The 112,650-nt window shown below is 59.5% G+C and carries 112 protein-coding genes (2 of these 112 running past the window's edge); 34 read left to right on the top strand and 78 right to left on the bottom strand.

All coding sequences use genetic code 11. The features are described 5' to 3' along the window. From O9H32_RS32825 to O9H32_RS01305, 6 genes are all read left to right on the top strand, one after another. Window positions 1-83: the 3' end of a CPBP family intramembrane glutamic endopeptidase gene (locus O9H32_RS32825; protein ID WP_406627237.1), read on the top strand. It extends 508 nt beyond the left edge of the window; only the last 83 of its 591 coding nucleotides appear in the window; its start codon lies off the left edge, out of view; it ends in the stop codon at window positions 81-83. Window positions 84-246: 163 nt separating this feature from the next. Next, window positions 247-984, top strand: coding sequence for a hypothetical protein (locus tag O9H32_RS01290; RefSeq protein ID WP_269863904.1), 738 nt, complete (start codon window positions 247-249; stop codon window positions 982-984). Next, window positions 956-1,513 (top strand): accessory gene regulator B family protein, encoded by a 558-nt coding sequence (locus tag O9H32_RS32830; RefSeq protein WP_406627238.1) that lies wholly within the window; start codon window positions 956-958, stop codon window positions 1,511-1,513. The genes O9H32_RS01290 and O9H32_RS32830 overlap by 29 nt, the downstream gene beginning before the upstream one ends. Next, a complete protein-coding gene (locus O9H32_RS01295) occupies window positions 1,485-1,607 on the top strand; it encodes a cyclic lactone autoinducer peptide (protein WP_269863905.1) in 123 nt (40 codons plus the stop codon). The genes O9H32_RS32830 and O9H32_RS01295 overlap by 29 nt, the downstream gene beginning before the upstream one ends. 87 nt (window positions 1,608-1,694) lie before the next feature. Then, entirely contained in the window at window positions 1,695-3,503 is a 1,809-nt protein-coding gene (locus O9H32_RS01300; protein ID WP_269863906.1) for a putative bifunctional diguanylate cyclase/phosphodiesterase, read from the top strand. 92 nt (window positions 3,504-3,595) lie between these two features. Then, window positions 3,596-4,825: a phosphodiester glycosidase family protein gene (locus tag O9H32_RS01305; protein ID WP_269863907.1), complete on the top strand. Its 1,230-nt coding sequence runs from the start codon at window positions 3,596-3,598 to the stop codon at window positions 4,823-4,825. A gap of 70 nt (window positions 4,826-4,895) precedes the next feature. Here the strand turns inward: O9H32_RS01305 and O9H32_RS01310 are convergent, their stop codons facing one another. Together O9H32_RS01310 and O9H32_RS01315 are read right to left on the bottom strand one after the other, a co-directional pair. Further along, window positions 4,896-5,291, bottom strand: coding sequence for a YtxH domain-containing protein (locus O9H32_RS01310; protein WP_269863909.1), 396 nt, complete (start codon window positions 5,289-5,291; stop codon window positions 4,896-4,898). Then, window positions 5,269-5,742, bottom strand: a complete 474-nt coding sequence (locus tag O9H32_RS01315) for a DUF948 domain-containing protein (RefSeq protein WP_269863910.1) — start codon at window positions 5,740-5,742, stop codon at window positions 5,269-5,271. The genes O9H32_RS01310 and O9H32_RS01315 overlap by 23 nt, the downstream gene beginning before the upstream one ends. Before the next feature lie 343 nt (window positions 5,743-6,085). On the opposite strand from O9H32_RS01315, the gene O9H32_RS01320 reads away from it, so the two are divergent. Continuing rightward, entirely contained in the window at window positions 6,086-6,733 is a 648-nt protein-coding gene (locus O9H32_RS01320; RefSeq protein WP_269863911.1) for a bifunctional 4-hydroxy-2-oxoglutarate aldolase/2-dehydro-3-deoxy-phosphogluconate aldolase, read from the top strand. Window positions 6,734-6,901: 168 nt separating this feature from the next. On the opposite strand, the gene O9H32_RS01325 is transcribed toward O9H32_RS01320, so the two are convergent. From O9H32_RS01325 to O9H32_RS01335, 3 genes are read right to left on the bottom strand one after another with little or no spacing between them, the layout of a single operon-like run. Next, window positions 6,902-8,326 (bottom strand): sensor histidine kinase, encoded by a 1,425-nt coding sequence (locus O9H32_RS01325; protein ID WP_269863913.1) that lies wholly within the window; start codon window positions 8,324-8,326, stop codon window positions 6,902-6,904. Beyond that, entirely contained in the window at window positions 8,323-9,030 is a 708-nt protein-coding gene (locus O9H32_RS01330) for a response regulator transcription factor (protein ID WP_269863914.1), read from the bottom strand. Before O9H32_RS01330 ends, O9H32_RS01325 begins: the two co-directional genes overlap by 4 nt. Continuing rightward, the gene (locus O9H32_RS01335; protein WP_269863916.1) at window positions 9,015-10,307 is read right to left on the bottom strand and encodes a hypothetical protein; all 1,293 of its coding nucleotides are present in this window, start codon (window positions 10,305-10,307) and stop codon (window positions 9,015-9,017) included. The genes O9H32_RS01330 and O9H32_RS01335 overlap by 16 nt, the downstream gene beginning before the upstream one ends. Window positions 10,308-10,559: 252 nt before the next feature. On the opposite strand from O9H32_RS01335, the gene O9H32_RS01340 reads away from it, so the two are divergent. Further along, entirely contained in the window at window positions 10,560-11,681 is a 1,122-nt protein-coding gene (locus O9H32_RS01340) for an LCP family protein (RefSeq protein WP_269863917.1), read from the top strand. A gap of 116 nt (window positions 11,682-11,797) precedes the next feature. Continuing rightward, window positions 11,798-12,319, top strand: coding sequence for a peptide deformylase (def, locus tag O9H32_RS01345; RefSeq protein WP_269863918.1), 522 nt, complete (start codon window positions 11,798-11,800; stop codon window positions 12,317-12,319). Window positions 12,320-12,406: 87 nt separating this feature from the next. Here the strand turns inward: def and O9H32_RS01350 are convergent, their stop codons facing one another. Then, window positions 12,407-12,640 (bottom strand): hypothetical protein, encoded by a 234-nt coding sequence (locus O9H32_RS01350; RefSeq protein WP_269863919.1) that lies wholly within the window; start codon window positions 12,638-12,640, stop codon window positions 12,407-12,409. Next, a complete protein-coding gene (locus O9H32_RS01355) occupies window positions 12,637-12,816 on the bottom strand; it encodes a hypothetical protein (protein ID WP_269863920.1) in 180 nt (59 codons plus the stop codon). Before O9H32_RS01355 ends, O9H32_RS01350 begins: the two co-directional genes overlap by 4 nt. Before the next feature lie 172 nt (window positions 12,817-12,988). Here O9H32_RS01355 and O9H32_RS01360 point away from each other — a divergent pair, with 172 nt between their 5' ends. Continuing rightward, window positions 12,989-14,266, top strand: coding sequence for a hypothetical protein (locus O9H32_RS01360; RefSeq protein WP_269863921.1), 1,278 nt, complete (start codon window positions 12,989-12,991; stop codon window positions 14,264-14,266). A gap of 145 nt (window positions 14,267-14,411) precedes the next feature. Here O9H32_RS01360 and O9H32_RS01365 read toward each other — a convergent pair whose 3' ends face one another. From O9H32_RS01365 to thiD, 3 genes are all read right to left on the bottom strand, one after another. Beyond that, window positions 14,412-15,065: a helix-turn-helix transcriptional regulator gene (locus O9H32_RS01365; protein WP_269863922.1), complete on the bottom strand. Its 654-nt coding sequence runs from the start codon at window positions 15,063-15,065 to the stop codon at window positions 14,412-14,414. Between the two features lie 313 nt (window positions 15,066-15,378). Next, complete coding sequence (locus tag O9H32_RS01370) at window positions 15,379-15,816, bottom strand: DUF86 domain-containing protein (protein ID WP_269863923.1); 438 nt, start codon at window positions 15,814-15,816, stop codon at window positions 15,379-15,381. A gap of 108 nt (window positions 15,817-15,924) precedes the next feature. Further along, complete coding sequence (gene thiD, locus O9H32_RS01375) at window positions 15,925-16,770, bottom strand: bifunctional hydroxymethylpyrimidine kinase/phosphomethylpyrimidine kinase (RefSeq protein WP_269863924.1); 846 nt, start codon at window positions 16,768-16,770, stop codon at window positions 15,925-15,927. A 310-nt stretch (window positions 16,771-17,080) separates the two neighbouring features. On the opposite strand from thiD, the gene O9H32_RS01380 reads away from it, so the two are divergent. Next, window positions 17,081-17,761 (top strand): thiamine phosphate synthase, encoded by a 681-nt coding sequence (locus tag O9H32_RS01380; protein WP_269863925.1) that lies wholly within the window; start codon window positions 17,081-17,083, stop codon window positions 17,759-17,761. Between the two features lie 15 nt (window positions 17,762-17,776). After that, window positions 17,777-18,916: a glycine oxidase ThiO gene (thiO, locus tag O9H32_RS01385; RefSeq protein WP_269863926.1), complete on the top strand. Its 1,140-nt coding sequence runs from the start codon at window positions 17,777-17,779 to the stop codon at window positions 18,914-18,916. Here the strand turns inward: thiO and O9H32_RS01390 are convergent. Beyond that, entirely contained in the window at window positions 18,911-19,576 is a 666-nt protein-coding gene (locus O9H32_RS01390; protein ID WP_269863927.1) for a tetratricopeptide repeat protein, read from the bottom strand. The two genes, thiO and O9H32_RS01390, sit on opposite strands and share 6 nt — an antisense overlap. Window positions 19,577-19,729: 153 nt before the next feature. On the opposite strand from O9H32_RS01390, the gene O9H32_RS01395 reads away from it, so the two are divergent. Next, window positions 19,730-19,984, top strand: coding sequence for a hypothetical protein (locus tag O9H32_RS01395; RefSeq protein WP_269863928.1), 255 nt, complete (start codon window positions 19,730-19,732; stop codon window positions 19,982-19,984). Window positions 19,985-20,169: 185 nt separating this feature from the next. On the opposite strand, the gene O9H32_RS01400 is transcribed toward O9H32_RS01395, so the two are convergent. Then, window positions 20,170-20,544 carry a hypothetical protein gene (locus O9H32_RS01400; RefSeq protein WP_269863930.1) on the bottom strand — a complete coding sequence of 125 codons (375 nt, stop codon included), beginning with the start codon at window positions 20,542-20,544 and terminating at the stop codon, window positions 20,170-20,172. A 224-nt stretch (window positions 20,545-20,768) separates the two neighbouring features. Here O9H32_RS01400 and O9H32_RS01405 point away from each other — a divergent pair, with 224 nt between their 5' ends. Further along, window positions 20,769-21,395: an FMN-dependent NADH-azoreductase gene (locus O9H32_RS01405; RefSeq protein WP_269863931.1), complete on the top strand. Its 627-nt coding sequence runs from the start codon at window positions 20,769-20,771 to the stop codon at window positions 21,393-21,395. 278 nt (window positions 21,396-21,673) lie between these two features. Here O9H32_RS01405 and O9H32_RS01410 read toward each other — a convergent pair whose 3' ends face one another. After that, complete coding sequence (locus O9H32_RS01410; RefSeq protein ID WP_269863932.1) at window positions 21,674-22,003, bottom strand: hypothetical protein; 330 nt, start codon at window positions 22,001-22,003, stop codon at window positions 21,674-21,676. A gap of 225 nt (window positions 22,004-22,228) precedes the next feature. Here O9H32_RS01410 and O9H32_RS01415 point away from each other — a divergent pair, with 225 nt between their 5' ends. Then, window positions 22,229-22,447, top strand: coding sequence for a hypothetical protein (locus O9H32_RS01415; protein WP_269863933.1), 219 nt, complete (start codon window positions 22,229-22,231; stop codon window positions 22,445-22,447). On the opposite strand, the gene O9H32_RS01420 is transcribed toward O9H32_RS01415, so the two are convergent. Together O9H32_RS01420 and O9H32_RS01425 are read right to left on the bottom strand one after the other, a co-directional pair. After that, a complete protein-coding gene (locus O9H32_RS01420; protein ID WP_269863934.1) occupies window positions 22,442-23,416 on the bottom strand; it encodes an ROK family protein in 975 nt (324 codons plus the stop codon). The two genes, O9H32_RS01415 and O9H32_RS01420, sit on opposite strands and share 6 nt — an antisense overlap. A gap of 188 nt (window positions 23,417-23,604) precedes the next feature. Continuing rightward, a complete protein-coding gene (locus O9H32_RS01425; RefSeq protein ID WP_269863935.1) occupies window positions 23,605-23,775 on the bottom strand; it encodes a DUF2642 domain-containing protein in 171 nt (56 codons plus the stop codon). 259 nt (window positions 23,776-24,034) lie between these two features. Here O9H32_RS01425 and O9H32_RS01430 point away from each other — a divergent pair, with 259 nt between their 5' ends. The 3 genes from O9H32_RS01430 to O9H32_RS01440 all read left to right on the top strand — a co-directional run bounded on the left by O9H32_RS01430 (window position 24,035) and on the right by O9H32_RS01440 (window position 25,007). Next, window positions 24,035-24,472 carry a MarR family winged helix-turn-helix transcriptional regulator gene (locus tag O9H32_RS01430; protein ID WP_269863936.1) on the top strand — a complete coding sequence of 146 codons (438 nt, stop codon included), beginning with the start codon at window positions 24,035-24,037 and terminating at the stop codon, window positions 24,470-24,472. A gap of 96 nt (window positions 24,473-24,568) precedes the next feature. After that, the gene (locus O9H32_RS01435; protein ID WP_269863937.1) at window positions 24,569-24,742 is read left to right on the top strand and encodes a hypothetical protein; all 174 of its coding nucleotides are present in this window, start codon (window positions 24,569-24,571) and stop codon (window positions 24,740-24,742) included. A gap of 139 nt (window positions 24,743-24,881) precedes the next feature. Next, entirely contained in the window at window positions 24,882-25,007 is a 126-nt protein-coding gene (locus O9H32_RS01440) for a DUF6254 family protein (RefSeq protein ID WP_269863938.1), read from the top strand. Window positions 25,008-25,178: 171 nt separating this feature from the next. On the opposite strand, the gene O9H32_RS01445 is transcribed toward O9H32_RS01440, so the two are convergent. Continuing rightward, complete coding sequence (locus tag O9H32_RS01445; RefSeq protein ID WP_269863939.1) at window positions 25,179-25,460, bottom strand: alpha/beta-type small acid-soluble spore protein; 282 nt, start codon at window positions 25,458-25,460, stop codon at window positions 25,179-25,181. Between the two features lie 107 nt (window positions 25,461-25,567). On the opposite strand from O9H32_RS01445, the gene O9H32_RS01450 reads away from it, so the two are divergent. The 5 genes from O9H32_RS01450 (at window position 25,568) to O9H32_RS01470 (ending at window position 30,223) form a co-directional block, all read left to right on the top strand. Next, window positions 25,568-26,515 (top strand): SPL family radical SAM protein, encoded by a 948-nt coding sequence (locus O9H32_RS01450; protein ID WP_269863940.1) that lies wholly within the window; start codon window positions 25,568-25,570, stop codon window positions 26,513-26,515. Window positions 26,516-26,649: 134 nt separating this feature from the next. Continuing rightward, a complete protein-coding gene (locus O9H32_RS01455) occupies window positions 26,650-26,814 on the top strand; it encodes a hypothetical protein (protein ID WP_269863941.1) in 165 nt (54 codons plus the stop codon). Window positions 26,815-27,176: 362 nt separating this feature from the next. Then, on the top strand, window positions 27,177-27,578 hold the full coding sequence (locus tag O9H32_RS01460; RefSeq protein ID WP_269863942.1) for an HIT family protein: 402 nt from the start codon (window positions 27,177-27,179) through the stop codon (window positions 27,576-27,578). Between the two features lie 236 nt (window positions 27,579-27,814). Next, the gene (locus tag O9H32_RS01465) at window positions 27,815-29,368 is read left to right on the top strand and encodes an FAD-dependent oxidoreductase (protein WP_269863943.1); all 1,554 of its coding nucleotides are present in this window, start codon (window positions 27,815-27,817) and stop codon (window positions 29,366-29,368) included. Between the two features lie 651 nt (window positions 29,369-30,019). Then, entirely contained in the window at window positions 30,020-30,223 is a 204-nt protein-coding gene (locus O9H32_RS01470; protein ID WP_269863944.1) for a hypothetical protein, read from the top strand. A 183-nt stretch (window positions 30,224-30,406) separates the two neighbouring features. Here the strand turns inward: O9H32_RS01470 and O9H32_RS01475 are convergent, their stop codons facing one another. From O9H32_RS01475 to O9H32_RS01555, 17 genes are all read right to left on the bottom strand, one after another. Beyond that, window positions 30,407-32,077: a ribulokinase gene (locus O9H32_RS01475; protein ID WP_269863945.1), complete on the bottom strand. Its 1,671-nt coding sequence runs from the start codon at window positions 32,075-32,077 to the stop codon at window positions 30,407-30,409. A gap of 13 nt (window positions 32,078-32,090) precedes the next feature. Then, complete coding sequence (gene araD, locus O9H32_RS01480; protein ID WP_269863946.1) at window positions 32,091-32,780, bottom strand: L-ribulose-5-phosphate 4-epimerase; 690 nt, start codon at window positions 32,778-32,780, stop codon at window positions 32,091-32,093. 223 nt (window positions 32,781-33,003) lie between these two features. Further along, the gene (locus tag O9H32_RS01485) at window positions 33,004-34,107 is read right to left on the bottom strand and encodes a GntR family transcriptional regulator (RefSeq protein ID WP_269863947.1); all 1,104 of its coding nucleotides are present in this window, start codon (window positions 34,105-34,107) and stop codon (window positions 33,004-33,006) included. 200 nt (window positions 34,108-34,307) lie between these two features. After that, window positions 34,308-35,078, bottom strand: a complete 771-nt coding sequence (locus tag O9H32_RS01490) for a C40 family peptidase (protein ID WP_269863948.1) — start codon at window positions 35,076-35,078, stop codon at window positions 34,308-34,310. A 138-nt stretch (window positions 35,079-35,216) separates the two neighbouring features. Next, on the bottom strand, window positions 35,217-35,969 hold the full coding sequence (locus O9H32_RS01495; protein ID WP_269863949.1) for an ABC transporter permease: 753 nt from the start codon (window positions 35,967-35,969) through the stop codon (window positions 35,217-35,219). Continuing rightward, window positions 35,957-36,706 carry an ABC transporter ATP-binding protein gene (locus O9H32_RS01500; protein WP_269863950.1) on the bottom strand — a complete coding sequence of 250 codons (750 nt, stop codon included), beginning with the start codon at window positions 36,704-36,706 and terminating at the stop codon, window positions 35,957-35,959. Before O9H32_RS01500 ends, O9H32_RS01495 begins: the two co-directional genes overlap by 13 nt. Before the next feature lie 103 nt (window positions 36,707-36,809). Continuing rightward, window positions 36,810-37,331, bottom strand: coding sequence for a GNAT family N-acetyltransferase (locus O9H32_RS01505; RefSeq protein ID WP_269863951.1), 522 nt, complete (start codon window positions 37,329-37,331; stop codon window positions 36,810-36,812). A 139-nt stretch (window positions 37,332-37,470) separates the two neighbouring features. Further along, window positions 37,471-38,277: a VanW family protein gene (locus O9H32_RS01510; RefSeq protein ID WP_269863952.1), complete on the bottom strand. Its 807-nt coding sequence runs from the start codon at window positions 38,275-38,277 to the stop codon at window positions 37,471-37,473. 211 nt (window positions 38,278-38,488) lie between these two features. Beyond that, on the bottom strand, window positions 38,489-39,337 hold the full coding sequence (locus O9H32_RS01515) for an MBL fold metallo-hydrolase (RefSeq protein ID WP_269863953.1): 849 nt from the start codon (window positions 39,335-39,337) through the stop codon (window positions 38,489-38,491). Window positions 39,338-39,566: 229 nt separating this feature from the next. After that, window positions 39,567-39,701 carry a hypothetical protein gene (locus O9H32_RS01520; RefSeq protein WP_269863954.1) on the bottom strand — a complete coding sequence of 45 codons (135 nt, stop codon included), beginning with the start codon at window positions 39,699-39,701 and terminating at the stop codon, window positions 39,567-39,569. 33 nt (window positions 39,702-39,734) lie between these two features. Continuing rightward, a complete protein-coding gene (locus O9H32_RS01525; protein WP_269863955.1) occupies window positions 39,735-40,796 on the bottom strand; it encodes a CapA family protein in 1,062 nt (353 codons plus the stop codon). A 267-nt stretch (window positions 40,797-41,063) separates the two neighbouring features. Continuing rightward, a complete protein-coding gene (locus tag O9H32_RS01530) occupies window positions 41,064-42,764 on the bottom strand; it encodes a hypothetical protein (protein WP_269863956.1) in 1,701 nt (566 codons plus the stop codon). 61 nt (window positions 42,765-42,825) lie between these two features. Next, window positions 42,826-44,166, bottom strand: a complete 1,341-nt coding sequence (locus O9H32_RS01535; protein ID WP_269863957.1) for an efflux RND transporter periplasmic adaptor subunit — start codon at window positions 44,164-44,166, stop codon at window positions 42,826-42,828. 14 nt (window positions 44,167-44,180) lie between these two features. After that, window positions 44,181-47,300 carry an efflux RND transporter permease subunit gene (locus O9H32_RS01540; RefSeq protein ID WP_269863958.1) on the bottom strand — a complete coding sequence of 1,040 codons (3,120 nt, stop codon included), beginning with the start codon at window positions 47,298-47,300 and terminating at the stop codon, window positions 44,181-44,183. A 362-nt stretch (window positions 47,301-47,662) separates the two neighbouring features. Next, complete coding sequence (locus tag O9H32_RS01545) at window positions 47,663-49,045, bottom strand: sensor histidine kinase (RefSeq protein WP_269863959.1); 1,383 nt, start codon at window positions 49,043-49,045, stop codon at window positions 47,663-47,665. Then, window positions 49,042-49,719, bottom strand: a complete 678-nt coding sequence (locus tag O9H32_RS01550) for a response regulator transcription factor (RefSeq protein ID WP_269863960.1) — start codon at window positions 49,717-49,719, stop codon at window positions 49,042-49,044. The genes O9H32_RS01545 and O9H32_RS01550 overlap by 4 nt, the downstream gene beginning before the upstream one ends. A 150-nt stretch (window positions 49,720-49,869) precedes the next feature. Beyond that, window positions 49,870-51,519, bottom strand: coding sequence for a glycosyl hydrolase family 28-related protein (locus O9H32_RS01555; RefSeq protein WP_269863961.1), 1,650 nt, complete (start codon window positions 51,517-51,519; stop codon window positions 49,870-49,872). Between the two features lie 310 nt (window positions 51,520-51,829). Between O9H32_RS01555 and O9H32_RS01560 the strand changes: the two genes are divergently transcribed. Next, window positions 51,830-52,219: a hypothetical protein gene (locus O9H32_RS01560; protein WP_269863962.1), complete on the top strand. Its 390-nt coding sequence runs from the start codon at window positions 51,830-51,832 to the stop codon at window positions 52,217-52,219. A gap of 116 nt (window positions 52,220-52,335) precedes the next feature. On the opposite strand, the gene O9H32_RS01565 is transcribed toward O9H32_RS01560, so the two are convergent. The 6 genes from O9H32_RS01565 to O9H32_RS01590 form a co-directional block, all read right to left on the bottom strand. Continuing rightward, window positions 52,336-53,469 (bottom strand): acyltransferase family protein, encoded by a 1,134-nt coding sequence (locus tag O9H32_RS01565; protein WP_269863963.1) that lies wholly within the window; start codon window positions 53,467-53,469, stop codon window positions 52,336-52,338. A 301-nt stretch (window positions 53,470-53,770) separates the two neighbouring features. After that, complete coding sequence (locus O9H32_RS01570) at window positions 53,771-54,397, bottom strand: DedA family protein (RefSeq protein WP_269863964.1); 627 nt, start codon at window positions 54,395-54,397, stop codon at window positions 53,771-53,773. Window positions 54,398-54,645: 248 nt separating this feature from the next. Next, complete coding sequence (locus tag O9H32_RS01575) at window positions 54,646-55,611, bottom strand: carbohydrate kinase family protein (protein ID WP_269863965.1); 966 nt, start codon at window positions 55,609-55,611, stop codon at window positions 54,646-54,648. A gap of 47 nt (window positions 55,612-55,658) precedes the next feature. After that, on the bottom strand, window positions 55,659-56,663 hold the full coding sequence (locus O9H32_RS01580; RefSeq protein WP_269863966.1) for a LacI family DNA-binding transcriptional regulator: 1,005 nt from the start codon (window positions 56,661-56,663) through the stop codon (window positions 55,659-55,661). 219 nt (window positions 56,664-56,882) lie between these two features. Continuing rightward, window positions 56,883-58,394 carry a methyl-accepting chemotaxis protein gene (locus O9H32_RS01585; protein WP_269863967.1) on the bottom strand — a complete coding sequence of 504 codons (1,512 nt, stop codon included), beginning with the start codon at window positions 58,392-58,394 and terminating at the stop codon, window positions 56,883-56,885. A 164-nt stretch (window positions 58,395-58,558) separates the two neighbouring features. After that, on the bottom strand, window positions 58,559-58,717 hold the full coding sequence (locus O9H32_RS01590; protein WP_269863968.1) for a XapX domain-containing protein: 159 nt from the start codon (window positions 58,715-58,717) through the stop codon (window positions 58,559-58,561). Window positions 58,718-58,974: 257 nt separating this feature from the next. On the opposite strand from O9H32_RS01590, the gene O9H32_RS01595 reads away from it, so the two are divergent. After that, complete coding sequence (locus O9H32_RS01595; protein ID WP_406627239.1) at window positions 58,975-60,633, top strand: family 14 glycosylhydrolase; 1,659 nt, start codon at window positions 58,975-58,977, stop codon at window positions 60,631-60,633. Window positions 60,634-60,845: 212 nt separating this feature from the next. After that, on the top strand, window positions 60,846-61,310 hold the full coding sequence (locus O9H32_RS01600) for a cytochrome c biogenesis protein CcdC (RefSeq protein WP_269863969.1): 465 nt from the start codon (window positions 60,846-60,848) through the stop codon (window positions 61,308-61,310). Between the two features lie 223 nt (window positions 61,311-61,533). On the opposite strand, the gene O9H32_RS01605 is transcribed toward O9H32_RS01600, so the two are convergent. The 8 genes from O9H32_RS01605 to O9H32_RS01640 form a co-directional block, all read right to left on the bottom strand. Beyond that, window positions 61,534-64,932 (bottom strand): family 14 glycosylhydrolase, encoded by a 3,399-nt coding sequence (locus O9H32_RS01605; protein ID WP_269863971.1) that lies wholly within the window; start codon window positions 64,930-64,932, stop codon window positions 61,534-61,536. 447 nt (window positions 64,933-65,379) lie between these two features. Next, window positions 65,380-66,711, bottom strand: coding sequence for an amidohydrolase family protein (locus O9H32_RS01610; RefSeq protein ID WP_269863972.1), 1,332 nt, complete (start codon window positions 66,709-66,711; stop codon window positions 65,380-65,382). Window positions 66,712-66,772: 61 nt separating this feature from the next. Beyond that, complete coding sequence (locus O9H32_RS01615) at window positions 66,773-68,023, bottom strand: Zn-dependent hydrolase (protein WP_269863973.1); 1,251 nt, start codon at window positions 68,021-68,023, stop codon at window positions 66,773-66,775. After that, on the bottom strand, window positions 68,020-69,309 hold the full coding sequence (hutI, locus tag O9H32_RS01620) for an imidazolonepropionase (RefSeq protein ID WP_269863974.1): 1,290 nt from the start codon (window positions 69,307-69,309) through the stop codon (window positions 68,020-68,022). Before hutI ends, O9H32_RS01615 begins: the two co-directional genes overlap by 4 nt. Window positions 69,310-69,339: 30 nt before the next feature. Next, window positions 69,340-71,001 carry a urocanate hydratase gene (hutU, locus tag O9H32_RS01625; protein ID WP_269864308.1) on the bottom strand — a complete coding sequence of 554 codons (1,662 nt, stop codon included), beginning with the start codon at window positions 70,999-71,001 and terminating at the stop codon, window positions 69,340-69,342. Beyond that, the gene (gene hutH / locus O9H32_RS01630) at window positions 70,889-72,793 is read right to left on the bottom strand and encodes a histidine ammonia-lyase (protein WP_269863975.1); all 1,905 of its coding nucleotides are present in this window, start codon (window positions 72,791-72,793) and stop codon (window positions 70,889-70,891) included. Before hutH ends, hutU begins: the two co-directional genes overlap by 113 nt. Window positions 72,794-73,047: 254 nt before the next feature. Continuing rightward, window positions 73,048-73,227 (bottom strand): hypothetical protein, encoded by a 180-nt coding sequence (locus O9H32_RS01635; protein ID WP_269863976.1) that lies wholly within the window; start codon window positions 73,225-73,227, stop codon window positions 73,048-73,050. Then, a complete protein-coding gene (locus O9H32_RS01640) occupies window positions 73,224-74,246 on the bottom strand; it encodes a nucleotide-binding protein (protein WP_269863977.1) in 1,023 nt (340 codons plus the stop codon). Before O9H32_RS01640 ends, O9H32_RS01635 begins: the two co-directional genes overlap by 4 nt. 284 nt (window positions 74,247-74,530) lie before the next feature. On the opposite strand from O9H32_RS01640, the gene O9H32_RS01645 reads away from it, so the two are divergent. Continuing rightward, on the top strand, window positions 74,531-75,010 hold the full coding sequence (locus O9H32_RS01645) for a C40 family peptidase (protein ID WP_269863978.1): 480 nt from the start codon (window positions 74,531-74,533) through the stop codon (window positions 75,008-75,010). Window positions 75,011-75,142: 132 nt separating this feature from the next. Here O9H32_RS01645 and O9H32_RS01650 read toward each other — a convergent pair whose 3' ends face one another. The 4 genes from O9H32_RS01650 to nirB all read right to left on the bottom strand — a co-directional run bounded on the left by O9H32_RS01650 (window position 75,143) and on the right by nirB (window position 79,595). After that, the gene (locus tag O9H32_RS01650; protein ID WP_269863979.1) at window positions 75,143-75,898 is read right to left on the bottom strand and encodes a GTP cyclohydrolase II; all 756 of its coding nucleotides are present in this window, start codon (window positions 75,896-75,898) and stop codon (window positions 75,143-75,145) included. Between the two features lie 178 nt (window positions 75,899-76,076). Then, a complete protein-coding gene (gene mobA, locus O9H32_RS01655; protein WP_269863980.1) occupies window positions 76,077-76,694 on the bottom strand; it encodes a molybdenum cofactor guanylyltransferase in 618 nt (205 codons plus the stop codon). A 34-nt stretch (window positions 76,695-76,728) separates the two neighbouring features. Then, window positions 76,729-77,061, bottom strand: a complete 333-nt coding sequence (locus O9H32_RS01660; RefSeq protein WP_269863981.1) for a nitrite reductase (NAD(P)H) small subunit — start codon at window positions 77,059-77,061, stop codon at window positions 76,729-76,731. Between the two features lie 71 nt (window positions 77,062-77,132). Continuing rightward, on the bottom strand, window positions 77,133-79,595 hold the full coding sequence (nirB, locus tag O9H32_RS01665; RefSeq protein WP_269863982.1) for a nitrite reductase large subunit NirB: 2,463 nt from the start codon (window positions 79,593-79,595) through the stop codon (window positions 77,133-77,135). A gap of 145 nt (window positions 79,596-79,740) precedes the next feature. Here nirB and O9H32_RS01670 point away from each other — a divergent pair, with 145 nt between their 5' ends. After that, a complete protein-coding gene (locus O9H32_RS01670; protein ID WP_269863983.1) occupies window positions 79,741-79,893 on the top strand; it encodes a hypothetical protein in 153 nt (50 codons plus the stop codon). Between the two features lie 69 nt (window positions 79,894-79,962). Here the strand turns inward: O9H32_RS01670 and adhE are convergent, their stop codons facing one another. From adhE to O9H32_RS01700, 6 genes are all read right to left on the bottom strand, one after another. Then, complete coding sequence (adhE, locus tag O9H32_RS01675) at window positions 79,963-82,575, bottom strand: bifunctional acetaldehyde-CoA/alcohol dehydrogenase (RefSeq protein WP_269863984.1); 2,613 nt, start codon at window positions 82,573-82,575, stop codon at window positions 79,963-79,965. A 332-nt stretch (window positions 82,576-82,907) separates the two neighbouring features. Beyond that, window positions 82,908-83,459: a ribosome hibernation-promoting factor, HPF/YfiA family gene (gene hpf / locus O9H32_RS01680; protein WP_269863985.1), complete on the bottom strand. Its 552-nt coding sequence runs from the start codon at window positions 83,457-83,459 to the stop codon at window positions 82,908-82,910. Window positions 83,460-83,474: 15 nt separating this feature from the next. After that, complete coding sequence (locus tag O9H32_RS01685) at window positions 83,475-84,017, bottom strand: hemerythrin domain-containing protein (RefSeq protein WP_269863986.1); 543 nt, start codon at window positions 84,015-84,017, stop codon at window positions 83,475-83,477. Window positions 84,018-84,633: 616 nt separating this feature from the next. Beyond that, window positions 84,634-85,740, bottom strand: a complete 1,107-nt coding sequence (locus tag O9H32_RS01690) for a PAS domain-containing sensor histidine kinase (RefSeq protein WP_269863988.1) — start codon at window positions 85,738-85,740, stop codon at window positions 84,634-84,636. After that, the gene (locus O9H32_RS01695; RefSeq protein WP_269863989.1) at window positions 85,733-86,386 is read right to left on the bottom strand and encodes a response regulator transcription factor; all 654 of its coding nucleotides are present in this window, start codon (window positions 86,384-86,386) and stop codon (window positions 85,733-85,735) included. The genes O9H32_RS01690 and O9H32_RS01695 overlap by 8 nt, the downstream gene beginning before the upstream one ends. Before the next feature lie 89 nt (window positions 86,387-86,475). Continuing rightward, window positions 86,476-86,934 carry a GAF domain-containing protein gene (locus tag O9H32_RS01700; RefSeq protein WP_269863991.1) on the bottom strand — a complete coding sequence of 153 codons (459 nt, stop codon included), beginning with the start codon at window positions 86,932-86,934 and terminating at the stop codon, window positions 86,476-86,478. A 351-nt stretch (window positions 86,935-87,285) separates the two neighbouring features. Between O9H32_RS01700 and O9H32_RS01705 the strand changes: the two genes are divergently transcribed. Continuing rightward, a complete protein-coding gene (locus O9H32_RS01705) occupies window positions 87,286-88,017 on the top strand; it encodes a Crp/Fnr family transcriptional regulator (RefSeq protein ID WP_269863992.1) in 732 nt (243 codons plus the stop codon). 340 nt (window positions 88,018-88,357) lie between these two features. On the opposite strand, the gene O9H32_RS01710 is transcribed toward O9H32_RS01705, so the two are convergent. Beyond that, on the bottom strand, window positions 88,358-89,896 hold the full coding sequence (locus O9H32_RS01710; RefSeq protein WP_269863993.1) for a nitrate/nitrite transporter: 1,539 nt from the start codon (window positions 89,894-89,896) through the stop codon (window positions 88,358-88,360). A 263-nt stretch (window positions 89,897-90,159) separates the two neighbouring features. On the opposite strand from O9H32_RS01710, the gene hcp reads away from it, so the two are divergent. Then, on the top strand, window positions 90,160-91,449 hold the full coding sequence (hcp, locus tag O9H32_RS01715; RefSeq protein ID WP_269863994.1) for a hydroxylamine reductase: 1,290 nt from the start codon (window positions 90,160-90,162) through the stop codon (window positions 91,447-91,449). A gap of 165 nt (window positions 91,450-91,614) precedes the next feature. Here the strand turns inward: hcp and O9H32_RS01720 are convergent, their stop codons facing one another. The 14 genes from O9H32_RS01720 to pflB form a co-directional block, all read right to left on the bottom strand. Further along, window positions 91,615-91,980 carry a hypothetical protein gene (locus O9H32_RS01720; protein ID WP_269863995.1) on the bottom strand — a complete coding sequence of 122 codons (366 nt, stop codon included), beginning with the start codon at window positions 91,978-91,980 and terminating at the stop codon, window positions 91,615-91,617. A gap of 163 nt (window positions 91,981-92,143) precedes the next feature. Then, a complete protein-coding gene (locus O9H32_RS01725) occupies window positions 92,144-92,377 on the bottom strand; it encodes a hypothetical protein (RefSeq protein ID WP_269863996.1) in 234 nt (77 codons plus the stop codon). Between the two features lie 112 nt (window positions 92,378-92,489). Continuing rightward, window positions 92,490-92,804, bottom strand: a complete 315-nt coding sequence (locus O9H32_RS01730) for a hypothetical protein (RefSeq protein ID WP_269863997.1) — start codon at window positions 92,802-92,804, stop codon at window positions 92,490-92,492. Continuing rightward, window positions 92,797-93,138 (bottom strand): hypothetical protein, encoded by a 342-nt coding sequence (locus O9H32_RS01735; RefSeq protein ID WP_269863998.1) that lies wholly within the window; start codon window positions 93,136-93,138, stop codon window positions 92,797-92,799. The genes O9H32_RS01730 and O9H32_RS01735 overlap by 8 nt, the downstream gene beginning before the upstream one ends. Window positions 93,139-93,156: 18 nt before the next feature. Beyond that, complete coding sequence (locus O9H32_RS01740; RefSeq protein WP_269863999.1) at window positions 93,157-93,345, bottom strand: hypothetical protein; 189 nt, start codon at window positions 93,343-93,345, stop codon at window positions 93,157-93,159. After that, window positions 93,335-93,871, bottom strand: coding sequence for a Rieske (2Fe-2S) protein (locus O9H32_RS01745; RefSeq protein ID WP_269864000.1), 537 nt, complete (start codon window positions 93,869-93,871; stop codon window positions 93,335-93,337). Before O9H32_RS01745 ends, O9H32_RS01740 begins: the two co-directional genes overlap by 11 nt. A gap of 29 nt (window positions 93,872-93,900) precedes the next feature. Next, window positions 93,901-94,464 (bottom strand): 4Fe-4S dicluster domain-containing protein, encoded by a 564-nt coding sequence (locus O9H32_RS01750; protein WP_269864002.1) that lies wholly within the window; start codon window positions 94,462-94,464, stop codon window positions 93,901-93,903. Beyond that, on the bottom strand, window positions 94,461-96,671 hold the full coding sequence (locus O9H32_RS01755) for a molybdopterin oxidoreductase family protein (RefSeq protein ID WP_269864003.1): 2,211 nt from the start codon (window positions 96,669-96,671) through the stop codon (window positions 94,461-94,463). The genes O9H32_RS01750 and O9H32_RS01755 overlap by 4 nt, the downstream gene beginning before the upstream one ends. Continuing rightward, a complete protein-coding gene (locus O9H32_RS01760) occupies window positions 96,658-97,698 on the bottom strand; it encodes a hypothetical protein (RefSeq protein ID WP_269864004.1) in 1,041 nt (346 codons plus the stop codon). The genes O9H32_RS01755 and O9H32_RS01760 overlap by 14 nt, the downstream gene beginning before the upstream one ends. A gap of 237 nt (window positions 97,699-97,935) precedes the next feature. Then, a complete protein-coding gene (locus O9H32_RS01765) occupies window positions 97,936-98,436 on the bottom strand; it encodes a hemerythrin domain-containing protein (RefSeq protein WP_269864005.1) in 501 nt (166 codons plus the stop codon). Window positions 98,437-98,522: 86 nt separating this feature from the next. Next, complete coding sequence (locus tag O9H32_RS01770; RefSeq protein WP_269864006.1) at window positions 98,523-98,891, bottom strand: DUF3147 family protein; 369 nt, start codon at window positions 98,889-98,891, stop codon at window positions 98,523-98,525. 15 nt (window positions 98,892-98,906) lie between these two features. Then, window positions 98,907-99,269, bottom strand: coding sequence for a DUF3147 family protein (locus O9H32_RS01775; protein WP_269864007.1), 363 nt, complete (start codon window positions 99,267-99,269; stop codon window positions 98,907-98,909). Window positions 99,270-99,572: 303 nt separating this feature from the next. Continuing rightward, window positions 99,573-100,313, bottom strand: a complete 741-nt coding sequence (pflA, locus tag O9H32_RS01780; RefSeq protein WP_269864008.1) for a pyruvate formate-lyase-activating protein — start codon at window positions 100,311-100,313, stop codon at window positions 99,573-99,575. A 78-nt stretch (window positions 100,314-100,391) separates the two neighbouring features. Next, complete coding sequence (pflB, locus tag O9H32_RS01785) at window positions 100,392-102,656, bottom strand: formate C-acetyltransferase (RefSeq protein WP_269864009.1); 2,265 nt, start codon at window positions 102,654-102,656, stop codon at window positions 100,392-100,394. Between the two features lie 259 nt (window positions 102,657-102,915). Here pflB and O9H32_RS01790 point away from each other — a divergent pair, with 259 nt between their 5' ends. From O9H32_RS01790 to O9H32_RS01800, 3 genes are all read left to right on the top strand, one after another. After that, complete coding sequence (locus O9H32_RS01790) at window positions 102,916-103,917, top strand: DUF3231 family protein (protein ID WP_269864010.1); 1,002 nt, start codon at window positions 102,916-102,918, stop codon at window positions 103,915-103,917. Window positions 103,918-103,974: 57 nt separating this feature from the next. Beyond that, entirely contained in the window at window positions 103,975-104,373 is a 399-nt protein-coding gene (locus tag O9H32_RS01795) for a hypothetical protein (RefSeq protein ID WP_269864011.1), read from the top strand. A gap of 84 nt (window positions 104,374-104,457) precedes the next feature. Beyond that, on the top strand, window positions 104,458-104,985 hold the full coding sequence (locus tag O9H32_RS01800; protein WP_269864012.1) for a Crp/Fnr family transcriptional regulator: 528 nt from the start codon (window positions 104,458-104,460) through the stop codon (window positions 104,983-104,985). Between the two features lie 20 nt (window positions 104,986-105,005). Here O9H32_RS01800 and hmpA read toward each other — a convergent pair whose 3' ends face one another. From hmpA to O9H32_RS01830, 6 genes are all read right to left on the bottom strand, one after another. Continuing rightward, window positions 105,006-106,247 carry an NO-inducible flavohemoprotein gene (hmpA, locus tag O9H32_RS01805; RefSeq protein WP_269864013.1) on the bottom strand — a complete coding sequence of 414 codons (1,242 nt, stop codon included), beginning with the start codon at window positions 106,245-106,247 and terminating at the stop codon, window positions 105,006-105,008. A gap of 221 nt (window positions 106,248-106,468) precedes the next feature. After that, the gene (locus O9H32_RS01810) at window positions 106,469-107,764 is read right to left on the bottom strand and encodes a HupE/UreJ family protein (protein WP_269864014.1); all 1,296 of its coding nucleotides are present in this window, start codon (window positions 107,762-107,764) and stop codon (window positions 106,469-106,471) included. Beyond that, window positions 107,761-109,101 (bottom strand): DUF3500 domain-containing protein, encoded by a 1,341-nt coding sequence (locus tag O9H32_RS01815; protein WP_269864015.1) that lies wholly within the window; start codon window positions 109,099-109,101, stop codon window positions 107,761-107,763. The genes O9H32_RS01810 and O9H32_RS01815 overlap by 4 nt, the downstream gene beginning before the upstream one ends. 305 nt (window positions 109,102-109,406) lie before the next feature. Continuing rightward, entirely contained in the window at window positions 109,407-110,231 is an 825-nt protein-coding gene (locus O9H32_RS01820) for a carbohydrate ABC transporter permease (protein WP_269864016.1), read from the bottom strand. Beyond that, complete coding sequence (locus O9H32_RS01825) at window positions 110,228-111,112, bottom strand: carbohydrate ABC transporter permease (protein WP_269864017.1); 885 nt, start codon at window positions 111,110-111,112, stop codon at window positions 110,228-110,230. The genes O9H32_RS01820 and O9H32_RS01825 overlap by 4 nt, the downstream gene beginning before the upstream one ends. A gap of 10 nt (window positions 111,113-111,122) precedes the next feature. After that, complete coding sequence (locus tag O9H32_RS01830; RefSeq protein WP_269864018.1) at window positions 111,123-112,409, bottom strand: ABC transporter substrate-binding protein; 1,287 nt, start codon at window positions 112,407-112,409, stop codon at window positions 111,123-111,125. Between the two features lie 221 nt (window positions 112,410-112,630). Here O9H32_RS01830 and O9H32_RS01835 point away from each other — a divergent pair, with 221 nt between their 5' ends. After that, window positions 112,631-112,650, top strand: the start of a protein-coding gene (locus O9H32_RS01835; RefSeq protein WP_319946915.1) for an NAD(P)-dependent alcohol dehydrogenase. The gene runs 1,006 nt beyond the window's last position; only the first 20 of its 1,026 coding nucleotides appear in the window; it begins with the start codon at window positions 112,631-112,633; its stop codon lies beyond the right edge, outside the window.

Raw genomic sequence — 112,650 nt, forward strand, 5'->3', positions numbered from 1 at the left:
AGACGCATGCTCTAGCATCCACAATTTTTGTACATGCTTCAATAAATGTTATTACAATCATCGTTTATAGCATTAAAAACTGATTTACTATCTGAGCCTTCAATTTTCGACAAAAAAACTTGTCTGAGACTAGAAAGTATATTAAACTTGAATTTAATGTAATTCATAGTAAATGACCACGTACATACCTATATCTTTGTTATAATTTATGAATACAATTTCTACAAACAGGGGAGCCAAATTCATATGGGCTTTGCAATAAATGTTTTTTTCGGGACGATTGAATTTGTGGCACTAATTGCATTAGCCTTATCAATGTTCCGCTTTCAGTTTTATTATTATTTACCCAAAATAATAGGAATTGCATTTCTGATGTCTTTTGTATCTTTCTTTTTTCGAGATATACCTCAAATGGGTATATTCGCTATCCTAACAGCTCTTTCCATTGAAGTCATACTCATAATGATTGTATATAGGATTCCTTTCTTTTATTCACTTCTTGTTAGCTTTTGTGGTTATACTGCCGGGTTATTGATTGAATTAGCCGTTGTTTTTAGTGGGAAGTCCATGAACTTATTTGATGAAAAGCAGATACAAGAATCAGATTTAACACTTACCATGATTCAATGTATTACTGCTTTACTAATCTGGGCAATAATTTACTTTTTACAACAACGAAAGATTGGCTTTCTCTTTAAAACAAAAAATTTATCCTCAAAGACCGCACTTAAAGGCTACAACTTCTTAATTGCCTCTATATTAATTCTTGGATTAATATTGGCTCAAATTGAATTGATATCTTTTTACAATAATAAATCTATAAGTATGGTGATTATTAGTATATTGGCAGTTACGTTTTTAATAGGTATTTTATTGGCATATAAACATAATAAAAACATTATTAGAGAAACTTACGAGAGGCCGGTAAAAGATGAATTGGATCGATCGATGCGCAATGAAATGCGTAGAAACAATTCGAAATAATTACGAGGAAGCGGCTTCTGAAAAGGTTTTATTTTATGCCCTTAGCTTACTAATTAACACTGTTATTTCTATCATCTCTGTTTTGTTAGTTTCATATTTAACTAACCATTTTATCGAAGCGATCATTGCGATTATTTGTTTCTTAGTTTTAAGAAATATAAGTGGGGGGTTCCATTTAAACTCCTCACTTTCCTGTTGTATATTTACCATAATTATACTAATCTTTTCAATTCACATAAACATTTCCTTTTATTACGTTGGTATTATATTAAATATAATTAGCTTAATAATAGTTATACATAACGCTCCAAGAGGTTTAGAAAACGTCTCCCGATTAAATCCAAAATACTATATTATTCTCAAATTAATTACTATCACATTCTTATCAATAAATTTTTTTTTTGAATCATCGTTGCTATCTGTTATTTTCTTTGTCCAATCACTTACTCTAACTAACACAGGTTACTTGCTAGTTGCTTCTTTGGAAAGGAGATGGGACAATGAAAAGAAACATTGCAAAGATCGCTAGTATAGTACTTACAATTATTGCTTCCATGTTTGCTTATACAAATTCAATATTTGTTCACCGCCCCGAAACCCCGGAGGAACTCCTCAAAAAGTAAGTACGCCATACATATAGCATACGGATCACCAGGCTGATCGGCTGGGTAGCCGGCAGCCTAATCCTTCTCCTATGGAGCTGAAAAGAAATGCAGAAAATTCCCGTAACGCGTGACGGCAAGAGAGGCTCGGAAGTGCTGATCCTTGATGCCACGGATGTAGTGAAGATCGACCGCATCCGCGAACGCGAGATTATTGTCCATACCCAAGAGGAAGCGTTCTACTTGGACTTTTCATTCGATAACCTGGAAGAATGGTTATTCGAAGACGGGTTTCGCATGCTCGACAGCGCCAACATAGTCAACATGAATCATGTCGAAGAGTATGATTTCCGCAAGGGACTCGTGTACTTGAACGCCCCGGGGACTAAGAACCCGAAGACCGCTTCGGCGGCCCGCATCCATAAGGAGCATGTAGAGAATGCCGTGCAGCTGATCAAGACGGCAGACAGTTCCTATGCGGAGCACAACCCGGAGCTGGCCGAAGAGCTCTTCGCCAAGATTATCAGTGAAACGAACGATTATCATCTACTCCGTTCCTATGCCACGATCCGCGCCGTGAACGAGCGGAAATGGGCGGAAGAGAAGATTCAACATATGGCTTACCACGACGCGCTTACCGACCTGCCGAACCGGCTTATGTTCGATGAGAAGCTGAAGCAGTATTTTAACGAAGCCCAGCGAACCGGCAGGATGATGGCCGTCATGTTCTTCGATCTCGACCGCTTCAAGGTCATTAACGATACGCTGGGGCACCACGTCGGCGATCAGCTGCTCCGCCTGTTGGCCCGTAAGCTCCGGGCTTATGTCAAAGATAAAGACATCGTCGCCCGCTTCGGCGGCGATGAGTTCATCATCCTTCTGACGAACATGACGGACGCCGACGAGCCTGCCCAATTCGCCAAAGGGATACCCCATCTGCTCAAAGATCCTTTTGTGATTGAAGGCCATGAGCTGTTTGTGACCGCCAGCATTGGGATCAGCTTGTATCCGAACGACGGCAAGGAAGTCGATACCCTGCTGAAGAACGCCGATATCGCGATGTACCGGTCCAAAGAAAAGGGCGGGAATGCTTATCAGTATTACCACCCCGACATGAACAAGCGCTCGCTGCACCGGCTGAATCTGGAGATTCACCTGCGCAAAGCCTTGGAGCGGGGCGAATTCCAGGTGCATTACCAGCCGATCGTGGATCTGCGCAACGGCAGCGTCTACGGCATGGAGTCGCTGGTGCGGTGGCAGCATCCGGAATGGGGCGTTGTCTCTCCGGGAGAGTTCATCCCGCTGGCCGAGGAGACGGGCTTGATCGTACCGATCGGCAACTGGGTGCTCTTCGAATCCTGCAAGCAGAACCGGCGCTGGCACGAGCTCGGCTATCCTCCGCTGGTGGTCTCGGTGAACATCTCGGCGATTCAATTCAACCAAATGAACTTCGTGCAGGTCGTCACGGACGCACTCACCGAATCCGGCCTGGCTCCCGACCGTCTCTGTCTCGAGATCACGGAGAACATCGCCATGAACAACGTACCGCATATCATCGAGACGATGCAGAAGCTGAAAGCGCTCGGAGTCGGCATCTCCATTGACGATTTCGGCACCGGGTATTCTTCGCTGAGCTATCTCAAGCGCTTCCGGGTGCAGACGCTGAAGATCGACCAGTCCTTCATCCGCGACGTGACGATGGATGAAGATAATGCGGCGATTGTGACCGCGTTGATCGCCATGTCGCACCGGCTGAAGATCAAGTCGCTGGCTGAAGGCGTCGAGACCCAGGAGCAGCTCGACTTCTTGGTGGCGCAAGGCTGCGACAAAATTCAAGGCTACCTGTTCAGCAAGCCGATTCCGGCCGACGCGTTCGAGAATATGATCAAAGAAAATCGACAGCTTTACATGCACTAAGGGAAGAAAGACAGCGCTGCTGCAACTTTCTTTTCTTTTTTTTCGTCCATACGGGTAGAAGCCTTCACTTTTACTCTGAAAGGAATTGAATCATGTCTCTCCCCTTATCCGAACCATCCGGCCGATCACCGGCCCGATCTTCCTCCGCTTCGAAACCAATCAAGAGAATCCGCCGTTCGTCGTCCCGGCTCACCCTCTTCTTCTATACGTTATCCCTGTTGTTTCTCTTCGGGTCCATGGGAACCCTGTGGTTCTTCCTAACGGCGTCCGGCACCCAGATGCGAATGCTGATGGCGGATACCTTGATAACCACCCAGCACCGGCATTGGGCCCAGTACCTCATCGGTCCCGAAGAGCTCGACAAACGGGTGAACCGCTATATGGCCCAGTTCGACCATTACTCGGAAGTCGAGGACAAGGGAATGGTTCATGTCGGAACCGACGAGACGGTCAGTCCCGAGGTGGAGGACCAACCTCCCATCTCTATTGAGGAGATCAGCGGCACCAACTTCAAGGGCAAGCTGCTCATCGTACGCGACCCCAAGAAACTGCGGATTGCCGTACCGGGAACGAAGGGCAAGGGCGAGAAGGTCAGCTCGATGGTCCAGCGTCTCGATGCCATAGCCGGAGTGAACGCAGGCGGCTTCGTCGATCCCGAGTGGAAAGGCAACGGGTTCCAGCCCACGGGCCTCGTCATCTCAGGAGGCCAAATCTTCTACAATGACGGCGGGATGAACGCGTCCAACCATATCGTGGGTATTGATAAAGACGGGCGGATGATTGCCGGTAAGTATACAGCCAACCAGCTCATGGAGATGAACGTGCGGGAGGCGGTCACCTTTGCTCCCCGGTTCATCGTGAACGGCGTCGGCCAGATCCGGAATCAGGGGGACGGCTGGGGAATTGCCCCACGTACCGCTATGGCACAGAAAGAAGACGGCACCATTCTCTTCGCCATCATCGACGGCCGCCAGCCGGGGCACAGCATTGGAGCGAGCCTGTACGACATCCAGCAGATCTTCCTGGAGCATGGCGCCGTCACGGCGGCCAACCTCGACGGAGGCTCGTCCACGGTGCTTGTCGTCAACCCGAAGCATAACGGAACGGCCGGCAGCGCCTCCGGTGACACGACGGCAGCAGCCGGAGGGACCAAGGGCAAGCCGGGAGACGCCGCGCTCAAGCCACTGAACAAGCCGTCGAGCGAATACGGCGAACGCTATCTCCCTACAGCCTGGCTTGTATTCGACGATCCGGAGCAAGCCGGGATCCGCAATATTTGGGAAGGCATGGACCCGCGTAAGATCGATGCCTCCAAGTGGTAGACGCCAAGAACCGGCTGTTCACGGAGAACTGCCGGTTCTTGGCATTCACTCTTCCGAAGGAAGCCGGGAATTACTGCTCCTCGGTATCGGCTGTCGTAGCCGCAACGGATGCTTGGGCGGCCGCCACTTCATCCGAGCCTTCTCCGGAGCCGTTCTTCTTGAACGCCTGCCCTACCTGAACCGCTGCCAGCTTCGCCTTGCCGGCCAGCTCCGAGGTCTGGCGGGAGATCGTACCTGCTGCCGTCTGCGTCTTCTCCGATACGACGGAGACGACCTGCTTCGACTTCTCGGCTACTTCCGCCGCCAGCTGCTGTGTCTTCTCCCCTACCTGCTGTGCGCCCTCGGCAATGTCCGAGCGCAGTTCCCGGCCGGATTTGGGGGCAAACAACAGAGCTGTCACCGCTCCCAGTACCGTTCCGACCACGGCGCCTACGAGCAAATCTTTACCTTTTTTCGGTGCTGTCATGTTCACTACACTCCTTCGCTTTGGCCTGCCTGGATGCCTGCCACCGCTGCCACAGATGAAGTCCGGCGGTCGTCAGCTCCACCATGTCGCCCACAGTGTCCCGGGACTGGCTCAGCGTATGCTGGGCTGCCTGCACGGTCTGCTCTACCGCCGCCGAAGCCGCCTCCACCGAGCGGGACAGCCGCTTGACCGCCGTCCCCGCTTCCGCTGCGGCCTCGATCCATGGATCAGCCGCCCGCATCCGCTGATGCAGGTCTTCGACCACCACAGTCGACGCCTGAAGCAGCCGCTCGGATTCCTCTCCGCTGCGCTTCACCTGCGCCTGGACCTCTTCGAGCACCTCGACCGTCCTGCGCAGCGACACCCCGGCATCCCGCATGAGACGAACCGCACACACGGCAAGCCCAACGAATGCCAGCATACAGAGCCCGAGTCCCCACTGCCACCACATGGCGCTGCTCCCCTTCCTGCCGGTAACGGGGCCTGAGCCCTGACCTTCGGCCTCCTGGCCCGTTCCCGGGTCCTGGCGGGTATGTACCCGCCGGCACCTTCATCTGCCGCCTGACGCAGCCCCCAGGGCGAATGCCCATGAGATAGTACAGTATAAGCGGGTCTCCGGATTTTGACACACATTCCGTGAAAAAAGGACCGGGCTCCCCTCCCTTGATCCGCTCCCGGGTCATTGGCAAATTCTGAAATTGCGCTATAATGAGAGACTAGTAGGGTCATCGGTTCCGGCTTCCCGCAGGGGAGGGGATCCGTGCCCAGGAACGTGCGAAAGCGGGGGAGTATATATGAATCGGGAGCAAGGCTTGGCCCTGCTGGAAAGCGCCAAAATCGTGGCGATCGTGCGGGGCGTCAAAGAAACCCATATTCTGGATGTGGCAGAGGCACTGCTGGACGGCGGTGTACCTGTTATGGAAGTGACGCTGAACACGGACGGGGCGCTAGGGATGATCTCCCGTCTGCAGGAGACCTTCGGCGGGCGGATGTATATCGGCGCAGGCACGGTGCTCGATGTGGAAGACGCCCGCGCCGCCATCGAAGCGGGCGCCTCCTATCTCGTCACGCCGAATACGGACGAGAATGTGATCCGGTATGCGGTAGCCCGCGAGATTCCGATCTTCCCTGGCGCCATGACGCCGACGGAAGTCGTCCGGGCCTGGAAGGCCGGGGCATCGGCGATCAAGATTTTCCCGGGCGCCAGCCTCGGCATCGGCTACATCAAGGAGCTGATGGGGCCGCTTAGTCACATCCCGATGATGGCCGTAGGCGGCGTAACGGAAGAGAACATTGGGGACTACATACAAATAGGCTGCTATGGGGTCGGGATTGGCAGCTCGCTCATCAACCTGAAGGAGATCGAAGCCGGCAATTACGCCTGGATCCGGAGCAAAGCCGCAAGGCTCGCGGCCGGTGCCAGAGGAGCGGCCTTGACTTAAGCCAGAAGCCATGGCGGCTCTTCCTATGCCGGCTTCGACCCGCCTGATTCCGCGCCAAACAGGAGGTACCGAGAGGGCCTCCTATTTGGCGCGCTGCGGTGGTGAACGCCTCTCCCGAAAGCGACTGACTCGCCGCAGCACACCCTCGCCGCCTTCCTCGCAGCACTATCACGCTTCCGCCGAATCCACAGCCAGCGGCAGGAGAAGGCGGACCGTCGTTCCTTCCCCCTCGGCTGAAGTCAACTCCATCGATCCGCCATGCAGCGCCACGATCTCGCTGCAGATCGCAAGGCCCAGTCCGGTGCCTTCCTGCTTCGGGTCCGCCTGGTAGAACTTCTGCTCCACCTTGCCGAGGTGCTCGGGGGGGATGCCGATGCCGTTGTCCCTCACCTGGATGTCGGCGATGCCTTCGCCTGGCCGCGTCACCTCCAGCTCGATCCACCCGTCCGCCGGCGTGAATTTGATCGCATTGTCGAGCAGATTCAGCAGCACCTGCTTGAGCCGGTTGGCATCCCCGCGCACAGTCAGCCCTTCTTCCGGCAGCCGCAGCCGCAGCTCCTGGCGTTTGCCCATCATTTTGGACTTCATCTGCATGGCCGCTTCTTCCACCAAGGGCAGCAGAGGGACCGCCGAGGCATCCAGCTCGATGTTCTTCTGGTACAGCCTCGAGAAATCGAGCAGTTCCTCGACCAGACCGACCAGCCGTTCGGTTTCTTTGGAGATGATCGACAGCCCGAGCCGCGTCTCGTCCCGGTCCTCGAGGTCGCCGGTGAGCATCGTCTCGCTCCAGCCTTTGATCGAGCTTAGCGGCGTACGAATTTCGTGGGAGATGGAAGAAATCCAATCATTCTTCAGCGATTCGCTGCGTACAATTTCACTGGCCATATAATTCAGCGTGCCCGCGAGCTCGCCGATCTCATTGCGGTGCGAGGCGTCCAGCCGGACATCGAAGCGCCCCCGGGCCATCTCAGCCGAGGCCCGCGTCATGACCTTGATCGGCCTCACGATCGAATCCGCGAGCGTCAGGCTGAAGAGCAGAACGAGGAGCAGCACCAGCGCGCCGACGCACGCGGAGATGCTGTAGATCATGCGCAGCACCCGGTCCACTTCTCCCAGCGACGTAACATATCGGGCAACCGCAAGGGTCTGTCCGTCGAAGACCAAGGGGGTCGAGACGGCCATAATATGTTCGCCGGTCGCCGGATTCGTGCCGCTCCAGACGCCGGTGCCTCCCTTCCACGCTTCGGCCACGTCGGCCGTGCGCACGAGGCCCGAGGACACGAAGCCGCTCGTGCCCGCGAGTACGCTGCCATCCCGGTCGACGATCTCCAGCTCCGCCGTCTCATATGCAAAATTCGTCACGAGCCGGCTGAGATGCTGGCTCAGATTCGTATAATGCAGATCGCCCGCAAAACGCGTGTAGAAAGCCGTCGAGACCTGGGCATGGTTCGAGAGCACCCCGACGATCCCGCTGTAATAGAACTGCCGGACAGCGATGAAGAAGACGCCTTCCACCAGCACCAGCGTCAGCAGAACGGCGATCACGAAGCGGGAGACCACCTGCAGACGCAGCGAGCGGTGTCCCGTCTTCATGGGCGTCCCTCCCAGTTGAAGCGGTAGCCGCTGCCCCAGACCGTCTCGATGAAGGCCGGCTTCGACGGCTGGTCTTCGATCTTCTGGCGCAGGCGCCGGATGTTCACATCCACGATCTTCGGATCGCCGACATAGTTGACGCCCCAGACCGCATCCAGCAGGGCGCCGCGTGTCCACACCGGATGCTCGCGGTCCATGAGCAGGGATACCAGCGAGAACTCCGTCGGCGTAAGATCGATCCGCTCCCCGTGCTTCAAGAGCTCCATGGCGCCCGGCCGCAGCTCGAACGGGCCGCAGACGACCGCCGGCTGCCCTTCTCCTCCAGGCTGGGGGGAGCGCCCGATGCGGCGCAGCAGCGACTGGATCCGGGCCATGAGCTCGACGGGGCTGAAGGGCTTGCTGACGTGGTCGTCTGCTCCAAGTGACAATCCCATCACCTTGTCCTGCTCCTGCACCTTGGCTGTGAGGAAGATGATGCCGATCCGCTCGTTGACTTCCCGCACGCGGCGGCACACCTCGAACCCGTCGATGCCCGGCACCATGACATCCAGCAGCGCAATATCAAACCCTGGCTCCCCGAGCAGCAGGGCCAAGGCTTCATCGCCGCTAACCGCCTCGCTGACTTCATGCCCCTGGCGCTTCAGGTTCACGACCACGAAGCTGCGGATGGAGTCTTCGTCTTCCAGTATCAAGATTCGGCCCAAGACGGCGCACTCCCTTCGCTTTTCATCTCCGACAGCAGGTGCAGCCGGCTCCGGTACGCTTCCGCCTCCCGGTTCAAGGCAAGTACCGTATTCGCTGTCCGGTGAACCGGCAGCCAATCCGTCTGCTCCTCATTCCAATCGTCGGCCCGGAATATCCGGATTTCGGCGAGGCGCTCGGTGCTGTCTGGCGCGGTAATGAACCGGACCGAACTCCCCTCCTCGATCTCAAGCGTCGTCTCCTTCGGCCATTCCGGAGGAAAGTCGAAATAATAGCCGTCCTGCCCGTTCCAGTACCGCTGCAGTACCCGCTCGAATCCGCCGCTTCCGTCCCAGCGGTCATAGGTATAGATCCAGGGGATCACCGCCACGGGCTGATCTTCCCAGCCCGGCGGTTCGACCATGCCTACGACATCCAGTATCCCGTCCCGGTCCGCATCCTCGCTTGGGGCCGAATAGGCCTTGTATGTCCGCTCCGGGTCGAAGGCCCTGCGAAGCCGGCCGTCCCGGTAGATCAGCATCTCCGTATAAGAGGAATGTGCGCCTACCGCGGCATCCAGCACGACTCCCCGCAGCTCCGGTGTCACCCTTCCGCTGATCATGTTGTAATAGCCGCTCACCGTGCCGTCCAGGTGCAGGGTGCTCAGCTTTTGCAATTTGTTCCCTTCATATTGGTACAATACGGCCGCAGAAGTCCGCTTCTCCCGGTCATGCAGAATCACGGTCAGATCCTGGCGTTCGTCACCCGTGAGATCGTCGATGACGTAATCGGTATACGGCAGCTCGAACTTCTTGACGGCCTTGCCGTTCTCCAAGGCATAGACGGCCAGGCCCTTCGGCGCATCTTCCTTCGTGGCATAAGCCGCCACCAGATTCACGCCGCGGGAGGCGTCCTCCAGGGTGATCCGCTCGAACCTCAGCTCGTCGAGCTCGTAGCCCGCGCCTTCGAACGAGTCGATACGCTTCCAGGGACCGTCGCTTTCGCTCCAGATTTCCCCGTGCAGCTGCTCGCTCTCCTTGATTTTATAATAAAAGACCGCCTCTTCGCTTCCGTCCCCGTCCAGATCGACGAGCGAGATGGCACCCGCTTGTACGGCATTGCTCGGACGGATCAGGGCGGCCCCTGGGGGCAGAGACGATTCGATCGTCGACTTCAGCGTCTCCTGCTCCGCCGGCAGCTTCGGCAGCCGCATATAGGCTCCGGGCTGGCCGATTAGACTGCATCCCGTACAGCTCCAAAGTGCCAGCAGAAGCATCCCGCTCACCAGGCAGCGTCCCATTCTCGGCACCCCCTTCCTATTCCCGTACAAAAATCGCGCATTTCGCCCCGTTCTCCGTGTATTCCGCTCCTAACGGGGGTAATAGCCACTAACAGCCTGTCCTATATTGTAAAAGAAATACGGATGAAGAGGGTAACAAATCCGTAACATTTTGGCGAAAAAGCGTATAATTTTAATCGTTTTGTAACCTTTTCGCCGGATAGATACGTTATGATGATAGGCAGTGTTCGACATTCGTGCAGGAGGTAGACGATGTTCCCATCGCGTATCAAACCCAAAAAACGTATCACGCTCCGCAGCACCGTCGTGTGCCTGGCTATCCTGGGAGCGGGAGCCGCCGCGTATGCCGGATATCTATTCCACCAGGCGGACAGGGCACTTCAGAGCATGTCCGTTGCTTCTTCTTCACCGCTCAAGACCGGCCTGCTCTCCGGGGAAGCCTCGGCCAGCGCGGCGAAGTGGAAACCGATGAGCTTCCTGCTGACCGGCGTGGACAGCCGCGGAGGCAGCGGGGGCAGCATGAATACGGATGTATTGATGCTGGTCACACTGAACCCCGACACGCGCAAAGCCACGGTCGTCTCCATTCCGAGGGACCTCGAGATGAAGCCGAAGGAGTTCGGGCTCTCGGCCCATAAAGCCAACTACTATTATGCCTACTACTACAATCAGGACAAAGATAGCGCCATTCCGAATACCAAAGAATTGTTCAGCGACATGTTCGGCCTGCCGATCGATTATATGGCGGCCATTGATTTCGACGGATTCCGGGATGTCGTCGACGAACTGGGCGGCATCGAAGCCTACGTCGACATGGATATGCGCTATGTGGACACCTGGGACGGCACCGACATCAACCTCAAACAGGGACAGCAGACACTGAACGGCAAGCAGACGCTGGATTTCCTCCGGTACCGCAAGTCCAACCGCGGGACGGAAGAATCGTCCGACACCGCCCGCAATGAACGCCAGCAAAAAGTGCTCGATGAGCTGCTCGGCAAGATGACCTCCTTCAGCGGGATCGCCGGCTGGGGCGGGATTCTCGAGATTGCCGGCAAGAGCGTCAAGACGGATATTCCGGCGGAGGAGCTGCGGAGGTTCATCCTGTCCTTCCAGAAGCTGAAGCCCGACCAGATCGAATTCATCCATCTGAACGGCCGGTGGGACAGTCCGTACATTGTGCCGAAGGAAGAGGATCTCTCCGCGGCGATCGCTTCCCTGCGGACGCAGCTCGCGCTGCCTGCGGAGACTTCGACCGTCACAGGATCGACCTACAGCAAGCTCTACCAACGGTTCGGGATCGACAAGGCGGTCAAAATCAAGGAAACTGCCGAGACGGTGCCTGGAAGCAAGAATACAAGATCGTTCCGTTAAGTCGGAACGGTCTTTCTTTTGTGGGGGGCGTTCTCGTATACTGGATACGGAAGCAATCATCTTTCCTGCAATGAAGACTACGAACTTACGAACTCTAAAAGGAGATGGCGTGTATTATGGCTGAGAAAATGATCCGCAGGCTTGGCGATCCGGTGCTCCGCGAGAAATGCAGGCCGGTTCCGGGGATCACCCCGAGTGTACTGAAGCTGCTTGGCGACTTGAAGGAAACGTTATATGCCGAACCCGGCCGGGCTGGGCTGGCCGCGCCGCAAATCGGGATTGCCAAACGGGTGGCGGTACTGGATATGGGCGAAGGCCTCATTGAACTGATCAACCCCGAGATTGTAGAGAAGTCCGGCGAACAGACCTCCTTCGAAGGCTGTCTCTCTCTGCCCAAGTTATACGGGAGCGTTAAGCGTGCGCAGACGGTCCGCGTGAAGACGCTGAACCGGGAGGGACAGGAAGTGTTCTTGGATGCCGAAGGGCATACGGCTGTATGCATGCAGCACGAGATCGACCATCTCGACGGGATTCTGTATATCGATTATGTAAAGGACGGGGAGCTCTTCAACGAAGAAACCGAGGAGAAGGTCTCGGTATGGGAGGCTATCCGCGAATCGCGTTCCGGTCAATTATAGGCAGACAAAAGAGCGGCCCGTGTGCCGCTCTTTTGTCTGGGGGAGCTAGAAAAACTGAAAACCGCGGGCAGCCTGATGCAAAGCAATCTAGAACCCTGAGGAGAAACGCTTCAGGTCTTCGATCAGCTCGGCATTCGGTTCCTTGGCTGCCGATCCTTCTTCCTGCCCTTCCTCTTCTTCAGAGGAGGAGGAAGAGAGACAGTCCAGCTTATCGATCAGCGACGCCGTCACGAACTCGGCGTTGACGCTGTAATGCTTCAGCAGCGCATTCAAGCGCTCCAGCTGCTGGTGGTTGTCCATGATCTCGTTAAGACGGCTCATGACGTTTCCCTCCTTGACCGCGGCATCTCGCGCCGCTCGCTCTCCGGCGTATAGTCCTCCGCCTGGTCCTCTTCGTCTTGGTACTGCATGTATTCGTTCCATCTCTCGGCAGCCACCCCTTGGGGCAGCGAACGGCCAAGCTGTTCGCTTAACCGGCGAAATTGAATTCCGTCCATGGCAGTTCCCCTCCTCCGATTCGCAGGATCTCTTCTAGCTTAACCGGACTGCCCTGTTCCTACCCTTCCCTCCGGCGGGGGGGTACTAGTAAAAAATAGTACTTACCTGCCCCGCTTCCCTCCGTTACAATCAAGGTGATTTGATGCTGCTGCCATGCGAGGAGGGATACCCATGATGAAGGAAATGCTGCCGCAGCTGCGTATTCTGCACGCCGGCGCCGCCTGGCGGACAGCCGCCGTCCTGACGCTCTTGACCGGTTGGCTCGCTCTGGCATACCGCCTGATCCAGGGTAATGAAAGTCTTCATCCTCCGGTACATGGCGCTTCTTTGCTCCTTTTTGTGCTGCTGTGGAATGCGGTCTGTCTTGGACTTGGCATCCGGTTCCGCTGGGCGGAATTGACGATGACCGCTTTCACCGGGACCTGGCTCCTCTTCCTGCTCTATTATCTGCAGACGCAGCTCTCGGAAGGGATGGACTGGAATGCGCCGCTCCGGCTGGCCTGGTCCATCTATGTATTCTATACCGCAGTCCTGTTCTTCGCCTCATGGTATACCCGGACGGATTACAGCGGCCTGAACCTGAAGCTCGGCGTACTGAACGGGTTTCTCCTCGGATTCTGGATGCTCGTCATCGGGCGGGACGGCCATCTGCTCCAATACACAATGCTGGCCATGGGCGGTATATACGTGCTGCTCTCGTTCGGCCTGTACCGGATCACACGCGAGCTTTCCACCCCCGTACTGACGAAGCTGTTCGGCGGCGGGGCGCTGCTCCTGCTGGCCTTCATCCGCATCTGCCGCGAGATGGAGCTGCCTCCGCTGCTCCTGCTGACCTGCGGCGTACTGTTCTCGATGGGACTGCTAGCCGCCGGATGCCGGCTGAAGCTGGATCTGCTGCGCGGCGGTGCCATGGTGGTCTGGCTCTCCATCCTTCTATGCTGGTTCTGGATGGTGCTCGGCTCCCCATCCGGCTCCCCTGTGCTCCGGCCCGGTATTTGGCTGCTGCTTCTGGTCTCCGGGGTACTCTTGTGCCGCAGGGCGGGCTTTACGGGCATGCAGGAGGAAGACCGCAGAATTGTGAACGGAAGCCTGGTTCTGCTCAGCCATATTTGTCTCGGAGGTCTTACCGCTTCTATATTGCAGTCATGGACTACAGGCCTCTTCCTGCCCTTGGAGCTCGCTCTCTCGGCCGTATGGGGACTTCAAGCGCTGCTGCTGTTCCTCTGGGGCACGTGCCGCGGCCGCAAGCGGTTCCAGGCCTTCGGGTCGTTCGGGCTCATCTGCGTGTTCGTCAAGGCGCTGATGTTCGATCTGTCCGCCAGCGGTTTGCGGGAGAAGCTGCTCGTTCTCTTGGTTCTGGCGCTTGTCTCGCTGGCGGCTGCAGCCGTCAACCACATATGCGGCCGCCGCTCTTACGGCTCCACCAGCGATGTGTCCCCTCCCTCCTAACAAGATAAACGGCTTCGCTGTCCTTAAGGGACGATGAACGTTTATAAGAAATACAAGATTACGGGATCGAGCTCTGGCGAGATAGAAATTCTAGTATTTCAAAAAACCATCTTGGCAGAGGCCGAAGCCCCGCAAAGATGGTTTCTTAGTTCTTACCGCCGGCCTGTGACAGCTGGCGGATTTCGTATGTGCATTTGCCCCCGCCTTTGGCCAGACACTCCGTCCTCTCGATCCGGGCTTGCGGGCCGAGCAGGCTTTGGAACATCGCCAGTTCGCAGGTGCAGGCATGATTATATTGATTGGCGACCTGAGCGATCGGACAATTGAATTCCTGAAGCAGAAACGTTCCGTCTTCGTGCTGATCCAACTCCACCATATACCCGTTGGCATTCTGAATCTCGGCGAGTTCTCTCACCCGTTCGTCCCACGCTTTGGCGTCCATCCGATCCCGGTACCTGGCGATCAGCCGTTCCTTGCGCCGGTCGAAGAGAAAGTCGACTTGATCCGCTCCGGCCGTGAGCTCCAGCTCTTCCAGCAGATCCATCGCCAAGTGCTGATACTTCTTCGGAAAAAGATCGTCGGCGGTGCCGGTTAAAGAATATAAATGCGCAGGCCGCCCCATCGCCTGGCGAACCAGCCTCGCTTCGATGAGCTGGTCCCGCTCCAAGGTATGCAGATGCCGCCGGACGGCCATTTCGGTAATGCCGAGTCCCTTTGCCATCTCCCCGGCACTAAGCGGGCCTTTGGTTTTGAGCATGGTCAGTATGACCCTGCGTGTGGATCCGTCTTCGGTCTTCATGCGGTCTCACCGTCCTTCTAGCAGCCAGCCGCCTATCGTTGCGCGGCTCTTCTTGTACCGTATGAATACATTTATTGTATACGAAATCCATCAATAAGTAAATTAACATACTACTATGTATATAAAGCCTGCCCGGTAAGGCCTGCCCATACAGGTTGAACGGCTCCATCGTCCTTTCATCTATTAAATTAAAAAAGCCGTCCTCGAAGGGACAGCTCGCATGACATGGGTGTGGATTCAACCTCTATTTGCCGCCGTGCGCCGCGTGAACACTGGGTATCGGTTGCTCTTATCCGGTTAAATGACTTTCTTGCTAAATAACTTCCTTGCGGATGAACGCCGGCACCCGCTCTGCGAACGCCTCAAGTCTCTGTGGAAGCCTCGGGACCATCGGATGAAGCCCGCTGCGTTCCAAGGAGGTGTATTCCTGGGTCAGCGTCCGCCGCAGGCCTACAAGCTCCCGCAGCACTCCCGCCGTTGACGCTTCGATTACGCCTTCCCCCGCCAGGATGTCCACGATATCCTCATACGAGCTCGCATCGCGCATCATGAAGGCGTCGATCAGCAGGCTCCCGACGTCCGTAACCGTCTCGATGGCAAGAATCAGCGTCCGCTCCTGCGCCAAGTGGAGCAGCAGACCCGGTTCCGCCGCCTCCGCCGCCCAAGCTGCTTCCAGCTCTCTGCAGGCCTTAGTCAAAGCGGGAATGAACGCGAGACGCACATCGATTTGCTCGTGATTTACATAGTACATGACTTTATCCCCGTTTCTTCTTTTTCCAGCGGGACCAGAGGATCACGGCCGGGAATGCGAGAAATAGCAGCACAATCAGCAGGACGGCCTGCATCAAATATTCATAGCTCATGGTGTCGAAGGCTCCTTCTGTAAATGTACTCCGCTGTCCAGCGCCTTACCATGCCTGGAGTGGGCCCAGTGGTTCGTCGGCCCGTGCCCGCCGCCGATGCCGAGTTCGTGCCGGATGGCCAGCGTAATGAACGTCTTGGCTGTATGCGCCGCTTCGAGCAGCGGCTTGCCCTTGGCGAGTTCGGCGCACAGCGCTGCCGAGAACGTACAGCCTGTCCCGTGCGTGTGCCGCGTCTCATAGCGCTGCGCGCTCAGCAGATGGAACGAATCGCCGTCATACAGCACATCGGTCGGGGCTCCTTCGTAGTGCCCGCCCTTGACGATGGCGGCTCCCGCCCCCAGCTCCTTCACGATCCGGACAGCCGCCCGCTTCATATCGTCCAGCGTAGAGAGCTTCAGGCCCGTGATCACTTCGGCTTCCGGCAGGTTCGGCGTGACGACGGCCGCCAGCGGCAGCAGCTTCTCCCGCAGCGCTTCCTGCGCGCTCTCGGCAAGCAGCGGGGCCCCGCCCTTCGCCACCATCACGGGGTCGACGACCAGACGGGTCAGCCCGGCCTTCGTGAGACAATCCGCCACCAGCTCGATCACCTGCGGCTGGGAGAGCATGCCCGTCTTCGCCGCATCGGCTCCAAGGTCGGACAAGACCGCAAGAATCTGCCGCTCGATGCCTTCAAGCGGAATATCGTAGATGCCGTGCACGCCCAGCGTATTCTGGGCGGTTACGGCCGTGACGGCGGACATACCGAACACGTCCAGCATCTGGAACGTCTTGAGATCGGCCTGGATGCCGGCGCCTCCCCCGCTGTCGGAGCCGGCAATCGTTAATGCTTTGTACAACGTCATGAGAATCCTCTCCTTCGGGTGCTGCGGTCGTTCGTCCTTCTATTCTTCCTCCTCAGTGTAGTACGCCCCCGCAGACCCGTCAAGGCGCCCGCCATGCGGGGATAGAACGCTTCCGTGATCATTTTATGACAAGTGGGGCAAACGCTTTGACGCTCACCAGGCATAGGGGTATGATGAGAATACCATTTCTTGCAGGGTGAAGTCGCGCCGGCTGCCTCTTAAGAGGCAACGCGCTTGCTTAAACGGTGCAAGTTGTCTTTCTTATTCTTCTATTACCTATACCGAGTATAGAAAGGGTTCGATTCGAGCCATGTCCACCAGCGACTTATCCGACCTTCGCCCCTCTCCGAGAATCCATGCCCTCCATGTGCTCACCACCGGCAGGCTGGAGCTCGAAGACATCGTCTCCATTCTTGGCAGCTCATCTGCCGGGATGATCGATATGCTCCATATCCGGGAGAAACACCGCAGCGCGCATGAGCTCGCCGTGTGGTACAAGCGGCTGAAGCCGCTGCTGCCGCAGGGCTCGGAGCTGGCCGTCAACGACCGCCTGGATGCGGCCCTCTCCGTCCGCGCCGATGCCGTGCAGCTGACCGGCGCCTCGCTCTCCCCGGCCGAAGCCCGGGAACTGGCCCCGCCTGGAACCCTGCGGATCGGCAGCTCCGTGCATAGTCCGGCCGAAGCGGTGCTTGCCGCAGGGCTCGGAGCCGACTTCGTGCTGTACGGGCACGTATACGAGACCGGTTCCAAGCCCGGGCTGGCCCCGCGGGGACTGCAGGCGCTGGCGGATACCGTCGAGGCCTCCCCCGTGCCCGTCATAGCCATTGGCGGCATAGATCCGGAACGGGTCGATGAGGTGCTGTCTACCGGAGCCGCCGGCATAGCCGTGCTGTCCTCGGTATTCGGCCATCCCGACCCTGCCGCCCAGCTGCGCGCCTACCGGGACCGGCTCGACCGGACTACGCATACGCCCAGGAAAGGATGGATCTAGACCATGATGACGAAGATGAGATCAACACATCAAGGCCGCCCGTCAGCCCTCATCATAGGAGGCGGCGTGATCGGCTGCGCCGCCGCTTACGAGCTAGGCGAAGCCGGCTTCGCCTGCACGGTGCTAGACAAGGCAACGCTGGGGAGCGAGGCCTCCACCGCTGCGGCCGGGATGCTCGGCGCCCAGGTGGAGACGCATCGTCCCGGCCCGTTCTACGAACTGTGCCGGATCAGCCAGGGGATGTACAAGTCGTGGACGGACCGGCTGGAGGAGACCGGAGGCGTGTCCACCGAGTATATCCCGCACGGCATCCTGCGAGCGGCCCTCACCGAAGCCGACGAGCTCGAGCTCCGGGGCCGGCTCTCCTGGATCCGTGACGCGCGCTGGTGCACGCCCGGGGAACTCCGGGAGCTGGAGCCCGAGATCTCCCCGGCCGTCCGGGGCGGCCTGCATTTCCCTGCCGACCACCAGGTGCACCCGGTCGCGCTCGCCCGGTCCTTGAAGGCGGCCCTGCAGCGGCAGGGCTGTACGATCCGGGAAGAGACGCCGGTCTTCCGGCTGCTCCGGGAGCAGGCAGGCGGCCGTATCACGGGAGTGCAGACCGCAGAAGGCCCGTTCTATGCCGATGTAGTCGTGCTCGCAGCGGGGGCATGGAGTGCCGCGCTGACCGAACCGCTCGGCCTGACGCTGCCCATGTTCCCGGTGAAGGGTCAATGCATCTCTGTGAGGCCGCAGGCCCCCCTTACCCGAGCGACGCTGTTCACGCAGGGCTGCTATATCGTCCCGAAGGCGGACGGCACCTGCCTGATCGGAGCCACGCAGGTGGAAGCCGGCTTCGACAAGCGCTCGTCAGCCGCCGTCGTCGGCGAACTGCACGGCAAAGCCGCGGCACTGCTGCCGCGGCTCTCCGATGCCGAATTCCTCTCTACCTGGGCCGGCCTGCGTCCAGGCACCCGCGACGGCCTGCCGTTCATGGGCATCTGGGAGGAGGCCCCGGGCCTGATCTTCGCTACCGGCCATTACCGCAACGGTATCCTGCTTGCGCCTGCGGCCGGACGGATCGTCCGCCAGCTGGCCGAAGGCGAAGCGCCGCTGCTCGATCTCGCCCCGTTCGCTGTGGACCGCACCGCAGCCCAGCCCGCTCCAGTCCTATGACCGGAAGCGGGCCAGCAGCGCCCAGCGGCGCTCATGGCGCCGCTTGTATCCCGGTAGCCCGCGGTACAGTTCCACCGCTTCGCGGAATGCACTGCGGGCTTCTTCGTCCCTTCCGAGCTGGCGGTACAGCAGGCCGAGCCTGTAATACGCTTCGCAGGAAGAAGAGTTGACCTCGCGGAAGCGCTGGAGGTAATACACAGCCTTCTCTTTATCACGTTCGGCATAAGCTTCACCGAGGCGCAGGTAAGGATCGCCGTATTTGACCCGGGGGTTGCGTTCAAGCGCTTCAAGAATCAACCGCTCCCCCTCCTCGGGGCGGCCGAGGTGGAGCTCGCAGATGCCGAGCTCGCTGAGCACATCCGCGGAATCCTCCATCACGGCGGATACCTGCAGGAGCAGCTCCCGCGCGTTCTCGTATTTCTTCTGTTCCATATAAATGCGGGCGATATCCAGCTTGGTCGAGGTATGATGCGGATTCATCCGCAGCTCCTCCTTCAATCTCGACAGCCGCCGCATCCGCTGGAACGGCTTGAAGATGCTCGGCGTCATGCCGACGAACTGCCGGTCCAGTACATAGAAAATCAGCAGCAGTACGAAGATGGCAACGAAAGGGTTGCCGGTCAACCAAAAAATAAGTCCGAATAACAAAAATTTGCTCATGCCTACGTTGTTTCCTGCCCTTCCTTAGTCTTCTGCGATTATACCATAATCTTACAAGAAATATCTCCTGTAATCGGCATCTGCCGGCAGGAATACAGCGGCAGGGAAGCGAAATCTAAGGTAGGACTGAACGCAGGGGGAACAACGAATCACATGAACCAGGAACAGGCGGCCAAATGGGCCAAAATCAGAACGATAGGCAAGGCAAAATATGTGATGTATTACGGCGTAGCTGCTTGGGGGATCGGCCTTACCCTGCTGTTCACCGGTATAGAGTGGGTGACCCAGGGCACGCTTACCGGCAAATGGCTGACCATCCGCCTGCTCGTCTTCGGCGTCATCGGGTTCATGCTCTCCGCCTTCCGGTGGGAGTCCAATGAGCGCCGCTACCAGGGAGACCGGGAATAGACCGGCATGGAATCATGCCCCCGTTCTCCCTAGGCTTGCGCCTGCACCCAGACAAACAAACAGCCGTTCCAGCCGGCAGATCCGGCGGAAGGCTGTTTGTTTGTGTTTATGGAGCAAGAAGTATGGAACGAAAAGACCGGCAGGAGCCTTGCTTCGCACCGAGCCGAGCCGTTCCTCTCCACCCGTTACACCTGCAGTTCCTGCTTCTTCTGTGCTTTGGCTTCGGCAAGTTTCGATCGGATCGACTCCCGGACGCCGGGGAAGGCCAGAATTCCCTGCTCCAAGGATTCTTTGGATCCTATGCCGGCTCCTCCCTGACCTTCGAACAGCTCATCGGTCACATCCACATAGGCGGCATGCAGATCGTTATCGTACCAGTCGATGGCAGGATCCGCATCATTCTTCAGGATCGTCTCCAACTTGTACTCGCCTTCCTCGGACTCGTTGAACAGCACCACAATCGCCTGTGTCTCTCCTTCGAGCTGTACTTCCACATCTGCGCAGAGCCGGTCGCTGCGCTCCACCGCTCTTTTGCACTCGGCATGCCGAATTGCCGCCATGCGCCAATCCCACCCCTGCTTCTAGATTCTTCGATTCGCCTGACAGCAGGCCCCGCTCCCGCTCCAAGTCTCTCCATCTTATCTTTTCACCTCGGTAGGCACCCTATGCAAATTCCGGATATCCATTCAAATTATTTACTTGACTTTCGTAAGTTTATATCATAATATACTTACATAAAGTAAGTTATTAATTCATTATGTACATACCAAGGAGGCTATTCTTCATGTCTAACGTTCTGTTCATTCTCGCCAACGGCCGTCCGGCTGACCAAGCCGTGTCCGTGCAGCTCTATGACGCTTTCCTCGCAAGCTACAAAGCGGCGAACCCGGGGGACAGCATCACTGAGCTCAACTTGTTCAACGTGGAACTGCCTTATTACGATACGAACACGCTGAACGGCCTGTACAAGAGCTCCCAAGGCTTCGAGCTGACGGCGGAGGAACAACAAGCCGCAGGTACGGCGAATGCTTACCTCGACCAATTCCTGGCGGCCGACAAGATCGTATTCGCGTTCCCGCTCTGGAACTTCACGGTTCCGGCTCAGCTGATCACTTACCTGCACTACCTCTGCCAAGCCGGCAAAACGTTCAAATACACCGCTCAAGGTCCGCAAGGCCTGCTCGGCGACAAGAAGGTCGCCCTGCTTAACGCGCGCGGCGGCGTATACTCGGAAGGTCCGGCTGCAGCCATTGAGATGAGCCTGAAATATGTACAGACGATCATGGGCTTCTTCGGCATCAGCCAAATCGAGACGGTCGTGGTCGAAGGCCACAACCAGTTCCCTGACCGCGCTGCGGAGATCAAAGCCGAAGGCTTCCAGAAAGCCGCTGAAGTCGCCGCCCGTTTCTAATCTCTTCCAAACCTGCACCATACCGCACGGAGGCTCACCCGACAACGGGAAGCCTCCGTTTTTTGGTTTGCACCCGCCCGCCCCTCTCTCCCAAAGGACAAAAAAGAACCCGCAATCACAGCGGATCGCGGATTATCAAGGGATATATATATTAAAAAGGGGGTCATCTGTAATTATATCCCGGTTTCATTAATAGCGGATGAATAACACATTACAGTTGTGTTACAGTATTGACCCATTGTCAAACTTACTGCCTTCTTGGTTCCGTCCCTTCCGTATCAATCCTCGTAATCGTTGCGGTCAGGGGGCGGATCGCCTCCGATCTTCCTCTTCATGATGAGCTGTGCGAAGAACAGCAGCACAATATTGTTCACAAAACAAACGCCTAGTCCGAACAGGCCGAACATCCGCGAGAACTGCTGCTCGGCGCCCGTGAAGACTGAGCTCCACCACCAGACGCCTGCGCCCGTGATCGCTATATTGACGGCGGTACCCGCCAGGAAAGACAAGAGCAGCTTTTCGGTCCGGAGCATGCACAGCACACCCACAATCCCGGTCAGCACAAAACCGGCCCCCAGGATAAGCCAATAGATCGTATCATAAGTCAAGGGTGTCATCCTCCTGCAGCGTGCCGCGGATAGAGATCTCCGCCGTGACGGCGTCTCTCCGCTTCTATACGTACAAGGGTATCATGAAAGCACCCTGGGGAACAACGCCTTGAAGCCGATTGTCCCAAAACTGTCAAACCCTGAAGTTCCGCGCGGCTGCCGTATGCACGCGAGGCCGAAGCTGGTATACTATAACATGAATCCCATTCCAAGGAGGCACAACCCATGGCCTATAGCAAAGCATCCAAACAACGCCGCAAACGGGTAAGAGAAGGAGGGCTCAGCCCTGAACTCTTCCGGGGAAGCTGGCGAGGCGTTATCCCCGTCGAACGAACCACACCGACCAAACAAGAAGCACTGCATAAGCACGATACGAAGCACAAAAAGAAATGGAACCGCACGCCGCATGGGGGTGACGGTTCCATTTCTTTTTGTGTGCTATGATACCCGGGATTCCGCTTCCACCCTGCCCTTGGCATATAGTGCGCTTCCCACTACGCCGGCATCTTCAAGCCGCTGCGCCGTCTTGATCGTGAGCTGCTCCCAATAGAACGGCAGGATGGTGCGCTTCAATTCTTCCCGCATCGGGGCCAGCAGCCGTTCCCCGGCCTGCGCTCCGCCGCCTCCGATAATGAGGGCCTGCGGCGCAAGCTGCGTCACCGCCGCGGCCAGTCCGCGGCCCAGCAGCGTGCCCGTGTGGTTCATAATAGCGATCGCAACCGCGTCTCCCTTGTCATAAGCCAGCGATACATCCGCTGCCGTGAGCCGCGCTCCTCCGTCCTCAGGGAACCATTCCTTCAGCAAGGACCGCTCCCCGCGCGCGACGGCTTCCCGACCTTGGCGGGCAATGCCATTCGCCGACACGGCCGTCTCGAGGCAGCCTGTCATGCCGCAGTTGCACAGGTAAGGGATACCCGCCATCGGTACATGCCCGATCTCGCCTGCCCGGCCGCCGGCGCCATAGTACAGTTCGCCGTTCGCTACCAGGGCCGAATTCATCCCTGTGCCGATCGTCACCCCGAGCACATGGGTATACCCCCTGCCGGCTCCGGCCACGGCCTCCCCATAGAGGTACATGCGCACATCGTTATCCAGATAGACCGGGATGTCGCCGATATGTTCCCGGAGCTCGTCCGCCAGCGGAACCCTCTTCCACCCCAGATTCACAGCCAGCTCCGAAATACCCCGGCGGTGATCCACGAACCCCGGCAGACCGATGCCCACGGCAGATACCGTACCGCCCGAATGGGTCATGAGTCCGCTTACGGCCTCCGCCAGACGCCGAATGACTTCCTTGCTCCCGCTTGCCGCCTCCGTCGGGATTTTGACCATGCGGAGCACGTCCCCCGCCTCGTCCGTCAACCCGCACACCATATTCGTCCCGCCGATATCGATACCTATATATCTGCTCACCGGATCTCCACCTTTTCCCTCTTATAATGAAAATATAATTCATTGAAACCGTTATTTCAATAAAAATAATTTTCTTAACCCATACCTTCGTCATCAAAAAAAGAAACCGCCGCAGCACATGGCCGCTTACGGTTTCAATTCCCAATGCCTGCACCGAGAACATGCTTTTGGTCCCGGCCCCGCTCATCCTAGCCGACCGGCATAATCCAGATGATATGGCAGATCGCCACGAACAGACGCCCGTCCGCTTCCTGAAGCGCGACATGGTCCGGCTTCACATCCTGGAGCAGTCCCGACAGGCTGCCTCGCGGCGGTTCAAGAACCAGGTTCCGTCCTACGATCGATTGGAGCGCCTGCACGACAACGGCTCGACTTGAAACACGGGCTGCGGCTGTACGGCATACGGTTGATTCATGACCGCATTTCCTCCCCCGCGGTTCCTCGGCTTTGCTACATAAACCAATCTATGAGCAGACATGCTAAAGTTATACGCGCGGATTGGAAGGTTTTTTATCCTTTTTTGAAACCAAAGACGGACTGCTGCGTAGATAACTGAGACCCGCTGCGTGCCGCTGACCTGCAGCGCATGTGCATGACCGCATGAAAGGAAGATTAAGGATGCCTGACAGCCAAGACCTCTATGAGCTGGATAATACGTTCCGCCAATTATTCCGCAAAATCCGTTCGAGCTGGACCCGGTTCGAAGAACAAGGTGTATCCGCATCCCAGGCTGTGATTCTGGAGAAGCTGGCTTCCGAAGGACCGCTGAAAGTATCCCAAATCGCAGAAATGCTCTTCATCACTTCCGGAGCCGTAACCAGCCTGTCGGACAAGCTGATCTCCGGAGGGTTCGCCTCCCGTACCCGCTCGGAAGAAGACCGCCGCGTCGTGATGATGGAGATTACCGATAAAGGCCAGAAGATCCTGGAGTCCCTTCATCGCCACCGGACGCTGGTAGTGGAATCCTTCTTCGGACGGCTCCCCAAGGAAGATGTAGACCATCTTACTAGGATCTTCAACCAAATTCTGACCGACTGCGAATCCTCATCGGGATGACCCGGACCCTGCAGCCTTAAATTTCTTTCTGTCCATCATTATTCTATGAAAGCGCTCATAGAATAGGAGCAAACGGAAGGAAAGGAGCTGCGCCTTATGGAACATGCCGTGGAGTTCGGCATGTTGCTGATGCTGTTCGCATCCGTCACCGTCGCTTTTGCCGCCGGCCTGCTCGAATTCATCTGGAAAGATACGATCGATTACGATATGGAGTACTTGTGGAACCACCGGTATACGCTGGAGGATCTGCATCTGGACCGCAAAGAGTAGCGCCCCTCCCCGCCCGCCGGAAAGGGAGCCGCCGCTCCTTTTTTTTTGTTGAATGGAATCGTTAGGGAGTCATAAAATCCGCAGCCCTCCGGCATGCTAGTAAGGCATCTCATTTTGCTGCCAAAGGAGCTGTTGTGTGATGAGCCATTCGAAACGCCGCGAGGAGAACCAGTGGAAAATCCGCAAGCAAACCCAGCACCCGCACGGCAAAATTAAGTCACTCTCGGAATATGCCGCTGAGTATGATGCACAGCAGGGACAGTAAATGCGAGAAGGACTCGGCCGCGGCCGGGTCCTTTTTGTATATAGTAAGAATTTAAATCCCGCCGGGGCTCCGATCCTGTAATCTTATATTTCTTATAAACGCGCGCAGCGTCCTCAAAGGACGTCGAAGCCGTCTATCTTGATGGGTATGCGTCTTCTTATGAGTCTTCCGCTACTGCTTCGCCAGATGCTCCTGCGCCATACGGATCATCTCCCGCACCATGCTCCCCCCGATCGGCCCTCCGATTCTACCGGCCTGCTCAGTGGTCAGATGCTGGTTGCTGCCATTGCCCTGCAGAGGGATCCCGAGACTGCGGGCCACCTCGTATTTGACGAGATCCGGGCGGGCATCCTGGACCGCATAGCCCTTCCGGCGCATGACTTCCGCCTTCAACTGGTCGAGTCCCTGACCCGCTCCCGGCACGAGCGGGCTTCTGCTTCTTCTTCTTGCCATACTTCCAGCCTCCTTAGTATAATGAATCCATAACAATGCGAACATATATTCCCATATTGACCCTACAGTTCCCCTATCCCTTTACGAAAGAAGGCTGATCCCTCAGAATGAAAACCACCTACGAACCGCTTCAAGCCAAACAGATTCTGAATGCGGTGAAAGCCCCCTCCATGCCATTCGATTGGTCGATCAATCCTTACCGCGGCTGCCAGCACGGCTGCAGCTTCTGCTATGCCAGATCGACACATGCCTTCCTGGGGCTCGGAACAGACGACGCTTTCCAGCATCAGATTCTCTACAAAGCCAACGCCGGCGAGACGCTCGATACCCAGCTGAACAAGATGCTCCGCGTTCGCGGCGGACGCGAGAAGCTGTCCGGACGCATCGCTATCGGCACGGCTACCGATCCTTACCAGCCGATCGAGTCCCGCGAGAAGCTTACCCGCCGATGTCTTGAGGTCTTGGCCTCGCACGGCATTCCGGTCAGCATTACGACGCGTTCCCCGCTGATTCTGCGAGACCTGGACCTGCTCCGCCTAATGCCGGGCAGTTCCGTGAATATCTCGCTGAATACGATGAATGGGGAGGTATGGCGCAGCTTCGAGCCCATGACGCCTTCCCCTGTGAAGCGCCTCGCCGCCCTCGCCCGGCTGAGGGATGCAGGTGTGACCGCCGGGATCTTCCTGGCGCCGATTCTCCCCTACCTCACCGACCAGGATGAAGAGCTGGAGGCCGTCGTAGCGGGATGCCAAGAGCACGACGCCTCTTTCCTCATGGGCTCGCCCCTGCGTCTTAGCACCCAGGAGGTAAAAAGCTGGTTCTTCGGCACCCTCCGGGAGCATTATCCCCGGCTCGTGTCCGGGTATGCGCGTCTGTACGACGGCTCCGGCTATCCGTCAGTAACGTACCGGCGGGAGATCCGGGCCCGTCTGCAGTCGCTGCTTGAGAAATATGGCATCACCCCGTTCCGTCATGATCCACAGCAGGCACCTGCTCCGCATCCGGATACGGCGGCATCCGAGGCGCCGATCCAGCTTGCGTTCGCCTTCGATTGAGCCGGAGGGCAGCCTGTGCTGCACAGCATCAGTATCTATCGGATAAGCCGCGGCTATTCTTCCTCAGGCTGCGGAGGGATTCAGGCTTGTCTCTCCCGGTTAAGTAGAGGACATACCGAAAGGAGGTGCTGGTCATGTCAGGATCCAACCGGGAGTACCCGACCGGCGAGAGCGTGCCGGAAACCGGTCCCTATATGTGTACGGAGGGCGCGCTGGAGAACTTCAAGAAGGATGAGAAGTTCCCCGCTTGCCCCAAATCCGGCGAGAAGACGTTATGGCAGGAATACAACAAGGAATAACTCTACCCGGATGATCCGTCGTTTGGACTTCGCGGCTCTGTGTATCCGGTGTGAGGCCTTGGCCGACAGACACCCCCAGCCCGCCGGAGGGAGCTGTGCAGCTTCCCGCGGATCACACCAAACAGCGGCAGGACTTCTCCGGAAGTTCAGCCGCTGTTTGGTGTGATCTTCATCGTGCCGGTGCCGGTACGGCTGAAGAGGCGGTTGGTGTATTGGGAAAGCCGTGCGGGTGTCCCGGAATGACACTCAATATGAGAAGCGCCAGCCCCCGCGGTATGCTATAGTTATGGATTGGGGGCCTTAATGGGCTGCCTTATCCTATTCGTTTATACTAATCTGCCAGGACTAAGGAGCGACATTCAATGCAAGATTGCGTATTCTGCCACGTCGGGCTGGAGCCCAAGCAGCGTATTGTTCTGGAGAACGAGCTCTGTATGTTCCTGCAGCTCGAGAATCAAGAGATCCCGGGAGCCGGCGTCCTCGTTACGAAGGCCCACAGGGAATCCGTCTTTGACCTGACCGCGGAGGAGTGGAATGCGGTACACCCCCTGCTGCTTCAGGTGAAGGCCTATATGGAAGAAGCATACCGGCCCGACGGGTATAACATCGGCTGGAACTGCGGCACCGTCGGCGGGCAGACTCTGTCCCACGCCCATCTCCATGTGCTCCCGCGCTATGCCGACGAGTTCTATGCCGGCAAAGGCATCCGCCACCTGTACCGGAGCCCGGAGAACCGCAGGCCCTCCGCTTCTGCCGAAGGATAGACGGATGCGTTGTCCCGCCTTCCTCTTGTCTGTGCCCGGTCGCGATCCCGCTCCCGCCCTGCCTTGCCTGGCAGCAGCAGTCCCCCATCGCCGTCCCTGACGCCCAATCGGTGGACAGGCTCTATCCGGGCCGGAGCGGATACGAATGCGAGCGATAATTCCCATTCTTTTGCAACTTTTCTTCCCCTTACCTGGTCTATGACTATGATCCATTCATAGAACAGGAGTGTCGTATAGTGAGCAGACGCAGGGCAGTTGCACTTTCATCCATTCTTATGGCGGGGGCTCTGCTGCTCACCGCCTGTTTGGGACGGCCGGGTACCACCGCGGTCCAATCTCCGAAGCCTCTCGATCCATCCAAGCCCGATGTCGTTGTCATCGGTTCGGAGATCGAAGGCATGTATCTCGCCCGGGCGGCAGCAGACGAAGGCCTCAGCGTCCTGGTTCTGGACCCGAGGGAACAGCCCGGCGGCCAGCTGCTTCAGGGCGAGATGCTGTATCTGGACGAGCCGTTCGACCGGAGCGGCCAATCGCTGCTGCAGGGCCGGGTGAAAGGATTGTTCGACGGGTACAAGAAGGGAACGATCCGCAAGCTTCCCGAGTACGAAGCCTACTTCGCTGACTTGGCGGAAGGAATTACGATTATATCCGGCATCACCCTTACCTCGCTGGAGGCTAATGAATCCGGCACATCGAGCGACCGGATCCAGCCGGGGGGCACTGCTCCCAGCAAAATCACGGCGATGACTTACCGGACGGCCGGTGGCGAGCAGAAGACCGTGTCGGCGAAATACTGGGTGGAGAATACGGACCATGCCGCCCTCTCCTCCCGTCTCGGCCTCCAGCGGATTCCCGGGATGGAGACCGTCTTCACAGCCAAGCAGAACGATTACATGGCCTCCTCCGTCATGATGAAATTCAAAGGGGTCGACTGGAAGAAGTTCGAGAAGGAGGTCGGCGACCTCGCCAAAGACAAACGGTATGCCCAATATGGGGGCAATACCGATGTAACCAAAGATTTTGCCTACGGACTCGGCAATATCGGCAAGAGCTATAAGCCGACCACCAAGGATGTATTCCTGCGGGGCTTGAATGTGGTGAACCAGCGGGACGGCGAAGCGCTGATCAATGCCCTGCTCGTCTTCGGTGTGAATCCTGCGGATGCGCAGAGCGTAAAGGCCGCTCATGAGCTGGGGATGAGTGAAACGGTGAAGGTGAGGGATCATCTGAGGAAAGAACTGCCCGGCTGGGAGCATGCGGAGGTGAGCGGCTATCCGCGCTACCTGTATATCCGCGATTACGACCGGTACGAGACAGAGTATGTACTGCAGGCTTCGGATCTGTTCAGCGGCACGATGTTCCCGGACAACGTCGCCGTCGCCGGATACGCCCTCGATCTTCAAGGCACCAAGATCAATCCTTGGGGCACGGAGATCGGCAAGCCGGACCGCTACGGAATGCCGCTGCGCTCCTTCCTCTACAAGGGCTACAGCAACGTGATCGCCGCAGGGAAGAACGTCGGCGCCTCGGCGGTTGCCTATGGGAGCGCCCGGATTCAGCCGAATACCGCGCAGGCGGGTGAAGTCATCGGCACCCTCCTCGGACAGATCGACGGCAAGCATGAGCTCACGTCGATTCCCGCCGAGGAAATGAAGCGGCTGCAGAGTGTCATGGAGAAGCAGGGCATCACCCTCACCGGCAAGGGAGGCCGCAATCTGATCGAGGGCTATACCCCGGAGCAGATCGCCGAGGTAAACAAAGGTAAGGTCGTCGTGAAGCCGAAGTCCTAACCAACAGACAGACTCCGTCTCCGGCTGGACCGGACGGGGTTCAAACGGAGTCAATTCAGAACAGCGCAGGTTAAGACGACGGAGTCCATGCAGGACGGCCCAGGTTCAGACGGGAGTGCGGACAATGGCTGCATCAAGCCCTCCGCCCAAGGCCCCTATGACGGCCCAATTCCCGTCGTACTCTTCCGGATAAGCTTCCATGACGCACCCACGGGCATAGTCTATGATGTACTCAAACCGAACCCCATCCGGGAGGGAGCAACCAACCTTGAACAAAAATACCCGTTCTTACCACGGCCCGATGACTCCTTATACCCAGCCTTATGTGCAAGGACATCCGCCGTATCATCCTCATGTCCACTATGTACCTTATCCTCACTATTGGCCTTATCCTGGGCATCACGGACATCTTGGGCACCCAGTCCACCACGGACACCCAGGCCATCACGGGCACATGGGCCATCACGGGCACCCAGGCCATCACGGGCACCCGGGCCATCATGGCCACGGAGGTCACGGAGGCCGCGGCTAATCCATGGAAGCCGTCCGGCTCACGGAGCCGGACGGCCGTTCCCCCGGTTCGTTTGAATAGACCACTGACTTATCGGGTAATGGTAAGGGAGACAATTATCCCACAAAGAGGTGACTCCCATGAGCAAACGCGATCAGGAACAATACAGCTCCCTGGAAGAAGATACCGAAACGTCGGACATGCCTGTGAGCAACCACGCCCCCAAGAAGGAGCTAAGCAAATCCGCTACGGATCCGCTGGCCGACTTTGTGGAAGGCACCATGGATAACATCCAGCATACCTTCGACAGTGACGGAGGCTCCAAGAAAGACCGTTCGGAGTAGGCAAAAACTCCTGAGCATTCCCGGCGATTATTTCGAGCCGGCCTTACGCAGGGCCCATTCCTCCCTCCTGGACAAGCCCTTAACAACCCCAAGCCGCCCTTCGGAATGAAGGGCGGCTTGGGGTTGTTACGGTACATATGGAACTCAGGTCATCGGTAACAGACGGTCATCCGCATCTAGGAATTAACGAACGCTTTCCTTGATCGCCTTGAGGCGTTTCATGACATCGTTCCCGCCCCTGCCGAAGTAATCGTGAAGCTTGCCGTATTCCTGGTACAGCTTCTCGTAGACCGCCACGTTCGCCGGAATCGGCTTGAACGTCTCCTCGCGTACACGGGCCATGGCGGCAGCCGCATCGACGATAGAATCGTATCCGCCCTGCGCGGACCCGGCCGCCACAGCACCGAACATCGCCGCGCCTAGCGCAGGCGTCTGCGTCGAGGCCGCGATCTTGATCTCGCGGTTCGTCACATCCGCGTAGATCTGCATGAGCAGGCGGTTGCGCTGAGGCAGCCCGCCGCAAGCATACAGCTCGTTGACTTCCACGCCGCTCTGGTGGAAGGCATCGACGATCCTGCGAGTGCCGAAGGCAGTCGCTTCAAGCAGAGCGCGGTAGATCTCTTCCGGCTTCGTCAAGAGCGTACAGCCGAGGATGAGCCCCGTCAGGTTCGTGTCGACAAGGACGGAACGGTTGCCGTTCCACCAGTCGAGCGCGAGCAGACCGGATTGACCCGGCTGATAGGCCGCCGCCCGCTTCTCTAGCCATTCGTGCACGGACATGCCTTCGGCTTGGGCCGCTTCGGGCACATATGCCGGCACGGCCTGCTCCACATACCAGGCGAAAATATCGCCCACCGCGGACTGGCCGGCTTCATAGCCGAGGTACCCTGGAATGATACCGTCTTCGACGACGCCGCACATGCCTTCGACGAGCTTCTCCTCGGACCCGAGCAGCATGTGACAGATCGACGTGCCCATCGCCATAACAAGTTTGCCCGGCGTCACTACCCCTACGGCTGGAACGGCGGCATGAGCGTCGACATTGCCGACCGCGACCGCGATCCCCGGGCGCAGGCCCATCGCCTCAGCCATCCCGGCCGTCAGCTCGCCGGCTTTGGTGCCGAGCGGCAGCACTTCTCCGCGGAGCTTCGTCTCGGTCAGGTTCGTCAGGCGAGGGTCCAGCGCACTGAAGAACTCCTTGCCCGGATAGCCTTCCTGCTTGTGCCAGATCGACTTGTAGCCCGCTGCGCAGGAGTTGCGCGTCAGGCTTCCCGTCATCTGGGCGATCACCCAATCGGTCGCTTCCACGAAACGGTCCGTCTGCTGATAGATGCCGGGAGCTTCGTTCAGGGTCTGCCATACCTTCGCGATCATCCACTCCGATGAGATCTTGCCGCCATACCGCGGCAGGAACGCTTCGCCCCGCTGCTCGGCGATTTCGTTGATGAGGTTCGCCTCATCCTGCGCGGCATGGTGCTTCCACAGCTTCGGCCAACTGTGCGGAAGGTTCTTCAGCTCCGGCTTGAAACAAAGCGGTGTACCATCCTGGTCAATCGGCAGCATCGTGCAGGCGGTGAAGTCGATCCCGAGACCGATCACGTCGGCAGGATCCACGCCCGACTCTTTCATAACGGCCGGTACGGAACGCTTCAGGACTTCGATATAATCAGCAGGGTGCTGAAGCGCCCAGTCGTACTCCAGCTTCACGGCGGATTCCGGGAGCACTTCGTCAATTACGCCGTGCGGGTAAGGGGTAACATGCGTCGCCACTTCCTCGCCGGTCGAGAGGTTGACGAGCAGCGCGCGTCCGGATGCCGTGCCGTAGTCAACACCGATTGCATATTTAATGGCCATGATAAATCAGCCTCTAAGATTGTCCGTAATAGGCGTTCGCACCGTGTTTTCTGAGGAAATGCCGGTCGAGCAGGTTCTGGTCCATGGGTACGGTATTCGGATTAAGCTGGTACGTATGGAACGCCATCTTCGCTGTCTCTTCGAGTACGACTGCATTGTGAACGGCATTGTGCGCATCCTTGCCCCAGCAGAACGGAGCGTGACAGTGAACGAGCACACTCGGAATCTGCAGCGGGTCCTTGCCCTCGAACGTCTCGATGATAACATTGCCGGTCTCGAGCTCGTAGGCCCCTTGAATCTCCTCGCGGGTCATCGGGCGGGTGCAGGGCACTTCGCCGTAGAAGTAATCGGCATGGGTCGTACCGAGAGCCGGCAGGCTGCGGCCGGCCTGTGCCCAGGCTGTAGCCCAAGGGGAGTGCGTGTGCACGATCCCGCCGATGGTGGGGAACGCTCTATACAAAGCCAGATGGGTCGGCGTATCGGATGACGGTTTGAGCTTGCCTTCGACCACCTTGCCGTCCAAATCGAGGACGACCAGATCATCTGCGCGGAGTTCATCATAAGGCACGCCGCTCGGCTTGATGACGACGAGGCCGGAGTCGCGGTCGATCCCGCTCACGTTGCCCCAAGTAAAAGTAACCAGACCATATTTAGGGAGATCCAGGTTAGCTTCCAGCACTTCCTGCTTCAATTGTTCTAACAAATGTATCGTAACCCCTTTCCGAAACCATATATTCTCGGCTTCATTATATACTTGTACGTACAAATTTTCCACATCTTTTTTCTCCTCACTGCCCGGTATCTCCGGGGGAACGAGCCGAGCTGCTCCCTAGGCCAAAAAGGACGATATGCTTTTTCTTCCCAGCGATACGGGAAAAAAAGCACATCGTCCTTGTTCTGATGGCTGAACCGGGCTGCCCCGCTCCTTACACCGGTCCCGTCGATGACCGGATCACGAGCCGGGGTTCGTACACATACGCCTCATCTTCCGTCCGGTCTCCGGCTCCCCCTTCGATCCGGTTAATGAGCCGCCTCGCAGCCTCCAGGCCCATATCCGTCTTAGGGTGGGTCAGCGTGGTCAGCTTCACCTCCGTAGCCGTGGCCAGCGAAGAATCGTCGAACCCGATCACCGACAAGTCCTGCGGCACCCGCAGCCCCGCTTGTCTCGCGGCCTCCAGCAGCTGCACGGCCAGCTGGTCGTTGTAACACACGAAAGCCGTCGGCCGCTCCACCGAAGCGAGAAGCACCTCGGCCGCTTCGAACGGCCCCCGCTCCTTGTCCTCCGTCGAATACCGGACCACGGCATCCGGGTCCAGCGGCACCTTGTACTCGCGGTGCGCCCGGATGAAGCCCTTGAGCCGCTGGATCCCTTGAAGGTCGTCCGTCTTGAAAAAACCGACGATCCGGCGGTGCCCGAGCTCGATCAGGTGCTCGGCCGCGAGGAAGCCGCCCAACTCGTCATCGAGCTTCACACAGGGGCAGTCCATCTCGGGATAGCGTTCGTTGATCATAATGAACGGGATGTCCGACATCCCCATCGACAAATAATAATGCAGGTTCGGATTGCCCGCCGCACTCTTCGTCGGCTCGATGATCAGGCCGCTGAGCGGGTGGCTCATCATAAGCTCAAGGCTCTCCCGCTCTTTCTCCTTGTCATTGTCCGTCGAGGACAGCATGAGCCGGTAGCCCCGGCTGCGCAGCTCGGCTTCTGCGCCGCGCACGATCAGCGGGAAGATGTAATCGGAAATGTATGTGGTAATGATCCCGATCGTTTTCTCCGTCTCCTCCGCTTTCCTGGCGGGCGCTGCGGCTGCGGCTACGAAGGTCCCCTTGCCTTGGACGCGATACAGCCAGCCTTCCTGTACCAGTTCTCCGATCGCCTGCCGCACCGTCTGCCGGCTCATGCTGAATGCGTCCGAGAGCTCGAATTCCGTCTGCAGCTGGTCGCCCGGCTGCAGGCGTCCCTCCTTGATTTGGCCCAAGAGCTGCTGTTTGAGCTGCATATATTTGGGGAGTCCGTTCTTCTCCATACTGACACCTCTTCTGCTTGCTTCTGTCCCGCCTATACTTTCCGCTTGCATCATAGGATCCATTATACCAACGATCGCATTGTACGTACAACCTATATTCCCATGGACTTCAAGCAGCAGAAGCGGCTCACGCCAAAAAGCCCGTTCCGCAAAGGAACGAGGCCGTTGGTGGGTACGTGTTGCCGAGGAGGCGCCGGCATCTACCGTAGCTGAAGCACCGAGCCGCCCAGGACAAAACGGTATTCGAGATGATTGCCGTTCACTTCATCGATCCGTACGCCGCCCGTCCGGGCCGAGGCGGTATGGATCATCTTGCCGTTCCCGAGATACAGGCCTACGTGACTGATGTTCTCTATGCTCTTATCCGCGCCCCTGTAGGCGTCGGGCTGTCCGCCGCGGTAGCCTATGAAGAACAGCAGATCGCCGCGCTGGGCCTGACGGATGTCGGTATATACCCGATTCGAGAGTGCCTGCACATAGCGGGCCTGACTGCGGGAATCCTTCGGCAGGTCCATGCCCAGCGCGTACAGATAGGACCACCGCGTATAGTCCGAGCAGTCGAAGGTGGCCGGGTCGGAGCGGTCCGATCTGTATTCGTACGGCGTGCCGAAGTACATCGCGGCCACCGACAGCACATTCTCCGTATAGCCGCCCTGCTGGGGAGCCACCGCCGGATTGGGCCATACCGGGTTCATCCCCTGACCCTCCTCCAGAATGCGGTACGGCGCGGTTCCGTCCGTGTCCGACTGCCGGGCTCTGTAGCCTGCAGGCTTCTGCCCGATTCCGGCATCGCCTTGATGCAGCAGCTCATCCCTCTCGGTGACATGAGGGTCGAACAGCCGGGCATCCATGCCGGACTGCTTAGCGGTTACTCCCTTCCCGGCGTCTCCTGTATCCCCCCCGCTGCAGCCTGTAAGAGCAAGGAACAGACTGCAGCCGAGTAGGGCCCTTCTGGTGTAATTCCGCTTCATGAGAGATACCCCTTTACTTTATCGGATATCCCTATGGTGCTTAGCCGGGGGAGATTCCATACAGGAGGGCGGCCCGGAATTCGTCTGCCGCCGTTTCTATCTTATGACAATTTAGATGAACTTGACGGCGGTCCAAGCCTAAAGATTCCGGCGCAGTCTACCTTCGCGGTCGAACCACAGCTTGTAGCTCGCATGGCTGAGCAGCATGGAAGTTACCGCAGCTGAAGACGCCAGGACGAACATGATCAGAATCTGGTAGCGGACCGCTTCGACCGGATCGGCTCCGGCCACAATCATTCCGGTCATCATGCCCGGAAGCTGAACCAGGCCGACGGTCTTCATTCCGTCCACCGTAGGGATCATGCTGGATCGGACCGAGCGCTTCAATGCATCCTGCAGCGCCTGCTTCTCCGTCGCCCCGAGGGCCATCAGCGCCTCTATCTCACCCCGCGAGGATTCCAGCTCGCGGCGCATCTGGTTCAGGTAGAGGCCGGAGACGATCATCGCGCTGCCGATCGTGATGCCGCTGAGCGGGATGAGATACTGCGGCGTCGGCTCGATAATCCCGAGGCCGGTCAGCAGCCCGACCGTGAGCAGCTCCGTTGCGGCCAGGGACAAGGCAATCCGCCGACGGATCCCCGGCAGCCCCTTCGTCCGCTGGCCTGCATTCCAAGAGGCGACGCCGATCATGACGGCCACGATCAGGAGGATAAGCGCCGGATGCTGCATACCGAACACATACTGCAGCACGTAACCTACCAGCAGCAGCTGGAGGGCCGAACGTACGGTTCCGACCGCAATATCCCGCTCGAGACCGAGCTTCTGCCACACGGAGATCAGCATCGTCACGCCGACGAAGGCCAGCGTGAAGAGCAGCGCTATGCCCGACATGGCTCCTCCTCCTTGTCCGCACCGCCCAGGAAGCTGCGTCCTTCTTCCGTGGCGGGGTTCTCAAAGAACGCCTGAGCCGGCCGGTCCTCCTGCAGGGCGCCGTCCGCCAGCAGCCACACGCGAGTGCAAGCTTGGCGCGCCTGCCGCAGATCGTGCGTCACCCAGATCTGGCAGGTGCCGTGCTCCGCGCGCCAGTCGGCCAGCAGCTCTTCCGCCGCCGCTCTGCTGCCGGGGTCAAGCGACGCCGTCACTTCGTCGAGCAGCAGGACCTCCGGCCGCAGCAGCAGCGAGCGCACCAGCGCCGTGCGCTGCTTCTCGCCGCCGGACAGGTCGGCCGCCGGCTTCGCCCAAGGCAGGCCGGCCAGCCCGAGCGCCTCCATACAGCGCCGGGCCAGAGGCTCGTCGAACGCCGTCCGGTGCAGCCGGGAGACCGTCCGCAGGTTATCCTCCACCGTGCCGGGCAGCATCACGGGCTGCTGGGCCACATAGCTGATCCGGCGGCGCCAGTCCGCCGCCTTCCACTCGCTGCGCGTCCGGCCTCCATAAGCCACCTGTCCTTCCTCGGCCGTCTCGAGCCAGGCCAGTATGCGCAGCAGCGTACTCTTGCCCTGACCGGACCCGCCGAGCAGCGCTACGGATTCCCCAGCCCCTGCCTCGGCGCTTACACCGCGGAAGAGCGCCTTCCCGGTCTCGCTGTGCTGTTTGGTTAATGATGTGATCGAAAGTCCCTGCTTCATGAGCGGTACAGCTCCCCTTTCCCCTCCCCATTATACCGGCATTCTTCCAGCAGCGAACCAAACCGCAGCGATTACCGCAGGGCCCGGGCGGCTCTCATGTGCTTTACGCTTCGATCCAGAACCGGCGCACGACATTCCCGTCCTCTTCTGTATACTCAGACTCGAAGCTGCCGCCGTTCTTCAAGATCACCCTCTCGGATGCCCCGTTCGTCTTATCGCAGATCACCAGCACCCGGCCGATCCCAAGGTCCCGGGCCCGGCCGACCGAGAGCTCCAGCATCTTCGTTGCATAGCCCCGGCCCCGGTCCGAGGGACGGATCCCATAGCCGATATGCCCGCCGCTCCTCAGCAGCTTCTCGTTCAGACTGTGGCGGATGTTCGCCGCTCCGGCCACCCGGCCCGATTCGTCCAGCAGCCAATAGGTCGAGTGGGGGACGAAGTTCGGCGCAGCAAGCTCCGGCCGCTCCCCATCCGCAAGGAACTGCAGCATGTCCCCGTACGCATAGGGATCCCTTTTGAGTACCCAAGGAACCATAGGCTCCCCGCTCTGGAGCCACTCTTCATAGAAAGATACATAGGCTTCCCTCAGGTCCCAGGAAGGCTCAACCAGCCGCACACCGCTCATCGCACTTCTCCTCCATCTCTGTAAATTCCAGCCATCTTATCACAAGCTGTCACCAGCGGCAACAAGGATTTGCGGAAAGAAAGGAAGGGGCTCTCTATCGAACGGGGCTTCCTCCAGCCCATCAGAATGGCAGATTGGTCTATACCCTATCGGACGCCCGGTAGCGTACTTCCGCCAGATTAGCCATGATCCGCTCCTCTCCGAGCACCCTGCCTTCCTGCGGGTCCACCGCCAGACGCCAAATTTCATTCGTACGGTACCGTCGCCCCTCCTTCTCGAAGAACCGGTGCTCCCGCTCCTCTACCCGGTACAAGCACGATTCCTCCCCGCTGCTGCGCACTTCTCCCGTCAGATACTCCTCCGTGAGCCGCAGCTTGAACTGATAATCCCGATCGGTCTGGTTGCAGAGGCGCAGGTCCAAATAATTATAGAAGACGCTCGTCCCGCTGCCGAACGGAACGGTGCGGCGCTCGTCCGGGAACAAGTCGAAGCTGTGGTGATGACGCTCGGTAACGGTCAATGGGGTATGCAGCGCCATCCAAAAAAGCAGGTTGGCCAGCTGGCACAGCCCGCCGCCCGGCCCGCTGCGCACCTCGCCCCTCGAGAGCATGAGTCCGTCACGGAATCCCCGGCGGGGCGTCGTCCTTCCGATCCGGTTCCAGAACGAGAATGTCTCCCCCGGCCGGAGGACCAGACCCTCGACCAGCGGCAGGCAGAGCCGCAGATTCGCGATCTTGTTCTCCTGCAGTGCCGGGTCCGTGCCTTCGAGCTTGCGGCGCAGCACGGAACGGTGCTTCGCCGACAGGCAGGGCAGCGGGCCGCTCCGCTGCTCTTCCGCAAACCGGATACCGCTGCGCCAGTCGGACCAGGTCCGCTCCCACTGCAGCTGCCGCACGCGCACAGCATAGAGCCATGGGAAAGCTGCTCCCATCCGGTGTTTGATCATCGTAGTCTTCTTCCTCTCCCCTGGGTGTGGCCGGCCGTGAATCGCCAGCCGGCCTACCTAATGGACGAGAGGGACAGCGGTAGGGTTCCCCCTTGACTTAGACAACAAGAACAGGCCATCCGCCCTAAGGCTTGGATGGCCTGACCTATGGTGAGCCCGGGCAAGCGGGCGGAGGCAGAAGATGCCGCGCCATCGCTTACGCCGCCGGGCATCAGCGCTTCCCGTCCACATAGCGGCCGTAGTCCGGCAGGGCGACGAGGTCGAATTCGGCTGCGAGCTCCGCGAGCCCCGCCGTGAACGATTCCCCTGCGAGGGGCGCACCATGCCCTGTGACGGCCGTCCGCGGCTGCAGGGCCGCCAACCTGCGGACCGAATCCCGGGCGGAAGCCCAGTCGGGCGTAAAGTATCTCGGCGGTCCGCTGAGGTGCTCCGTCTGGGTGAGCACCTGGTAGAGCTTGTCCTGCCGGACATTCACGAAGGCATCTCCGGCGATCAGCGCGCGGTCCGCCTCGCGGAAGAAGGCCACATGGCCCGGCGTGTGGCCCGGGGTGTGGATCCACCGCCAGCCCGGCATGCCGGGAACCGAACCGTCCGCGGGCAGCCGATGGACATGCCCCTCCAGATTCACGGGCTCATTCGGGAACCAGCCCGAAATTTTGGCGATCAGGCCGCCTTCGACGCCGGGATCCGCATCCGGGTAGCGGGAGCGGCCCGTCACGAACGGGAGCTCCGCCTCGTGGGCATATACGGGCACCTGCCAATGCTCCGCCAGTTCCACGACGGCCCCGACATGATCGAAGTGCCCGTGGGTCAACAGGATCGCCTTAGGACGGGCTCCCGCACCGAAGCGGGCTTCCGCCTGCTGGATCAGGTCATCCGCGCAGCCAGGGAGCCCCGTGTCGACCAGCACCCAGCCCTCCTGCGGCCGGTCCGGATCGCCGGCATACACGACGTTGACGATCTGCACGGTATAGGCATAGAGATCTTCCGCCGCTTGCGTACCTTCGCCGCTCCGGACTGAAGTCATCGGAATGCGCTTGTCCTTCATGGGATTGTCCATGGTATCATGGCACCTCCTGTTTAAGGTTAGGGACATGGCGGCTTAAACCGCCCGGCTTCTTTGTTCCATATTTATGTATTATTACCCGGCTTAGAGCTTTCTCTACCGTCTAACCTTCGGCTCTGCTCATGGCTTAGGGTCGGCTTAGGGTCATACTGACATTCTCGGGTCACCTGACATTCTCGGGTTTCCTGACTCTCCCTCTTATTTTGCTCCAACCGGGACAACATCATCCCGAAGTCTCCCCGCTCCCCACGCCCACTCCCTGTTTCCCGTCCTTGCACTGAAGCCGCAAACCCGGCAGCCCTGCCTCATCCACCGAGCACACGGCGGAATGCGGCAGAGCTTTACGCGTATCGATCATCCCTTGTTTCCTCCGGTATCCTTCGGCCCACTTCTATACCTGGTCCCTGCGGCCCCTTCGAGGCATCACAGGAGTCCGCAGCACCTTCATCGTATGGCGGGCTGCCCCGGCCAGCTCCCTCTCTTCCCGGCGGCTCAATCCGTAGCGCTTGCCGGCCGATACCCAAGTCGGCAGCGCGGGTACCACTTCGTAGCGCATGGCCGGTCCCTTCCCCAGCCTTCGGGTCCAGGTCGGCACGTAATCCGTGTCGCGGATCCATACCGTTCCATCCTCTTCCTTCACGATAAGCGCCGAGAAGATCAACCCGCTGCGTGTCGCCGGATTGTTCATCAGCGTCGGGGAGATGAAGTTGCCGAGCGAATACAATGCCGCCTGCTTCGGCGTCCGCAGCGCCGGCTGGATCACGTGCGGATGGGATCCGAGCACCACGTCAGCGCCGCCGGACAGCAGCCGCCTCATCAAGCGCCGCTGCACCTCCACGGGGCGGTGCGTATACTCGCGTCCCCAATGCGGACAAACCACGAGCACATCGCAGAGGGGCCGCAGCGCTCTCACCTCCCTTAGCATCCGGTCTTCATCGAGAAGATCCACGCACCAGTCATACCCCGGCGGGATGGGAATCTTGTTCGTGCTTTTGGAATAGGCGAGCATGCCCACCCGGATTCCGTTCACTTCCCGGATCAAGGGAACGGAGGCTTCTTCCGCCGTGCGGTAAGTGCCCGTATGGGACAGTCCGCAGCTGTCGAGCACATCAAGGGTCCGCCGCAGTCCGTCCAGCCCCCGGTCGAGGCAATGGTTGTTCGCGGTAACGAGCACATCGAAGCCTGCGTCCTTCAGGGCGGGAGCCAGTTCATCCGGCGCGTTGAATGTATAGAATCCGGTTGCCTCCGACTTCCGCGTATAGCGTTCCTCGGGTCCGGCCAGCGGTATTTCGAGGTTGCCGATCGTAAGATCCGCGAGGCGGAGTATCGGGGCCGCATGCCGGAACAGAGGGGCAAAGTCTCGTTGTCCCGTACGAGATATACCGGTGGAAGCAATGATCTTATGGGAGATGAGAATGTCTCCGACGGCCGTCAGCCTGAGTTCGGAGGGCATCTGGGTATCACATCCTTCGTTATGCAGGGATACCTTATCCTATTCGTACCGATCCTCTGCAGTCACCAAGAGACGGGCCTGGAGCTGCCGGTCATAAAAGCATCATCCCCCTCTCCGCGGATCTCGGGGCACAGCTCTGCGATCATGCTATAGAATAACGGCGGAATGCCAGAGATTCCCACCGACTGCCCTTCCCTCATGGAATGAAAAACAAAACAGCCTCCGCCGGGGGCGGAGACTGTCTTGATATATCAAGCGAATGCGGCGTTACTGCTTCAGCTTCATGAGCAGACGGTTCGCCGTGCCGGACTCGGTCTCGACCGACTCGTACACGTTGATCGTCAGCGGGTACTGCAGCTGTTCGGTCTGCAGATTGCTGAACGTCAGTGTCTGGCGTCCGCTCAGCAGACGGTTCTCGCCTGTGAACCCGTGGGTCTCGGAAGCTACAACCCGGCCTGCCGTATCGGTGAGTTCGAACTTCAGCTTGGAGAAGCCGGCATCGACCATCACATCATCCGTTACGCTGAAATCGAGATCCATCGTCAGCTTGTAGGAATACTGCAGCGTCGTGGAGCTGAACTGCGAGTTCAGTGTCCAGTAGCCGAGCTTCACATCATAAGGGTACATCTTGTACGTCGTGCCGCCCTCTGCGTCTTTCTGCAGAGGAGCCTTGATCATTGCGATTTCTTGGACATAAGGCGCAGCCGACTTCGCATCGGAGAGCTTGATGCCGAAGGTCTCGCTCTTCTCCGTCTTCGGCACGTTGAAGGAATAGGTCACGACGGAAGCGACATTCGGCTCAAGGGTGAGCGCGCTCGTCTTCTGGCGGCTTCCTGTATAAGATGCCCCGGCAGACGTGGCCAGATCCGCTTGGAAGGACGGCAGCACTGCCGACTTCGATCCGCGGTTGACCAGCTTAAACTTAGCCACGACCGTCTGGTAGCCCTGCTCGGCGTTCTCATGACGGTGCAGTTCCACCAGGGACACTTCCGTATTCTCACCGATGATCTGGTTCAGCGGGTCAAAGGAGATCGGTGCCCCGTTCTTGTATTCCGGCAAGCCCGCCAGCTTCGTCTCCGATACCTCCGGAAGCGACAGCTTCAAGCGGGGAACATCGAAGCCCACCGCGGCAGTGCCTTCGCCATAGGCGTCTGAAGTGACGATGAGCAGTCCGTCGGGCTCTACCCCGTTATCCACCTTCACTGCATAGTGGACATACGCCTTCTCGCCCGGCTCCAGCGCCTCCGGCGCTTCCTTGGTCCGCTCGCCGGAGTACTGCTTGCCGCCGGTCAGCCCGTCGATGCGGAACTGCGGCAGCGTAGCCCGCTTATCCGTAGGATTCTCGACCAGCAGGGTCACCAGGTAAGTCTGGCCTTCCTCGCTGAGCTGCTGGGACCAGCCCTGCGGCGTGTACGTCAGCTTGGAAGAGAGCGACGGAATGGTGAAGGGGCTGCCCCAGGCACTGGCTGGCGTATCCGCACCCGGGCGGCCTGCGTCGGAGGTGCTCACGGGAATGCGGAGCAGCTCCGTCTCTAGCCTCGGGTACACATACTCGTCCACTTCCACGAAGGACAGTGAAGCGATATTGAAATCCCCGCCGTCCACCGTGGAGAGATAGACCAGCTCCACGGTTTCCTTGGACTGGATCGACTTGGCATTCGCTGCGCTGGATGCCAGAGTGTACTCCACTCCGTCATTCGTCACCGCCCGCAGCTCGTATTCCGGCACGCGGGTTTTCTTCGCGGATGTATTCGTCAGGCGGACAACCGCCGCGACCTGGGTTCCGTCTTCCACTGCTTTGACAGCCGCGCTCTTCACTTCCGCCTGGATCGAACCGGTCAGGCTGTAGCCTGCTGACTCTACGGCTGCAGCGACAGCGGCCTGCGCGCCCCATACCGGGAATGTGCCCGAGGCGGCGATCGCAGTGGACAGAACAGCAGAGGTAACAATCTTATGCCATGTTTTCATGTGAGAATCCTCCATTCATACTGGATGCGTCTGGAATCTGGGTTGAATCGGTGGTGTGCTGCTACTTCTTCTCGGCGGAGGAGGCTGCCGGTGCTTCAGTGGAAGCTGGTGCAGGTGTCCCGGAGGCCGCTGCGGCCGTACCGGTGTTCACGGTCTGCCCGTCCTTCAGCTGCGACAGGCCGGAGGTAACGATGGTCTCGCCTTCCGCAAGTCCTCCGAGCACTTCCTGGTACACATCCTTCACCCGGCCGGTCTGGATGGCGCGCTTCTCGACCTTGTCTCCGTTCAGGACATAGACGAAGGCGTCGGAGCCGTCACGCACGATGCTGAGCGTAGGCACGGAGACTACTGTCTCTTGCGCTTCATCCGTCAGCTCGAGCAGGACACGGCTGCCTGCCGCATAGCTGCCCTGCGGATTCACTGCCTGCAGCTCCATCGTGTAGGTTTTCGTCTCGGCATTCACCACACCGCTGAGGAAGGTAATCGCCGCCTTCTCTTTCTTGTCCGGCTGGCCCGGAACATAGAAGGTCAGCTCCTGCTTGTTCTTCACGGCCGCATAAGCCGATTCAGTGAGCTCGGTCTTGAACTTGACCGACCCGCTGCTCTGCACCTGGCCTGCCGTGAAGTTCTGGGCGACCGTCATGCCTTTCTCTACGGTAAAGTCCGTAAGGATGCCGTCCGCCGGAGCTTTCACCTCATAGTTCTCGAGATCGCGCTGCGCATCACCGATCGCTATACGATTCGATTCGAGCTGTGACTCTTGTGACGCAAGCGAGTTCGTGGAATCCAGGGAACGCAGCTTGTCGTTCTGAATGCCGAGATCACGCTCGGCGTTCGACACGGTCTCCTCCGATTGCTCCACCTGGCGTTTGGTCACCAGACCGTTGTCATAGTCGTTCAGCATTTTGTTGTGGTTCTTCTTCGCATCGTCGAGCGCCTGCTGCGCCTTCGTAATCGCGTTGAGCAGATCGGTCCGCTCGTTCTTACGGTCCTCCCGCGCCTTCTCCAGAGTCTGCTCCGCACTCGTAAGGGTCACCTGGCTCTTCTGCACCTGCGAGACAGCGTCACGGGAGTCGATCCGGAAGAGGACCTCTCCGGCGCGTACAGCCGCTCCCTTGCTCTTCAGCACCTCAGTCACTTGGCCGCCTGCCTTCGTGATGACATCCAGCTTCACATTCGATACTACATCGGCCAGCTGCTCACGCGGATCGGCGATCAGATGCTTCTCCACCTTGCCCGTCTTCACCGGTTTCTGCTGCGCTTCTCCCTGCTGTGCTGCAGGAGCGGCAGGTGCCCCGGGCGGCGAGCACGCAGCCGCCACCGAGGATACCAGCAGAAGAATACCTAAGGATTGGGCATAACGCCGTTTCGAATTTATCTTGGATTGAAATACTTGTCTCATGGGTTGGTTCCTCCTCACATTCCTGCCGAAGTCTGGGTGATATCCGGACCGGCGCCCTTATTTATCGAGAACCGGCGTGCCAGCCGGGCTTTGGCGGATTCGATCAGTTCATAGACGATCGGCACGACGAACAGCGTCAGCAGTGTCGATGTCGCAAGGCCGCCGATTACGACAACGGCAAGACCCTTGGAGATCATACCGCCGCTGTCGGAGAAGCCGAGAGCCAGCGGAAGCAGCGCTACAATCGTAGCGCCGGCCGTCATGATGATCGGCCGCAGACGGACCAAGCCCGCATCCAGCAGCGCATGCCGGACGGTATACCCTTCGCGCCGCATCTGCTGCGCACGGTCAACCAGTACGATGGCATTCGTGACCACAATCCCGATCAGCATCATGAAGCCGATCATCGAGGTGACGTTGAGCGATTCCCCGCTGATGAACAGCCCGAGCAGACCGCCAATAGCGGCAAGCGGCAGGGAGAAGAGAATCGCGAATGGAGCGCTGGCATTCCCGAACGCCAGTACCATAATCAGATATACCATGAATATCGCGACGCCCATGGCCATGAAGAGCTGGGAGAAGCTTTCGTTGATATCCTCGGAGACGCCCTTGACTTCACGCGAAACTCCAGTTGGAAGCTCCAATTGGTTCAGCTCAGCGGAGACGCGGGCGGCTACGCCGCTTTTGTCCGTCGAGTTAATCTTTGCCGTTACACTCACAAGCTGTTCTTGAGCTTCCCGTTGGATGGCCATCGGAGCTTCGACTTCAGTGATTTTGGCAATCTCATTGAGATAAACCGTCTTCCCGGTAGAGCTCTTCAGCGGCATGATGCCGAGCTTCTCCAGCGAGTTCTTGTCATCCCCCTCGAGGGACACCGTGGTTGTGTATGTGATGTTGTCGAGCTTGATGTCACCGAGCGCTTGCTCGGCAATCCAGGAGCGTGCACTCTCGCGGACAGCCGCCGCGCTGAGACCGAAGGCTCTGGCTTTGCGCTGGTCGACCGTAATCTCCACCTGCGTCTTGGAGTCGCTGATGCTGTCTTCGACCTCCGAGAGCTCCGGATACGTCTCGAGCTTCTCGCGGATGATCACCATCGCCTGCTCCAGCTGGTCTTGGTCATCCCCTTTGAGTGAGTACGAGAAGTCTGTCGTGGAGATGCCGCCTCCCCCTCCGAGTGCGCGGGGTTCAACCTCCGAACCTACCGGAAGCTCGTTCAGAATCAAATTTTTGTATTCATCTTTGACTTGATCGGGGTCCGCATTCGCAGAGACTTCCACATAGATCTCCGCCTTATACGGCACCTGGTCGTCACCACCGCCGTAACCGACGAGGGACTCAATATAGGTGAACAGCGGCTGTCCCTGGCTGTCCTTCGACTCCTGCATCATCGCTTCCAGTTCCTTGACCTTCGCATCCATCGAATTCATCGAAGTATCGTAAGGCAGCTTCAGCTGATAATACATGGTTCGCGCTGAGGCTCCCGAAGGAACGAACGATACGGCCAGATTCGGCACGATAGCCGCGATCGACACCACGAGCAGCAGCAGGGAGGCCAACAGCGTCTTGATCCGGTTGTTCAGGCTCCAGTGAAGCATGCGCTCGTACACATTGATGATCCGGCCTTTGGGCACATCATCATGGCTGTGTCCGGCACCCGCCTTGGTGTCGCGCAGAACCAGAATCTTGGCCAGCATCGGAATCACCGTCAGCGCTACGACCAGGGACGTCAGCAGGGCAACGACCAGCGTAATGGCGAACGGCCGGAAAATCTCGCCCACAATCCCGCTCACCAGGCCAATAGGCGCGAATACGCCGCATGTGGCAATCGTCGAAGAGGTAATCGCCATCGCTACCTGTGATGTGGCTTTGACAATGACGGATTCTTTCCGTTCATGGGCCTTCTGAAGCTCGGTATAAATATTCTCGATAACTACGATACTATCGTCAACGACCCGTCCTACTGCGATGAAAATACCGCCGAGGGTCATCGTATTCAACGTAATATCCAGCTGCATCATAATGAGCAGGGTAACCAGGATCGACAGCGGAATCGAGACGAGCACGATCAGCGTCATCCGCATGTTTCTCAGGAACAAGAGAATCATCACGGCGGCCAAGAGCGCACCGATAATCCCTTCTTTCACGAGACCGTGGATCGATTTCTCCACTTCATCTGCGCTGTCATACACCAGTTTAAATTCCACGCCGGGCATGGTCGTCTTCCATTTCTCGATGTATTCCTCCACATCAGCAGAGAAGTCCACCGCGTTCGCATCGCTTGTTTTGTACAATTGAATGCCGAGCGCCGGATGTCCGTCGAGCCGGGCAATGAATTCCGAATCCATGACCGCCTGCACTTTGGCAATCTGCCCAAGCAGCAGCGGGGCGCCCGTACCGGTAGTGATCTCCAGCTCCTTCAGGGCGTACACGCTGGTCACATCCGCCGTGATCCGGGCCATCTTGTCATTGCCGCCGATCTCTACGGTACCGATCGGCCCGTTATTCAGGGCGCTCTTGATCGCATCCGTGACGGCCGATGGCGTTAACCCGTAAGCAGACAGCGCGTCGGCATCGAGCTCGATGTCCATCTTGGTCTCCCGGCTGCCGACCGAGTCGATATGGTCGACACCCGCCACGCCTTCGAATGCCGGTTCAATCTGGTCTTCGTAGAGCCGGTCAAGCTCCGACTGGCTCATGCCGTCCTTGGCGTAGAGAGCCATATAGTAGGCCGGCTGAGACGAGAATCCAAAGGTGGATACACTCGGATTGCCTGCGGAGCTTGGCAGACTCAGCTCCTGTATAAGGCTTTCCACGTCCTGCTTTTTCTTATCGACATCCACCCCCTGCTTGAACTCGAGGACGACAGAAGACATACTGTCATTGGATGTCGATGTCATGTTATTCAAGTCTTCCATATTGCCCACTTTCTCTTCAATGGGCTTCGTGATCTCCTCCATTACATCTTCAGGCGCAGCCTGATATGTAGTGGTAACCATCACGTACGGAAACGAGATGTCCGGGAAGTTCTCGATCTTCAGCTTCGAAGCTGCGAACAGCCCGCCGCCGAACAGCATGGCGATGATGATGAACAAGGCTGCTACATTCTTCATGGAAAACCGGGTCAAACTGTTCAATATGGCCCCTCCTATTCGGGTCTCTTCTCTAGGATAAGCCTAAATTACAGCATGAATATGAACGGAGCATGAACGCCGGGGACAATCATTGTCATTTTAATGCTTTATTCGACAAAGAAACGTCCGGCCCTTGCTCCCGGAGAAAAGCCTTCGGCATCCACACGGGTCCAAAGGCTTACTTTGTATGCGGTGGCTGCTGGGTGATCCTGACCTCCCTGTCCGAACACAGACTTTCTTCTCCGAGTGGCGTTAGGACAGGCGGATTTTCACAGAGTGTGTCCCATCATCGAAAAAAAGGTCCTTTGCTTCGAGAGCAAAGGACCTTCCTTCTGCGAACTATTGGAGCTGCCGTGCGGGGCCTGCTACTCCCGCCGCTTCAAGAGGATATGCGGGAGGGTGACGGTGAATTCCGCCCCTTCTCCCGGCCTGCTGGCCGCCTCTACCGTGCCTCCGTGCAGATCGATGATCTTCTTGACGATCGACAGGCCGAGGCCGCTGCCTCCGGTCTCGCTCGACCGTGAGCGGTCCGCTTTGTAGAAGCGCTCGAAGAGACGGGCCTGTTCTTCCCCGGAGAAGCCGATTCCCGTATCGCTGATCTTCACCGTCACCTGATCCACCCCCGGCTTCAGATGGATGCGGACCGTGCCGCCCGCCGGGGTGAACTTCATCGCATTGCCGATCAGATTCATCCATACCTGGCTGAGCTGATCGGGATCCCCGTGCACCTTCACGGAAGGCAGCTCGAGATGAAGCTCCAGGTCCTTCGCCGACCAGATCGGCTCCATGCTCAGAATGACGCCGCGCAGCTGCTCGTCGAGGTCATAGGTCTGGGGATGGAAGGGATGATGCTCTGACTCCAGGGACGCCAGCTTGAGCAGGTTCTCGCTGAGCCGGGAGAGCCGCTGGGCTTCGGTCTGGATGATCCGCAGGTATTCCACGCGCTCTTCCTCCCCCATCTGCCGCTCCTGCAGCACCTTCGAGAACCCCGCGATGGAGGTCAGCGGCGACTGGATCTCGTGCGACACATTCGAGACGAAGTCCTGCCGCATCCGCTCCATCTGCTTTAGTTCCCCCGCCATCTCGGTGAAGCTTACCGCTAGTTCCCCTAGTTCGTCCCGCCGCCTCCGCCAATCGAGCGAGATGTTGAAATCGCCCTTGGCGATCCTCCGGGAGGCTCTTGTCATGAGCTTCAGCGGATTGACGAGATACCGGGCCCCGATCAGGATGAAGACGGATCCGGCGGCCAGCTGGATGGCAAGTGCCGTTACCATGGCATTGCGGATGTTCTTGGCCATCTTGGGTGCCGCGGGCTGAATAAAGAGCGCGTAAGGACGACCGTCGATCTCCATCGGGTAGCCCAGAAGGGCGCCTTCATCGCCCCCCTCCTCCAGCATACTGTAGTGAATCCCGCCGGCCAGCACCTTCTGCACGGCTTCCTTGCTTACGGACCGTTTATTCTTCACATTCCGGTAGCCGTACTCCCGGAAGCCTCCCTGGGCATCGATCAGAGAGACATAAAAAGGACGCGTCAGCACCCGGGCCTCCAAATATTGATTGATATCCATGCCGTTCGTCATTTTGTACGTATCGATGAGATCCAGGGCCACAAAGTGCAGATCCTCCTTCACATCCGCCCAGATTCGATCGGCGAAGAGAAGACCCGTAGCATAAAAGGCGATGAACAACCCGAGGATGACTGAGATCAGATAGGAGAGGATGATCCGGGTATACAGGGAGCCTCTCATGGTTTGACCTCAAGCTTGTAGCCGAGTCCGCGGATCGTCTTGATGGCGAAGCCTTCTTCTTCGCCTCCGAACCGCTCCCGCAGCCGCTTGATGTGTACGTCCACCGTCCGGTCGTCCCCTTCGTAATCCAGTCCCCAGATGCCCTCGATGAGCTGGTTGCGGGTCAGGATCTGGTTCGGATGGCTCGCCAGCATATAGAACAGCTCAAATTCCTTGAGCGGCAGGGTCAGGTGCTCCTCCCCCCGGATCACCTCGTACCCCTTCTTGTCGAGCTCCACCCGGCCGCACTGGATCCGGTCGGAAGCCGCGAGCTTGTAGCGCTTCAGCAGCGACTTCACCCGCATGACGAGCTCCCGCGGGTCGAACGGCTTCACGAGATAATCGTCCGCGCCGAGCTGGAAGCCCTCGACCTTGTCCCCGGTCTGCCCCTTGGCCGTCACCATCAGCAGCGGCAGGTCGGCATGCTTCCTGCGGATCTGCCGGCACAGCTCGAAGCCGTCCATGCGGGGCATCATCACATCGAGCACGACAAGGTGCACCTGTGTCTCCTTCAGCCGCTCCAGGGCGGCTTCCCCATCCTCCGCTTCCACCAGCCGGAAGCCCTCCTCCCTCAAGCTGACTTTCATCAGTTCGCGGATGTGCTTGTCGTCATCAACTACCAGTATCGTAATCATGGGAATACGGCCTCCGTCGGTTCGCTAGTATCGATATTATTCCCCATTCTAATTCGCGGAGGGCCGCCGGAGCAACTTTACCGGGGAAATGCGGCCGGATACGGGACCGGTGCCTGGAGGCTGCCGCGAGCGGCGGTTCGAGCCAGGGCTCTAACGGATCCGGTCAGTGAACGCCCGGGACACCGACCGGCCGTAGCCTACGCTGACCGCCTCCACCTCGACAAGCGCCCCCGCCGCGTCCGGATGGTCGCGGGAAGCGTAGAGGTGCAGATGCACCGCCTGCCCGAGGTAGGCCTCGGAGACGACGAACGTCTCCGTATACAGACGCTGCTCCCCGGCCGGAGGCAAGGGCGGGAGCTTCAGCAGCAGCCGGCCGTCTTCGCCGCGCAGCTCCACTTCCCCGGAAGGCGAGCCTTGCGTCCGGTAGAGCAGATTCAGCGTGTGCGGTGCCCCGGCCATGCTGCGGGACACGGGCACCTCGTAGACGATGCGGCTGCTTCCCGCCTTCCCCTCCGCCCGGCAGGGGTCTACGCTCTCGAATACGGTCTCGTCGCGCGAATACCGCGGCCGGCCGTTCACCCGGCCTCCGTAGACCAGCCCGGCCTGAATGCCGCCGGGCGCCAGTTCGATCTCTCCGCCCGCATTATGCACGATGAGGTTCGGAGGAATCTCCTTCACCTGCACGGCTGCGCTGTTATAAGCCGCTACCGGCCCGCGGCTGATCTTCGCCAGTTCTACGGCGTCCGCCGTGAGAGCCGGATAGACGGCATCGGTATCCGCCGTGATTTTGGCGTACGACCCGCCTGCCGCATAGAGCAGACGGTCTGTATAGGCATCGGCGGTCAGATTGCCTTTGAACGTAAAACGGCAGTGCGGGATGTCCGGCTCCTTCGACAGCACATATTTGGGCGTCTCGACCCCGCCGCGGTCACCGCTGTCCCCCTTGCAGAAGACGTTGTTCTGGATCGTGACATTCTCCAGCTCCCCATAGAGCTGGATGAACGCATGCCCGGTCTCGGCCAGCGGCGGATCGGCCGGCTTCCCGCCGGCCGTCAGCCCGCTGCCGCAGCGGTTGAACAAGTTCTCCGCAATATGCACATTGCGGTTCCCCTGCTTCAGGATCACGGCATTGCCGAGCACCCGGTCGAAGAAGTTCTCGATGAGCTGGACGTATTCGCACGCGTACATCGCCACGGCGAAAGGCCGGTCGATCCATTCGAACCGGTTGTGGGCGATGAGGTTCGCCTTGCCCTGCACGAGATCGAACGCAGCCGCCCCGACGAACGTACAGTCTTTCCATACGGAGTCGATAATCCGGCCCTTGAAGGTGGCATCGATCCCGTAATTGGTGAAGTCGCATCCGAAGAAACGGAAGTTATGGTAGGCTCCCTTCTCGCCCGAAGGCGCATCTAGCACCACCATGTTCTTGAAGGAGCAGTTGCGAAAGCGCATCGAGCGGGGACTCGTCTTCTGCGCGATCTTCGCGAAGTTCGTGAAGCAGAGGTTGTCGATCGTCGCCCGCTGCACATCCCCCGCGAACAGCGCATTGGCGCCGCCGCCGACAAGCACCGATGCGCCGGTCGCAAAGTCATCCTCCTGCGGCCAATACTGCTTGTTAGAGGCGACACCCTCGATGAACACGTTGTCGAGTCCCCGCAGTTCCCCCTCGATCAGGTAGGTGCCGATCGGCACGAAGATTTTATCCCCCGCCGCTTTGGCCCGGTCCACCGCCTCCTGGAACACCGCCGTGCAATCGGTACGGCCGCCTTCCTCCGCTCCCAGTTCTCTTATATCCAGCATGTGAATTCCTCCCGCTCCCTATCCTTTTTTCTCTCCAGGGTTACGCTGCACATTGCTAGCCCCAACCCTGCCGCGGCACCTTCCCGCCTGTCTTCCGTCTCGTGCGTCAGCCTCCTGTCCTTAGTTCTTACCCTTGCGAGGTGTGAAATCTATCATATTCCGCCTCCGGTATGTTTAGTAGAATGAAAAGGTGTCAAGAATATAAATAAATCCACCGTCGTATTCATAGATTAGAAGAACCCGTCGATAAAAGGTAAAAACCCAAAAGGTAAAACCAACCAGTCCTTAAGTGAATCGGAGGTAATGAAGAATGAACCTGACCCCATCCCAGCAGCTCCTGATGGAAGCCCTTGGCCGCAGCGAGGACGGCAAGATCCACAACGGTGCGGAATTCTTGCTAAAAACCGGACTCCTGTTTGAGATTAACCGCCGCCTGCTGCATCCGCTCGGCCTCGCCATGCGGGTGGTCATCGAGAAGAACGAAGAAGGCGTATCCGAGTATTCCTTCGCCCCTTACCTCTTCGACAACCGCGACAACGTGGTCGGCGAGCTGTTCGACGAAGACACGCTGCGCGGCGGCGAGCAGTGCCTGCTGGAGTTCATGGAGGACTTCGGCGTCGGCAAAATGCAGGAGCGCCTGCGCCATCTCGGCTACATCATTCAGCGTTCGCAGGAACCTGTGAGGTATGAGCATATCTGATCCTCACGGCGGCATGCCAAAAAACAAGCTTCTCCGGTTCGTGGAATCCACAATCCGAAGAAGCTTGTTTTTGTTATGCCTATGACCCTGCTGCTGCTCCGCCGGGAGGCGGTGCCTTACTTAGCCGCGGGCACCACAGGGGGCATTTGGACGGTTTGCTGCTTTTTCACGGCTCTGGCATTATCCCGTACCGGTCCGACAATATACTTGCCGAACGGCACTTTGTTGAGCAGGTTCGTCAGGAGCATCGCTAAGCTTACGCAGGTGATATAGATGAGCACGAAGGTGACGATAGCCGGCATATCCGCAAAGTACGGCTTGTACAGCAGGACGAACACCCTCATGATGACCGCATGGGTCAGATAAATGCCGAAGGAGTGGTCGGAGACCGACACAAGGAAATTCGGAATGCTCTTCAGCTTGCTCGACAGGTAGAAGATCAGGAACGTCACCGCCGGGGTGAAGAACAGGTACCAGATCGTCTTCGACGTATTCACCTTCGGAATGCCGAGCATTTTGGTCCCCAGCAGCAGAACACCGAATACGACAGGCGCCGCAAGAACGAGCCATTTGTTGCGGTTCAGCGTCTCCAGGAACTTCTCGTAATGCTTGCCGCAATAGTAACCGAGCGCAAAGTAGAAAGACCAGCCGAAGAACGGCATCCAACTCAGGTAGTACCAAATGTGATCGGCTGTCGCCTCGCTGAAACCGAAGGGGGGAACAAAGTTAAAGAATGCGAGATAAGCGAAGTTTACGAGGAAGGACGCGGGCAGGACAATCTTGGCCGGCCAGGTTTTCAATTTGTAGTGGAACAAATAATGAATCAGGATAAACTGGATGATGATTACGATGAAATATCCGTTGTAGTCGGCGAGGAAAATGTTCTTCAAGCTCTGTATGCCGAGATTGTACGCCGTGAACGGCTGGCCGCTCTCCTGCACCTTATAGAGCGAACCGATGATGCCCATCGCAATGTAAGGGGGGATCAGAACTTTGATCCGTTTGCCGATGAACTGCTTCGGCAGATCCTCCTTATAGTTCTTGGCGATGAGGAATTCCGTAATGAAGATGAATATCGGTGTGCCCACCGAACAGATCGTCCGGATGGAATTCAGTGCCAACCGGAACAGCTCATTCGGTATGGGATCGTGAATCCGGTAGGTCATGATGACCGCATGTACCGCGGCGACAAGCAAACACCCGACGCACCGCAGCAGCAGGATCTCGTAAGACAATTTCTTTCCGCTCATACCCGATCACTCCTTCTCTATCTATTTTGCGGCATGCCCGGGAGTTTGCAGGGCCTTCACTCTTTTCGATACAAGAATCGATACAAAATGTATCATTGCAGACGCGCTTCCTCCCCGGGCTGCCTTACCTATGAGAATAGTATCAGCTTTGGGGAGGCAAAAAAAGGACCCTTTCTCCCTAAAAAGAAGCCGTTCCGACATGTATCCAGCTTCCCGCGCCGGGCATCCGACTAATTTCTACAAATGGAGTAGGGCCATAGCCCCCAAATTAGGGAGTTCCCGCGGGCTTCGGCTGCGGAAACTAAGAGGAAGAATTCTTCCTGACAAGCTCCCGCTCCTGCCGACGCCGGGCAGCCTGGAACGCCCACCACATAACCGCAGCCGCGGCGGGAATCCAGAGAAACCTCAGCCCCTGTCCGGACAAATACCGAAGCGTCTCTTCGGCATGCGCTCCGGCATACCGGCCGAGCAGGAAGAAGAGCAGCGTCCACAACAGGCCGGTGGAATAAGAGATCACGGCATACCGGCGGAACGGCATGCGGTTCAGTCCCAGAAGGTAGGGCAGGACGTGACGGACGACCGGGAGAAAATAGCTGATCACCAGCGACAGATTGCCGTACCGCTTCACAAGCTCTTCCGAGCGGAGGATGTACCTCTCCATCTTGGGCTTTCTCTTCAGTCTGTCGAGAATGGGCATTCCCGCATACCGGCCGAGAACATAGCCGAGCGACAATCCCGAGATCACGCCGAGATAAGTCAGCACGAAGGCGGGAACCGTCTCCAGCAGGCCGCTGGCCGTCACGGCCCCTCCGGTCATCACAACGGCTTCATCCGGGATCGGCGCGCCCACAATACCCAGCCACAAGGAAAAAAACAAGGCCGCATAACCATACTGCTCGATCAAGGCCAGCAGGGTGTCGGTTGTCATCGGGCTCCACTCCTCCCTCTTCTTATGAACACTCGCCGTTCGTACGGCTCTATACTAACTAAGACGTATCGTACGGCGCAACCCTTCAGAATGTCCCCGGAAAACTCCTGAAGTTTTTCTTAAAAAGGAGCGAGCGGCAGCCCGGGCTGAACAAATGCAGCCTTAGGGAAGCCGCCCCGCCTATCCGCCGGCAAACAAATAAGCTGACCGGTACGCCGCTCTACGCAGCCTTCCGGTCAGCTATGAACTTAGCGGGAGTTATCCATCAAGCGGCGGATCGCCGCCAGCTCCGGCATGGCCGGAATGGCGCCCTTGACCGTCGTAGCCAGCGCGCCCACCGCATTCGCGAACGCGACCACTCCGCGGACCTGCTCCTCCGTCAGCGCGGAGAGACGGCTGCCCCCCTCGAGCAGCCCGAACAACACGCCGCCGAGGAACGCATCCCCCGCTCCTGTCGTATCCACGGTGTCCACCCGGTACCCGGACACCAGGCCGGTACGGCTGCCGAAGCGGTAGAAGCTGCCCCGCTCTGCCAGTGTCACTAGAATCAAGGCGATGCCGAAGGTCTCCAGCAGCTGCCGGGAGCCCTCTTCCAGATCGGATGTGCCGGTGAGGAATTCGAGCTCTTCCTCCGAAATCTTCACAACATCGGCGCAGCCGAGCCCGTACTGCATCATCGCTTTGGCATGAGCCGCATCGCTCCAGAGCGGCATCCGCAGGTTCGGGTCGAAGGAGATCAGCGCCCCCGACGCCTTGGCCAGGGAGACCGCATACCGCGTCGCTTCGGCCGAGGGCTCGTGCGTCATGGAGATCGATCCGAAGTGGAAGATCCGTGACTGGGCCAGAAGTTCTCCATCGATCTCGCCCGCTTCGAGCAGCCGGTCTGCCCCCGGCTTGCGGAAGAAGCTGAAGGAACGGTCTCCGTCCTCGCTGAGATGCACGAAGGCCATCGTCGTATTCGCTTCCTCGGTGACCGCGAGAGAGGAGGTGTCGATGCCGCACTCCTCCAGAGTATCTCTCAGGTACGTGCCGAAGCCGTCGGCCCCCACCTTGCCGATGAATGCCGTCCGCTTGCCGAGCTTCGACAGCGCGGCAAGCACATTGGCCGGCGCTCCGCCCGGATTGCTCTCATAGAGCTGGTAACCCTTGTCCGACTTGCCAGCCGGCGTCATATCGATCAGCACTTCACCTAGTGCCGTTACATCATAGTTCATCTTCCCACCGCTCCTAAACTCCAGTATAGTGATATGCCTCTTCGCACTCAGCACGATTCTCTCATTACCAGTTCAGCCGGCAGCCGGTACTCCTGCGGCTCCGCCTCCGGATGCTCGATGCGTGCCAGCAGCACCTCGGCCGCCCGGCAGCCGAGCTCGTACGCCGGCTGCCGGATGACGGTCAGCGGCGGCGTCGTGATCCGCGTCCAGTCATAATCGTCGAACCCGACGACCGCCAGCTCCCCGGGAACGCGCAGCCCGCTCTCCTGGACATACTTCATCGCCCCCATCGTCTGCACGTTGTTCGCGATGAACAGAGCCGTGATGCTCTTGTCCGTGAGCAGCTGTTCCGCGCAGGAATAGCCGCTCTCGAAGCTGGATACGGCCGACTTCACGAGCATCGGGTCGAGCGGAACGCCCCGGTCCTCCAGCGCTTGCCGGTACCCCGCATAGCGCTCGCTGCCGGTCGTGATGCTCTCCCCGCCCGTGATGAACCCGATGCGGCGGTGGCCCTTGCCGAGCAGCATACTCACCGCCTCGTAGGCGCCGCCATAGCTGTCCCCGAGCACGCAGTCGCCGGCGAAGCCCTGCGGCCTGCGGTCGATGAACACGACGGGGAAGCCGGCCCCGGCCAGCTCCTGCGGGTATCCCGCACCGCCCGCCGAGGGCGCGATGAGGAGCCCGTCGATCCACTGCGCCTGGAACAGGCGGATCTGCTCCTGCTCTTCCTCCGCCGTCCCGCTCGTATTGCTGCTGAGCAGCAGCTGGTAGCCGTGCTCCCGGAGCACCTTCTGAATGCCCTGCGCCGCGGTAAGAAAAAAGAAGTTCGACGTGTCGGAAGGGAGAATGGGGACGATGAGTCCCACGGCCATGGATTTCTGGCTGCGCAGACTCCGCGCGACGGAATTCGGCCGGTAGCTCAGCTCCTCCATGGCAGCGTTCACCTTGGCCTTGGCTTCTTCGGAGACGAACCGCGTCCCGTTGATGACATGGGATACAGTCGCCGTTGAGACCCCCGCCCGCTCCGCCACCTGTTTGATACCCGGACGCATAGCCGTTCTCCTCCTTTCCTGTACAGCTCATCGCTAGTGTTAATCGTTTACGTAAACGTTTAACAAAAGTATAGCCCTTGACCCGCCGGGTGTCAATATGAGGAAAAACCGAGATAAACGGCTTCGCCGTCCTTTCAAGGACGACGCGCGTAAAACCGGAGAAGCTTGGCGCTCCTCCGGCCTTCCCGGATGTTCCTATACCACTACATAAATCCGATATTACTCGTTCTCGTTCACCATGGAGTTCAGCTCACTGATCAGCGTCTCGAGCTGACGGAAGCTGGCAGCCGTACGGTCCACCATTTCCTTCTGATTCTCAACACTGGCCGCGATCTGTTCGAATGCCGCTGTGGATTCTTCCGTTACGGCGGCAATGGAGCTTACTTCCTGCACGATGTGGTCGGACGACGACTTGATCTTCCGTGTCTTCTCCTCAACCTCCGCCGCCTGGCGGACGACCTGCTTCGTGAAGTCCGCAATCTGCGAGAAGACCGATTCCGACTTCTTGGCGGACTCCTTGCTCGTGCCCAGCGCCTGCTTACCTTGGGCCACCTGGCCGGTCAGCGAGGAGAAGGAGCCTTGGATGCTGCCGAGAATGCCGGCGATTTCTTCTGCCGACTTCTGCGAGCTCTCCGCCAGCTTCTTCACCTCATTGGCCACTACGGCAAAACCGCGGCCTTGCTCGCCCGCCCGTGCCGCTTCGATCGACGCATTGAGCGCCAGGAGATTCGTCTGGTTCGCAATCTCCGTGATCGAGGAGAGGATTGTCCCGATCGACGTGTTCTGCGCATTGAGCTTGTCCATGGAATCCACGATGGTATCCATAATCTGCTCCACTTCCCCGATGCGCACCGCCATATCGTGCACCTGCTCCGTACCGCCCGCTGTCACGGACGCGGTCTGATGGGAGATGGCTTTCATCCCGTTCGTACTCTCCGCTACTACCGCAATATCCGCATGCGAGCCGCTGAGCTGGTCCGAAATATCGGAGACGCTGGCAGCCTGCGTTTCGACGCCCTTCATGATCTCGCCGAACCCGATCGACACTTCGCGTGTAATCTGGCCGGTTCTCATGCTGTTCTCCTGCAGATCCTTATTGAACTCGCCCAGGATGACGATGGCCTGTTTCACTTTATCGAACATCGCTTGGGTTTTCTCGCCGGCCTGCTCCGCCCCCTTCATCTGGACGAGCATGCTGCGAAGCAAGCGCTGGCTGAGCAGCGACATGAACACCAGCGGGATTAGTCCGATGGCCAGCAGAATGTTGAACAGCACCGGGCTGCTGCCCGCCGGCATCGTCGCCCCTGCCGCTATTAATACATTCGCCTCCACGAGAGCCAGTACCCCGAAGGTGAGAATGAACCTGTACGACGGATAAATACAGAGAAACGCCGCCAGGATCATCGTGTTCATCGGTGTAAAGTCCGCCTTGAGCAAAATGAGATTGAGCAGCAGGAAACAGAAGACGACGGCATAAGGCACTTTCGTCAGCCCTTTGCGCTTGACGACCGTAAGAAAGAGCCCCGCGCTCGTAAGACCTAACAAGAAGGTAAGGGGCAAGAAACCCCAGCCCTTCAGCAATAAGACCGTCACCGCGTTGAAGGCGAAGAGCCCTCCGAACAGCCAGGCCATGATTTTGTTCCGATGTAAATATACACCTTCGACTTCGTTCAGAGCGCGCGGAACGGCATTCTGATCCGAATGGGGATTATGATGAGCTGCGGTATTCATAGGATTCTCCTCTTTCCGGGTAGTATGTTTCGACAGATTGAATCTTCCTTTTACAATCCACACATCTCATTCATCGTCAGATCTGAAACGGAATTGTAGAGTGTACGTCAAAAAAGCCATCCCCTGCTGCAGGAGATAGCCCCTTGAATCGCGCGGCGCGGCGCTTACTTGCCCAGGAACAGACCGACGATCCGGCCGCCGAGATATACGCCCGCGACGCCCAGGACCCCGGCCAAGGTGACCGGCGCCGGCAGCGGCAGACGGATGAATGTGAACAATACGCCGACCAGGATTCCCGCCAGCAGGGAAAAGATGGCTTCCAAGCCCTTGCACCCTTTCTAACCCGGCGCACGCAGAGCGGACCACCAGGATTCCGGAATGGTTTACTAGGACTATACTGCCTCAGCAGGCAGTAGAATATGAGCCCTTACACCATAATGGTCAATAAATTCCACTCTTTCCTCCCGTATTTTCCACTCTCACCGAACTCTCCCTTGCTTTATAATAAGGATATGCAAGCGCTACCATAACATAACAATACTAGCGCTGCCAAAACCCAAGTTGTCAGGAGGAATATCATTTGACAAGCATCACCACGTCATTCGCAGCCTCATCCTTGCTCCGCCGGAGCTCAGCCGCCTTCTTATCCCTCGCCATCGGAGCCGGTCTGCTCGCTCCGCTGCCATCTGCTGAAGCCTCCAGCATCAACAGCGATTACAAGACTTATGTGATGGCTCCGCTGACGAAGATTACGGATTGGAACGCGTTCCGCAATCAACTCGTTACTTTGAAAAACAATAATGTATACGCTCTCACGACGGACGTCTGGTGGGGCGATGTAGAGAAGGCCGGGGACAACGTCTTCGACTGGTCCTACTATAAAACCTATGCCGACACTGTCCGGGCCGCCGGCCTGAAGTGGGTACCCATCCTCTCGACCCACCAGTGCGGAGGCAACGTGGGCGACGACTGTGACATCAAGCTCCCCGACTGGCTGTGGAGCAAGGGTACACAGGATCAGCTCGCGATCCGCAGCGAAAGCGGCTATTACAACAAGGAAACCCTCTCTCCTTGGTGGAGCGGCACGGCCACCCAGTATGACGAGCTCTATGCTTCCTTCGCCTCCAACTTCAGCGGCTATAAGGATGTCATCGCCAAGATCTACCTGTCCGGCGGACCGGCGGGAGAGCTCCGCTACCCTTCCTATAATACGGCAGACGGCTGGTCCTATCCCGGCCGCGGCAAGCTGCAGGCTTATACGGAATCCGCCAAGACCGATTTCCGCACCGCCATGCAGACCAAATACGGCACCATCGGCGCACTGAATACCGCTTGGGGCACCTCCCTCGCTTCGTTCTCTGCCGTGAACCCGCCGAGCGACGGCGACAACTTCTTCACGAGCGGCTACAATTCGACCTACGGGAAGGACTTCCTCACCTGGTACCAGAGCGTGCTCGAGAAGCACGTGAAGGCCATCGGAGCCAAGGCCCACAGCCGCTTTGATTCCGTCTTCGGCGTACCGGTCGGCGCGAAGGTCTCCGGCGTGCACTGGCAGATGAATTCCCCTACGATGCCGCATTCGGCCGAGTACGGGGCAGGCTATTATAACTACAGCACGCTGCTCGACGCGTTCAAGAGCGCCAATCTCGACTTGACGTTCACCTGCCTCGAGATGACCGACGCCCAGGCGAACACCGCCCCTTACTATTCCGCGCCCAAGTCTCTGGTCATCCAGGTGGCGAATCTGGCGAACCAGAAGGGCATCCGCCTCAACGGCGAAAACGCGCTGGCTATCGGCGACGCTTCGCAGTACCAGAACCTGGCGGAGATGCTCTTCAACTATAACTTCTCCGGCTTCACGCTGCTGCGCATGTCGAGCCTCGTGAACGCGAGCGGTGACGCCACATCGCTCATGAGCTCCTTCCGCGACGCCATCGCGATGACGCCGGTTCCCGTCACATTCATCGTGAAGGGCGCACCGGCCGCTTCCGGCGACACCGTCTATGTGACGGGCTCCCGCTGGGAGATGGGCAGCTGGACGACCGGCGTGTATCCGCTGAAGCTCACCTACAACTCCTCCACCGCCGACTGGAGAGGCACCGCTTACATCGGTTCCGGCCGTAACTACGAGTTCAAGGCGCTGATCAAGAATTCCGCCGGTACGGCCACCTGGGAGCCGGGCGCGAATAACACGCTGACCGCTCCTGCGGCGGCAAGCAATTACACGATTACTTGGTAAAAGAAGACGGGCGGCTGCTCCGGAGGAATCCGGGGCAGCCGTTTTTCTTGTCTGCTCAAAAGTGCCAGCTGCAAGCCGAACCATAAAATTTTGTATCAGAAGGACGCGAAAATATGCTTTAATATCATCAGGGAACCATTCTTTCCCAGGCATGTTCCCATACCCTCTAGAAAAGGAATGAGCCTCTAATGAAGGATTACTCCATCTTCATCATGATTGCAGTGGTGGGTTTGGTTCTATGGCGGAAAACCCGGGCGATGTCACGCCCTGTCAAGGGACGCGGCCTGAAGCTGCTCCTCCCGCTGCTCTTTATCCTGATCGGGATCCCCGGATTCCTGAATCCGCAGCTTCACTTGACCCTGAAAGAAATTCTGCTGTCCATCCTGTGCGGTCTCCTCATGTCGATTCCGATGATCCTGACCACGAACTATGAGCGAAGGGAAGACGGCCAGATTTATCCCGTGAAGAGCGTCGCTTTCATCGCTGTGATTCTCGTGTTAATCGGTCTTCGGCTCGGACTTCGCAGCTATTTATCGGGCCTCGATTCTGTCGAACTTGGCATGTTATTCTATTTGATCGCTATCGCTTACGTAGTGCCCTGGCGGATATTCAGTTTTATGAAATTCCGGCGCATTCACGGCAGCCTGCGGCCGCTCGACCCGGACGTACGGCATTGAAATAGAAAGCATCTGTCACCCTCGAGGGTGGGCGGCTGCCAGCCAGCCGTCCTGTCGGGGCCTCCTCCGAATACCCCTGTATACAGCATGAGAATGTATTGATCATGATCATACTGACCACAGCAAAAACCCGCCTCCATAAGGAGACGGGTCCGCTTCCATGCCGGCATATCATTTACTGTCATAGGAGCGCCCGGCAGGCGCCCCTCAGTTCCCGCGCACCTTACTTCGCCAGCACCTTCACTTCCTTCGGCCCAAGGGTCACGGAGACCGAACCGCTGCTTACCGTCACGGAATCCGTGCCGAGCTGGTTGCGGAGGGTTGTGCCGCTCGCGAGGTTATCCAGGCTGCCAACCGTACGGGTCTGGCTGCTCCAGGAGTTGTTGATGAGCACGAGAACCTCGTCGCCGTTCTTGCTGCGCTGGAAGCCGTAGACCGTGCTGTCGGCCCACTTTTCCTTCTGGGTGCCGTTCTGCAGCGCCGGGTGGGCATTACGTACGGTGTTCAGCTTCGCGATATATTTGTAGAGATCATTGTTCGCGTTCGGTACGACGTCTTCGCGGTTCGCCGGATCGTCGCCGCCGCTGTACCCAAGCTCCGTGCCCTGGTACACAACGGGGATCCCGCGGGAAGTGAGCAGGAAGCCGAGCGCCGCCTTGAGCTGCGGCCACTTGTCGGCGCGGTTGCTCGGGTTGCCCGAAGCCTCGTTCAGGAACCGCTTCACGTCATGGTTATCGAGGAAGATACCGTTGAGCTTCGCATCGCGGTACTTCGTATCGCTCGCATAACGGTCGCGGATCAGCGTCGGAGAGCCGTCCTTGCCGAATACGTCGCGGATCGTGTAGTACATCGGGAAGTCGAGCACCGCATCGAGATAGTTGCTGTAATCGCCGACATTCGCCGGATCGCCGTGGAAAATTTCCCCCATCGTGAAGGTGTTCGCCGCCGTATCAAAGTTTTTGAGATACGACTTCGGCACATGCTTCGCCGTGTCGACACGCAGGCCGTCGACGCCCGACTGGGCGATCAGCCACTTGATCCAGTTGCCCAGCTCGGCCGCTACGGCCGGATTCTCTTGATTGAGGTCATCCAGACCCGCTACGTCGCCGTTTTCGATCTTCCATTGGTTGTTCTGGTTGTAGTCGGTCGAAGTAATTTCCCCATTGTGGTGGTACCAATCCGCCTTGTCGAACGGTGCTTTGGCATAGCCGTTGCCCGGCTGGAAGTCGCCCGTATGGTTCACCACCACGTCGAGCATGACCGCAATGCCTTTGCCGTGTGCCGTATTCACGAGCTCCTTGAATTTATCCATGGTGCCGAGATGGCCGTCCACGGCGTAGAAATCATACGTATGATAACCGTGATAAGCATTGACGCTCTTCTGCATCGTCACCGGGGTAATCCAGATCGCGTTGAAGCCCATGTTCTTGATGTAGTCAAGGTTATTGAGTATCCCCTGAAAATCGCCGCCGTGCCACTTGTAGGGATCGCTCTTGTTCGCTGCGAACCCGCCGTAGTTGTCGTTGGAGGTGTCGCCGTTCACGAAGCGGTCCGTCATGATGAAGTAGATGCTGCGCGTGCTCCAGTCGACAGGCGTGGTGATCCCTCCGTCATCGCCGCCGTCGTCACCACCGTCGTCCCCCGTAGGGGCGCCGGGTGTGATCGCGCCTGCTGCCCCGTTCGCGCCCGGCGTATAGGTGAACGTGCCTACCCCGAACAGGTAGTTCTTCTGCGCGTTGCTGTCCCACGTATTATTGCCGTCGTTGAAAGCCGCTTCGAGCTGGGTAGCCGAGCCGATACCCACCGTCGCCTTGGCATAGCCGCTCACTTCCGAGTCCGCCATCTTCACGCCGGGCGCCGTGGTCCATGTGCCGCCGGCCGGACGGTAGTGAATATAAGGCGTTGTGAAGCCTTTCTTATAATACACGGTGACCGAGTTGGTGCCGCCGTCGCCCGTCGGAGCACCCTGTGTGATCGTGCCTGCTGCGCCGTTCGCTCCAGGCTTATAAGTGAATGTGCCTACCCCGAAGAGATAGTTCTTCGTCGCGTTGCTGTCCCACGTGTTATTGCCGTCGTTGAAGGCGGCTTCGAGCTGCGTGGCCGAGCCGATATCCACCGTCGCCTTGGCATAACCGCTCACTTCCGAGTCCGCCATCTTCAAGCCCGGTGCGGTCGTCCATGTGCCGCCGGCCGGACGGTAGTGCAGGTAAGGAGCGGCGAAGCCTTTTTTGTAGTAGACCGTCACCAGGTTATGTCCCGTATCGACAGGCTTCGCAAGGGAAATGACATACTGCTTGAAGTTCGCCATCTCACCGGTCGCCGAGCCGTCCGCATTGACGACGTTGGCCAGACGCAGCAGCGTGAAGCCGTTGTACGCGAACCTTGTGAGCTTCTCCTGAATCTTGCCGAAGGAGCCCGTGCCGGATGCCGGAAGCCCATTCTCGCCATTCAAGCGGACACCCTTGGCATTAGCGATCGAGGAGACCGTATCGACCAGCGTGGACGGCTGCGAATAGTTCGGCGCCGCCGCATTGTCGAACATCTCGAGGCATGTGAAGGTCAGGTCGAGATTCGTGTCCTTGAACTTCTGGAGGAGGGAGTTGTAATCGTAGTAGCCTGCCGCCTGCTCCGCGCTGTGCGGCATCGCCGGATTGCTCATCTGCCAGTGCACGCCGGATACCTTCGCACCGATCGGTACGCCGAAGACGGAGTCGAACTTCTGATGCGCCGCGGTACCGATGACGCCCAGATGGTTCTCGAGCACGCCTTGATACCACTTCAGGAAGTCTTTGCCGTAGGTGGAGTTATAGCCGCCGCTCGTGTAGAAGCCGTCGCCGTCGGTCGGAGGGCTGATCTGGTCCACGCTCGTCAGGCTCGTCCCCCACGCGCTGTTGATGCCGCTGAGCGAACCGTACTTCGCGGTCATTGCGCTGCGGAACGCTTTCTTCGCCGTGTCGGTATACACTTGGAACTTGCCGCGGGACGGATAGCTCCAGCCTGCAGCCGGGTAGTAAGACGGATAGCGCAGCTCGCCGGACGGGCCGCCGCTGAGGTAGATCTTCGGAATGATATCCTTATAGCCGGCAAAAGAGGAGGCGAAGGAAGCATACAGCTCGCCATACTGCGTGCCTATGCCGCTCCAGAACGGGGACACGGCTTCATTGTTCACGAAGCCGGTCTCGCTCTTGAACTGCATCTCGTCCGCGGCTCCCTTGTTCCACAGCCAAGCGGGAAGCGGGATGTTGCAGTCGTCGCCGACATTGCCGCCGCACTTGTGCGTGGAGAGGATCGGCACCCATTTCAGACCCGCCTCACGGACAGCGCTTGCATAAGTCTGATAGTAGCTCCAATCGAACTGGTTGTCGCCGGCACTCTCGACCAGGCCCCACCAGACGTCGGTTGTAATCGCATACACCCCGTTGTTTTTCAAGGTGCGCAGCTGGTTCTTGAAAGCATTCCAATCCGTAACCTGCGCCAGCGGTCCCATGACCGATGCTTGGAAGTCGTTCGCTACGGCCGCTTCCGTTCTGCTCGGCGCCAGGCCGATCACTGTGGTCAGCAGCAAGACCAGGCTTAGGAGCCCCATAACCGCTTTGTTCATCATTGATTTCACTGAACCCATGAATCCATATCCCTCCTTGAATAGGCATTGCATCGTAAACGTTCCACCGTCGGACTTCCAATGGCTCTCCCCCTGCGTCCCAACCCCCTTTGGATGTTAAAAAAAAACCGGTTTCCTTACACTCGCAAGATATCCTCCATAAGCAGGCTATCACGAATCTGTTCTATGTAGTCATGGACGAAATTCTTGGAGCACTCAGCTTATCCTGACTGCCCTCCGACTTGTAAACGTTTACAGGTATAGTATAATCCATGATATGGAACAGCCGAAAGAGACAATATTGCTTTCAAAAGTGGAAAATATTGATTTAACGTCATCAAACTTCCGACAATTCGCAATGTCAATCGTTTGACATTTCAGCTCCTGAGGACGTAAAAGCAGAAAGAGGACCCGTCGGCCCTCTTCCTGCACGGTGAATTTGCTCTACCCAGCCGCCCCCTCATCTTCCTACGGGGAAGCCAACCGGTCCCGCCAATCGTCAAACAAAGCGTCGACTCTCCTTACGATCTCCTTCTCCGGTACGGTCTGCAGAGCTCCCTGCCCGTAGACGATCCTGCCCCCTACCACCACATGCGTGACCGCATTGGGCTGCATCGCATACACCATGTTCGCGAGGAGCTCGCCGCGCGGCGTCAGGGAGAGATCCCGCGGATTCAATACGGCGAAATCCGCATACTTCCCTGCGGCCAGCTCGCCGGCCGGCAGTCCGAGCGCCTCGCCACCCGCAGCGGTCCCCATCCGGTAGACGTCGCCGGCCGTCAGGCACGTGCCGTCCAGGTTCGCTACCTTCTGCAGCAGCGCGCACATCCGCATCTCTTCGTAGACGGAGGTGCGGTTATTGCTGCAGGCGCCGTCCGAGCCGAGCGCCACCCGCACGCCGTGCCGCAGCAGCGCCGGGATCCGGGTAATGCCGTCGGCCAGGAACATGTTCGAGGAGGGGCAGTACGCCAGGGCAATGCGCCGCTGTCCGGCAAGCTCCACCTCCGAGTCGTCCAGCCACACGAGATGGACCGCGATCATCCGCGAATCCACTACGCCGAGCGAATCCAGATAATGCACGGGACGGAGCCCATAATCCTTCAGGGTCTCCTTCACCTCGAACATCTCCTCTGCGACATGGATATGGAACGGGGTATCGAGCTCCTGCGCCAGCCGGTGGCCCGCCCGGATCATGGCCGGCGATGCGGCGTGGGGGGAATGGGGCGCCGGATGCACCGCCACCATGGCGCTGCCCTGGTACTTGACCGCGAGCCGGCGTGTGCGGTCCACCGCTTCATCGACCGTCTCCCGGTACCCGGCGGGCGCTCCGCTCCAGTCGTACATCGTCCTCGCGAAGACGAGCCGGATACCGATATCCCGCGCCGCGCGGATCACCGCCTCATCCAGCGCGGTTCCCCCGTTATGCACGTAGAAAAAATCGCACACCGTCGTCACCCCGTACCGGAGCATCTCGCCGAAGGCGAGCAGCGCTCCCGTATAGACCGCCTCCTCGTCGAGCAGCGGAGAATACCGGTACAGCGCCTCGTCGCGCCACTGCAGGAACGGCTTGTCGACGGCGATGCCGCGCAGCAGGCTCTGGAACGAATGGTTGTGCGCATTGACCGTTCCGGGGACGATCACCCCGCCTTCCCAGCGGACATGCTCCACTCCGGGGTACCGCTGCAGCAGAGCGGCAAGCGGTCCCGTCTCCCGGATGACTCCGTTCTCCTCCAGAAACGCAGCCCCTTCCCGGAACGCACCGTCCATATACACCGCTCCAGCCGAATACAGCTTGGGCACGAAGCCCACCTCCTTGTCTCCCCCTGGATTCCCTCAGGTATCACGAGAGGGTGCGCCTCTCTCAGAGCTTCCGGTCCAGCGCCAGCAGCGCATGAAGCAGCACATTGCCGGCCTTCTCGATATCGCAGAGCCGGCTCTCCTCCTCCGGGCAGTGGCTGCGTCCGCCGATGCTCGGCACGAAGAGCATGCCCGAGCGGGTCAGCGACGCCATATGCGCCGCATCGTGCCCTGCCATGCTGCCGAGGGACAGATGACCGTACCCGAGCCGCTGTGCCTGCCCCCTGCACACTTCCGCGACCAGCCCATCCATCGGAACGGGAGGCTGGTCGAGCAGCACCGCAGAGTGCAGCCGGACACCCCGGCGCGTCTCCACCCCGCGGGCCCTCTCGCGCCAGGCTTCGAGCACGGCCCCCATGTCCCCTTGGGTGGCGCCCCGGACCTCTAGGTGCAGCTGGACCCGCCCCGGGATGATGTTGGCGGCATTCGGATAGCTGCCGATCCGGCCGATCGTGCCGACGGTCTCCTCCGCCGGCGCTTCCCGGCAGGCCGCCTCGAACGCCAGCATGAGCTCGGCGGCCGCCATCAGGGCGTCCCTGCGGTCGCGCATCAGCGTGGTTCCCGCGTGATTCGCCTCCCCGAGCACTGTCACCTCTACCCGGTAGATGCCGGTAATCGCCGTGACAATGCCGATCGGAGCCCCCCGCTCCTCGAGCCGCCGCCCTTGCTCGATATGTACCTCGAGGTAGGCCGCCAGGTCCCCTGGGGCCAGCCGCGCCTCTTCGAACCGCTGCGGATCTCCGCCGGCCTGCCTCAGCGCATCGGCCAAGAGTACGCCCCGGTCGTCCTTCACGCCGTCGAGCACGCTGCGCTTCAGCTTCCCGGCTGCCGCGCGGGATCCGAAGGTCGAGAGGCCGAACCCGTTCGGCTCCTCCGCGCTGAACGAGACGACCTCGAGCCCCCGGCGCATGCTCACGCCCTGCTCCGCCAGCACCCGGGCCGCCTCCAGCGCCAGGATGACGCCAAGCGCCCCGTCATACCGGCCCCCGCCGGGAACCGTGTCGATATGCGAGCCGCAGGCGATCGGCGGCAGCTTCTGGCTCTCCCCGCGGCGCAGGCCCCAGATGTTGGCCGCTTCGTCGGTGCGCACGGCAAGCCCGGCCCCCCGCATCGCCGCCTTCAGCCACTCCCGGCCCTCCAGATCGGCCGCCGAGAAGGCGGTCCTCTCCAGTCCGCCGGAGGCGCCGCGCCCGATGGAGCCGAGCGACTCAATCGCCGTCCGGATCCGCTCCGCCCGTACGCGCAGTTCCTTCATGCCCCCGTCCTCCTTCCGCCGGCCACGACGGGGACGCCCCGCTTGATTACCGTATGCACGAGATTCACCCCGAAGTGATACTGGAGGTACGTGACGCTCGGCGCGTCGAAGAGCACGAGATCCGCCTGCTTGCCGGCTTCGATGCTGCCGATCCGGGAAGCCCTGCCGACCGCATGCGCGGCATTGATCGTACAAGCGGCGAGCACCTCCTCCGGGGTCATGCCCATCCCAAGGCAGGCCAGATTCATGATGAGCGGCAGCGACTCCGTCGGCGAAGAGCCGGGATTGCGGTCGGTGGCGAGGGCCACCGGCACGCCCGCCGAGATCATCTCCCGCGCGTGGGCCGGCGGCTTGCGGAGGAAGAAGGACGTGCCGGGCAGCAGCACGGCGATGACGCCGCGCTGCGCCATGGCGGCTATGCCCGCGCTGGAGGCCTGCAGCAGGTGGTCCGCCGTCACCGCGCCTACGGAGGCCGCCAGCTCGGCGCCGCCGTACGGCACGATCTCATCGGCGTGCAGCTTCGGCTTCAGGCCCCGGGCGAGGCCGGCCTCCAGGATGCGCCGGGACTGCTCGGGCGTGAAGACGCCCTCCTCGCAGAACACGTCGCAGAATTCGGCGAGCCCCTCGTCCGCAACGGCCGGGATCATCTCTTCGATCACGAGTCGGACATACGCCTCCGGGTCGCCCTTGAATTCCGGCGGCACGGCATGCGCCCCCATGAAGGTGGACACGAGCTCCACCGCATGCACCCTATTCAGACTCCGGGCAGTGCGCAGCTGCTTCAGTTCATCCGCGAGGCGCAGGCCGTAGCCGCTCTTGGCCTCGACGGTGGTCACCCCGTGCAGCAGGAAGCGGTCCAGCCTGCGGCCGGTCTCGGCGGCCAGCTGCGCCTCATCCGCCGCCCTGGTCTGCTCCGTTGTGTGCAGGATGCCTCCTCCCGCGTTCAGAATGTCCATGTACGCCGCCCCTTGCAGGCGGAGCGGCAGCTCGAATTCGCGGGAGCCGGCGAACACGACATGCGTATGCGGATCGATAAGCCCGGGGGTGACGAGCTTCCCCTCCGCCTCGATGATCTCTACCTCCGTGCCGCCCTCCTGCGCCGCAAGCACCCGCTGAGCCTCCTCATCCCGGCCGGCGAAGAGAATGCGGTCATCCCTTGTAATGACGCTTCCGCCCTCGATCACCCCAAGCTCCGACATCTCCGCGCCCCGCTTCGGCCGGAGGCTTGCTCCGCCGGCCGTCACCACTTGGGCCGCGCGGCGGATATATACCATGCGGGTTGGCATGGCAGCCACTCTCCCTCTCCCTTGTTGTCCCTACTCCTTCATCGGCATCGAGATACCGTGCGCCGCGGCGGCCTCCGCCGCAGGAATGTATCCCGCATCCGCATGCCGGACGACGCCGAGCCCCGGGTCGGTCGTCAGCACGCGCTGGAGCCGCTCCGCCGCTTCCGGCGTGCCGTCTGCCACCACGACCATGCCTGCGTGGATCGAATAGCCCATGCCCACGCCTCCCCCGTGATGCAGCGACACCCAGCTGGCACCGGCCGCTGTGTTCAGCAGGGCATTCAGGATCGGCCAGTCGGCCACGGCGTCGCTGCCGTCGAGCATTGCTTCGGTCTCCCGGTTCGGCGAAGCGACGGAGCCCGCATCGAGGTGATCCCGGCCGATGACGATCGGCGCGGACAGCGCGCCTGAGGCGACCATGTCGTTGAGGAGCTGCCCGAACCGCGCCCGCTCGCCATAGCCGAGCCAGCAGATGCGCGAGGGCAGGCCCTGGTAGGCAATCTTCGTCCGGGCCATGCCGATCCACCGGTGCAGCGGCTCATTGTCCGGGAACAGCCGGAGGATTGCGTCGTCCGTACGGCGGATATCCTCCGGGTCGCCCGAGAGCGCCGCCCAGCGGAACGGGCCTCGCCCCAGGCAGAACTGCGGCCGGATATAGGCTGGGACGAACCCGGGAATCGCGAACGCCTCCGCGATTCCTTCGTCCAAGGCCACCTGCCGGATGTTGTTGCCGTAATCGAAGGCCACGGCCCCCCGGCGCTGCATCTCGAGCATCGCCTCCACATGGACGGCCATGCTGGCCTTCGCCCTGCGCACCAGCTCCCGGGGCTGCTCCGCGCGGAGCCGGACGGCTTCTTCCAGCTGAAGGCCTGCCGGCAGGTAGCCGTTCAGCGGATCGTGCGCCGATGTCTGGTCCGTGACGATGTCCGGCACGAAGCCGCGCGCAAGCATCTGCGGCAGCACTTCCGCCGCGTTGCCGGTGAGGCCGATCGACAGCGCCCGCCCCCCAGCCTTCGCCTCCTGCGCCAGCGCCAGCGCCTCCTCCAGCGTCTCGGAGAGAACGTCGCAGTAGCGGCTTGCGATCCGCCGCTCGATCCGCGACCGGTCCGCCTCGATGCCGATCAGCACGCCGCCGTTCATCGTGACGGCAAGCGGCTGGGCGCCGCCCATGCCCCCGAGTCCGGCGGTCACGGTGATCGTTCCCTGGAGCGTGCCGCTGAAGTGCTGCCTGGCGCATTCCGCGAACGTCTCGTACGTGCCCTGCACGATGCCCTGGCTGCCGATGTAGATCCAGCTCCCAGCCGTCATCTGGCCATACATCATTAGCCCCTTGCGGTCCAGCTCGTGAAAGTGCTCCCAGTTCGCCCAGGCCGGCACGAGATTGGAGTTCGCCAGCAGCACCCGCGGCGCATCCCGGTGAGTCCGGAACACCGCCACCGGCTTGCCGGACTGGATCAGCAGCGTCTCGTTCTCCTCGAGCGCCTGCAGGCTCTTCACGATCGCTTCATAGCACGCCCAGTTCCGTGCGGCCCGCCCGATCCCCCCGTAGACGACCAGTGCCTCGGGATGCTCCGCCACCTCAGGGTCCAGATTGTTCATCAGCATCCGCAGCGCCGCTTCCTGGACCCAGCCCTTCGTGCTGAGCTGCGTCCCCCGCGGCGCCCGGACGATCCGGCTCTCCGGCGATTCCATCATGCCGCTCCTCCTCTCCCTTCGGCTCGGCTGTCCGGCTGCCCGCCAGACCGCCGCACGCCCTCTCACACCCCGCTCCTGCCGGGGCCTGCTCACTTCCTCCGCCTAGCACGGAGCTGCCTGCCTGCGTGCCTCCTGCCGTCACCGCAGCACGGCCCACAGCCCCCTTCTCATCTCCCGCATTGCCTCTTGAAGCGCTCTCCGGATGACGGCTCCCCGGATCCTTCTCCCTCTCCTTTTCCTTCTCCGGCTCCTTCTCCTCCGCCGGCCAGCCCAGCTCCGCCGCCGCATCGACACTCCGCAGCCAGGCCGCGATCTCCCGGAAGTCGCCGGCGAGCACCCGGTCATCCCCGACGAACGGCACGCGTTCACGGCAGCGGTCATACAGCCATCTCGTCCCGGGAGCCAGGCCTGCAGGTCCCCGGTAGTCCGCTGCCTGAGCGGCGCATAGCAGCTCGATAGACAGCACCTCGAATCCGTGGCTGACGATGCGGGCGGCCTTCCGCGCCGCGATCGTCCCCATGCTGACATGATCCTCCTGGTTCCCCGAGGAAGGGATCGAATCCACGCTAGCCGGATGAGCCAGCGACTTGTTCTCGGAGACGAGGGACGCCGCCGTGTACTGGGCGATCATGAAGCCGGACTGCAGGCCTCCCTTGTGGGTGAGGAACGGCGGCAGCCCTTCGTTCAGATGCGGGTTCACCAGCCTCTCGATGCGCCGCTCGGCTATACTCGCCAGCTCCGCCGCGCAGAGGGCCAAGTGATCCATCGCCAGGGCCACGGGCTGGCCGTGGAAGTTGCCCCCGGAGATCACGCGGTCCTCGAGCGGGAAGATCAGCGGATTGTCCGTGGCGGAGTTGATCTCCGTCTCGAGTACGCCCTCGATATAGGCGAGGCCGTCGCGGCTCGCCCCGTGCACCTGAGGCGCGCAGCGCAGCGAATAGGCATCCTGCACGCGCAGCTCCCCAGGCCCCGTCAGGAGCCGCGAGCCTTCGGTCAAGCGGCGGATATTCGCCGCAGACCGCTGCTGCCCCCGGTGGGGACGCTGCCGGTGTGTCAGCGCGTCGAAGGCGTCGCGGACCGCGCGCAGCCCCTCGCAGGTGAGCGCTGCCGTGCAGTCCGCGAGGTCCGCCAGCCGCAGGGCATCCCGGCAGGCCAGCGCGCCGATCGCGCTCATCACCTGGGTCCCGTTGATGAGCGCGAGCCCTTCCTTCGCCTCCAGCACCACCGGCTGCAGGCCGGCCTTCTCCAGCGCCTCGGCACCGGGCATCCGCTCTCCCTCTAAGAAGGCTTCTCCTTCGCCGACGAGCACGAGCGCCAGGTGGGAGAGCGGCGCCAGATCGCCGCTGGCGCCCAGGGAGCCTTGCTCCGGGATGACGGGCGTCACCCGGCGGTTAAGCAGCCCGGCCAGCAGCTCCACGACGCACGGGCGGATGCCCGACCAGCCGAAGGCCAGGGCCCGGATGCGCAGCAGCATCACCGCCCGCACGATATCCTCAGGCAGTGATGCGCCAACGCCGCAGGCATGGCTGCGGATCAGATTCAGCTGCAGCCGCCGGACGTCGTCGCGGGAGATGGCTGTATCGCTGAATTTGCCGAACCCGGTTGTCAGCCCGTAGACGACCCGCTGCTCTTCGAGCAGCCTTTGCACATAAGTCCGCGAAGCGGTCATGCGGAGGAGACAGCTTCTGTCGATCCGTACAACTGCACGGCCGCGGGCTGCCCGCTCTACCTCCGCGAGGGTCAGCATTCCCTCACCGATCGTGACGGGTGCCTCATGGCTCTCTTTCATGACGCTCACCCGCTTTCCATGATAAGCATGCTCCAATCCCCCTGCCGGCCCAGGCAGGATTGCTTCCGGCAGGCCGGAGTGCGGTCCATCGCTGCGCCACCGATTCCTTGCCCTATATGTATGCCGCCCTGCGCGGATTCATACGGCGCCCCCGCCGCCGCCGAACACAAAAAAGCAGGCGCGGGATCATCCCGCTGCCTGCTCAATCAAGTGGTATAAGAGTAATAAGTTCGGTTACGAAATAGGGGCAGCCGCTAAGCAAACGAAGGCTTATCGTAATTCGCCTTGCGTTCAAATACGACAACACCTTCCACTTCTTTGCCTTCCGATGTGAGGGCGATTACTTTTTTGTTCTTTTTTGTCGATGTCCCGGCATCAGACAACTCGGCGGAATTGGGACGCCGTGCCCCCGGTTTATCGACCTGTCTGCTCATGAAGACTCGCCTCCAAAAAGGTGGTTTATGGTGCTGATCAGCTTGTGGTTGACTTGCAGCTGCGCTTCGTAATCTTCCGATGACATGGTTCGTTTGCCGGACACGTGAAGGACAAGCATCAGATCCTTTCCTACAGGATAGCACAGCAAGTAAGTTTTGACAACGCGCTCCGATAGCAGGACCACCTTCTCCAGACCGTTCAGGAACGCGTCGACGACCACGATATTGGCTTCATTGTCCTTCTTATTATCATTAACCGTAAATGGGTAGAACTTATCTCTTCCCACGTTGCCCGCCACTTGTTCGAGCCCCTCGGTGCCCCGCGCTTTCCAGACGGCGGCGCCCACCACACGGTAGCCTTCGATCGGCTGGTACGCGCTGCGGAGGGAGTCGTAGAGAAACTCATACTTCCTATCGGGTTCCCTCATCAGATTCTTCACGAAATGAAGAAAAAAATGATGCAGCGATTCGTCGCGCTCCAGTTCCGTACGGGCTTCATGCAGCGCTTCTTCAGCATCCTCGACCTTGCCCATCGCCGTAATCGCGGCTCCGATCTCCATACAGGCTACGCTGACAGCCGCGTGGAGGTCGCCGTCCGTACGGGCCTCATACCGCAATAGCGTCAGTCCCTGCAGATCGGACAGGAGATGGAACTCGGTAATCTTTTCCTTATGATATTCAACTTCCACGTATTCTGGAACCACAAAAAAGACCCTGCCCCGCCTTAGCTTGCCCCAAAAAAGGCCCATTTCAAAGACGGTGTTGTCACGGGGGGTGAGCACCAGCTTTCCGCGGTGGAGAAGCAAATCGTCCGGCGAGAAGACGAACACGGCAAAATCGCTCGCTGACAGCTTGGCTTCCAAATCATCCATCGTATAATTCATCGCATGAAACGTACCTGCGTACCACGGTGAAACCTGGGCGAAGTGAGCTAGTGCCTTATGAATCGTGGAAGCGATTGCAATTGACTCCCTGGCTGAACCGATAAATACGCACGGCTTGGATGTATGCCGTTTCAAATAGCGAACCCCCCCGTAACGAGTAAGTTTTGTGTTCCAGTTTGTTACAATTATACCATACTTCCCGATACAATGCGTATATTTGTTCTCTAATTTTTACGTATATTTGTTCTCTACTTCTTATAGAAAGAGAATTACTCCGAAAACTCTGTGCCGATTCTGCCGCTTGGATGAGAATGGATGCCTGCCCAGCGATGCCCTAGGGACACTATCCTGCCGGACATGCTACAGTATAGCCCTGCCTCCGAAGCCGGAGTGCAACACTAACACTTATGGAGGTACACATGAATAAACTGCTGAAAGCATCTGCCCTGGCAATGTCCCTCATGGTTACGACCATCAGCGTTGGAACAGCCATGCCAAGCCGTACGGAGGCCGCCATCTCGTCTACGACAGGCACCCGGATCGTGGCAACCGCCAAATCGTATATCGGAGATGTAGAATATAAATTCAACACCCGTGACGTACCGCGCCTGATCTTTGACTGCTCCTCGTTCACCCAGTTTATCTTCAAGAAGCGCGGCATCGATATTCCATGGGGCTCCAGAGCCCAAGCGAAGCTCGGTACGTACGTCAGCAAATCGAATTTGAGAGCCGGCGACCTTGTCTTCTTCAGCGTAGGCACCCCCGGCAGAATCGATCATGTGGGCATCTACGTCGGCAGCGGCAAATTCATCAGCAACACGACAAGTGCCGATGTGGTTATCACGGATTTGAACTCGGGCTACTGGAAGAACCGCTATATCACGGCGCGCCGTATGTAGTCCTAAGCATATAACAGACTTTGTTCTCATATAAATCAAATAAGCAGGAGCCTCCGGTGAGTGATCATCGGAGGCTCCTGCTTTATTCTGTCCTGCCTGACCAAGCATTCCCTGTATACCCCGGCCTCGCGGCTAATCGTTAACGCAGCATCCTTCTTCCAGATGCCCCGACCGCGCTACCTTGGTTTTTAAATAATTCTCGTTGAACGGGGACATATCTCCCCACAGCTCCACCCGGCCGGCGACATCCATACCGGATGACTTCAGGGCATCGACCTTCTTCGGATTGTTCGTAATGACCGTGACCGGCTTGTCGCGAAGCTCCTTCAGCACAGAGACGGCATCCCTGTAGTCGCGTGCGTCGTCGACGAAGCCGAGCTGCAGGTTCGCATCCACCGTATCGTATCCGTTCTCCTGAAGAATGTAAGCGAGAGCTTTGGAGAACAACCCGATCCCTCTTCCTTCATGGTTTGCCAAATAAAACAAGGCCCCGCTGCCGTGATCCGCAATCATCTTCATGGAACGCTTCAATTGAAAGCCGCAGTCGCACCGTTTGCTCCCGAAGATATCGCCGGTGTGGCAGATGGAGTGCAGCCGGATCAGCGCTTCGCCCGCCCCCCGGAAGTCGCCGTGCACCAGCACGCTGGATTGCTGCAGCTCGGCCAGATTGATCGATGACAGCTTGGCTACGATGCGTTCCGGTTCGGCCTCGACTTCCTTGCAGTTAAGCCAGCAGTACCACTGGAAGACGACCGTCTCCTCATACAAGCTGACCGGCAGGGTGATCGGCCCTACCAGGTAAATGGCTCCTTCCGGCGTGGGGATGGGCTGGATTTTGTGCTGAAGGTGTTCCATGACACCAGGGGCGATACGGGTGGCTGAGCCCATTCTGCCACAGCTCCTCTCTTCTCTGGATGTTCCGTTCATGGCAGAACCGCCGGGGTTCTGCTCCAGGATATCCTCTAGCGTCCCCCAACTCCCCTGATGCCATTCCGCGCCAGACTGGGTTGGAACATTGCCCTGCCCGTCTGCTCCTTCCCCCGCAGCTCCGCAGGCCGCGGGCGGGTCAGCCGGACAGCGCCGATCGTCCCTCCAGAATTTCGGCGGCCGCCGTGTAATCCTCTTCCGACTTGATCTCGAAGACAAAGGAGCTGCTTATCCCCTGCCTGCGGAACACCTCCTCCTCCACCAGCGCGGTGTTCAGCACCCGGTGAAGGTGATCCGGCCGCTCTTCGCCGGCTTGCAGCAGCTCCCCGATCCTTCTCCCGCAAGCACGGTCATAGATGCCGTGCAGCGGGTGGATCCTGTTCCCTATCCTCGGCAGCGCCGCTTCGGCCCCGCTCTGCTTATGCTCCAGCAGCAGGGCTGCCGCTTCGGGGGAAAGAAACGGCATACCGCAGCCGACAGCCCAGACCTGTCCGCCGCGGGCCAGCGTCAAGCCCGCATGCAGGCCGCTGAGCGGGCCCTTGTGCGGAATATAATCGGTGATGATCCGCACCGATTCGTCCACTTGGCGCAGGTAAGCCCGTGGATCGTTCGTTACGATAATCAGCTCGCTGCAGACCGTCCTCATGAGGCGGACCTGCCGCTGCAGAAGCGTTTCGTATTCGAACTTCAGCATGCTTTTGTTCGCACCGTTCATCCGTTTGCTCTCGCCGCCCGCCAGAATCAGTCCCGTTAGCATCGCTGATTACCTCTCTCTCCAGTTATCGGATTTGTTACGCAGGGTTCCGCCCGATCCGCACTTCGCCGTCTTCGATCTGCACCGGATACGTGCGCACCTGTCCGGTATCCGGTGCAAGCACGACCCCGTCCGCCAGCCCGATCCGCCAGTCGCAGATCGGATCGAACAGAACGGCTCCCGACACGATCCCGTCCGCGAGCGTCCCGCCGCGCGGGCCGGGGCTTCGATTCTCGAGAGCGAAGATCCTGCCCTCCGTCGTCCGGAAGACGGCAATCTCTTCGCCGCCGATCCGTACGACTCTGCCAATGCGCTCCTCGAAATCCTCCAGCCTGCCGATGCCGACATACGTCAGCTGCTTTGTGTCCATGGTCATCTTCTCCTCTCTGACGTATACTTGCTTGGTTCTGCGCGCTCTACTTCGTTCTGCTTCGTTCTGCTCTACTTGATTTCCACAGGGACCGCGAACCCGGATTCCACTTGAATCTCGCTGTAGAGCCGCCGGCGGAGCACCGGGTTGTCGAGCACGTCCTTCCAAGGCTCCTTCACCTGGCTGAGCGCCGTCTCCATCCGGCCGGCCAGCGCTTGGCGGTTCTCCGTATCTTCCACTACCGCAGCGGCCACCGACGGCAGGCCGACCCTCTCGATCCAGTCCGAGGTCCGCTCCAGATACTTGCCCGTCTCCCGGTAATGCTGCATGAAGGCGGCGACGATCTCGATCAGTTCTTCATCCGTCTTCACCTTGCAGAGCAGATCCGCCAGACGCGGCTTGATGCCCCCGTTGCCGCCCACATAGATCTCCCAGGCGCCTTCGTTGCCGACAATCCCGATATCCTTCGTGGACGATTCGGCGCAGTTGCGCGGGCAGCCATTCACGGCCAGCTTGAACTTCGCCGGCATATCGAGCCGCTCGAATTTTTTCTCGAGCAGGATGCCCATGCCCATCGAATCCTTCGTGCCGAAGCGGCAGAACTGGCTGCCGACGCATGTCTTAACGGTGCGCAGCGCCTTGGCGTAAGCATAGCCCGACGGCATGCCGAGGTCCTGCCAGATCTGCGGCAGATCTTCCTTGCTCACGCCGAGCAAGTCGAGCCGCTGTCCGCCGGTCACCTTGACCAGCTTCACGTTGTACTTCACGGCCACATCGGCGATGAGGCGCAGGTCCTCTGGCGTCGTCACGCCGCCGTACATCCGGGGGACGACGCCGAAAGTGCCGTCCTTCTGGATGTTCGCATGCATCCGCTCGTTGACGAAGCGCGAATCCTTCTCGTCCTGGTGCTCCGCCGGCCAGATCATGCCGAGGTAATAGTTCAGCGCGGGACGGCACTTCGAGCAGCCCTCCGGGTTCTCCCAGCCGAGGACATGCATGACTTCCTTCGAGGTGAGGAGCCCCTTCTCATGGATGCCGGCCACGACTTCATCCCGGGTCAGCTTCGTACAGCCGCAGATGCCTTCCTTCTTGGCGGCCGCAGAATCGTACTTGTCCCCGAGCGTGTACTTCAGAATCTGCTCGACCACCGGCCGGCAGCCGCCGCACGAGCGCGATGCCCCGGTGCAGGCTTTGATCTCATCGACCGTCGTAAGCCCCTTGTCGTGAATGGCATCGACAATGTGCTTCTTCGTCACGCCATTGCAGCCGCAGACGATCTCCTCGTCCCGCAGATCCGCGACGCTGCTGCCCGTCTCTGCAGCCGCAGTGCCCATGATCGCCGCATGGATCTCTTCGGTCATGACCGTGCCCGTGCGGATCCACTGCTGGAGGCGAGCCGCCTGCTTGCCGTCACCGACGAGCACGCCGCCGACGATCCGGCCGCCGCGCAGCAGCACCTTCTTGTAGATGCGGTGCCATTCGTCGTGCATCCGGACGACACTCAGGTCCGGCGCATCCATGAACTCGCCTGCCGAGAACACGTCGACGCCTGAGATCTTGAGCTGGGTCGAGACGACGGAGCCCTCATACGGCTTCGTCTCCACGCCGCACAGATGCTTCGCTAGGACCGCTCCCTGCTCGAAGAGCGGGGCGACTAGCCCGTAGCAGACGCCGCGGTGCTCGCCGCACTCGCCTACCGCATACACGTCCGGCGCGGAAGTGCGCATGTAGTCGTCCACGACAATGCCGCGGTTCACGGTCAGGCCGCTCGTCCGGCCCACCTCCGCGTTCGGCCGGATGCCCGCCGCCATGACGACGAACTCGGCTTCGAGCGTCGTGCCGTCGCTGAAGCGCAGGCCCGTGACCCGGTTGCCGCCGAGGAATTCGGCGGTCTGCCGGCCGGTGGCGAACTTCAGCCCCTGGCTCTCGAGCTCCGCCTGCAGCATAAGCGAGGCGGTCCTGTCGAGCTGGCGCTCCATGAGCTCCTCGACCAAGTGCACGACAGTCACGTCCATGCCGAGCTTCAGCAAGCCCTTGGCCGCCTCGAGGCCGAGCAGCCCGCCGCCGATGACGGCGGCCTTGCGGTACAGGTTCGCCGCGTGCAGCATCGTCTCACAGTCGGCGATGTCGCGGAAGCCGACGATGCCCTCCTTGTCGGCGCCCGGGAGCGGCAGCATCAGCGGCTTGGAGCCGGTAGCGATGATCACCTTGTCGTAAGGAACCGCGGTTCCGTCCCCGGTGTGGACCGTGCGGCCTTCGGTATCGATCTTCGTTACCGTCGTGCCCGTCCGCAGGTCAATGCCGTTCTCTCGGTACCATTCCCAAGAATTCAGGATGATTTCGTCGATCGATTTGCTTTTCTCCAGGACATAGGACAGCTGAATCCGGTTATAGTTCGGGTACGGCTCGCTGCCGAAGACCGTAATCTCATAGCGCTGGGGATTCAGCTTCAGGATCTGTTCGACGGTATTGATGCCGGCCATGCCGTTGCCGATCACGATCAGACGTTCACGTGCAGTAGTGCTATTGTTCATGGAAATGCTGCCTCCTCCGGCTTGCCTTGATAGGAATGCCAGGCCCGCCGGCCTGGATCGGTAATTTAATACAAGTTTACTGAAATATACATATATTCCAGGGGACTCGCATCCCCTTCTATAGTCGGACACAGGACAGGGCCCTGTGGGATATTCAAGAGTAAGCGTGCTGATTGCCGCCTTGAGCGGGATGTATCGTGTTGTAAAAAAGAAAGCGGGACTGCCCGGGCCGACGCTCATCTTTGCCCGGAAGCAGCCCCTGCCGATCTACTGTCTTGTGCTGCTGGCTTTTGAATGATTGCCGTGCTTTTCTATCTATAGCAGGTCGTGTCAATGCTCTGTATCTTATCAGGCTTGCTTCCTGTTCTTACTCGAACCGGCCGTAGAATGCCTTGCGGTACACGTCCGCCAGCTCGCTCACCAGCGGCATCCGCGGATTGGCTGTCGTGCACTGGTCCTCGAAGGCGCGGTCGGCAAGCTCTTCCACCCGGTTCTCGAATACCTGCGGGTCGATGCCGAGCTCGGAGAACGAGGCTGGAATGCCTACCGCCTGCCCCAGCTTGCGCACCGCCTCGACGAGGCTGTTCACCCCTTCTTCCGTCGTGCGGGCCGGCAGCCCCAGCATGCGCGCAATCTCGGCGTACCGCTCATCGGCGACGAAGTGGTCGTATTTCGGGAAGGATGCGAACTTCGTCGGCTTGCCGGCATTGTAGCGAATCACGTGCGGCATCAGGATCGCGTTAGTGCGGCCGTGCGCCGTATGGAACTCGCCGCCCCACTTGTGCGCCAGGGAATGGTTGATCCCGAGGAACGCGTTGGCAAAAGCCATCCCGGCGATCGTTGAAGCGTTGTGCATTTTCTCACGGGCTACCGGATCTGCTGTTGCATAAGACTTCTCGAGGTTATGGAACACGAGCTGGATCGCCTTCATCGCCAGACCGTCCGTATAGTCGTTCGCCATCACCGAGACGTACGCCTCAATCGCGTGGGTCAGTACGTCCATCCCCGTATCGGCCACCGCCGTCTTCGGCAGGGAGTACACATAGTCCGGGTCGATGATCGCCACATCCGGCGTGAGCTCGTAGTCGGCCAGCGGGTACTTCGTCTGTCCCTGCTTCTTGTCGGTGATGACCGCGAAGGAGGTGACCTCCGAGCCCGTACCCGAGGTCGTCGGAATCGCCACGAACTTCGCCTTGCGGCCGAGCCGCGGGTATTTGTACACCCGCTTGCGGATGTCCATGAACTTCATCTTCAAGGACTGGAAGCTCGTCTCCGGATATTCGTAGAAGAGCCACATGGCCTTCGCCGCGTCCATCGGGGAGCCGCCGCCGAGGGCAATGATGCAGTCCGGCTGGAAGCGCTCCATGAGATCCGTGCCGCGCTCGACAGTGTCGACCGAGGGATCCGGCTCGACGTCGCAGAACACTTCAACGGCCACAGGCGTCTGGCGCTTGCGCAGGTAGTGCTCCACCCGCTCCACGTAGCCGAGCTTCACCATCATCGGGTCGGTGACGATCAGGATGCGGGAGATGTCCGGCATTTTCTCCAGGTACTGGGTCGCGCCCTTCTCGAAGTACACCTTCGGCGGGATCTTGAACCACTGCATATTGACCGTGCGGTAGGCGACCCGCTTCACGTTGATCAGGTTGACCGCCGTCACGTTCGAAGTGGTCGAGTTGTGGCCGTAGGAGCCGCATCCGAGCGTCAGGGAGGGCAGGTTCGTATTGTAAATGTCGCCGATCGCCCCGTGGGTGGACGGCGAGTTCACGATGACGCGGCCGGTCTTCAGCGTGGCAGCGAACTCTGCGATCACCGCATCATTCTTCGAATGAATGACGGAGGAGTGGCCCATCCCGCCGAAGGCGGTTACCTCTGCGGCGCGCTGAATGCCTTGCGCGGCGTTCTTCACCTTGTAGCACGCCAGCACGGGGCTGAGCTTCTCCGCGGAGAGCGGGAAGGCCGGGCCTACACCCTGCAGCTCGGCGACCAGGAGCTTCGTGTCGGCCGGTACGTTGATGCCGGCCATCTGGGCGATCTTCGCAGCCGGCTGGCCGACGATCACCGCATTCACCGCACACTTGTCACTGTTGATGACGAGCTTCGATACCGCTTCGGTCTCTTCGCCATTCAAGAAGTAGCAGCCGAATCCAAGCATAAGCCGGCGTACTTCCGCATAAATGTCTTCTTCTATAATCACTGCCTGCTCGGAAGCGCAGATCATGCCGTTGTCGAACGTCTTGGACAGGATCAGATCCGTGACGGCCTGCTTGAGATCGGCGCTCTTCTCGATGAAGCACGGCACGTTGCCGGGGCCTACGCCGAGCGCAGGCTTCCCGGTGCTGTAAGCCGCCTTGACCATCGAGGAGCCGCCGGTGGCCAGCACCAGCGCCACATCCGGGTGGTTCATGAGCAGCCCCGTCGCTTCCACGGAAGGGTGCTCGATCCACTGGATGCATCCTTCGGGTGCGCCCGCCTTCACGGCGGCTTCCATCACCACGCGGGCGGCAGCCCTACTGCATTTCTGCGCGGACGGATGGAATGCGAAGATAATCGGATTGCGGGTCTTCATGGCGATCAGGGATTTGAACATGGTGGTGGAGGTCGGGTTGGTGACCGGCGTTACCCCTGCGATGACGCCTACCGGCTCGGCTACCTTGCGGTAATTCTCATAAGGGTTTTCCTCAATGACGCCCACCGTCTTGTCGTACTTGATGCTGTGGTAGATGGACTCGGTCGCGAACAAATTCTTCGTAATCTTGTCTTCGTAGACGCCGCGTCCGGTTTCCTCGACAGCCATCTTCGCAAGCTTCATGTGCTGCTCGAGTCCCGCAAGGGCCATCGCCTGCACGATCGCGTCCACCTGCGCTTGGTCGAGCCGCATGAATGCCTGCTGTGCCCGTACCGCCTTGGCGACAAGCCGGCCTACTTCCTGTTCTGCCGCCGGCCCCGCCTGTTCTTCCTGTTTCTCTCTAATCGCCATGTCTCTCCGCCTCCATGATTCGATTGGATTGCCCTTCCATAACCTATGTTACTACTTTCACAAGGGTGGATCTGTGATCTGTTTTACAGCAACCGGCTGGATTTGAAAGTTATTCATGGAGGTTAGCCCGGCAGGACGCTGCAGTATGGGATGAAAACCATAAGGCTTGTGACTTCGCGCACAATGGATGGCTCTGCGGTCTGTGAGTTAGCTCACTTGGGGGTGCGGCCGCCTTGACTTAACTGAACCTGCTTCGGTTGGATCAAGGGTGGTGACTAGGGTTAGACCATGGATGGGACTTGACTCTCCGTCCTAGGGAGTTACGCTGTTTCTCAAGCTGTCGTCAGATGGCCGAACGTCCCGTCGTGCCGCTTGTAGACCAGCTCCGTCACCCCGGTCTCCCGGTTGAAAAAGAGATGAAAGTCATGCCCCAGCAGCTGCATCTCCAGCAGCGCCTCTTCGAGCTCTACCGGCTTCAGCTGGATGCGCTTGGACCGTACGACGCCGAGTGTCTCCTCGTCCTCGTAAGAAGCGGCCTGCAGTGCCGGTTCCCCCCCGCCTGTCCGGCCGTCTCCGCGGCGGCTACGGCGGCTGCGGCGTCTGAGCCGCTCGCGCCACTTGCGGATCATCCGCTCGAGCTTGTCGGCCGCGAGGTCCATGGAGGCGTACATGTCCTCCTGCTTCTCCTCCGCGCGGAACACCGTCCCCTCTTCGTGGATGGTGACCTCCACCACATGCAGGTGTCTGTGCCCCTGCACGGAGAGGTTGATCTGCACGTCGGTGCCTGGGTGCAGCCAGCCCTCCAGCCTGCCGATTTTGTCCTGCGCGTAGGCTTCCAGTGCCGGAGTAACCTCGAAGTGCTTGCCGTGGATGTTCAGTCTCATCTCTCATCACTCCTCTTAAGCGAATAGGTAATCTACGTCGGTCAATACCTGCTCAGCCAGAGGGAACACAATTGATTCCTCCTTGGCCAGGTGGCTCTTCAGGATATAGCACGCCTGGATCAGCAGGGCAGCCGCCTTCTTCATCTCTTCCTTCGGAGAGTCCGCGCGCAGCTTGTGGAACTCTCTCATGAACGTTTCCACATACTCTTCAGCCATCGCGTGTTCTTTCTCCATCATCCACAGGGAAGGGATCATCGTCGGCTCCTGCCGAAGGCGAAAGTAGGAAGCAAGGAACGGAAACAGCGTCTCTTCCTCCCAGCCCGAGTGGGCGTCGAGCTCCTGCATCACGCCGATCGTCCACAGCCGCAGGTGCTGCAGCCGTCCCCAGGCCTGGGCGCGGTTATCCGCCTGGTCTACCCTCACAGCCTGCTCTTCCATCTCTTCGAGCAGTCTGGCGAGCATCTCATGCTCTTCTCTAAGCCGATCCATAGCGGCGGACAATTCCGTAACATGGGCTTCGCCCGTAAGTTCCATATGCGGTGGAGTAGGATGCTTCATGGTGAAATCCCTCCATAATCTTACTGGAATGTTCTTTCTGACCTCATCATACGCTTCGCCCGAGTGCGCTGTATGTGAAGTGGATCACATCTCCATTTTCAACTTTGAAAACAGGAAAGACCGCCCGGGGCGGTGATCCGGACGGTCTGTGTGGGGGAAAAGACAGTGGCTCTGACCCAGCGATTCGAGCATTCTGGTGGGGGGGACGGGTAGGGGGCACGCTGCTGCCGCCGTGTTTGAACTTCTTAACCTTAAACCTCCAAAAGTGTGCCACCCATACATTTGAGCGCTTTGCCAGGTGGGTATGGGGCACCAACTCGCTTTTCCACCCCATACCCATCCCTTGCTGAGCTGCAGCCTCGTAATATCGAAATACAGAAAACCGCCCGGCTGGTATGGCCGGACGGTTAGTAGGTAACTGAACGATTCATCGCTGAGTAGCACTCTCTCACTTCTTGACGCTTATCCACCATCACGAACAGATAACGGAACTCAGATGCGCTATTCGAACAAAGGCCGCGCCCGCGCCGCCATTCGGCTTGACCGCAGACCCTCACACCACCTGCTGCCGCTTCGGCGCCCTTTAGCGGCGCACTGCCGAACTGCCCCCCCCCGCCTATACCCCGCTCGGCAGCCGTAGGGTCACTTCCGTGCCGCGGCCGGGGGCCGAGATCAGCTCGAGGCTGCCCCCCGCCATGCGGGCGCGCTCCTCCATGCTGAAGAGGCCGACCCCCTGGTGCCGGGCGCCGGGATCGAATCCGCGGCCTTCGTCCTTGATACGGACCTCGATGCGGTCCCCTTCCGTGCCGATGGAGACGGACGCCTCGCTCACGCCGGCGTATTTGCCCACGTTCGTCAACGCCTCCTGGATGATCCGGTAGATCGACGTCTCCGTCAGGGCCGGCAGCCGTCCCCGCAGCGTGCTCGTCAGCTGCACCCGGATACCGTAATGCTCCGTGTAGTTCTCGATATACGTACGGATCGCCGGAACGACCCCCAGGTCATCGAGCACGGAGGGACGCAGCTCCCAGGCAAGACCGCGGACGTCCTGGATAATGTCCGATATTGTGTGCCGCAGGTGCTCGAGCTCCGTATCCCCCCGCTCGCTGATCACCCGGTCCATCTGGATCAGCAGCGAGAACAGGCTCTGGCCGATCCCGTCGTGCAGCTCACGGGAGAAGCGACGGCGCTCATCTTCCTGGATGTTCATAACCTGCTTCATCATCATCTGGAGCTCTTCCTGCACCCGCTTCAGCTCAGTCACTTCGTTGCGGATCGCGAGATACTGGTACGGCCGGCCCTTCTCATCCAGGAACGGGACGATGGTCGTGTTCACCCAGTAATAGCTCCCGTCCTTGGCCCGGTTTTTCACGTCCCCGCGCCACACCCGGCCGCTGCCGATCGTAGCCCACAGGTTTTTCATGAACGCCTTATCGTGGTAACCTGAGTTGATGAGCCGGTGGTCCTGACCGATGAGCTCCTCCCGCGGATACTTCGAAATCTCGCAGAACTTGTCGTTGACGTACTGGATGCGCCCTACCTTGTCCGTCACCGCCACAATGGAGGATTCGTCGAGCGCGAACTTCACGTCGGCCAGCTGTTTCAGCGACTCCCTGAACTCCTGCCTGACCTGCGGATCCCCGATGTGGGCTTCCAGCTTGTCGATCAGGGCATCCACATGCTCCGCCAGTACCTCCGTATGCTTCCGAGGGTCGTTAGTCAAAATTCAGCAGCCCCTTCTTCATCGCATATTTGACGAGCTCGGGCCGGGTCTTCAGGCTGAGCTTCTCCATCACGTTCGCTTTGTGGGTCTCGACGGTCTTGACGCTGATCGTCAGCTGCTCCGCGATCTCCTTGTTGCTGTAGCCCATGGCCACGTGGGAGACGATCTCCTTTTCCCGGTCGGACAGCGCTTCGTACGAGCCGCTTCCTTCGCCGGTTCGCATCCGATCCATATACTCGCCCATCAGCCGTTTGGTCGCAGACGGGTTCAGGTAAGCTTGGCCCGATGCAACCGAGCGGATCGCGTTCAGCAGTTCTTCGTGCGGCGCGCTCTTTAATATGTACCCCGAAGCCCCGGCATGAATCGCCCGGAACAAATATTCATCATCGTCATGCATCGTCAGAATCAGGACGAACGTCTCGGGCGCCGCTTCCTTGAGCTCTTTGGTCGCGGTCATCCCGTCCTTGCCGTGAGGCATGCTGAGGTCCATCAGCACGACGTTCGGCCGGTGCTCCAGCGCAAGGCGAATCCCTTCATCCCCATCCGCCGCTTCGCCGACCACTTCCAGATCCTCTTTGGCGTTCAGCAGCATGGAGAGTCCGCTGCGCACCACCGCATGGTCGTCTACGATTACCAGCTTAATCATTTCCGTTTCCAACTCCTCCTGCAGCATGCAGCCATTGTACTCCTCTGTTTCCTCTTATCATAACAAAAAAAGAATCTCACAGGCGAGATTCACGAATGATTTCTATAAGGTTCCCCCGTGAATCCCCCGTCCCGGAGCTGTCCGCCGATCGTCTCGGCCCTCGCTTCCAGTACGGTCAGGCTGAAGGGGGTATACTCATGCTCCTGTCGCATCCCGACATAGAGCACGCCGAGCATCCGCCCGAGGTGGCGGATCGGTACGGCCGCGGCAGAGGATAGTCCTTCGGCGAGCATCAGCGGACAATCCGCGTCCCCCGACGCCCGCTGTCTGCTTCCGGCCCGGCCGGTGACGGAACGTGCCGTAAGCAGGGCGGTTCCGGCCAGCCCCCGACCCGGCTTCAGCACCATATGGCGGTACCGGTCATTCTGGCTGCCCGACGCGCCGATCCAGCGGCCCTGCCGGTGGCTCCCGTCCGTCACGGCAATACCGACGAAATCGCTGCCCGTCTCGGTCCGCAGCCTGTCGAACAGCTCCTGTATCTTCTTCATGGCCGCCGGCCTCCTTACACCCTGATCTTACAAAGGTTCCTGTATATAATGAAGTCCTGCGTTTGCAGGCGCAAGTTATGGCTTCCTTAAGGAAAACCATGCCTCTTCATTGTAACGGCTGGGGCATCCTTTGTAATTCAGGGAAAACCCTGATTGTGCACTAGGGGTCATCCCCTCTGTTCCCACCGATTTTCCGCCGGTTCCTCAGGGAACATTCCCTTCGAGAATGTGATCTGCCTCACTGCAGGCGCGGGTTTTCTCCCCCGAAAGATCAGAAGATCCCCCGATGCCCCCCGGAGCTCAAAGAAGGTATGATGAATACATAAGAGATCCCGAGAGGAGATGGCACACATGGCCATTTGCGAATATACGAAATCAGGCAGCACCCCCGTAACCGAAGGAATCCGCGCGTTCTTTACCGAAGAGAATATGGAGAAACTCAAGGATATTATGTATTCGAAGCAGGTGAAGGCAGGATCTTACCTGTTCTGGGAAGGAGAGCCGGCCAACCATCTGTATTATATGAAGAAAGGCAGCATCAAACTCTCCAAAACCACGGATACGGGCAACAAAATCACCCTGTACCTGCACCACGCCGGTGACCTGTTCGGCCAAATCACCCCGTTCCAGCAGAACGTGCTCAGCTACGACGCCGAAGTGACGGAAGATGCGGAGATCGGCGTCATCCAGCAGAAGGACCTCGAGATCCTGCTGTGGCAGCACGGCGACCTTGCCGTTGAATTCATGAAGTGGATGGGAATGATGCACCAGATGACGCAGACCAAATTCCGCGACCTGATGATGTACGGCAAGACCGGCGCCCTCTGCTCCCTGCTCATCCGTCTCAGCAACTCCTACGGCCATCCGGAGGAGGACGGTATCGTGATCCGTAAGCGGATGACGAACGCCGAGATGGCGGAGATGGTCGGAGCCACCCGCGAGAGCGTCAACCGGATGCTGAACGATATGCGCAAGGAAGAAGCGATCACGATGGAGAACGGCCAGATTGTGATCCGCAATCTCGAGTATCTGCGGGACGTGTGCCACTGCGAGGCCTGCCCGAAAGAAATTTGCCGGGTGTAATGAATTCTGCGGTGTGTAATGAAGCATGCTATGTGTAATGGCGGCAGCACAGCCCTCTTGGATATGGACGCGAAAGACTCGCCAGGGTTCTCGCAGCTACATCCAAGGGGGTTTTGTGTGCTGCGGGCGGCGGTATCATCGGCATTTGCTGACCATGCGGGCGGATGGTGTAGCCAAATCCCCGGGCGCCCGCAAGGCCCAGCCCGAATTCAGGCAGAACGCTTCCGCCGCAAATCTCAGGAGCAGCGAAGCCTCCGTTGCGCCCGATCGCTGCCCACAGCCAGAAAGAAGAAGACCGTCCGCAGCCCGGACGGTCTTCTGGCGTTCCTATCGTATGGGCTTATGCCCCGGTCCGGTTCAAGCTCGGCTCCTTCGCTCCCCAGCCGGGCTGCGAAGTAATGTCACTGAACATCCCCGAGTAATGGACAACGTCGCCCGCCTCGTTCTTGACGGCGCTGATCGTCAGCCATTCCCGGTAGATCTCGCCGTTCTTACGGCGGTTCCAGATCGCCCCCTGCCAGAAGCCCTTCGTGCGGATCTCCTCCCACATCTGGTCGTAGAAGGCACGGTTCTGCCTGCCGGACTTCAAGATGCTCGGCGACTTGCCGATGACTTCCCCGGCTTCGTAGCCCGTCAGCTCCGTGAAGGAAGCATTGACCGAAGAGATGATGCCGTTCTTGTCTGTCACCATGATGCCTTCGACCGTGTTCTCGATGATCGCCGCAGCCAGGCCCAGCCGCTCCTGGAAGAACATCCAGAGAACAATGACCAGGCTCGCGAGCGCAATCTGGGACAAGGCCATGAAGCCGATCGCATAATGGCCGGTCAAGCTGTAGAGAACCGTCAGCAGCAGGGGCGGGAAGAAGCCGCCGAGACCGCCCATGGCGGAGATCATGCCGTTGGCAATGCCCGCCTGCTTCGTGAAGTAGAGGGGCACAAGCTTGAAGACGGTGCCGTTGCCGAGGCCTGCGCAGAGCGCTATGGTAAGGCAGCCCACGGTGTACCAGATCATCGACGGCGCGAAGGAGAGCAGGAGCGCGGCGATCGTCAGCCCGCCGAAGACGAACATCAGGATTTTGAACGGATTGAGCTTATCACCGAGCCAGCCTCCGATCGGCCGCATGGCGGTAGCGAGCACGATGAATCCGGCGGTACGCAGGCCGGCATCGATCTTGGCCAAATGAAAATGCGATACAAGAAAGTTCGGAAGATACACGGTGAAGGCCACGAAAGAACCGAACGTCAGGAAGTAGAACAAGCATAAGAACCAGAGCTTCTCGCTGCGGGATACGGCCCGGATCTGCTCCAGCAGCGGGGTATTCAGCGGAGCTTCTTCCTTATCCCCGAAGATGAAATTCAGCGCCGCGAAGATCAGCAGCAGCACGCTGTAAGCCAGCACCGTCTTCGACCATCCGACCTGGCTGGCCAGCACCGGAGCTCCGAAGGTAGAGAGAGCCGTGCCAAGATTGCCGATACCATAGATTCCGTTGACGAACCCGTGGCGCTCCTTCGGGTAATACTTCGGCAGCGAGGTGACCCCGACCGAGAATACGGCGCCGCCGATGCCGAGGAAGAAGCCGCCGGCAATCAGGTCAGCGAATGAATCCGCCTGGCTCACCCAGTACACGGGGGCAAGCAGGAGGAGAAGCGAGATCATGAACAGCTTTCTGGCGCCATAGCGGTTCGTCCAGTAGCCGGCAGGGATCCGCATCACAGAGCCGAACAAGACCGGGATCGCGGTAACCCAAGCTACCTGCGATGGCGTCAAGGCAATGTCTTCTTTAATGAAGGGCATCAGCGAAGACAAGGCGACCCAGACCATAAAGCCGAGGACCAGGGAAGCGGTTTGCAGCGGAAGCTGCATGAGGCGGGTTTTCATATAAGCAGTGCTCCTTTCGGCGGTTCTAGCGGCTCGTTCTCAGGAATCCGCCAGGCGCTGCCGTATGTGATGGTATACCCGTATTTAAGCATACCGGGAAGCAGGGTCTCTGTGATGTGGTTCACAGGCACGGACTCCGGCCGAATTTTCTTCCTGCGTTGTTCGCAAAACATTCCGGACCGTGTGCGGCGGATCACATCTTCTCCCGGAGAAGCCTGCTAAGCTGAAAGCATCACCCTTGGATAGGGAATGGAGGAATTCTTATGTTCTGTTACCAGTGCGAACAAACGCCATCCGGCGGCTGTAAAGTAGTAGGTGTCTGCGGCAAGGACGAGACGATCGCCTCCTTACAGGATACAATGATCTTTGCACTCAAAGGCATCGCAGCCTACGCCACCCACGCCCGCCAGCTCGGTTACACGGATCCCGAGGTAGACCGGATTACCCACGAAGCGCTGTATATGACGCTGACGAACTCCAACTTCAATGTGCAGGAGCACATCGACATGGCGATGAAGGTCGGCTCGGCGGCGATCCGGATCATGGACGTGCTCGACCGTGCCCATACGACGCATTTTGGGGTGCCGCAGCCGGTGCGGGTCAGCCAGAACCGGGTGGAAGGCCACGCGATCGTCGTCACCGGACATAACCTCTACGCCCTCGAGGAGCTGCTGAAGCAGACCGAAGGACGCGGCATAAACATCTATACCCACTCGGAAATGCTGCCGGCCCACGGGTATCCGAAGCTGAAGCAGTATCCGCACCTTAAGGGCAACATCGGCAAAGCCTGGTTCGACCAGCGCCGGCTCTTCGAGAAGTTCCCGGGCGCGATCCTCGCGACGACCAACTGCGTCATGCCGATCAAAGGAACGTACGCGGACCGCTTCTTCTCTTATGATCTCGCCGGTCTCGAGGGCGTCACGAAGATCGAGAACGACGACTTCACCCCGCTGATCGAACGGGCGCTGGCGCTGCCTGCCGCAGACATTGAATCCGAGCAGGTGCTCACCACCGGCTTTCACCACGAGACGGTCATCGGGCTGGCTCCCGAGATTATCGAAGCCGTCCGTGCAGGCAAGATCCGCCGTTTCTTCGTGATCGCCGGCTGCGATGCGCCGGGCAGCGGCGGCGAGTATTACCGGGAGCTGGCGACCTCCCTCCCGAACGATACCGTGATCCTGACCACCTCTTGCGGCAAATTCCGCTTCAACGACGTGGAGTACGGCACCGTCGGCGACACCGGCATCCCGCGGTATATCGACCTCGGCCAGTGCAACAACTCCGGCTCTACCGTGAAGATTGCGCTGGCGCTTGCTGACGCCTTCGGCTGCACGGTGAACGAGCTGCCGGTCAGCATCGTGCTCTCCTGGTTCGAGCAGAAGGCCGTAGCCATCCTGCTCGGTCTGTTCAGCCTCGGTATCCAGGATATCCGCATCGGGCCTAAGCCGCCGGAGTTCATCTCCTCCGGTGTGATGCACGTGCTCACCGACACATTCGGCCTCAAGCTGATCGGCGATGCCCAGGAGGACATGGCCGCGATGCTGGCGCAGTAAGAGACCGGAGAGAGAGGCCCCGCAGGCCCGGAAGGATGACTCCCAGCGGGCTGCCGGGGTGCCTCGAAGGCCGACAGAACGAACTCAAGCTGCCGGAGATCCGTATTCGACGGGTCTGCCGGCAGCTTGATCTGCTTTGCCCTATGGCCAGGCACGGGGAGGAAGCTATTCTCCCTCCTTTTTCTTGTCGCCTTCCTTTTCCTGTCCGCCTTCCTTCTTCTCGCCGCCTTCCTTTTCCTGTCCGCCTTCCTTCTTCTTGTCTCCTTCCTTCTTCTCACCGCTTTCCTTTTCCTGTCCACCCTCCTTCTTCTCGCCGCCTTCTTCTTTCCCGCCTTCTTCTTTCTCTCCGCCTTGCCCCTCATCCTCTTCGAGCATCTGCTTTACCCGTTTGTCTTGTTCCTGCGCTTCTTTCTTATCTTTGTTGCGCTCTTCTTCATCCGGGCTCGTCTGCTGCTGCTGTGCTTTGCCCCCGCAGCCCGAGAGGATCAGGATGAAGATACACAGGATGTGCAGCGTCTTAAGTAAGTTCAAGTGGTATAACCTCCCAGCTGTATGTAAGCATATGCTCTCCTTCTTCCTCCCCGAGTATGTGTACAATCTATATTGATACGGATGGAATGTACCAACCGGCAGCAGAGGGCCTGCTCCCAAAGAAAAAACGGTTCCTTCCGCTCCTGCGGGAAGAACCGCTGACTTATTCGTTCTCTTCCTCCATGCCCCCAAGCTCCTCGATGAGCTGGCGCGACCGCTTTGCATTGCCTTCCGCAAAGTTCTGCAGCCGTTCTTTGAGCTCCTCGTTGTCTTGGATACGCTCCGAGGCGATGACATACGTACGCAGCAGTTCATTCTCCTGCTCCAGCGCTTCCGTCAGCACCTGCTTCAGCTCCTCGGGCTCCAAAGGACCGTCTTCCTGCTCCCTTTCTTTCATGGCATCTTCACCTCCACCTGAGTAACATTACCCGGCGGAAGGCGGAATATACCTGCCGGTGGATGTCCAGCTGGTGGAGAGCGTCAAGAAGCCGTGGCAGCGGCGTCCCCGCTTAGAGCCAGCGGAGCTTATACCGGAGTCCGGCCTCCGGGTCCACGGAGACCAGCCGGGCAGCGCCTTGTTCATCCGTGTCCACCCGCGTACGCTCATCGGCGAATACGGGGATTGAGAGATGCTGGGACAGATTCATATAACATTTGAGATGCGTTCCTTCCGGGACGAGTACGGCCCGGACGAGCTCGAAGGTATGCGGCGGAGCGAGCGCATCGCTGCCCGTCATATCTTCAATCCGCGCCTCCACCTTCCTGCCGCACAGGAGCTTCATCTGCTTCTCCAGCGCTTTGATCTTATCCAGCTCCTCAGCCATGATGAGCATACGCCTCCCTCTTCTTCGTTAACCGGCAGGGACCCGCATCCTCCTTGGGCGTCACCTGCAAGCGGTATCCGGACAGCCAGTTCCACCACGGCTCCGGCAGCTGCTGTTCCATACGGTCCAGTAGCTCATTCTCCGACTCCCAGGGACCGAGGCCGTTGATCCGGGCGACGACAATCTCCAGCCCTTCCTCTGCCTTCGGGTCCATGTCGAGGGAAGCCCCTGGGAAGATCCGCCGCAGATCAGCCTCCAGCACCACGTGCAGCGGCCTGCCGTTCTCTTCCATCCTCCGGACAAAACACAAAGCGGCATCGTATTCGCTCGGCATCCCGCTTCCTCCTCCCCATTATGCCCGGTCCCGCTCCCGCCGGTAGATCCAGAGCGAGAGCGGGAACAGGATGACATTCAGCCCCGAGAACAGCAGGACTTTCGTATACTTCTCATAGAAAAAAGCGTTGACGACCTGCTGCGTGCATACGATGCTGAGCAGCAGCACAAGGCTCAAGAGGATGACGCCCAGCCAGCTACGCTTCATATCGCTTCACCCCTACGGCATAGACCGTCCCCTGCTCGATCTTCAGCTCGATCTCGGGCAGAGGCCGCTTCGGCGGCCCTGCGATAGGAGATCCCGTACGCACGTCGAACAGGCCATGGTGGCACGGGCACACGAGCTCGCCCTTCTCCCCGCTCCAGAATACGGGGCATTTGAGATGGGTGCAGGCGTTCTGGTACGCCTTGAACTCCCCTTCCCCGAGACGGACCAGCAGGGCGGAATCGTGCTCGCCGGGATAGGCGAACTCGGCGGCTTCGCCGACCTTGAGGCCGCTCAGCGCCGTAATCGGGCTTTTGGGGAAGGCCTTCTTCGCCGGACCCGTCAGCTCCCGGGCCGCAATGGCTCCCCAGGGAAGCGTCGATACCGCGAACAAGCCTGCCGCACCGACCATCGTCTTCATGAAGCTCCGGCGGTCCAGCCGCCGCTCGTTGTCCTTGCTTATATTATGGGTATAGTTATCTTCGCCGGGAGGCACCGCTCCGCTCCCCCTCTTCTCTTCTCCGCTCATGTGTATCCCTCCGTCCCAAGCTCTCTAGCTTAGAATAACTTCACTTTCCCCTGCAGAATCCCCGGCAGGCTGATCTTCACATGCGTCTCGCCGACCAGCGGGTCGTCCGGCAGGCGGCTCGCCGTCCACTTGCCCAGCGCATGCCCCTCTCTCTTTGCCTTCAGCTCGTCTTCGGTAACCCACTGCAGGGTGTTCGTCGGGCAGACCGAAGCGCACATGGGAGGTATGCCGTCTTTTGTACGGTCATAGCACAAGTCGCATTTGTACATGAGATTCTGCTCTTCGTCGAATTTCGGAATGCCGTAGGGACAGGCGATCGTGCAGTTCTGGCAGCCGATGCACTTCTCCACGAGAGCCGAGAGCACTGCGCCTTCAGGCGTTACCTGGATCGCTTGGGCCGGGCAGCTGCGGGCGCAGGCCGGGTTCACGCAGTGCAGGCACATCAGGGGAAGCGTCTGGCGGTTCACCAGCGGATTCACATCGTACACATAGTTGCGGTTGCGCTCGTCGTGCCCGCCGCACTGCGTGCAGGCAGCCAGGCAGCTGCGGCACCCGATGCAGTTGTCCATCTCGATATATAGGTGCTGCTTCATGTCCGTATGGCCTCCTTATCATGGTGCGTACCCGGTATTGGAGCAGCGGCTGCCTCCGGCAGTCTATCGATCTCGGCCGCGCAGGCCTTGAACTCGGGCATCCGGGAGATCGGATCGAGCGCGGCGATCGTAAGCAGATTGACGGCCTTCTCATGGCCGAAGTGGTATGGCACGAATACCGTATCCTGGCGGATCGCCTCGGTGATCTTCACCTTGAACTCAGCCATGCCCCGCCGGGTGCGGAGCCTGACGATCTCTTCGTGGGCGATCCCATAGCGCTCCGCCGTCTCGGGATGCACTTCGACGAACGGCTCCGGGCACATGTCGCGCAGGAACGGAATCCGGCGGGTCTGGTTGCCGGACAGGTAGTGATAGACGACCCGGCCTGTCGTCAGACGCAGCGGGTAAGCTCCGCACGGCTCCTCGGCCGGCGGCCGGTAGGGAAGCGCACAGAGCAGGGCTCTGCCGTCCGGATGGTAGAACTTCTTGTCGAGGAACATGTGCGGCGTGCCCGGATCGGCTTCATCGCGGCAGGGCCAGAAGACCCCCTGCTGCTTCTCGATCTTCTCCCAGGTGGCGCCGTAGTAATCGGCATAGCCGCCCTTGCTCGCGAGGCGGAACTCGTCGTTGATATCCCGGGCCGTCTTCAGATGGCGGAAGTAATCCCCGCGGCCCAGACGCTCCGCCAGCTCCACCTGGATCTGCCAATCGGGCTTCGATTCGCCGAGCGGCTCCTGCGCTTTGTTGATTTTGATCGTCCGGCCCTCGAGGTTCGTCACTGTTCCCTCGTCTTCGCTCCAGGTAACGGTCGGCAGCACCACGTCCGCGTACTCGGCGGATTCGGAGAGGAACATATCGCCGCAGACCATGAAGTCCAGGCTGCGCAGCGCGGCATGCACCTCGTTCAGGTTCGGGGCGGACACCGCCGGGTTCGAGCAGAGCAGATACAAGCCGCGGATCGTCTTGTCCTGCATCAGCCCGAACATCTCGTAGGCGGATACTCCGGCCTGCGGCATCTCTTCAGGCTTGATGCCCCATACCCTGCACACCTCCTCCACGTGCTTCGGATTGGCGATCTTCCGGTAGCCCGGCAGCGCGTCGGCCTTCTGGCCGTGCTCGCGGCCGCCCTGGCCGTTGCCCTGCCCGGTGAAGGTGGCTACGCCGGACTTCGGACGGCCGATCTTGCCGGTGACGAGACTCATGTTCGTGTAAGCCGATACGTTGTCGACCCCCTTGTGCTGCTGCTCGATGCCGCGGGCGAACATGACGACCGCATTCGGCGCTTTGCCATAGATCTCGGCGGCACGGATCAGCTTCTCGGGAGCCACGCCCGTAATCTCGCTCGTATATTCCGGCGTGAATTCCTTCACGACTTCCAGCATGGCGTCGAAGCCATTCGTATGCTTCTCCACGAACGCCCGGTCCGCATAGCCGCCCTGCACCAGCAGGTTCACCATGCAGTTGGCGAGCGCCAGATCCGTTCCCGGCCGCAGATCGAGATGGACATCGGCCCGGCGGGCGATCGGCGTCTCCCTCGGGTCGGCCACGATCAGATAGCCGCCCCGGTTCTGCACTTCCCAGACGCGGAACATGGACGTCGGGTGGCACTCCGCCGTATTGCTGCCGGCGATGAACAGACAGTCCGTCTCATGCAGGTCCGTCCACGGCAGCGTGGACCCCCGGTCGACGCCGAAGGTGCGCATGAACCCTGCCGCAGCGCTCGACATGCAGAACCGTCCATTGTAGTCGATATAGCGGGTCTGCAGGGCCACACGGGCGAACTTGCCGGTGAGATAGCATTTTTCGTTCGTCATGGATACGCCGCTGAAGACGGACAAGCTGTCTTTGCCGTAGGCGGTCTGCAGCTCCCCGAATTTGCGCACGATCAGCGCATAGGCTTCATCCCAGGTGGCTTCACGGAATCCAAGCTTCGTTCCCCGCAGCGACCGGTCGTCACGGATCAGCGGCCGGAGCAGCCGGTCGTCATGGTTCGTCTGCTGGTAGGCCGTGACTCCCTTAGGGCACATCTTGCCTAGCGTGACCGGCCAGTCATAGCGCGGCTCCACCCCGATAATCTTGTTCGAGAGGGTATCCACCCGCAGGTTCATCCCGCACTGCATCCCGCAGTAAGAGCAGTGGGTTTCGACGAGCTTTTCGCCCGGATGGGTTTTGTTCTCTATGATCTTGAAGAATTTATCCTTTGGCATGCTGGTTGGCCTCCTTCACGCGGATCTCATGGGTCGGCACGCCCGTGAACCGGGACATGCGGTATTTGCGGCGGCAGGGCAGGCACAGCTCCGCAAGCTGGTAGCCCTCCGGTGTCTTGAACTGGAGTCCATTGCCCTTCAGGACATCCATCACGTCCTGCGCCTGTTCGGCGGATACATAGTGCGCACCGCACACCCGGCAGGCTTTGGGTGCTTGCTGTCCGTAATGCTCGCGGTAATTGCGGGCGAGCACGCTCATCGGGCGGAAGGGGATATGGGCCAGTTTCCCGAAGGGAAGGTAGATCAAGGTGACAATCACGGACCATTGGTGGATCATCGACATGACGGGATGGCCCCAGCCGTGCAGGAACACATTGCTGAACGTAAGCAGCAGCCCCGTGATGGAGATGAAGAGCAGCAGGTACAGCGGGAGAAAATCGTAGACGAAGCTCTGCTCCGCCCGGGCCTGCATGTTCTTCAACCGCCGGTACAGCGCCATGCACACGCCAGCGATCACCATCATCGCCGTGAAGTTCAGCGCGTTGTAGAAGAAGAAGGCGATGAGGCCGTCTGCCTGGACCCTCATGAGGTCGATCCCGAAGCCGACCACCGTGTAGTAGCCGTTGTCTCCCATCGTGAAGTACATCCAGCCGAAGACCAGGGGGAAGGTGACGAAGGCGGACAGAATGCAGCCCCAGCCGAGCAGGATATGCTGCGCCCAGCGGTACCAGCCGCGGTTCCAGATGAACTTGTAGACCACGAGATGGTCGACGGAAGTCTGCGGGGTCGACTTGCGGAACAGGAGACGCAGGCCCTTGGTCAGAATGAGCCGGGTAGGCGGACGGTCCGCCCAGGCCATGAAGCGGTAGAAGAATCCCCCGATGAATACCACCGTGCCGACCATGTATCCGTATAAGGCCAGATCGATATGCGTAAAGAGCCTTGAACCCAGGTACATCAAGACAATGAGGCCGCAGACGGTTATGCAGACATTGCGTGCCCACCTCGAAGCGAATGCTCTGTTCATGCTTCATTTCTCCTCGCCAGTCAGTTTCGATAGGTCAAGTAAACCATATTGGACATCCCCCTATCAGTGATGTAGATCACCTGAGATATGGCGGAACATGACAAAGACGCCGGGGGCTTCCGGGCGTCGCGGCAGGGGGATGAAGAGTAAGGCGGAATGATGGCGGGTATGGAGGTTGCTCCACTCAGCTAGTCCGCTAACCTGTCACCCCTCCGGCACTCCCCTTCGGACGCCTTCTTACTCCCTCTCCCCCGCAAGCTGCAGGCTTCCCTGCATCAGCGGCAGCAGCAGTTCCTCCTCGGCCTCCAGATGCTCCCGTACCAGCCGGATGGCCTGCATCAGATCCTCAAGCACGCGGATCAGCGCCGCATCTCTTCGTCCAGCCTTTAGATCGCCCACCTCCCGGAAAAAGGAGTCGAAAAACTCATCGGCCAGCTCGTGCTCCTTCTCCAGCATCCAAAGCGAGGTCACGATGATGTGCCCCTCCGGCGTCCCGAACAGCTCCATCAGCATGGGGAACAGGTCCTCCGTTTCCCACAGGGAGTGCAGCTCAAGCTCGGATCGCAGGGCCGCGGCACTCCGGTGCAGATCGTCCAGCACCCACTCGGGATAGGAACGCCGGCCTCCCCTGTCCACCCCTGCCGCCCGAACCTTCGCTTCCAGTGTAAACACCATGTCCCCCAGGCTCCGGTGCTCTTCCGTCAAACGTCTCCATACAGGTCCCAAGTATGCTGTCATGTTAAATCCCTCCCAATTCGGATACGGGCTGAACCGCCCAGTTTATATAGATGGACCGGTATACCTACATTAATGGACTGCGGTCCTTATGAGCTTTTGATCGACCGGCGGACCTTGTAGATGAGAAATGCGCTCAGGTACCAGCACACGAAGCCGAGTCCCAGACTGAGCCACCACAGACCCGTCATTTTCATAAAATACAGCACGGTGACGACACAGACGGCGCATCCCGCCATACCATACACGGAGCCCCGGGCTATCTCGGACGCCCTGGCCGAGCCTTGCGCCCAGCCTACCATGAGCACCGCAACGATCATCACAGCCGGGAAGGTTGCGAAGATCCCTCCAAGCGCCTTCCAAGGCAGAAGCACCGAGGCCGTATAACTCAGCACCACCGCACCGCCTCCCAGTACAAAACGCAGCAGCAAATCCTTCAGGTTCGCATTCATCTTCATCAGGCCAACCTTTCGTTATATGCTAAAGAGCAGATACGACACACCGAGCGAAACGGCGAACCAGCCGCCGATTGACAGCGACAGCCCCCTTTTCCATCCCCGCTTGGCACACAGATAGCCGACCGCAGCGGCGCATAGAATATTGATCCCCATCCCGATCAGCGCCCCCTGGGACAGGGAGATCGAACGGGCCACGAGATCGCTGCCGGTGTGATCGAGCCGAATCGCTACGAGGGCGGCCAGATAGACGGCCGGAAAAGCGGCGAAGATACCTCCGACGCTGCCTCCAAGCTTCTTGGAGAGCACGGAGGCCAGGACGACAGCCCCTCCACCGAATAGAAAACGAAGCAGCATAGCGGCAAGTGACAGGCGAACCATAGGTTTTCCCCTCCTGATTTCTCTTTACTATTGTGATTATTTTCACGTAGTTAAATCGAAGGATTCCTTGCAATAGGATTCAAAAGGAATGCAATGGAACCGTCAACTTATGTTTATAGTATATAAGTTGGTCGCAGCCGCATGATGTGCGCCAGATCACTTGCCGGCGAAAAATACAGCATCGCCGGATCGCCTTGGTCCGGCCGTTCTCACCGAACCCCACCCGCTGTCGCTCCCTTCCTTTCACGCTCAGACAAAAAGAAGGCCGTACCGTCGGTACGAGCCTCCTCATCTATCCGCTTGCTACAGCTGAACCGCCTGCGCCTGCTCCCGGCCTTCCCCGAGAAGCCGGTAGGCCCGCTGCACTTCCTTATCGTCCGGGGTCGGCACCCCTTCGAGCGGGTATTCGCGGCCGAGCTGCTGCCACTTGTATACGCCCATGCGGTGATAAGGGAGAATCTCCACTTTCTTCACCCGGCTCAGGCCGCCGATGAAGCGTCCGAGCGCGGTTAGATCCGTGTAGTCGTCCGTGACCCCGGGCACGAGCACATGCCGGATCCAGAGCGGCTGCTCCCGCTCGGAGAGCCAGGCTGCGAAGCGGAGAATCCGCTCGTTGCTTTGCGATGTCAGGGCGCGGTGCTTCGCGTCGTCCATCTGCTTGAGGTCGAGCAGGACGAGGTCGGTGACGCTCATCAGCTCTTCCACATGGTCCGGCTGGCAGTAGCCGGACGAATCCAGCGTGGTATGCAGCCCCCAGCGGCGCTTGCATTCCTTGAACAGCTCCGCGACGAAGGGAGCCTGCAGGGTCGGCTCGCCTCCGGTCACGGTGATGCCTCCGCCCGACCTCCGGTAATATTCGAGATACGGCTCGATCTCGGAGAGCACTTCGTCTACCGTGACGCTGCGGCCCCGGTTCGGGTCCCACGTGTCCGGGTTATGGCAGAAGCCGCACTGCAGGGCGCACCCCTGCATGAAAAGCACGAAGCGGATGCCCGGACCGTCAACCGTTCCGAAGGTGTCGATGGAGTGAATTCTTCCTTTCATGCGGGATGCGCTCCTTTTTTCATTAAATAATGGATAGAGTATGGCAAATGTTCGACTGACCCCAGGGAATGCTGCAGCTTATACCCTGCCGTGGAAGGTCCGGTTGATCACATCGAGCTGCTGCTCACGCGTCAGCTTGATGAAGTTCACCGCATAGCCGGAGACGCGGATCGTCAGCTGCGGATAATTCTCCGGATGCTCCATGGCATCGATCAGCTGCTCCCGGTCGAAGACGTTCACGTTGAGGTGATGACCGCGCGTAGCGGCATAGCCGTCGAGCAGGGATACCATGTTGTTCACCCGCGCCTCCTCTTCCTTGCCCAAAGCTCTCGGGATGATCGAGAAGGTATTCGAGATGCCGTCCAGGCAGCTGTCATACGGGATCTTCGCTACGGAAGCCAGGGAAGCCAGGGCTCCTTTGCGGTCGCGGCCGTGCATCGGGTTCGCTCCCGGCGCGAAGGGCTCGCCAGACTTGCGGCCGTCCGGCGTCGTGCCGGTCTTCTTGCCGTACACCACGTTCGACGTGATCGTCAGCACGGACATCGTCGGCATCGCGCCCCGGTACGTCCGGTGACGGCGCAGCTTGTTCATGAACGTCTCGGCCAGCTCGACGGCGATGGCATCCACGCGCTCGTCATTGTTGCCGTACTGCGGATACTCTCCGTCGATCACGAAGTCGACGGCGATGCCCTTCTCATTGCGGACCGGCTTCACCTTCGCATGCTTGATGGCGCTCAGGCTGTCGGCCACCACGGAGAGTCCGGCGATCCCGCAGGCCATCGTCCGCAGAATCTCACGGTCATGCAGCGCCATCTCCAAGCGCTCGTAGCTGTATTTGTCATGCATATAATGGATGACGTTCAGCGTGTTCATGTAGAGCTCGGCGAGCCAATCCATCGTCGTATCGAAGCGGGCGCGCACTTCTTCATAATCCAGCACCTCGGAAGCGAGGGGCGGGGCGGCAGGAGCCACCTGGATGCCGAGCTTCTCATCCACGCCTCCATTGATGGCGTAGAGCAGCGCCTTCGCCAGGTTCGCCCGGGCGCCGAAGAACTGCATCTGCTTGCCGATCCGCATGGCGGATACGCAGCAGGCGATGCCGTAATCGTCCCCGAAGTGCGGACGCATCAGGTCGTCGTTCTCGTACTGGATGGAGCTCGTCTCGATCGACACCTTCGCGCAGTAAGCCTTGAAGCCTTCGGGCAGCTCCGTCGACCACAGCACCGTCAGATTCGGCTCCGGCGCAGGGCCGAGATTGTACAAGGTATGCAGGATGCGGAAGGAGCTGCGGGTCACCCGCGTCTGCCCGTTCTCGCCCATACCGCCCACGGACTCGGTCACCCAGGTCGGGTCGCCGCTGAAGAGCTCGTTATAATCCGGTGTGCGCAGGAACTTCACGAGGCGCAGCTTCATGACGAAGTGGTCCATGAGCTCCTGGGCCGCTTCTTCCGTCAGCTCCCCGCTGCGCAGGTCCCGCTCGATATAGATGTCGAGGAACGAGGACACCCGGCCAAGGCTCATCGCCGCCCCGTTCTGTTCCTTGATTGCCGCCAGATAAGCGAAGTACAGCCACTGGACTGCTTCCTTCGCCGTAGCCGCCGGGCCCGAGATATCATAGCCGTAAGAGGCCGCCATCTCCTTCAGCTGCCGTAGGGATAGGATCTGCTCCGAGATCTCTTCCCGGTCGCGGATCCGCTCCTCGGTCATGGCCCCCGTCTCGAGCCCCAGCAGCTCCTTCTTCTTGTCTTCGATCAGCCGATCGGCGCCGTACAACGCCACCCGCCGGTAATCGCCGATGATGCGGCCCCGGCCGTAAGCGTCCGGGAGACCCGTGATGATGCCTGCCTTGCGGGCCGTCTTCATCGCCGTCGTATAAGCGTCGAACACGCCTTGGTTGTGCGTCTTGCGGATATCCGTGAACAGGCGCACCATCTCCTCAGGCAGCTTGTAACCGTACGCTTCACATGCGTCCTGCACCATACGGATGCCGCCGAACGGCTGTACCGAACGCTTCAGCGGCGCGTCGGTCTGGAGGCCGACGACCTGCTCCCGCTCCCTGTCGATATAGCCCGGCGCGTGGGAGGTGATCGTGGACACGGTGTTGACATCCACATCGAGCACTCCGCCGTTCGCCCGCTCCTGCACCATCAGTTCACGTACCTTCGCCCACAGTCCGTTAGTCGCTTCCGTCGGACCGGCAAGAAAGCTATGATCCCCATGGTACGGTGTCAGGTTGCGGTCGATGAAGTCTTTGACATCGATTCCCTGCTGCCAGGCGCCCGTCCGGAATTCTCTCCAGGCCGCCGCGCTTTCTTGCCCCACTTCCGCTTCTTTCATAGCCATCTTGAAGCACCTCCTTGAATTTGTGTGCTGCTTGATCTTCTCGTCATGGGTTCATCCTATCATGGCTTACGGGGAGCAATATGTGAAGTAGATCACAAGGGATGTGCCTGACATGTGACCGGTCCCCGGGAACCGGACTCTACCCTTGATCGGATCCATTTCCTACCGGCGGCCGGCGCTCATTTCTGGGTCTCGTATGGATACAACTCGTCTTCTTATGGAACACTTTGACTATCAAGGGCTGGGAAGGAGTACAACCGTGCACAAACATTATATAGGGCTGACTTCCGGAGAAGTCGCCCCCTTATGGACAGGCTATCTTGGGGACAGCATGGCGAACCGGGTGCTTCATTATTTTTTGCGGAAGGTAGAAGATGAAGAGATCCGGCCCATGATCGAATATGCCCTCTCGCTGACCAACGAGCATATGGCGTTCAAGGACAAACTCTTTCGTAATGAAGGCATCCCTATTCCAGTCGCCTTCACGGATGAGGATGTCCGTCCGGACGCTCCCAGACTCTACTCCGACGTGTTCACGCTGCTGTATATAAGGCAGATGGGGATCGCGGGGATGACGGCTTACGGCCTCGCTCTGGCAAGCAGCGCCCGTCTGGACGTTCGCGATTTCTTCAGTCACAATCTGAAGACGGCGATGGAGCTCTATAACAAGTCCGCCACGCTGCTGGAGTCAAAAGGAGTGCTGCCCCGTCCTCCCGGCATTCCCTATCCCGATACGGCTGAGTTCGTACAGAAGGAGGGCTGGTTGAACGGGCTGCTCGGCGACCGGCGGCCGCTGAATATCATTGAGATGACCCATCTCTTCATGAATATCATGACGAACCACATTGGCCAGGCGTTGATGCAGGGGTTCGCCCAATGCACCGAGTCGAAGGCAGTGACGGCCTATCTCGTTCGCGGGCGGGATATCGCGACGAAGCATGTGGAAGTGTTCAGCTCGCTGCTGAGAGACGATCATCTGCCGGCGCCCGAGACGTGGCAGGCCGAGGTTACCGATTCGACCCAAGCGCCCTTCTCCGACAAGCTGATGCTGTATCACGCCGTCTCCTTGGCCGGCATGGGCATCGGCAACTATGGAGCGGCGGTCGCTGGCAGTATGCGGAGAGATCTGGCATCCGTCTATGTCAGGCTGATGGCCGAGGTCGGTACGTATGCCGATGACGGGGCTGAGCTTATGATTCGGAACGAGTGGCTGGAGAAGATACCGGGCGCAGTCGAACGGGATGTTCTTATCAAACGGTAAGCGGTGAGCCTTGTGGGAAAAGGACAAAGCCTTGAAAAATTATTATGGAGCATTGCCTTGCCAGGCTTTGGCCAGCTCCTCAATGGGAAGTACTTCAAAGGCATCATTCTGATTGTCCTGGAAGTTATCATTAATGTGCAGGCTCATCTGAACCGGGTGATTCAGCTCAGCTTCCAGGGGGATATCGCCGGGGCGGTCGCCGAGACCAACTACCAGTGGCTGCTCTTCTATCCATGCGTCTATATGTTCGGGATCTGGGACGCCTACCGGGACAGCAGGAAAGACCCAGGACCGCTGCTCCACCTGCCTTTTGTCTGCGCGGCCTTCTTCTCCACTGTCGGATTGATCTACTCCCCGTTTCTCTTGGGACCGGTCTGGCTGCCGATACTGTTCTGCTTCCTGGGAGTGGCGGTGGGCCTGGTTCTGCGCAAGTGGCTCCCGTCGGCCCCCGAATGAATTCAGCCTCTCCGAACTGTTATAATGGACGGTAAAAAGCGGAAGCCGATAAACGGCTTCCGCAGAGGCAAAGGGGAGCTGCGCATGATTCTGCACAAGGGAGAAACCTTATTCCGGCAGGGAGAACAAGGACCGCTCTTTCATCTGAAGAGCGGCCTCTTGAAGATCGTCCGTGTCCACGAGGACGGGCATGCCCTGCTCGTGAACATCATCGTCCCGGGGGAGATCATCCCCCACCATTCGCTGATCTCGCCGAATCCTTACTACGGCACGGCCATCGCGCTGGTTACCTGCGATATAGAAGTGCTGCCTGCCGCGGATTGGTATCGGGGCCTGGAGGCCGACCCGGCGAGATACCGGGAGACCGCCAAGCTGCTGCAGGACAAGCTGCGGATGATGATGCAGCGGATCGACCAGCTGACGGAGACGGCACCCGCCGCGAAGCTGCAGAAGCTGCAGCGCTGGTTCGAGGCATACCTCGGTGCCGGCGCGCAGCTGACCGATGTGCTCACGCAGGACGAGATCGGCCAATTCATCGGCCTCCGCCGCGAGACGGTCAACCGGCTGCTGCGGGCCCAGGCGTCGGAACCCCTCCGCGGGCAGAACGGGTAGCCCCATCATCCAAGCGCGGCTTACGGATGGGCCGGCTTCGGCTCCGCCTTCAAGCTGCCTGCCGGGCCGAAGAACTCGTAGTGAATCCGGGAAGCGGGTACGCCCCAGGCTTCGAGCATTCCGTGGACGGCTCTCATGAAGGGCACCGGTCCGCAGAAATAGAAGTCCGCCTCCGGATGCGGTACGATACTCCGCAGCCAAGCCAAGTCGATATAGCCTTCCTGGTGGAACCGGTTCTCTGCCCGGTCCCGCTCCGTCGGCTGCTCATAGCACCAGTGAAGGGATACTTGCGCATGCCTGCCCGCCAGATCCTCCGCTTGCCCCCGCAGAGCATGAACATCACCGTTCTGCGCCGCATGAATGAACGCCACCCGCCGGCGGGGCTGCTGCTCCGCCAGCGTGTTCAGCATACTGACCATCGGCGTGAGGCCGACGCCGCCGCTGATCAGCACGACCGGCTCTTCCGTATGCCGGTTCAATACAAAATCTCCGGCCGGGGCCGACAGCCACAGCACACTGCCTTCCTCGGCCTGCTCGTGCAGGTAGACGGACACCTTGCCGGCCGGGCGCTCTCCTGCCGCCTCCTCCCGCTTGACAGTGATCCGGTAATAGGGCCGTCCGGGTGCATCCGAGAGGCTGTACTGCCGGATATGGGTATTCGCCTCGCCGGGGATCTCCATCCGCACGCTGATATACTGGCCCGGCTCGAATGGCGCGAGCGCCCCGCCGTCTTCCGGCACCAGGTAGAAGGAGGTGATGACCTCGCTCTCCCGCACCTTCCGCTCTATACGGAACGCCCGGAAGCCGGCCCAGCCTCCCTCCGCAGCCTCCGACTCCGCATACATGCCGGCTTCGAGACCGATGAAGACGTCTGCGATCACACCATAGGCTTCCTTCCAAGCCTGCAGAATCTCCTCCGAAGCCGCATCGCCAAGCACCTCTGCAATCGCCGCCAGCAGGTTCTCTCCGACGATCGGATAATGCTCCGGCCGAATACCGAGTGAACGGTGCTTGTGGGCGATGCCCTTGACGACCGGCAGGATCGTCTCCAGCTTGTCGATGTTCTGCGCTGCGGCATATACCGCGTTCGCCAAGGCCGTCTGCTGGCGGCCCTGCTTTTGATTCGCATGGTTAAAGATGTTGAGCAGCTCGGGATGCCGGTCGAACATCCGCTCGTAGAAGCGCCGGGTAATGGCCGTTCCGTGTACCTCCAGTACCGGAACAGTAGACTTGATCGTTCGTATCGTTTGCTCGCTTAACATAAGTCTTCGCCTCGCTTAGCGTGGATTTGCAATCTGGATTATATCCCCAGTATACCGGGGAGGAGCGGCATCCCCTGTGATTTCAATCACAGCGTTTGCGGGGGTTTTGTGACGGGGCTCACAACCTCTTATGCGGCAGCCCTGCGGGCTGCGCTAGGCGCGCAAGCACCCAAAGGAGCACGGGATTCAAGAATCCCGTGCTCTCCCTACTCGAACAGCCGTTAGCCGGATACGCCCCGCTTCAGCAGCTCCGCTCTCTTAAGCCAAGAATACAGCACCGAGCCCAGCGCCGTGCAAGCGAGCAGACCGACCAGCCAGTACGCCTGCCCTCCTGCGGCGTCAGCCAGCGAAGCCACGCCGTTCGGCTCTCCAAGCGTCCGCTCTGCCAGCCAACCCGTAGCGGCAACCGCAGCGAATAAGGCTCCGGCGATGCGCACCGGGTGGTAAGCCCGGGTGATGCAGAGCACGATGAGCCATGGCACGGTGATGGCGATGACGAACAGCTGCATGAGTTCGATGCCCAGGTTGAAACCGAACAGGCTGAGCGCCATCCGCCACGGACTGATCCCAAGCTCTGTGATCAGCGACGCGAAGGCCATGCCATGCACCAGCCCGAAGCCGCCGGCCACGAGTACCTCACGGCCGGGGAACAGCGGCCGCAAGGCGTGCACGGCCGAGACGAGAATCGATACCGCGATCAGGATCTCCACCGTCCGGCTCGGCAGCGGCATCCAGCCGAGCGCCCCGGCGATGAGGGTAAGAGAGTGCCCGGCTGTGAAGGCGGTCGCTACCTTGAACAGCCCGGCGGCGCTGTGGCGGATACCCGCGAACCCGTCCCACCGCCCGCTGCGGACGGCAAGCGGCGCGGGGAGCAGCAGCACCAGCAGGAAGAGCAGGTGGTCGAAGCCTTCGGCAATGTGCCCGATGCCCAAGGCGACCACGCTGCGGAATCCGGTCCAGAGGCTGCCGCCGGTCCGGTCGACAGCCAGCGATTGGACGCTGCCCTGGATGGTGCCGAGGAGTTCCGGATGGTCGGACAATACGCCTCCGTTCCAGTCGCTGCGTACCGATACCATAATGGAATGCGTCAAGAGCTCGCGTATAATCACATCGTAACCCAGCGTGAACTTCTCCACGGATGCGCCGGCGGGCGGCTGCATCCATACCTTGACGATAAGCTCGCTCTGCAGCTCCTGCGTCTGCACGCTGAGGCTCCGCACTTCTACGCTCCAAGCCTCGCCTTCCGGCGTCTGCGGGTGGATATGGCTCTCGACATAAGCGGACAGCTCGGTGCCATAAGCTTCCGGCACATCCTCCGGATGTTCGGTAAGCCCCTGCCCGAAGGCAACCTCCAAGCGGTCCAGCGGAAGCTGCAGCTCGGCTTCCACCCCGTCCTCCTGGAAATCGAGATAAACGATCGAGCTCGGCATGGCATGGGCGGAGGCCGGCAGCGCCGGCATCCCCGTCAGCAGCACGAAGCCCAGACCCAAGACCAGCAGCATTCTCCAGGTTCTCATGACGAGAAGCTCCCGCCGTAATCCGCCAGCTTGTCACGCCAGATCGTATGGAAGTGAATCTGGTCCTTGTACGCGACGCCCGTCTGGCATACGAACTCGATCCAGACTCTCGGGCCGCTGATGCGGATATACGAGCCGTGATCCTTGGAGCTCGTCGAACCGGACCAGCCGATATACGTCTGGCTGAGCGCCTCGTCAGACAAGTAGGCCGCGAGCAGCTCCTCCGCCATCTCTTCATTCGTATCTTTCACCCACGCTTCGATGGATGCCTTCACGAACGACTGCTGCACAGCGTCCAGCGCGGGATACAGGATGCCTTCGTCCTTGGCCGGGAAATTGCCATCCTGTCCCGGGCCGACGAGCACATCGTCGAACTTGCCCGAGATCGCCGCCGTCTTCTGCTGCTCGGCACTGAGGGAGCCCAGCATATTGTACATGGCGTCACGCCGGGCCGCTAGAGGCTCATACGTCACGCCGTCCATCGTGAAGGTCTGCGGTTCCACGCCCACGAACATCGGGGTGGCGCTGTCCGTCGTTCCGTTGAACGAGAGATTGGCCGCATAATGGTGCCCGCTGATCTGCAGCACCCAAGGCTCTGTCGCCGAAGGGGTTCCGAGGAACACGATATAGTACAGATCCGCATCCCACATCGTATTGCCCGTATCCGTCGTCATGTACTCGTCCGCGAGGATGAGCGAGCGCAGCGTGCTATAGCCGGTTCCGCTGAGCGCCTCGGCGGCGAGGTCTTTCACGGCCTGCAGGCTCTCTTCGCTGAGCGTGCCGAACATGAGACCGTTGCGCTTCACATTGCCGGCCGGAAGATTGGACCAGACGGCGGCATTCTCGGCCGTGAGGTCATACTTCACCGCCTTCAGCTGTTCCTCCGTCAGCGTCTGCAGGAAGGTATCCGCGAGGCAGGCTACCTTCTCGTCCGTCTCCGCAGCGCTGCCGCAGGCCGTATTCTCCGTCACCGTATCCGTCTTGACGGCAGCGGCCACGTCCGTGATCCGGCCCGTCGTCGTATCCACCGACTCGCCACCCGGCCCGCCCGGTCTGCCGCCAGGACCGCCTTGCCCGTCCGGAGGAGGTCCGCCTCCCGGGCCTGCGTTCGCCGGTGCGGACGTCGTCCCGCCGGCTGTGCTTGCTGCAGCGGTCATGTCCGCCGCCGTACTACCGCTCCCCGCCGTCCCGCCGGCTGTGCTTGCTGCAGCGGTCGTGTCCGCCGCCGTACTGCCGCTCCCCGCCGTCGTGCTGATCGCTCCACTCGCACAGGCGCTCATCACCAGGCTCAGCGCCACTGCCATCAAGACCGTTTTCGTTTCTTTTTTCCGTTTCATATGTATACCTCCGTTATTGGTTAGTCTATCGGCCGTCAAGCCCAGATCTTCTTCACTCAAGAGCCCGGCTTGACTGCTTCCTTCGATCTGTCACCGATTATGCCGGAGGGGACTGAGCCCTTCATGAGAGCCGGCTGAATGTTAGCTGAGAATGGACCTGGACCGTTTGCCTCCCCGGCGAACGCCAAAAAGACCCTGCCGCAGTTTCCTGCAGGCAGAGCCTCACTTCGGAGAACACCTCTATCGAACACGAATCGCTTTATCCTTCAAGCTTCAGGCATACCCCGCCTCTGATCCGGCTCACGCTACCCCTTGATCGCGCCGCCTACAATGCCTTTGACAATATGCTTCTGCATCATGAGGAAGAAGACGAAGATCGGCACGAGCACGATCACGGTCAAGGTCATGAACAGCGGCCAGTTCACGGAGAACTCTCCCTTGGCCTTGTACACCTGCAGCACCAGCGTCGCCTTGTCCTGCGAGTTCAGGAAGAGCATCGGCGCCAGGAAGTCGTTCCAGATCCACATGGTCTGGTAGATAATGCTTGTCATCGTGATCGGCTGCAGCAGGGGCAGGATGATCCGCCAGAAGACGCCCCACACCGAGCAGCCGTCGATAATCGCCGCCTCCGAGAGCTCCTTCGGCAGCGTCCGCATGTACCCCGAGACGAGGAAGAATACGAACACCGCCCCGCCCATGTAGAGGATGATAAGCCCCCACAGCTTGTTGATCAGTCCAAAATCAGTCATAAGCTCGAACAGCGGAATCAGCGTCGTCTGGAACGGAATCAAGAATCCGGCGAGCAGATACACGACGACGATCTTGTTCATCCGGTTCGGGTTATAGACGACGGGATAAGCGGCCATAGCCCCGATCAGCACCATGAGGAGCACGGAGACCACGGTAATGAAGAGCGAATTGCCGAAGCTGCGGAGCAGCGGCGTCTCTTCGAACACCTTGATATAGTTCGAGAAATCCCAGTTCTTCGGCAGGCTCAGCGGATTGACGGCCGTCTCCGTCGGCGTCTTCACCGTGTTGATGAGGATCAGGTAGAACGGGAAGAACGTGAGCAGCCCGAAGGGCAGCATCAGCACGTCGAGCAGCCAACGGCGCTTTGGTGTACCGCTCATTGGATTCCCTCCTCCCTCTTCTGCATCCAGCTCACCTGTACGAATGCCAGTACGAGTACGATCAGGAAGAACACGATCGACATCGCCGAGGCGAGCCCGTACTGCACTTCCGTGATGCCGCGCAGCACGATCACCTGCGTGATGGTGTGCGTCTCGAAGCCCGGCCCGCCCTTGGTCAGCGCGAGCGGAATCTCGAACACCTTGAGCCCGCCGGTCAGCAGCAGCATGACGCTTACCGTCATGGCCGGCGCCAGCAGCGGCAGCGTGATACTGCGGATTTGCTGCCAGCGGCTCGCCCCGTCGATGGCTGCGGCTTCATAGTAATCCTTCGGGATCGCCTGCAGGAACGCCAGGTAGAGCACCGCATGCCAGCCGGCTCCCGCCCAGGCCGACACGACGATCGTCGACACCTTGGCCAGCACGGGATCCGACAGCCACGGCTGCGGCCCCAGGCCGAACAAGGTCTTCAGCGCCTTATTCAGCACGCCCGAGGAGATCGGGGCCAGGATGAAGCCCCAGATATAGGCTAGCAGCAGTCCGCTCGGAATCGACGGGAAGAAGAAGATCGCCCGGTGCAGGTTGCGGGTGGCGAAGTTCTGGTCGAGAACCAGCGCCAGCGGGATCGCCACGACCGTGATGAGCACGGTGCTGGCAATGGCGAAGAGGAGCGTATACGAGATCCCGGAGACGATCGCGTCATCCTGGAAGATCTTCATGTAGTTCGCGAGCCCGACGAAGTTGTATTCCTTGACATACCCGTCGAAGTCGGTGAAGCTGAGCAGCAGCGACTTCAGGAGCGGGTAGATCGTGAAGACCGTATAGAAGAACAGGATCGGCAGCAGGAAGATTTGGAACTGCACATTACGGAGAAATTTGCTCATGAGGCCCGCCTCACTTCTTTTCCATCTCTTTGAGTTTGCTGTCGAGCGACTTGGTCACCTGCTCCGGCGTCATCTTACCGACAACCATGTCCTGCATGGCAATGGTGAACTGGTTGCGCAGCGCCTCCTGGTGTCTCGGCCACGCGACCATCGGCAGGTAGAACTTGCCCTTGAGCAGGCCATCCTTGTACGCGCCTTCCATCACCGGATGCACCTTGCTCTCGTAGCCTTTGGCGGTGATGAAGCCCCGGGTCCCCTTCTCGAAGAGCTGCAGTCCCTCCGGGGTCGACAGATACTCCACGAAGGCCATAGCCTCCTCCTTATTCTTCGTCTTGCTGTTGACCGCGAAGCCTACGCCCGGCGCCCCGGCATAATAGTTGTCCCCCGGATTCACGCCCGGAATCGGCATCATGTCGAACTTCAGGTTCGGGTTCGCCTGCTCGATCGTCGGTATGCTCCACGGCCCGCCCTGGAACATCGCGACGCTTCCGATCGCGAACTCATTGACGATCTGGTCGGCGGTCAGCCCGATCATGTCCGGGGTGATGATCTTGTTGTCGATCAGCCCCTTCTTCCATACGTTGAACGGCTCGAGCCAGCCGTCCTGGAATGTTTTGGTGCCCTCGAATATCTTCTTGTCAAAATCCGCGTCCTTCGCCAGCGTCATATTCGCATACAGTCCGTCATGGATCATCGTCACGTCCTGCAGGTTGTCGTACAGAGGCACGATGCCGGCACTCTTCAGCTTGAGGCAGACCGCGATGAACTCGTCCCATGTGGCGGGCGGCTTCTCGATCCCGGCTTTCTGGAAGAGCTCCTTGTTATAGAAGATCCCTCCCGCCCAGCCAGTCTGTGTGAATGCATAGGTGCGGCCGTTCTTGCTCAGCATCGGCTTGTTGCTGTCGAGCATCTTCTCCATGAAGGGTTGGTCGGTCAGGTCGACCGCGTAACCGCCGTCGATGATCTCGTTGCGGTTCTCTGCCGCGATGATGAAGATATCCGTCGCCGAGCCCGACAGCAGCATCGTCTGCAGCTTGGCGATATAGTCTTTGACCGGGGGCGCGTGCTGGAAGTCGAACGTGATGTTTGGGTACTTCTTCTTGAACCCCTCAATGACCGGCGCCATCTCCTGCTCGTTGTTCCACGAGAGGAGGCTTAGTTTGACCTTCTTCGCGCCCGGGCTTCCCGCATCCGCCGTACCGCCGGCTTCCCCTCCCCCGCCGCCGCCGGAGCAGGCCGAGAGCATGGCCGAGAGCGCGAGCAGCGCCGTCCCTTGCTTCCACATCGTACTTCTCATACAGGTAATACCCCCATCGTCCATTTTGTTGTAAGCACTTTCATGTAAGATTATAGAGGACGATCGGCCAAACCTGAATTTCAATTCTTGCATGCAGCCATGTCAATTCTTGCACAGATTATTATGTATTTTCCATCCATTAAGCAATGGGGTGTGGAAAAATGTTATAATTATTCAAATATTCGCTATATAGAGCGCGTCCTATCGAATGGAGAGTGGCCATGATGGAAGAGAGGAAGGC

It is taken from the genome of Paenibacillus caseinilyticus, assembly GCF_027533645.1.
Taxonomy (GTDB): domain Bacteria; phylum Bacillota; class Bacilli; order Paenibacillales; family NBRC-103111; genus Paenibacillus_G; species Paenibacillus_G caseinilyticus.

What these genes read in the sequence shown, in the direction of transcription:
- O9H32_RS01320 (WP_269863911.1), top strand. Translation starts at nt 6,086, where the DNA reads ATGAATCGGGAGCAAGGCTTGGCCCTGCTGGAAAGCGCCAAAATCGTG.
- pflA (WP_269864008.1), bottom strand. Translation starts at nt 100,313, where the DNA reads ATGAAAGGAAGAATTCACTCCATCGACACCTTCGGAACGGTTGACGGT.
- O9H32_RS01365 (WP_269863922.1), bottom strand. Translation starts at nt 15,065, where the DNA reads ATGAAGACCGAAGACGGATCCACACGCAGGGTCATACTGACCATGCTC.
- O9H32_RS01370 (WP_269863923.1), bottom strand. Translation starts at nt 15,816, where the DNA reads ATGTACTATGTAAATCACGAGCAAATCGATGTGCGTCTCGCGTTCATT.
- O9H32_RS01825 (WP_269864017.1), bottom strand. Translation starts at nt 111,112, where the DNA reads ATGAGCAAATTTCTCCGTAATGTGCAGTTCCAAATCTTCCTGCTGCCG.
- O9H32_RS01530 (WP_269863956.1), bottom strand. Translation starts at nt 42,764, where the DNA reads ATGAAAACATGGCATAAGATTGTTACCTCTGCTGTTCTGTCCACTGCG.
- O9H32_RS01650 (WP_269863979.1), bottom strand. Translation starts at nt 75,898, where the DNA reads ATGGGCTCAGCCACCCGTATCGCCCCTGGTGTCATGGAACACCTTCAG.
- hcp (WP_269863994.1), top strand. Translation starts at nt 90,160, where the DNA reads ATGTTCTGTTACCAGTGCGAACAAACGCCATCCGGCGGCTGTAAAGTA.
- O9H32_RS01350 (WP_269863919.1), bottom strand. Translation starts at nt 12,640, where the DNA reads ATGAGCCGTCTTAACGAGATCATGGACAACCACCAGCAGCTGGAGCGC.
- O9H32_RS01335 (WP_269863916.1), bottom strand. Translation starts at nt 10,307, where the DNA reads ATGGGACGCTGCCTGGTGAGCGGGATGCTTCTGCTGGCACTTTGGAGC.
- O9H32_RS01390 (WP_269863927.1), bottom strand. Translation starts at nt 19,576, where the DNA reads ATGAGCAAATTTTTGTTATTCGGACTTATTTTTTGGTTGACCGGCAAC.
- O9H32_RS01360 (WP_269863921.1), top strand. Translation starts at nt 12,989, where the DNA reads ATGATGAAGGAAATGCTGCCGCAGCTGCGTATTCTGCACGCCGGCGCC.
- O9H32_RS01355 (WP_269863920.1), bottom strand. Translation starts at nt 12,816, where the DNA reads ATGGACGGAATTCAATTTCGCCGGTTAAGCGAACAGCTTGGCCGTTCG.
- O9H32_RS01395 (WP_269863928.1), top strand. Translation starts at nt 19,730, where the DNA reads ATGAACCAGGAACAGGCGGCCAAATGGGCCAAAATCAGAACGATAGGC.
- O9H32_RS01515 (WP_269863953.1), bottom strand. Translation starts at nt 39,337, where the DNA reads ATGGACAATCCCATGAAGGACAAGCGCATTCCGATGACTTCAGTCCGG.
- O9H32_RS01325 (WP_269863913.1), bottom strand. Translation starts at nt 8,326, where the DNA reads ATGAAGACGGGACACCGCTCGCTGCGTCTGCAGGTGGTCTCCCGCTTC.
- O9H32_RS01305 (WP_269863907.1), top strand. Translation starts at nt 3,596, where the DNA reads ATGTCTCTCCCCTTATCCGAACCATCCGGCCGATCACCGGCCCGATCT.
- O9H32_RS01580 (WP_269863966.1), bottom strand. Translation starts at nt 56,663, where the DNA reads ATGCGTCCGGGTATCAAACAGGTGGCGGAGCGGGCGGGGGTCTCAACG.
- O9H32_RS01730 (WP_269863997.1), bottom strand. Translation starts at nt 92,804, where the DNA reads ATGGCTGAGGAGCTGGATAAGATCAAAGCGCTGGAGAAGCAGATGAAG.
- nirB (WP_269863982.1), bottom strand. Translation starts at nt 79,595, where the DNA reads ATGAACAATAGCACTACTGCACGTGAACGTCTGATCGTGATCGGCAAC.
- O9H32_RS01615 (WP_269863973.1), bottom strand. Translation starts at nt 68,023, where the DNA reads ATGAAGGAACTGCGCGTACGGGCGGAGCGGATCCGGACGGCGATTGAG.
- O9H32_RS01435 (WP_269863937.1), top strand. Translation starts at nt 24,569, where the DNA reads ATGGAACATGCCGTGGAGTTCGGCATGTTGCTGATGCTGTTCGCATCC.
- O9H32_RS01295 (WP_269863905.1), top strand. Translation starts at nt 1,485, where the DNA reads ATGAAAAGAAACATTGCAAAGATCGCTAGTATAGTACTTACAATTATT.
- O9H32_RS01645 (WP_269863978.1), top strand. Translation starts at nt 74,531, where the DNA reads ATGAATAAACTGCTGAAAGCATCTGCCCTGGCAATGTCCCTCATGGTT.
- O9H32_RS01315 (WP_269863910.1), bottom strand. Translation starts at nt 5,742, where the DNA reads ATGTGGTGGCAGTGGGGACTCGGGCTCTGTATGCTGGCATTCGTTGGG.
- O9H32_RS01605 (WP_269863971.1), bottom strand. Translation starts at nt 64,932, where the DNA reads ATGGGTTCAGTGAAATCAATGATGAACAAAGCGGTTATGGGGCTCCTA.
- O9H32_RS01555 (WP_269863961.1), bottom strand. Translation starts at nt 51,519, where the DNA reads ATGCTGGATATAAGAGAACTGGGAGCGGAGGAAGGCGGCCGTACCGAT.
- O9H32_RS01700 (WP_269863991.1), bottom strand. Translation starts at nt 86,934, where the DNA reads ATGAAGAAGATACAGGAGCTGTTCGACAGGCTGCGGACCGAGACGGGC.
- hpf (WP_269863985.1), bottom strand. Translation starts at nt 83,459, where the DNA reads ATGAGACTGAACATCCACGGCAAGCACTTCGAGGTTACTCCGGCACTG.
- O9H32_RS01735 (WP_269863998.1), bottom strand. Translation starts at nt 93,138, where the DNA reads ATGCCGAGCGAATACGATGCCGCTTTGTGTTTTGTCCGGAGGATGGAA.
- O9H32_RS01405 (WP_269863931.1), top strand. Translation starts at nt 20,769, where the DNA reads ATGTCTAACGTTCTGTTCATTCTCGCCAACGGCCGTCCGGCTGACCAA.
- O9H32_RS01565 (WP_269863963.1), bottom strand. Translation starts at nt 53,469, where the DNA reads ATGAGCGGAAAGAAATTGTCTTACGAGATCCTGCTGCTGCGGTGCGTC.
- O9H32_RS01820 (WP_269864016.1), bottom strand. Translation starts at nt 110,231, where the DNA reads ATGAGCGGTACACCAAAGCGCCGTTGGCTGCTCGACGTGCTGATGCTG.
- O9H32_RS01660 (WP_269863981.1), bottom strand. Translation starts at nt 77,061, where the DNA reads ATGGACACAAAGCAGCTGACGTATGTCGGCATCGGCAGGCTGGAGGAT.
- adhE (WP_269863984.1), bottom strand. Translation starts at nt 82,575, where the DNA reads ATGGCGATTAGAGAGAAACAGGAAGAACAGGCGGGGCCGGCGGCAGAA.
- hmpA (WP_269864013.1), bottom strand. Translation starts at nt 106,247, where the DNA reads ATGTTAAGCGAGCAAACGATACGAACGATCAAGTCTACTGTTCCGGTA.
- O9H32_RS01695 (WP_269863989.1), bottom strand. Translation starts at nt 86,386, where the DNA reads ATGATTAAGCTGGTAATCGTAGACGACCATGCGGTGGTGCGCAGCGGA.
- O9H32_RS01485 (WP_269863947.1), bottom strand. Translation starts at nt 34,107, where the DNA reads ATGGAGAAGAACGGACTCCCCAAATATATGCAGCTCAAACAGCAGCTC.
- O9H32_RS01750 (WP_269864002.1), bottom strand. Translation starts at nt 94,464, where the DNA reads ATGAAGCAGCACCTATATATCGAGATGGACAACTGCATCGGGTGCCGC.
- O9H32_RS01445 (WP_269863939.1), bottom strand. Translation starts at nt 25,460, where the DNA reads ATGGCAAGAAGAAGAAGCAGAAGCCCGCTCGTGCCGGGAGCGGGTCAG.
- O9H32_RS01500 (WP_269863950.1), bottom strand. Translation starts at nt 36,706, where the DNA reads ATGAAGCAGGGACTTTCGATCACATCATTAACCAAACAGCACAGCGAG.
- pflB (WP_269864009.1), bottom strand. Translation starts at nt 102,656, where the DNA reads ATGGCTATGAAAGAAGCGGAAGTGGGGCAAGAAAGCGCGGCGGCCTGG.
- O9H32_RS01745 (WP_269864000.1), bottom strand. Translation starts at nt 93,871, where the DNA reads ATGAGCGGAGAAGAGAAGAGGGGGAGCGGAGCGGTGCCTCCCGGCGAA.
- O9H32_RS01490 (WP_269863948.1), bottom strand. Translation starts at nt 35,078, where the DNA reads ATGAAGCGGAATTACACCAGAAGGGCCCTACTCGGCTGCAGTCTGTTC.
- O9H32_RS01505 (WP_269863951.1), bottom strand. Translation starts at nt 37,331, where the DNA reads ATGAGCGGTGTGCGGCTGGTTGAGCCTTCCTGGGACCTGAGGGAAGCC.
- O9H32_RS01710 (WP_269863993.1), bottom strand. Translation starts at nt 89,896, where the DNA reads ATGAAAACCCGCCTCATGCAGCTTCCGCTGCAAACCGCTTCCCTGGTC.
- O9H32_RS01560 (WP_269863962.1), top strand. Translation starts at nt 51,830, where the DNA reads ATGAACCTGACCCCATCCCAGCAGCTCCTGATGGAAGCCCTTGGCCGC.
- O9H32_RS01575 (WP_269863965.1), bottom strand. Translation starts at nt 55,611, where the DNA reads ATGAACTATGATGTAACGGCACTAGGTGAAGTGCTGATCGATATGACG.
- O9H32_RS32830 (WP_406627238.1), top strand. Translation starts at nt 956, where the DNA reads ATGAAATGCGTAGAAACAATTCGAAATAATTACGAGGAAGCGGCTTCT.
- O9H32_RS01635 (WP_269863976.1), bottom strand. Translation starts at nt 73,227, where the DNA reads ATGAGCAGACAGGTCGATAAACCGGGGGCACGGCGTCCCAATTCCGCC.
- def (WP_269863918.1), top strand. Translation starts at nt 11,798, where the DNA reads ATGGCTGAGAAAATGATCCGCAGGCTTGGCGATCCGGTGCTCCGCGAG.
- O9H32_RS01585 (WP_269863967.1), bottom strand. Translation starts at nt 58,394, where the DNA reads ATGAATACCGCAGCTCATCATAATCCCCATTCGGATCAGAATGCCGTT.
- O9H32_RS01810 (WP_269864014.1), bottom strand. Translation starts at nt 107,764, where the DNA reads ATGAGAACCTGGAGAATGCTGCTGGTCTTGGGTCTGGGCTTCGTGCTG.
- O9H32_RS01510 (WP_269863952.1), bottom strand. Translation starts at nt 38,277, where the DNA reads ATGATCAAACACCGGATGGGAGCAGCTTTCCCATGGCTCTATGCTGTG.
- hutU (WP_269864308.1), bottom strand. Translation starts at nt 71,001, where the DNA reads ATGGAATCGCCGGAGAGCCGGATCGTCCGGGCGCCGCGGGGGACGCAG.
- O9H32_RS01740 (WP_269863999.1), bottom strand. Translation starts at nt 93,345, where the DNA reads ATGAAGCGTAGCTGGCTGGGCGTCATCCTCTTGAGCCTTGTGCTGCTG.
- O9H32_RS01600 (WP_269863969.1), top strand. Translation starts at nt 60,846, where the DNA reads ATGATTGCAGTGGTGGGTTTGGTTCTATGGCGGAAAACCCGGGCGATG.
- O9H32_RS01545 (WP_269863959.1), bottom strand. Translation starts at nt 49,045, where the DNA reads ATGAGAGGCTCCCTGTATACCCGGATCATCCTCTCCTATCTGATCTCA.
- O9H32_RS01450 (WP_269863940.1), top strand. Translation starts at nt 25,568, where the DNA reads ATGAAAACCACCTACGAACCGCTTCAAGCCAAACAGATTCTGAATGCG.
- hutH (WP_269863975.1), bottom strand. Translation starts at nt 72,793, where the DNA reads ATGAAAGAGAGCCATGAGGCACCCGTCACGATCGGTGAGGGAATGCTG.
- O9H32_RS01550 (WP_269863960.1), bottom strand. Translation starts at nt 49,719, where the DNA reads ATGATTACGATACTGGTAGTTGATGACGACAAGCACATCCGCGAACTG.
- O9H32_RS01570 (WP_269863964.1), bottom strand. Translation starts at nt 54,397, where the DNA reads ATGACAACCGACACCCTGCTGGCCTTGATCGAGCAGTATGGTTATGCG.
- O9H32_RS01775 (WP_269864007.1), bottom strand. Translation starts at nt 99,269, where the DNA reads ATGGTTCGCCTGTCACTTGCCGCTATGCTGCTTCGTTTTCTATTCGGT.
- mobA (WP_269863980.1), bottom strand. Translation starts at nt 76,694, where the DNA reads ATGCTAACGGGACTGATTCTGGCGGGCGGCGAGAGCAAACGGATGAAC.
- O9H32_RS01535 (WP_269863957.1), bottom strand. Translation starts at nt 44,166, where the DNA reads ATGAGACAAGTATTTCAATCCAAGATAAATTCGAAACGGCGTTATGCC.
- hutI (WP_269863974.1), bottom strand. Translation starts at nt 69,309, where the DNA reads ATGCCAACCCGCATGGTATATATCCGCCGCGCGGCCCAAGTGGTGACG.
- O9H32_RS01725 (WP_269863996.1), bottom strand. Translation starts at nt 92,377, where the DNA reads ATGAAAGAAAGGGAGCAGGAAGACGGTCCTTTGGAGCCCGAGGAGCTG.
- O9H32_RS01440 (WP_269863938.1), top strand. Translation starts at nt 24,882, where the DNA reads ATGAGCCATTCGAAACGCCGCGAGGAGAACCAGTGGAAAATCCGCAAG.
- O9H32_RS01340 (WP_269863917.1), top strand. Translation starts at nt 10,560, where the DNA reads ATGTTCCCATCGCGTATCAAACCCAAAAAACGTATCACGCTCCGCAGC.
- O9H32_RS01300 (WP_269863906.1), top strand. Translation starts at nt 1,695, where the DNA reads ATGCAGAAAATTCCCGTAACGCGTGACGGCAAGAGAGGCTCGGAAGTG.
- O9H32_RS01800 (WP_269864012.1), top strand. Translation starts at nt 104,458, where the DNA reads ATGATTCTGCACAAGGGAGAAACCTTATTCCGGCAGGGAGAACAAGGA.
- O9H32_RS01380 (WP_269863925.1), top strand. Translation starts at nt 17,081, where the DNA reads ATGTCCACCAGCGACTTATCCGACCTTCGCCCCTCTCCGAGAATCCAT.
- O9H32_RS01765 (WP_269864005.1), bottom strand. Translation starts at nt 98,436, where the DNA reads ATGACAGCATACTTGGGACCTGTATGGAGACGTTTGACGGAAGAGCAC.
- O9H32_RS01470 (WP_269863944.1), top strand. Translation starts at nt 30,020, where the DNA reads ATGAGCAAACGCGATCAGGAACAATACAGCTCCCTGGAAGAAGATACC.
- thiO (WP_269863926.1), top strand. Translation starts at nt 17,777, where the DNA reads ATGAGATCAACACATCAAGGCCGCCCGTCAGCCCTCATCATAGGAGGC.
- O9H32_RS01495 (WP_269863949.1), bottom strand. Translation starts at nt 35,969, where the DNA reads ATGTCGGGCATAGCGCTGCTCTTCACGCTGGCCTTCGTCGGCGTGACG.
- O9H32_RS01290 (WP_269863904.1), top strand. Translation starts at nt 247, where the DNA reads ATGGGCTTTGCAATAAATGTTTTTTTCGGGACGATTGAATTTGTGGCA.
- O9H32_RS01460 (WP_269863942.1), top strand. Translation starts at nt 27,177, where the DNA reads ATGCAAGATTGCGTATTCTGCCACGTCGGGCTGGAGCCCAAGCAGCGT.
- O9H32_RS01815 (WP_269864015.1), bottom strand. Translation starts at nt 109,101, where the DNA reads ATGAAACGGAAAAAAGAAACGAAAACGGTCTTGATGGCAGTGGCGCTG.
- O9H32_RS01770 (WP_269864006.1), bottom strand. Translation starts at nt 98,891, where the DNA reads ATGAAGATGAATGCGAACCTGAAGGATTTGCTGCTGCGTTTTGTACTG.
- O9H32_RS01525 (WP_269863955.1), bottom strand. Translation starts at nt 40,796, where the DNA reads ATGCCCTCCGAACTCAGGCTGACGGCCGTCGGAGACATTCTCATCTCC.
- O9H32_RS01400 (WP_269863930.1), bottom strand. Translation starts at nt 20,544, where the DNA reads ATGGCGGCAATTCGGCATGCCGAGTGCAAAAGAGCGGTGGAGCGCAGC.
- O9H32_RS01455 (WP_269863941.1), top strand. Translation starts at nt 26,650, where the DNA reads ATGTCAGGATCCAACCGGGAGTACCCGACCGGCGAGAGCGTGCCGGAA.
- O9H32_RS01755 (WP_269864003.1), bottom strand. Translation starts at nt 96,671, where the DNA reads ATGCCAAAGGATAAATTCTTCAAGATCATAGAGAACAAAACCCATCCG.
- O9H32_RS01520 (WP_269863954.1), bottom strand. Translation starts at nt 39,701, where the DNA reads ATGATCGATACGCGTAAAGCTCTGCCGCATTCCGCCGTGTGCTCGGTG.
- thiD (WP_269863924.1), bottom strand. Translation starts at nt 16,770, where the DNA reads ATGACGTTGTACAAAGCATTAACGATTGCCGGCTCCGACAGCGGGGGA.
- O9H32_RS01685 (WP_269863986.1), bottom strand. Translation starts at nt 84,017, where the DNA reads ATGAAGCATCCTACTCCACCGCATATGGAACTTACGGGCGAAGCCCAT.
- O9H32_RS01475 (WP_269863945.1), bottom strand. Translation starts at nt 32,077, where the DNA reads ATGGCCATTAAATATGCAATCGGTGTTGACTACGGCACGGCATCCGGA.
- O9H32_RS01830 (WP_269864018.1), bottom strand. Translation starts at nt 112,409, where the DNA reads ATGAGAAGTACGATGTGGAAGCAAGGGACGGCGCTGCTCGCGCTCTCG.
- O9H32_RS01430 (WP_269863936.1), top strand. Translation starts at nt 24,035, where the DNA reads ATGCCTGACAGCCAAGACCTCTATGAGCTGGATAATACGTTCCGCCAA.
- O9H32_RS01760 (WP_269864004.1), bottom strand. Translation starts at nt 97,698, where the DNA reads ATGAACAGAGCATTCGCTTCGAGGTGGGCACGCAATGTCTGCATAACC.
- O9H32_RS01415 (WP_269863933.1), top strand. Translation starts at nt 22,229, where the DNA reads ATGGCCTATAGCAAAGCATCCAAACAACGCCGCAAACGGGTAAGAGAA.
- O9H32_RS01310 (WP_269863909.1), bottom strand. Translation starts at nt 5,291, where the DNA reads ATGACAGCACCGAAAAAAGGTAAAGATTTGCTCGTAGGCGCCGTGGTC.
- O9H32_RS01705 (WP_269863992.1), top strand. Translation starts at nt 87,286, where the DNA reads ATGGCCATTTGCGAATATACGAAATCAGGCAGCACCCCCGTAACCGAA.